The organism is Desulfosporosinus acidiphilus SJ4 (genome assembly GCF_000255115.2).
Lineage (GTDB): Bacteria > Bacillota > Desulfitobacteriia > Desulfitobacteriales > Desulfitobacteriaceae > Desulfosporosinus > Desulfosporosinus acidiphilus.
This window is the reverse complement of the sequence record NC_018068.1, coordinates 2,765,340-2,880,682: the sequence shown is the minus strand read 5'-3', so window position 1 is coordinate 2,880,682 and position 115,343 is coordinate 2,765,340. Positions and strand designations below refer to the sequence as shown.

Below are 115,343 nucleotides of genomic sequence, written 5' to 3'. Positions count from 1 at the left end.
TGTTGATTTACCGCACCCGCTTTCCCCGACCAATCCAAGGGTTTCTTTCTGATGAAGTTTAAAGGAAATGCCGTTGACCGCATGAACTTTTTTGTCTTCCCGTGATAAAAAGCCCTGTTTAATGGGGAAATGTTTGACTAGATTATTGACCTCCAGAATAACATCGTTGTTCATGCTTGAGCCTCCTTGCCGTCAATCCCGTTATATGTCACCTGGGGAGCATCCGGATGGAGAAGCCAGCAGGCCGCTTTATGTCCTTCAGAAACATCAGTGTAAACAGGAGGCTGGGATTCACAGATTTTCATGGCATGCGGACAGCGTGCCGCAAAGGCGCAGCCTTTAGGAGGATTAAGAAGATCGGGTGGACTGCCTACGATGGGTACCAATTTGCTGCGTTGGGAGGCATCCAAGCGGGGAACACTTCTTAGTAACCCCCAAGTATAGGGGTGACGGGGGTTTTTAAAGATTTCTTGGGTTGTGCCCATTTCCACGATTTTGCCGCCATACATAACAATAATCCGAGAGCAAAGACCGGCTACGACTCCCAAGTCATGGGTAATTAAAATAATGGAAGTATTAATCCTATCCTTTAACTCCTTCATTAACTCCAATATCTGGGCTTGAATGGTAACATCCAGCGCAGTGGTTGGCTCGTCTGCAATCAAAAGTTTAGGATTGCAGAGCAGGGCCATGGCAATCATAACCCTCTGTCTCATTCCGCCGGAAAATTCATGTGGATATTGTTTCAGACGTCGTTCAGCGTTAGGGATTCCCACCATAGTTAAATACTTGGCAGAACGTCCTAAAGCCTCATGCTTGCCAATTCCTTCATGGCGCTGTAACACTTCTGCCATCTGCCGGCCTATAGTGAGTACAGGATTAAGGCTTGTCATTGGATCTTGAAAGATCATGCCTATCTCCTTGCCGCGAATTTTCTGCATTTCCTTTTCTGATAACTTAACTAAATCCCGGCCCGCTAAACGAATCTGACCGTTTTTAATTTTACCGGGAGGATTAGGAATCAAACGCATGATGGACTGTACAGTGACAGACTTACCGCAGCCGGATTCTCCGACAATCCCTACAGCTTCTCCTTTATCAACATGAAAACTAACCCCCGAAACTGACTGCACTTCTCCAGCATAGGTATAGAAGGAGGTGCTGAGGTTTTCCACTTCCAGTAAAGCCACAATATCTCCTCCTTACTTTCGCATTTTGGGATCGAAGGCATCCCGCAGCCCGTCTCCGATAAAGTTGAATGCTAACATTAAAATAGCAATTAATGCTGCCGGGAAAATTAAAGCAAAGGCATAACCGGGAATATCTCCCCGTCCTTCGGCAGCCATATATCCAAGGCTGACCATAGGGGGCTGAACTCCTAATCCAATAAAGCTCAGGAAGGCTTCCATAAAGATAGCGGCAGGTATCTGCAAAGCAGAGACAACAATAATTTGTCCAACGGTATTAGGGAGCAAGTGCTTAAATAGAATCCTGCGGGTATTTGCCCCTAACGTACGAGCCGCCAGAACAAACTCTTGCTCCCGCAGTGTCAGGATTTGACCGCGAATGATTCTCGCCATGGTCACCCAGTACTCGATACCGAGAACGATAAAAATATTGCGCAGACCTGAACCGAGAGTAACCATCAGTAAGATGACATATAACATGTCAGGAACACTGAAAATGATATCGATAAACCGCTGCATCAGATTATCAATACGACCGCCCATATAGCCGGAGATACCGCCATAAATGATACCGATGGTCAGGTTAATGAGTACGGAACCAAAGCCAATGGCCAGCGAAATCTGGGTTCCATACATAGCCCGAGTTAAAATATCCCTGCCCAATTCATCCGTGCCGAAGGGATGTACCCAACTGGGAGGGTTTAAAGTATTGTTTAAATCGTTGGAATAATAGTTGAAATGAGAGAAGAATGGACCGATTAGGCCAAACAAACATATTAGGAAAAGTACAATCAATCCACCCATAGCCAGTGGATTCTTTCTGAAACGCCGGCGGGCATCCTGCCAAAGAGTGGTGCTCGGTCTATTGATAACATCAGTCTTTTGGGTTTGCTGCAGCGGAGTAAATGAATCTAATGGTAAACTCATGCTCAGTCCCCCTTTTGTCCGGTAAGCTTGATGCGTGGATCCACCAGAGTATAAGCGATATCCACCAGAAGGTTAAACGTGACCATTAAAGTAGCAACTAAAATCGTCGTTCCCATGATCACGGGATAATCACGATTGGTAATACTGGTAACAAAATATTGTCCGATTCCGGGAATATTAAAGATATATTCGATAACGAAATTGCCGCAGAGAATATAAGCAAAGAATGGCCCCAAGAACGTCAGAAGCGGGATAATAGCATTTTTCATGGCGTGACGGAAAACAATGATATAACCGGGAAGCCCTTTGGCCTTCGCAGTGCGGATATAGTCTTGATGTAGGACATCCAACATGCTTGTCCGAGTAAGACGGGTAAATTGGGCTACGGGGTAGGCACTTAGAGCAAGAACAGGCATAACAAGCTGGTTTGGATCTCCCCAGCCAATTGGAGGAAAGAGGTGCAGTTTAAATCCAACATAATACTGTAAAAGGGTAGCAATGACGAAACTAGGAACGGAGATTCCGATGGTAGCTAAAAATGTTGCCACATAGTCGGCTGTTTTATTTTGCCTCAAAGCAGCAATAATGCCCAAGATTGTGCCACAGAGCAAGGCGATTATAGTTGCCATGGAACCGATGGCTGCCGTTCTGGGCAAACCCTCTTTAATAATATCATTGACACTACGTCCTTGATAGCGGAAAGTAGGACCAAAGTCAAAGTGAGCAGCATTTCTCAAATAATCGGTGTATTGCTTGAATAGAGGATCGTTTAGGTGATAACGGGCATTAATGTTGGCCAGAACTTGGGGCAGCAAAACTTTTTCGGAAGCGAATGGGCCGCCTGGTATTGCATGCATCAGAAAAAAGGTCAGAGTTATAACCAACCAAATGACTAAAATAGCCGCCAGGATTCGTCCAAGTAAATAGCGAACCATATTCCCCCCCCTTAATAATTTCAGAATTAAAGAAGTAAGGGGCAAGTTATTGGAACTTGCCCCTTAACTTTCTGTCCGCGTAAATGATTTTATTGTATATAAGCAGTCTTGAAATCAAAGTCACCCTGAGGGTTGACAATTACACCTTTGATGTTGTCTTTTAATACATAGTTGTTTACGTAGAAATAAATCGGCATAATAGGCATTTCTTTCATCAGAATACTTTCTGCATCATGCATGGCTTTCATACGCACAGTTTGATCAGCGGTGTTTTTGGCGGTTTGGATATCCTTGTCGTACTGAGCGTTAGACCAGCCGGTTTGGTTTTCTCCGTTACCTGTGGTGAACATATCCATAAAGGTCATAGGATCGATGTAATCGCCAAGCCAGCCGGCACGTGAGATGTCGTATTGCAAGTTTTGCTGGGTTTGCAGGTAAACTTGCCATTCTTGACCGAGCAATTTAATATTGATTCCCAAATTCTTATGCCAGAAATCCTGAATTGCTTGGGCAGGAAGTTGGTGAGTACCATTGGTATTATAAAGAAGCGTCAGGGTTGGGAAATTCTTACCATCGGGATAACCGGCTTCGGCTAATAATTGTTTAGCTTTAGCAATGTCTTCAGTGATGTAATTTCCGCCAACGGTACGGAAATCTTTACCGGCCGTAGCATCTGGAACTCCGCCTGGTATATAAGCGAAGGCCGGGGTTTGACCGCCTTTAAAGACATGGTCGATTAAATCCTGACGATTGAGGCAAATGGTCAGGGCTTCACGTACGCGAGGATCTTTTAAAGGAGCTTTAGTGACATTAAAACGATAGAAATAGGTGCCCAACTGAGGAGCTTGTTTGAGGGTACCGGCTTTTTTATAGCGGGTAATATCTTCCGGAGTGGGGTCATAAAAACCATCCAGCTGTCCGGCATCAAAGGCAGTGGCAGCAGATTTGTGATCTTCGACTAAGTTGTAATCCAGTTCTGAGAGTTTAACATTGGCTGTGTCCCAATAATTGGGATTTTTCACAAGAACCATGGTGTCGTTATGAGTCCAGGATTTCATCATAAAAGGACCGTTGCTGACAAAGGTTTTAGCATCTGTATTCCAGTTCTTATTTGCTTTGACAACCTTTTGGTCAACGGGATAATAGGTTTGAAAAGCCAGCAAAGATTTAAAATAGGGGGTAGGAGCTTCTAGAGTAAGTACTAAAGTATGCGGGTCTTTGACTTCGATTCCCACTTGATCTGCGGTAGCTTTTCCAGAATTATATTTTTCCGCATTTTTAAAATAGAACATTTGGTAAGCATAGTTCGAAGCTGCCGCCGGATCAAGGGCGTGGAGCCAAGAAGCCTTAAAATCATCAGCGGTCAAAGGATCTCCGTTGCTGAATTTAGTGTCTTTCAGCTTGATGGTGTAGGTCAAATTATCAGGCGATACATCAATGCTACTGGCAATTGCCAATTGCGGGTTATTGTTTTTGTCTAAGCGGCATAAACCTTCAAACAAGTTCATCTCAATGTTTGCTTCAGGGACACCGTCAGACATCTGAGGGTCAAGTGTTTTTGGTTCAGAGCCCGGATCGAAACTCACCTTCATCGCTTTATCAGCGGACCCTTGAGTTGCTTGGGTGCTCGAGGTTCCGCAGCCGGTGACCACTGATCCTAGGACCAGCGCGGCTGACAAGACTGAAACTAACCATTTTTTCTTTTTGATCATGATTGTCCTTTCTTCCTCCTTAATATTTTTTCTTGCTCTCCGCGAGTTTGAATGTGCGGAATTCAATTGTTGTGTATTCGTTATCCATTATGTAAATTCCTGCTGCACTTGGTGAGAGAAAAAAGATAAAATGTCTTTTTCAAAATTATTTAAAAAAGTAAAACAATGCTTTTTAACTTTAAATAGATTGTTTTATAAAAGAAGTAAAATAACCCATGTTTACTACAATAAACTTGATATGAGTGTAGTAATAATTGTAACAATGAAGACCATTATTAATTAAAATTATGCATCTTGTACAAATAGCCAATGGGACTGTGCCGAAACCTGTTGGCCCCCGCTTTGCATCCCCACGTTTGCTTCCCTAATCACTAAAGAAAGGCGTTGTCACTCCACTATAGTAGTGAAATGATAACGCCTTTGGCTATTTTGCCCCGCTTTTGGTTTTCTGAGTTAAGTTTTTACACGACCCCTTTTTGTGAGCAAACAAAGTTTCCTTTAATGAATAGGTAGACTTAACGTTTGCGTCCGCCCCCGCCGCTGACAATTAGAAAAATATTCAGGATAAAGGTAAACAGGTTAACAAAATCTAAAAAGATGCTTAAGGTCACTAACACAGCATTATCAGCAGTACTATATTTTGCTCTTTGAAAGTCGAGAGCTGTCATTAAGGCGAAAAGAATAGCGCCGCCAATACCAATCAGTAATCCAAACGGGCTGAAAAAGCTGCTAAAGAACATTGAAAGAAACAATATTCCAACTAGAACTAATACACCAATAAAAAGTGCTTTGGCCATGGTGTTGAGATTGCGCATCGTCATAATTCCATAGAGGCCAAAAGCTGCAAAAACAATAAATGTGACTAAAGCTGCCTGACCAAGAACAGCTAACCCTTGAGATGTTGCAGCTAAGGATTGAACGATCGGGGCTAGAACAACTCCGGAACATGCCGCGAAGAGTAGAGCAAGTCCGCCAGTCAAACCCGCGGCCGGATCATTTCCCCGTACTACAGCTTTTTGATTAAAAATAGGGATAATGAAAATCAAAACTAATTCCAGAAATGCTGCAGGCATAAAATACTGAGGGGGTACCATGAATGCCCCTGCTGCCATAGCGAGGAACATAAAGGATAAGAAACCCATAACCTGAGACAATGAAACTGTTTTAACTTTTTTCAAGTCAATTACATAGGGATCCTGATAATACTGAGACGAATTGTTAAATGGAGACATTAATCTCACACCTCTTTCATGTTTGCTATCGAAAATATGAAATAGAATTTAGCTACTACTTATATTAACACTAATCCATAAATTATTCTAATGGGATTAAATGATTTCACAAAACCTTAACATTATTCAGGTTACTATTCAACTAAGAATAAAAAATAAAGCTGATCACCGTAAGTACGCCGAACTTAAATAGAAAGAGTAAATTGTTACTTCAGAATAAAAAATTTCAATGTATATGGACTCACGCCTATCGGGGGGGTATCGCTAATAAGAAGTCCTTGAGACATGGATTTTGGCTTGCCTGAAGCATGTCTTAGCGAATTATAGGCAGGCGAGATTCGCATAAAAACTCACTATGACAGATATTGTCGGATTCGTTGCTTCTCAACAATTTATGGAATATAATAGCAATTGTTGTGTTGAGATTTTGTTTAAATCTGTCAAGTGGAGTGGAATGGTAATGAGTCTTATTGAGATATTAAAATTAATCGAGATTGTGAGAGAAAAATTAAATATATTGGGTCTGAATAAACCGCTTTCAGATCCTGATGTTATTCAGCTTAGCCAGAGGCTTGATTCATTAATAAATATGTATAACGACTTAAATATTAGGAAAATTAGTTAGAAAGGCTGATTTCAGAAGAACTATAGCGTTGATGATTTACTCAAGATGATAGCTCAATTTGAATTCTCCACAAGCTTATGTCGCTGATTTTACAGGCGTCTCTTAAAAATAGGGGGCGCTTTATTTTGTAACAAACCTTCGATAAAAATACCGCTGGGGCTGCGATTTATCTCACCAACTAAAGAAGGCGGGAGTCTTCTCGTCGTAAAATGTTAAACTGTCTTAGTGTTGTTGCAAGATGTAAAATTAAGGTGAACCTAAAGAAGTAGAATCTTCTCTTTGGCTATTTATAAGAAATTTATCCAAGAATACGCCAATCACTACCATTGAGATTCCAATGATTTTTAAGGGAATAATTTTTCCTGATATAAAAGTATCGATAAGAAATCCTGCGCCTAGTTGACCAATCAGAACTACTACAGTAGCATACGAAATTCGGGATATGGCCAGACCATGCAGGACCAATACCATGGATATGAGTCCAAAAATGCCACCCAAAAAATAAACAGTCGGGATTGATTTGAGATAGAGTAGATTTGTCAGTTTGATTTCACCTGTAAAAAGGACAAGCAGAAAGGATATTACAGATGCTTCCAAATAGTTAATTAGTGTTCCGTTGGCTGTACCTAAAGCAATTTTAGCTTGAAGGTTTACCATCAGGTTAATAACATTGACGGCACCAATTGTTAGTGCTAGAATCGCGAAAATCAACATTGTAATTCTCCTTTTATCACGAGTAAATCATTAAAAGTAATCCTGCCAAAATAATTCCGTACGCCGGAATACGCTTGGGGTGAAATTTAACAATAGATACATGGAACCATCCAAAGTGATCAATGATTGTTGAAACAAATAACTGACCGGTTACGGACAGTGCCATGGTTGTAGCAGCTCCTATATATTTGGCACAAAGGCTGCTGGCGGCAACAATGGCTACGCCTAAAAATCCAACGAAATAAACATAAAGAGGTGCACCAATTATAGAGATCTTTTCCTTTTTAAGTAGTTTAATATAGCTTATTAAAAGTATTGCGCCGGTGATATGGACAATAAAGCTAACTTCAAATATATTGAGAAACATGGCTAACTGGCCATTCATGCTCACCATCAACCCTAAAAATATCCCACCCCAGAGTAAAAATAAAAAGCTCAATGTAATCTTCCTTCCATACTATTTTAATTTGCCTAACATTAGCACCTAGGAACGTTAAGTATAATGTCATCTAATCCTGATGCCAAGCTATATCGTGTTTTCCGGAAAAAGAAGTCGATAGATTGTTGTTTTGAATTCAACAACATTTACCAGTACAGTTCATTATATAACTAAATCGTCCTGGATACACCTTTAGCGGTTAAAAGCGACAAATAATTAAAATAGAACGACATACAATTCAAGCGAATGGAATTAAGATTCCAAGCGTTATAATCTCTCCAGCGAGTCCCTGCGGTACTGCTGTAATCCTTCACGGTTACGGCGGGTGCAAGGAAGGAACACTTAGGTTTTGCTTGGCGGATTGCGGAAATAGGATTGAAGTCTTGTGTCATTGATTTACGCGGCCATGGGGCGGCAAACGTCAATTATATTTGGTTCGCGGGATATTCCCGAGATAGTACATGCATGTCAAAAACTATCACTTTCAGAGACGAAAGTGAATTTTGTAGAAGCTGCATTACACAGTGACATTTTTTTACTGGAGAAAACTTTTGGCATAGTACTTAACCAATTGAATGAGTGGTTTGGATTAAACTAATTTCTTCCATGGATATTGCAAAATAGTAGGATTCTGGCTCTATAGCGAACTAGAGATATGTTTTTTCTGAATTAAACTCTGAGCAGTCAGATTATAATGTTGCATCACAGGAGGTTTTTTTGTTACTATTGTATAGTATGCGATTTGACAAGCATTCTCTTGAGCTTTATTTGTCAGAAGCCTTCGTTGTAAGGAAAGTGTATTAAGTCTTGTGGTTGTTTTAAACGGTGATTGAAATTGTGACTAGAGTAGGGTAGGGGGGATAAAGTAATAACATTATATGCCTGGCACGGTAATCACCATTTGACACATATTTCTGAATTTCCGAGAAAGATTAAGCCTTCACAAATAATATCCATTAACTAAGGTTAATGGTTAGGAGAATTAATGCTGTCGATCTACATACCGTATTAATTGTTGGATATTATTTAGCAAAGGAAAGATTAAATAATGGAACAAGAACTGCAGAAGAGGTACGGCCTTTTGACCGCTATTGCCATGGTTATTGGTATTGTAATCGGCAGCGGTGTGTTTTTTAAAGCCGAAAAAATCCTAGTTGCAACCGGCGGAAATCTTCCCCTCGGTATTTTGGCTTGGATCATCGGCGGCATTATCATGGTTGTATGTGCTTATGTCTTCGCGATTATGGCAACGCGCTACGAAAAAGTCAATGGAATTGTTGACTATGCGGAGGTTGCTCTGGGAAGTAAATATGGCTATTTTGTCGGATGGTTTATGGCAGTTATTTATTATCCAACGCTTACTTCCGTACTTGCTTGGGTTTCGGCAAGATATACCTGCGTATTGTTGGGTTGGAACATTGTTGGCGGTGAAGCTATGGCTTTATCCGGTTTTTTCTTAGTAGCGAGCTATGCACTTAACGCTCTTTCTCCAAAGCTTGCCGGAAAGTTCCAGGTCTCAACAACGATCATCAAAATTATTCCTTTAGTTCTCATGGCTGTTTTCGGAACCATTGTTGGTCTCAAAAATGGTATCCTGATCAGCAATTTTACAAGTGGTCCGATCGCCAATGCATCGAGCAGTAATCCTTTATTTACGGCTGTTGTTGCTACCGCTTTCGCTTACGAAGGATGGATTATTGCCACCAGTATCAATGCAGAGTTGAAGGATGCCAAGAAAAATCTGCCTCGCGCTCTTACCTTCGGAACACTGTTTGTAGTCCTTATCTATATTCTTTATTACACTGGCCTGGCCGGAGCTGTTAAAAATAGCATTATGATGAAAGGCGGCGAAACCGGAGCCAAGATAGCGTTTTCGACTGTTTTCTCCAACGCGGGCGGGATTGTACTCTTTGTTTTCGTGGTTATTTCTTGTCTCGGTACTCTTAATGGCTTGATGTTGGGTTGTACGCGGGGGTTCTACTCACTGGCAGCTCGAAATGCAGGTCCTAAACCTGAAATGTTTAAAAGCATTGACCAAAATACTAATATGCCGACGAACTCATCAATTTTTGCGCTCTTGTTAAGCGGTTTATGGCTTCTTTATTTCTTTGGCGCCAATTTAACACCTGTTTCTTGGTTTGGACCCTTTAGTTTCGATAGTTCTGAACTTCCTATTGTTACCATCTATGCCATGTATATTCCCATCTTCATTATGATGATGGCCAAAGAAAAATCACTCAGCTTTTTTAAGCGTTTTGTTATGCCTTTCCTGGCAGTTTGTGCCTGTGTTTTCATGGTGGTAGCTGCTTGTTACGCTCATAGTAAGGAAATTATATACTACCTCATAATTTTCGCAGTTATAATGGTTCTTGGAATGATCCTGAATTCAAATAAAAAATACGCTAATTCGTGATCAGAATTTGATACGTGATCAGGGTAATGTTAATAGAGTATAACTCTAGGAATTGCGGCCAAAATGCCTTGTGCTTTTGGCCGTTTTATTATATCAGACCACCATGCCGATTAGCGGCATCACTGATGAATACTTCTTTATGCAAAGCTGAACAAGTAAACTCGTTCAGCTAAATGCTGACCATCGGGGCTTCGGTGACGAAAGTGTCCTGCGGAAAGTTTCACCGAAAATGCCTAACCAATAAAAAATCCTATCCCGCTGAAGGATGGACGCGACGACCCCACCGAAGCAGAGAACGGGGACCACTCCCGCTTATAGAAGGGGGGGAGTCTCACGATTGGATGAAGGCGGTTTCTCTAGGTCAATTAGAGAGATTATATTGACAACGAACGTTTACAGATGTAATATTAGTTCAACTACATCTGTAAACTTAACAGAAATGGTATATGTTTTAAGAAAGGAAGATACGATAACTTGGTTAATATACCTAATATATCTGATGCTGAATGGGTAGTTATGAAAATATGTTGGTCGTCAGCACCATGCAGCGCTAATGAAATTGTTAAGGCTTTAGAACAAACGACAGATTGGAAACCGAACACAATTAAGACCTTAATCGGAAGGCTTGTTAGAAAAGGAGTGCTTGGGTTTCAAGAAGAGGGAAGATCATATAGCTACTATCCGTTAGTAACAGAGGAAGAGTGCATCAAAGCCGAGAGCAAATCATTTCTTACTCGCGTTTTTGGCGGAGCATTAAAGCCTATGCTAGTTACTTTCCTTAAAGAAGAAAAACTTTCTCAAGACGAAATTGAAGAGCTGAAGCAACTCCTTGAAAAAAAGGAGGAATGAGATGCTAACGCAACGTTTGGTTAATTATCTCAGCCTTTTTGACTGGGTTTTGACGATATCTGCCAAAGCGAGCATCTTTATGATTTTTTTGCTGGGATTTAAATATATACTTCGATTTAAAATAGGAGCTCGCTTTCAATATTTGCTTTGGTCAAGTTTGCTCCTAAGTTTACTCTTGCCTTGGACCCCTACAAGTCCTGTCAGTGTGTATAACATTCTCCATTCGTCTGAATTACAGCAAAGTATGGCCGACGCTTTTAACCACCCTTACATGCCTTATTCTGCAATGGTTAAAAGTCTTCAGGCTAATTTGGATAAAAATCCTATAGAAATGAGCAAGGACAGTAAGACCATCATCCCCCCGACAAATCGTTTATTAAGCAGCGATATTCCCATAGTTATTCAATTGACGTACATAATTTGGTCCTCTGGAGTTCTGATATTGTCACTTTTCACAGTCATAACGAATAAACGGTTTTCGGCAACGATTGAAAATCATTCGATTAGCGACCAAAGGCTGCTCACGAATTTCCATAAACTCAAATTGGATTTAAAGATCAAAGCGGAGATTCCCTTGATTACAACGAGATATGTAAATAGTCCGTCTTTATTTGGCTTGCTTCATCCACGTATCTTATTGCCCCTTGGATTTGAGCAAACATTTGATTCAGAACAGATGAATTATATTTTATTGCACGAGTTATTGCACTATAAACGAAAAGATCTATGGGTTAACTTGCTGGCTCAGTTATTAGTCGTAATTCACTGGTTTAACCCGTTAATATGGTATGCTTTTTTACGAATGAAAGAAGATCAGGAGACGGCCTGTGATGCTTCTGTATTATCTCGCCTTGCCCCTGAGCAATCCTACGACTATGCTAATACGCTGATCAGATTAGCTGAGACATACTCGGCCAGTCCCAGAATGGCAAGCATAGCAAGTTTGGGCGGATCAAAATCTCAAATCAAGAGGAGACTTCTGCTCATTGCAAAACCCAAGCATACTTCGGTTAAATGGATATTGTTAAGCGCGGCAATTATTGGCGTAATTGCTGTGGCAACATTAACCGGTCCTGTAATGAACGCTGAGCCGATAGTTGCTGAAAGCAACGAAGCTAGGAATAGCTATGTACTCCCTGAGTCCAATGATTTAAGTTCAGGAATTAAAATAGAGGATATTACCGGTCCCACTTACAAAGGAAAAGTGATGCTGATTAAGGATCCGAAACGAGTTCAATTGGCTATTACTAAAAATATTGGTGTCAAAGGAGAAAGAATTAGTGATCTTGTCAAAGATAAGGGAGCTATTGCTGGGATTAATGCCGGAGGATTCGCTGACCCTAATGGTCAAGGAACCGGTGCTTTTCCTGAGGGTTTAATTATGCATGACGGGAAAATAGTCTATAACGATGTAGGGGACAAAGCCGTTAATATTGTCGGATTTGATGAGCAGGGGAAACTCGTAGCGGGCAATATGACAGCAAAAAAACTGCTGAAGAGCAACCTGCGCGAAGTGGCAACATTCAGCCCCAACCTTATAGTTAATGGCAAAGCTGTAATCTCAGGAGACGGTGGCTGGGGAATTGCTCCCAGGACAGGTATTGGGCAAAGGGCAGATGGAACCGTCATTTTTGTTGTTATTGATGGGAGACAACCAACCTGGAGTCTAGGGGCGACCTTACGTGACCTTACGAAAGTTTTTGCTGATTATCAGGCAGTCAACGCGGTAAACCTTGATGGCGGTTCCTCTTCAGAGATGGTTTATCAAGGTAAAGTTCAGAACCGACTTTCGAGTCTCTATGGTGAACGCTATCTTCCCACAGCATTTATTGTTTCTTAGGGAGGTATTATGAGCAAGAAAAGAAAGATACGACTCATTAGGATTTTAGTCTTTCTCCTATTCAATGCTGTTTTCTCAATAATCCTTGCTCCTTTTATAATTTTCTGGGGACCCTTTGATGCCACTAAAACAATAGCGGTGGGTTCCGTATTAACCTCACGGCATCCTCAGGTTGTTAAGGCTTTTCTTTCTGATCAGCAAATAAGTGAACTTGTAGACCAATATAATAATGCAAATTTTGCTTCTGATGGCCCCGTTCAGACTACCGAAACAGATGCCTCTGCAGGAATTACGATAGATACAATTAAAGGCAAGACTTTCAAAGGAAAAGTAATGCTCATCAAGGACCCTAAACGGATAAAAGTTGCTGTGACCAAAGAATTAGGTGTTAAAGGGGAACGAGTCAGTGACTTTGTTAAAGACACCGGTGCTGTTGCAGGAATAAATGGCGGGGGCTTTGCTGATCCTAACGGTGCCGGCAACGGGGGCTTTCCTGACGGTCTAACGGTCCATAACGGGGAAATTTTACAAAATAACATAGGCAATAATAGCACGGACATCGTAGCTTTAGATAAGGAAGGCAAACTAATTGTGGGACAACTTACGGCGGAAGATATTAAAAAGAAAAACATCCAGGAAGCAGTGTTTTTCTGGCCGCCATTAATAAAGGACGGAAAACGGTGTGAATTTAAGGACTCAGAATGGGGAGTTGCACCTCGCACGGCTATTGGTCAGAAAGAGGATGGTACGATAATTCTCGTTGTTATTGACGGTCGCCAGCTTTCGAGTTGGGGGGCTAAAATGAGCGATGTCTATAATCTCTTCCGGGATTATGGGGCAGTTAATGCGGCTAACCTGGATGGGGGCTCTTCTTCCGAGCTTTACTATAACGGAAAAGTAATTAACAAGCTTTGGGATTGGGCTGGTGAACGCTATTTACCGACCGCCTTTGTGGTAATGCCGGAGGGCACGAAATAATTGACTTAAAATATTTCCATGAATTATAACTGAAGCGGAACCTTGGGGCCTCGGAGAGGGACTTTGCCTCTACCGAGAATTCGAAGAGGTAACCCCACTAAGAGAGGCGTTGGTCTTGGCTGGGGATAAAGGAGAAATATTAAGCATGAAAAAGAAACTTCGTACCCTCTTGGTGTGGATTCTGGTTTCACTTCTCTTACAATTTGGAGGGTACTGGCTTTTAAATAAGCAAATGCAACAGATTCTAGGAAATTCAACTGCAGATGAACCACCTATCACAACCGAGCTTCAAGAAACGATCCCAGGTTCTGAGCTTTCCAACATTCAAGTTTCCTATGCCAGAGATTACTTAGCTTATATAGAAAACAGGACTCTTAAGATTTTCAACCTTAAAAAGAAAAAGGTTGTCTTTGAAAAAAGGCCCCCCACTGCCAATGATGAAACCTTGGGAGTGCTTTCGTATCAATGGCTGCCTGATCGAAATATTTTACTTTATTTCTATGCCAGGAAAAACCCTAATGCCATAACGACTGAAAAAGTGTCTCCACCGAAGCCTAAAATCCCATCATCTTTAGCTGTATCGAATACCGAAGACCCGAATCAAGGGAAACCTGTTTCTCCAGAGACCTCTGTCCAGCCAAAGCTTGAGAAACGCTATGGAAATCCCCAGCTTACAGAACTACATTCCCTGGAACTTCCCAACAGTGATGAAGATACTGCTCCGGATGATCAGCTGCATGCCTTTGAGAGTGGCAGTAACGAGTTTCCTGCCGGCGGGAAAATAGAAAAATTTGTTCTCTCACCGGTTACTAATCTAATCTATTTAACAGTGAAGAGCGGTTCCACACAACAACTTATGGAAATAGGTGTTATGAAAAAATTGATCGCCCTCAGCAAATCGCAAGAGCATATCGATAATATGGCCGTCTCTGATCGATACGGAAGGCTTTATTTCGATAATAAAGTAAGTGCCCTTCAACAAATCATTGCCCTCCAGTATGACAGCACCTCGAAAAAGGAAAAACGTTATATCATCTCAAGGAATACATCGGACAGAATCCTCGGAGTCAGAAAAGGAAAAGTTTATATCGGCGAAGTTAAAAATAACAAACTTATAAAAATTAAAACCACGAACGACCTTCAAGATGTCAAAGAAAACCCTTCTTTGCAAACCCTCTGGGAAGGCTCAATCCCCTTTAATAATATACATTCGCTCGTGGGAGCTAATGGTCAGATAATTGTCCGTGATCAACAGACGGTATATAGCTTTTTAGATGGTCATCTTACAGATGTCAAATTGCAGGGGAACAAGAACTATATTTCCAGCGATGGTGCTGAGTTGATTCAAGTTACTCCTGCAGGAAACTCTAGCTCCGTCAAATTACAGCCTTTAAAACTATAATGAAGTGACCTTTCCCTAAAGACCCGGTAATCCAAGAGATATCTTACAAAGAATTTACGGTTACGATTAAGTAAGGCAGGAGGACATTACCAGGTACAGGGTTTAGATCAACTATGAGATTAAAAGGCAAAGAGACCTACTCACTTTAAGGTAGGTCTCTCTTATTTTTGCATTATCAGACCTCATGCCGCTTAGCGGCATCACTGATGAATGGAAAACTATATTTGTGAAGCGGCCAGACAAGGGGGAGAAGAGTGAAAGACATTTTGCAATTTAAAATTAAAAAGAAAAAATAATGTGAGTAGGGTCACAACTGAACTAAATGAAAACCTATATAATTTATTATTATAAATCTAAATTGAAAATTATTTTACCGAATGATGATTAATCATTGATAAGGAGGATATCAAAATGTTAAAACAGATGTATGAATTTAAAAGGGCAGCCAATACTCGTCATAACAATTTCAAAGTAGGTGACCGCGTTAAAACTAATAATTTGAATGATGGTGCCGTCGTTCGGGTTGACCGTGATGAAAATGGACTTTTCCTTGTTGTCCGATTAGATATCTCACCCATTGAATTTATTTATGAACCAGAGGAGCTTGAGAAAATCTCATAGAAATTCTCCTCAATGCTTCATGAACGTCGTAAATAAGACCGGATTTCGAAAAATTACAATAGAAAATATGACTCTGGTTTTTCGTTAAAAAAGAATTAACCCTGCCCACCAATACCCAAGTGGCTGCCTAGTACACATCCTATTTTACTGATGATGAAGTTCTGGGCGCCAATTTTTTTAGAGAGAAGATTCTTTAGGTTATCTGCTCCCGGCAAATTGTCTGAACATAGTTTACGGATACTCAATGAAGAAAAGCGGAACGCTGAAAGATAAAGGAGCTTCGACTTACCAGTTTACACTGAATAAAATTCCAGTTAAGATTGAGCCAGCAATTAAAACACCGTAATTCAGCGATTTTCGCATAGCGAGAATTGCCACGATAACTATTATTAAAAACTGCCAGAGGGATTGGACTGATGATTTACCCATCGAATAGGCAACATTTAAAATAAGGGCGACAATAATCGGGATAACACCATGCATGATTGATTGGGTAAGCGGATTTCCTCTGATTTTTAAATAAAATATTTCCAAAAGATATATGACTGCCAATGAGGGCAAAAAGACTGCAATTGTGGCAACTAACGCTCCCCAAAAACCTGCTACTTTGTATCCAATAAATGTCGCACTGATTGATACCGGCCCGGGAGTTACTTGACCTAAAGCAATAGCCGCTGAAAACTGGGAATAAGTGAGCCAGTGGTTCTGTTTAACAGCTAAGTGCTCCATTAAAGGAATCATAGCAAAACCTCCGCCAAAACCAAAGAACCCTACTTTTAAAAACGAATACGCCAATAATATCAGGATTTTCATGACTTTCTCCTCATTCCGCTAATGTCTGAGTCCATGAAAGAAATGCAGCTCAAAGTCTTGATCTCTACCAAGCCTCGAGGTTCAGCTTTGACCGAAGGAGTTCATTTTAAAAATATCCTTTGTATAAAGAACTTGAAAGCACCTGTTCCTGCTCCCAATAAAACCAGCCATATTGGGTTGAGCTTTAAAAGAAGACTTGCTGCAAGAGCACAGGTGGCACTTAAATAATAATACCATCGATGAGGGAATCTTTTGACTAGGTCCCAGACCACAGCTAACATCAGTCCAACGACCCCGGAAGTTAAGCCTTCCATCGCTCCCCGTACTAAATAGTTGCCTTCCAACCTTAAAAAAATACCCGCCAGCGTTACAATAAGTAAAAATGAAGGGAACAATAGAGCCGCAGTTGCTAAAACCATGGTTTTTATTCCCCCGAGGCGATAGGCAATTCCTGCTAGGATATTTACAGTCAAAGCCCCAGGAGCCATTTCCGCCAAAGATAATGTGTTTTTATAGCGTTGTTCGCTCAGCCATTGTTTTTTATCCACTAACTCGGAATGAATGAGATCCATAACGGCATAGCCGCCGCCGAAACCAATTGTACCGATTTTTAAGTAAACAGCGGCAACCTTTTGCCATGAAATATCTAATGAGTTTTTCTCTGTATCGTCATGGTTATCAAGTTTGGATAGGTCTTCCATCGAATCCTCCAGTTTCATTTGAATTACATATCATATTTATAAGATGAGCAAAGATGAAGAAAAATAAACACCCATAGTTTCAGGCGTTTCAATAATTCAACCAGTTTATTTTTGGATGGACCTGATTGCCTCAGAAATATTTTAATAGTTTTGGAGCAGCATAAGTTACTTTTTTAGATGGCTAATACAATGAACAATATTAGGGTTATAAATTAATCTTTTTAAAATTATTATTATTATGATATAATAACAACATAATAACGGTAAACGATGTTCTGATCGTATTCTTAGTTTCATCATTCTAAGGTTTTTTAACCCACAGATTGATCTTAATAATTCAAAATTATGAACAGGAAAGGTTTGATAGCAATGTTTAAAAAAATTCTTGTACCTACGGATGTTTCGGAGGCTTCACGACGAGCCCTAATTTCTGCCTTAGAACTCGCAAGGCAATTTAACTCTGAAGTTGAACTTTTCCATGTTACATATAATCCCGAGGCATATTGGGGTTATGCAGTGTCCTATGGTATTGTCGTACCGCAAGAGCAAATAGAACAACTAGGAGAAGCCGCCTTGGAGGCAGCTTTAACAGGAATTGAGGCAAGTGATATTATCCTGCACAAAAAACATATTTCAGGGCACCCTGCGACTGCAATTATTGAAGAATCTAAAAAAGACTTTGACCTCATAGTCATGGGGAGTCATGGTCATGGACCTATTACGGGCGCTGTATTAGGCAGCGTAACACAACGTGTTCTTGGGCATACACAAGTTCCGGTACTGGTAGTAAAGTAGTGAGTTAATGAGTTTAACGACACGTTTCCAGCAGATGTATTAAGCAACGACATTAAGGAGCTGATTAATATGAATCTAACATTTTTAGGGGCAGCACAAATGGTCACGGGTTCTTGTTATTTACTCGAAACAAGAGGGTATAAAATTATTATTGATTGCGGCTTATTCCAAGGGAGTAAACATATTAAAGAGAAAAATTACAACGAGTTCCCTTTTTCACCCAAAGACATATCGTTAGTTTTACTTACTCATGCTCATACTGATCATAGCGGTTTAATCCCCAAGCTCTATAAGAACGGCTATACCGGACCTGTGTATACTACTAATGCCACTATTGAATTGTGTAAAATTATGTTACCGGACAGCGGACATATTCAAGAGATGGAAGTGGAGCGAAAAAACCGCAAATTTACTCGGGCAGGGCTGCCATTATTGACCCCAATATATACATCGGAGGAAGCAGCGGATTGTCTTAACTACTTTAAAGGCGTTGAATATCGGGAAAAATTCGAACTCTTACCGGGCTTACAAGTATGCTTTCAGGATGCAGGACATATTTTAGGGTCTGCCATGATTGAAGTATGGGTTACCGAAGGAGAAAAAACATTAAAATTTGTATTTTCCGGTGATATCGGCAACGCACCGGAACCTTATTTAGAACAACCAACTTGTATAGCCGATAGTGATTATCTTATAATGGAATCAACCTATGGCAATCGCTTACACGGAAATACAAGTGATCGGCTCAATAAATTTAGAGATGTCATTAATGAGACGTTTGCCAAAGGAGGAAACCTCGTGATTCCATCCTTTGCAATTGAAAGAACTCAGGATCTTCTCTATTATCTGGAGATTTTGCACGATAATAAGGATATTCCTCCGGTAGATGTATATATTGATAGTCCTTTGGCTGTGGAAGCTACGAAAATCTTTCGACATAGTTTCAAATACTTTAATAAAGAAACTCAAGATTCAATCCAGCGGGGTGAAGACCCATTAAATTTACCCAGATTACATTTTAGCTTGACGGCTAAAGATTCTATGGCCATAAACGAGATTAAAGGGAAGGCCATTATTATTTCAGCAAGCGGTATGGCCGATGCCGGAAGAATCAAACACCATCTTAAACATAACCTTTGGCGTTCTGAGGCTACAGTATTATTCGTGGGATACCAGGCAGAGGGCACTTTAGGTCGTCGTCTGCTGAATGGAGATAAGCAAGTAACCATTCATGGAGAAGAAATATCTGTGAAAGCTAACATCGAGAATATTGATGGCTTTTCGGCACATGCGGATCAAAGAGGCCTGTTGAACTGGATTCAGTGCAGTGGAACTCCAGCTGAAGGAATCATCTTGGTCCATGGCGAAGAAGAGGCACAGTCGGATCTGGCGCAAAAAATTAAAGATCAAGTCGGTATAGAGCCACTGATTCCCTCACTCGGAGAAACCTTCCACTGGAACGAAAGTGGTATGACACGCAGTCCGAAGCATTGGAGTGCTGATAGCAACCTGAAAGCCGAGACCGCTGAAATAAAGCCCATGAATGACAAAAATGAAGTTTCGAGCAATACACTTAACGAAGCACTAACAGATTTAATGGACAAGATTCATAAGTTATCAGAGAAAGAACGCCAGCGAGACAATCAATCGGATGCTTTGCGAAATGTGCTTGAAATTAGAGAATTAGTAGATAATAAACTCCGCTTAACAAATAAAGAAAAATAATAACCTAATAACCAGTCAAAAATTATCGCCGTCCTACGTAAGGGCGGCGTTAATTTTTGACTGGTTCATCTTGGCTTACACTTTGAGATGTTTTTGAATACCGGTATTAATACCCAGTACAATAATTGGTTGTGTAGTAGGCGTTGGAAATTATGGGTTTATTTCGTATCCGGATTTTCAGGTTTTGTATATGCCAATAAGATAAACTCATCAGACGTATCCTTAGACATTGAGTTTAAAGATGATTCTGCCTGCTTTATTTTGTTTAATTGATCTTGATTTAAGCGCGCAAATTCCAAAATAAAACCCCCTTATAATCTGAATTTAGTAAACAGTTGCTCTTTAACCATTGGGGATTCCACAAGGAATCCCTGATTGTTTTAAATTACCAGAAGGATAACTTTGGTTGTTTGTTTTCCTTACCTTACAATAAATTCAGGACATTAGCCGCATTTTTAATATCCATTTGAATTTGATTATTGGTGGCTGATTTTGTGATAGCCACATTCTTTGAGGATAGAATTTCGTGAAGATTCAGGGTCTCGTCCATACTTAATTGTTGAGGCAAAGTAATTCACTCCTTAAGAAGTTTTTATTAGGTACTATAATTTCCCAAACAATTACTTTTATCCGAAAATAATGGATTTTTCTTGGTATTTTAAGATTTTAATCAATGACTATGTAGGTTGTTTTTGAGCAGGCAAAATAGGGTATTTAAGCAAGGAGCTTTGCCGGTTAGATCATAACGAAAAATCAGCGGGCAGAACTTGATAGGGAGTAATAATTATTTAAACGGATTTTTTAAACCCAACTCTACTTAAGGTTAGCCATGTCTAAATAGTCAATTAATAATGAACAAATTATTAAATCAATAAAGTTTAGTAAAGGGGGAAAGGAAGAAGAGTTAAGACTTATGGGAATTTGATTTAATAAAGTGACATTTTAAAAAAATTATTTAATAACTGTTTGGAACCTTCAAACTATTTAACTTAAGTTAAAAATACTTTTTTTATGTTCATAAGCATGACAGATTACCATTACAGTACTAAAATCTAGAAAGTTACTAGTTAATCAGTCTAACCACGACTTCTACGAGAAAGGGGCGTCAATATTAAGGTCCGCAATAAGGAAACTCTGAGGAGACTCGATTAATTGAAAATTGATTCAGATCCACTCCGTATAAATCCCTTTTACTTCGTGGCCATATGGCCTAAATAGTGCAATTATTCACATAAACATGTGAAAGTTTTAACTTGTTTAACAATTCTAACTTTTAGAAATTATAAATTTTGTTACTGATGATTCAGAGGTTAGAGATTTTAGAAGCATTTCATTTCTCTACAAAGATTCAGCATCAATTCGTCATTCAGCAACAATACGGCAAAAGAGAGTAACTAACAAAGGTGGTAATACATATGGCAAGTAAAAAAGTGAGTAAATTGTCCAGGCGCTCTTTCCTCAAGTTTGTAGGAGGAGCAAGTTTAGTGGGTGTTTCGCTAAACTTAGGAGGATGTGGTGAGGTGGCTACCGCCGGAACTGCTGTCGGTGGAAAAGGGTGGATGCCAACTCAATACAATGCACCGGGTACTTGGCCTACCAATGTTCGCGGCCGCGTTCCAATTGATCCGGCAAATCCTTCAATCGTTAGAGATGACCAAAAGTGTATCCTTTGTGGTCAATGTATTGAAGTTTGTGAGAAAGTGCAAACGGTGTTTAGAAATTATGAACTGCCACTTAAAGACGAAATTGTTTGCGTCAATTGCGGACAGTGTACTCAATGGTGTCCTTCCGGGGCAATTTCTGAACGGGATGATACTGATAAAGTATATAAGGCTATCGCAAATTCCAATATCAAAGTCGTAGTACAGACCGCGCCGGCAACTCGAATCGGCCTCGGAGAAGAATTTGGCCTGCCTGTGGGAACGAATGTTCAGGGAAAACAAGTGGCTGCTTTACGAAAATTAGGGTTTGACGTAGTTTTTGATACGAATTTTACCGCTGACTTGACAATTATGGAAGAAGGCACAGAGCTTGTAAAACGTATTAAAGGTGAATTGAAAAAGCCTCTCCCGCAACTTACCTCGTGTTGCCCGGGGTGGGTAAAGTTTGTGGAATATTATTATCCTGATCTTATTCCTAATTTATCATCTGCGAAGTCTCCTCAACAAATGGAAGGCACATTGATGAAAACCTATTATGCAGAAAAGAAAAATGTCGATCCCAAAAAAATCGTTTCAGTAGCCATCATGCCCTGTACAGCCAAGAAATTTGAATGTCAGCGTCCTGAACTGGCTTCAGCCGGAAAAGAATTAAATGACAAAAATGTTTCTCCGGATGTGGATGTTGTTCTTACAACAAGAGAACTTGCCAGAATGATTAAAAGAGCCGGTATTGATTTTTCTTCTCTGCCTGATGGTCAGTATGATAAATTGATGGGCTCAGGGACAGGAGCAGGGGCTATTTTTGGTACCACGGGCGGTGTAATGGAAGCGGCAGCCCGTTCAGCCTATTATCTTGTAACGGGGCAGCAACCACCTTCAGCTCTATGGGATTTAACGCCTGTCAGAGGAATGCAGGGAGTGAAAGAGGCCGAAATCAATATCCCTGGTGTCGGCAATATGAAAGTTGCAGTAATTTCCGGTTTGGCCAATGCCCGGAAGGTCATGGATCAAATCCAAGCGGGCAATGCGACCTGGGATTTCATTGAAGTCATGGCTTGTCCTGGCGGCTGCGAATATGGCGGCGGACAACCCCGGGCAGCTGCTCCCCCATCAGACGACGTTCGCAATCGGCGTGCCGCATCATTATATAAAATTGACGCTAATGCCAAAATACGCAATAGTTATGAAAATCCCGAAATCAAGCAAATCTATGCAGATTTCTTGACATCTCCCATGAGCGAAAAGGCTGAAGAACTTTTACATACGACTTATATTTCCAGGGCTTCAGAGTTTGTTGCTAAAAAAACTCAGAATATTTAGGAGGTGAAAGAAGATGGCAAAGGGAGTACTCGTGGATATACCAAAATGTATTGGTTGCGAAAGCTGTTCGGTAGCTTGCAAATTGTGGAATGAACTTGGATGGGATCCGCAGGAGAAGAATAAGACGGCGTTAGACCGAGCTAAGGAACCGAACAAAGGCTTATGGCCTGAAGAATGGACATCAATCAATCAGTATGACATCAAGAAGAATGGTGCATCAGTCTGGAGATATGTCAAAACTCAATGTTTGCACTGTGAAGACCCAGCCTGTGCATCAGCCTGTTTCTCCAAGGCCTTGCAAAAGCTTCCCGAAGGACCTGTTATCTATGATCAGAAGTTGTGTGTAGGCTGCCGCTATTGCATGATGGCCTGTCCCTTCGACATATTAAGATATGAATGGAAAAAGGCAATTCCTGGAGTAAGCAAGTGCCAGATGTGCCCATCAAGGGTTGCAAACAATATGGAAACAGCATGCACTTCGGTATGTCCGACAGGAGCCATTAAATTTGGGGACAGAGACCAATTGTTGGCAGAAGCCAAAAAAAGAATCAAAGAAAACGGCTATCTAAACAAAGTCTATGGTGAAAAAGAAGCGGGAGGAACATCTTGGCTGTATATTTCAGACACGCCATTTGAACAGATGAGATTTAGAACTGATGTAACCACTAAGCCCTTACCTTCTTATACAGAGGGTTATATGAAACTTACACCATTTATAGGCGGTACTTGGGCGGCTATTTTAGCAGGACTCTATATTTATAACAATAAAAATAAGGAACCTCTGGAGTAATAGAACAAGAAAATGAATGGAGGGAAAAACCATGGATATTATTACCACATTCGAAAAACAACCAGGGAAGAAATTAAACAGTCTCAGATGGAGGTTTAAAATAACCCCCGTAAGATTAATGTTTATGGCCATCGCCGCCGCAGCTATAGCTGTCATCTTGGTGCGTTTTATCTTTGGCTTGGGAGCGACCACCAACCTTAACGACCAATGGCCCTGGGGATTATGGATTGCCTTTGACGTTTTGCTAGGGGTTGCCCTGGCAGGCGGCGGATATGGAACCTGCCTTATAGTCTATGTACTGCGTCGTGATAAGTTTTATCCAATTGCCAGAAGTACTATGCTGACATCTTTATTAGGTTATATCGTCGTCGTACTTGGGCTGTTGATTGAAGTAGGACAATGGTTTAACTTCTGGAGACCCTATGTATCATGGGGACATACCAGTGTATTGTTTGAAGTTTTCTGGTGCGTTTCTTGTTATACTCTGATTCAGGTTTTGGAATTCTGCGAAGTAGCAACAGAGAAAGTGTTTAAAGGTTTACACAATTTTCTTAAGAAAGCAATGCCTGTATTGTTGATCGTGGGTATTACTCTGCCAACACTACATCAATCGTCACTGGGCGAACTCTTTTATATTATGGTTGGCAAAGAGAATCCTCTTTGGTGGTCGGTATTTCTGCCGCCGTTCTTCCTGCTGTCATCATTTTTTGTTGGGGCAGGCATGATTATTATAGAAAGCACTCTCTCAGGTAAAGCATTTGATCATCAAGTTGACAGTTCTGTCCTTAGAGGGTTAGTCAGAATTTCTGGCGGAGCAATGCTCTTATATTTAATTTTAAAAATCGTGGATATAGCGGTAAAAGGAACTTTTGCCAATGTATTTGCATTTGATCTGCCTAGCATAATGTTCCTAACCGAGTTGATTTTCGGCGTATTGATACCGATCATCATAGCCTTTAGTTCCTTGTCCGGGACACGCAAAGGATTAATTTGGTTTGGAATACTTGATGTAGCCGGAGTCATATTAAATCGGTTTGATGTCGTGTTCACAGGAATGGGAAAATATTTAAACCAATATGGCGGTCATTATTTCCCCGCTCTGACGGAGGTTATAGTCAGCTTAGGCTTAGTCTCCATAGCTTGTTTAGCTTATTTATTCATAGCTGAAAACTTTAATATTATTCATCATCAAGGATCAGAGACTGTTGACAATCTAATGCCCGAAGATACCGATTATGCATTTACTGCGAGATAAGCTTTTGAACAATAGAGGTGTCTAGTGATTAATCATTGTCAAATTGTCTATAACCATGTAAATTGTCTCAATGTCAAAAAGGAATTTGTTAATATTTGCCGGCTGTGCATTGACGCTTGTCCCCATCAAGCCATTTCTATGTATTATGAACTAAACCCTCGACACTGTACGGAATGTGGGGTCTGCCTGGCAGTCTGCCCAAGCGGCGGATTTGTCTATCGCAGTTCTGCGAAGCTTTTTGAGTATATTAAGACTACAAAAAAAGTTGTCTTAAGCTGCCCCCAAGCAATGCAGGCAGGTTATGAAATTCCTTGTTTGGGGATTCTCGATCGTGACTTATGGATGACGCTCATGCTTTATGCCGGGGAGAAGGAATTGACAATATACACCGGAGTATGTTCAGACTGTCCGGACAAAGAAGCTTGCAGAATCAGTGTGCAGACGTTTAAAGAATTGCATGAAGCATGGAAAGATCATCCACAGGTCAAGATTAAGGTTGTACCTGACGAAGGGAACAGTGATATTGACGAAACCATATCACTTGATGCACAGAATAAGTCAAAGAGCTTGCTGAAAATTAGTCGTGAGAAATTTGAGGCGATGATGGCAGGCGGCGTCTCCGATGAAATAGATCCGATTCCGAAGACACGGCAGTTTTTGGAGGGAACTTGGAAATTGCGTGAACCAGCGATTAAGGCTCTTCCTCTGCCGGTATTGACTGTGAGCGAAGGTTGTATCAATTGCGGTGAATGTTCGGAGATTTGTCCTCAAGGAGCTTTGACTAAGAAAGATAGTAAAGAACAGTTAACCTTGATTTACGAACCATTGAAATGCACACACTGCCAAAGATGTGTCAGTATATGCCGTTCTAAAGCTTTAAGGATGGGCATCAGATCGTTATCGTATCGTTTATTTACTGGCAAAATTCTTTTGCATCAAGGAAAACGACGGTTCTGCCTCCGCTGCGGCCAGCAAGTATTTGACTTTTTTGAACCTCCTTTGTGTATGAATTGCGTATCAAATAATTATTAGAAAAATAAGTAGCAGAGATAATAAAGCTTTAAAGGAGACCTAATGCCAGACCAGCGCATAACAGCGCCAAACGAGCTACGACTGATAATTTTTCAAGTCAGTTTGTTTATTATATAAACCTAGCCGCAAACCACGGCAGAGCAAGTGATTGTATAGAATGTAAGGAATGTGAAAAAGCCTGCCCTCAACATCTGAAAATAACTGAGCACCTAAAAGATGTATCAGCAACCTTTGATGTACACCGCAATTTCCCAGCAGAAAATAGAGAGGCAGAATTAAAAGAAGAAAAATCAGCCCAAGAGGGCGTTTGAGTAACGCCCCTTGGGCCTTTTTATGTTATCTGGTCTCAAAGCTAAGCGATAAAATATTACCTTTTCTTTCCCCTGGTATAAGTAACAGCTATCTAACCGTCGGCCATAACTATAAAAGATGAGCTTATCGCCGCACTGCGACTCTCTAAGCATATTCCTGCAGTGGATTGCTGAGTATTTTCTTTATCAATATGACCGCTGGGGTCAACTTAAATGGTAAACAGTGTGTGGAATTTTTAGTACTTGATTACCTTTTTACATTATTGAGAGTCATTTTATAATATAATTGGTATTTTATTTAATCTGAAGTTTATTCTATACGCATATTGCTTTTAATTATGAAAGTACTGTCTTTAGATTCATTCTTGTATTTCAAACCTGCTCGTATCATAATAATTAAAGAATCGACAAAGGTCAACGAGCTCGTTTTATGGGAACAGACAAATTAAAGGATTTGAAATAGATGATGAAAAAGTTAGTCGTTGGAATATTGGCCCATGTTGATGCAGGCAAGACGACCTTATCAGAGAGTATGCTTTATCTGAGCGGCAAAATTGGAAAATTAGGGAGAGTTGACAATAAGGATGCCTATTTAGATAACTATGAACTGGAAAGGGCAAGGGGAATCACGATTTTTTCCAAGCAGGCCATCTTTGAAATTGGGAATACTCAGATTGTCTTACTTGATACTCCAGGGCACGCGGACTTTTCGGCTGAAATGGAGAGGACTCTTCAGGTGTTGGATTATGCCATTTTAGTGATAAGCGGTGCGGATGGGGTGCAGGGACATACCAAAACATTATGGCAGCTCCTCGCCATATATCAGATCCCTGTTTTTCTCTTTATCAATAAGATGGATCAGATTGGTACGGATAAGGGCGAGTTAATCAATGAAATAAAAAAGCAGCTGAACGACGGATGCATTGAATTTGAACTAGTCGAGACAGACGGATTTTACGACCAACTGGCTATGTGTGACGAAATTTTGATGGAAGATTATCTGCAAACAGGAAAACTTGAAGCTGCAACTATTAAGAGAGCAATCAAAGAGCGCAAAGTATTTCCGTGCTATTTCGGTTCCGCTTTAAAATTAGAAGGCGTCGAACGATTTATGCAAGGCCTTGTGAACTTTGCCAAGCTGCCTGGCTATCCCGATGAATTCGGGGCGAGAATATTTAAAATTACAAGAGATGAACAAGGAAACCGTCTTACCCATATGAAACTGACCGGTGGAAAACTGAAGGTGAAAGATGTCTTAAGGAATGGCATGTGGGAAGAGAAAGTGAACCAAATCCGTATCTATTCCGGTCAGAAGTACGAGACAGTGAATGAGATAGAGGCCGGTTCGATATTGGCAGTTACCGGACTTAGTCAAACCAGACCGGGAGAGGGCTTAGGGATCGAGGAAGCGTCCACTATACCAGTGTTGGAGCCTGTACTGTCCTATCAAATTATCCTTCCGGAAGGCTGTGACCCAAGAGTGATGATTCCAAAGCTGCGCCAGCTTGAAGAAGAGGAGCCGGAACTTCATATAGTCTGGGATGAGCAGTTACAGGAAATCCAAGCCCGAATCATGGGAGAGGTACAGATTGAAATTTTGCAGAGCCTTATTCTAAGCCGTTTTGGTGTACGGGTAGACTTTGATGCCGGAAGAATAGTCTATAAAGAAACTATTGCCAATGTAGTAGAGGGAGTGGGGCACTTTGAGCCCTTACGGCATTATGCGGAGGTTCATCTTTTATTGGAACCAGGGGAACAGGGCAGTGGTTTACAGTTTGGGACAGACTGCAGTGAGGACATCTTAAGTAAAAGCTGGCAGCGACTTGTTTTAACTCATCTGGAAGAAAAAGAACACAAGGGAATTCTTACTGGGTCTGCAATTACTGATATGAAAATTACCTTAGTCTCAGGCAGAGCACACCATAAACATACAGAAGGCGGGGACTTTCGTGAGGCTACTTACCGTGCCGTTCGTCAGGGTTTAAAGCAGGCTGAATCTATTTTACTGGAGCCTTATTATACCTTCCAACTGGAACTGCCGGTAAAAATGGTCGGTAAAGCTATGACAGATGTTGAGAAAATGTATGGTACCTGTGAGGTATCACAGACAAATGATGAGGTGGCAGTTCTCGTGGGAAGTGCTCCGGTCATAGCGATGAAAAATTATCAGAAAGAAGTCATCGCTTATACCAAAGGTCACGGCAGGTTGTTTTGCAGTCTGAAAGGTTACGAACCGTGCCATAATGGGGCTGAGGTCATAGAAACTATAGGATATGACTCGGAAAGAGACCCGGAAAATCCAACAGGTTCTGTTTTTTGTGCACATGGTGCAGGTTTTTTAGTGGAGTGGGATAAAGTAAAGGATTACATGCATCTTGAAAGTTATCTTCAGAAAAAGGAAGAATTATATGGAGAACCTGCCCCATACCGGGCTTCATATAAAGAAGAAAAGTGGATCAGTTTAGAGGAGATTGATCAAATAATTAATAACACATCCTATGCCAACCAAGGGAAAAAGGCTGTTTGGAAAAAGCGCAAAACAGCCCATGAAAGTTATTACGAATCGCTTAGCTCTGAGAGCAGGCTGAAGGAAACGAAAGAAGAGTATCTTCTTGTTGACGGCTACAATATTATCTATGCCTGGCCTGGGCTAAAAGAGCTTGCAGATGTCAACATGGATGGCGCCAGGATGAAATTGCTTGAAATTCTAAGTAATTATCAGGGGATTCGAAAGTGTCAAATCATCACCGTCTTTGACGCCTACCTTGTTCTGGGGCATTCTGAAGAAGTCATTGACTATCATAATATTCATTTGGTCTTTACTAAGGAGGCCCAAACGGCAGACCAGTATATTGAAAAGTTCGCTTATGATCATCAGAAGCAATATAATATCACAGTGGCAACCTCAGATGGTTTACAGCAGATCATTATCCGAGGATCAGGAGGTGCCTTGTTATCCGCTCGAGAATTGAAGATTGAGATCGATTTGGCTAATGAAAGAATAAATCGGGAATATCAGGCTATACAGAAAGAAAATCGTAATTATTTAAGCGATACCTTGTCTCCGAAAACAAAACAAGAGATGAAAGATCTTATTAAAAAAGAACACGATAAACTCACATAGATTTGTGGTATGCCTAAAAATCAGCCAAGATTTGAAAGTCCAAATTATGGCTGATTTTCAACGTTTAATTAAAATTCGCTCCCAAAATAACGAATCTCTCTTAAATTAAATATGAAACTTATTTCTTAACTCTTTGCTAATTGGTGTTGGAGGAACCTATAAGTTTTGGGGTGAATTTAAATTCTATTCGACCCAAATAATTGCTCCTGCTCCTTGAGTTAATCCGCCGCAAATTGCGCAAGCCGCGTAGCCGCCGCCATTTTCTTTGAGATTATAAGCAGCAGTCATCATGATTCGTGCCCCGCTTGCTGTGTTGGGATGGCCTACAGCAATGGCGCTTCCGTTAGGATTGAGCTTTTCTTTAAGTTTCCGGTATTGAATATCATCATTATCTAAGATAGGTTTATCTGAAGCTTCTTTGACCATTGTCTTGTAGTCACTCTTTAAGAATCGTTCATTAGACAAGAGTTTAAGTGAAACTAAAGGGACGCAGGCAAAGGCCTCATTAATTTCAATATAGTTAAGATCATTCATGGTTATTTTTGCCTCATCAAGACATTTTTTAATGGCAAAAGCAGGTGATACCGGCATAATTCTTGGCTGCAAGGCAATTGCAGAAATTGCAACCAGGGTATAAAGAATAGGCAGACCCAATTTCTCGGCATTTTCTCTGGTTGTAATGATCTGGGCAGCAGCACCGTCATTCATTCCTGGAGCATTGCCTGCTGTACAGGTTGGATTGCCGAAAATCGGTTTTAATTTTTCAAGCTTATCCATACTGATATCGGAACGGAATTGCTCATCGATATTTAAGACTTTGGAAGAAATGACATTTCCCTTTTTATCCTTTTGAGTTAACTCAAGGGGGTGCATTTCATTTTTGAAAAATTCCCGCTCCCAGGCCTTACCGTATTTAACATGACTGCTTAAAGCTAACTCATCTTGTTCTTCGCGGGATACGCCATACTCAATGGCAACATTGCCGGAATCTACTGCAACAGGTGCATAGTCCTTGTAGCCAAGGGGAATAATCGGATCTTCGACCATAAAGGAAGAATGCTTTTTTCCTTCCCAGCGAATATCCCGCAGTAAAAAGGGAACAGTGCTGAAACTCGTTGATCCCCCGGTCATGACAATTTTGGCTTCCCCAAGTTTAATGCTTCGGGCTCCGTATTTAACGGTACTGAGAGCTGAGGTGCAGGCTTGATCATAAGAGATGGAAGGGGTCTCGGGTGAAATCCCAGCTTTCAGCATTGTCTGACGAGCGACAACTGGAGTAAATGGATCTTTTGTGCTGGTAGTATCACCATTGCCCCACCATACTTCATCGATGCAGGAGGGATCGAGGCTGATTTTTTCCATCGCGTTTCTCATGGCAATGGCCCCAAGGTCGTAAATGTCGATATTCCTCATGGAACCGCCGAATTTACCAAAAGGTGTTCTGACTGCGCTGACGCAAACGATATCGTCCGTGCTTTTTTGAAAGCTCATATTAACTTCACCTCGTTATTAATTATAAAACTATTAACTATAGAACCCGGCCATAGATTTCACGGTACTGTCGTTTAAGCTCATCTCTAAAGTTGGGATGGGCAATGCTGATAAGAGCTGCGGCCCTTTCCTTTTCTGATTTACAGAATAAATCGACAGCACCATATTCAGTGGCGACCCAGTGAACATCATTGCGAGTTGTAGTGACTGGGGTTCCCGGCTTTAATTGACAGGAGATTCTGGAAATCGTTGCGCTTTTAGCCGTAGACTGTAAAACAATGACCGGTCTGCCGTTTTTGGCAGCCGCTGCGCCGCGAATAAAGTCTAATTGTCCGCCAATGCCGCTGTATTGCTTAGCCCCGAGAGCTTCGGCACAAACTTGACCGCTTAAGTCAATTTCTAAAGCAGAATTAATGGCGACCATATTATCATGTTGGGCAATGATGCAAGGGTTGTTGACGTAATCAACGGGATGAAATTGAAACATTGGATTTCTATCGATATATTCGTAAACTTTCTTAGTTCCTTCTGCAAAGGTTACAACAATTTTTCCAGGATTTATGGTTTTTTTAGAGCAATTAACGATTCCGGCCTCAATAAGATCGATGAGACCATCGGAAAACATTTCCGTATGTATCCCCAGATCTCTTTTATCTTTGAGGTAATGAAGTATAGCATCGGGAATTGTTCCGGCGCCCATTTGGAGAGTGTCGCCATCGTTAATAAGCCCGGCGACATTTCGCCCTATGGCTTGAGTAACCTCATCCATGGCCGCAAAACGATTAAGTTCCAGTAGAGGACCATCGTTTTCGACAATGTAATCAAGATCACTGACATGAACGAAGGTATCTCCATAGGTTCGAGGAACATTAGGATTCACTTCAGCAATGACGGTCTTTGCACATCTAACTAACTCTTTCGAGTGATCTACGGACATTCCCAAGCTGCAGTAACCATGTTCATCAGGCGGACTAACCATTGTGATGAAGACATCAGAGCCCAAATAACCTTCGCGAAAAGCCCGAGGAAACTCATGAAACATCAGAGGAAAGAATGTTCCCCGGTTTTCCCAGACGGATTTGCGGGTATTGGCCCCTACGAACATAGATTTTAGAATAAAATGGCCTTCCATTTCAGGTTTGCAGTAGGGCGAACTGCCAAGAGCAACCCCTTGAATAATGGTAACATTTTCTAAATCTAAGTAACGTTTGACAAGAGCATTTACAAGTAGTTCTGATTCACTTGCTGCATGGCCGGGTATAACAAAATCTCCTGACTTAACGACTTTCACTGCTTCGTCAGCAGTTGTCAGGCGGCTCTTATACGTTTCTCTCCAATCCATTGAGAAAATACTCCTTTCAAGACAATGAATTTTGTGACAGTCTCCAACTATTGCAAGAATAATGCCAAATTTAGATTGTGTGAATTTAAACAAATAGAACAGTAAAATTATGTTAATATCAATTCTCTCAATAGTCTTAATAATAAAATATATGGTAAATCTGCAACATTAAACGTTGCAGATTTACCATATATTTGCCAAGTATTCGAAGGCTTTAACAATCAAGAGCGTAAGGTGGAATCAGAACTATCTAATTACAGAGAAAACCGCCATCAACGAACAATGTTTGACCGGTTACATAATTTGAGGCTTCAGAACTGAGATAAATAATAGTCCCTGCCAGTTCTTCAGGATCCGCCATTCTTCCCAAAGGAATGCGTTTGAGAATAGATTCTGCATCATTTAAGGAATCATTCATTCTGCTTTTGAAGTACCCCGGACCTAGGGCATTGACATTGATATTGTAAGGTGCCCATTCCAACGCCAGGACTTTTGTGAATTGGATAACGGCTGCTTTCGAAGCAGAATAAGGGCCTCGGGTCGGCAGTGCTTGAGACCCGATAACAGAAGTAATGTTGATTACTTTTCCTTGTTTCTTTTTCATAAAGATGGGCCCAACGGCTCGTGAGCAAAGAAAAATACCTTTCAAGTTAACGCGTATCACTTCGTCCCATTGTTCCTCTGCCATGTTGATACATAATTCCCGGTGGTTGACCCCGGCGTTATTAATGAGAATATCAAGGGTACCGTATTCGGTAAGGGTTTGCTTTATCATATTGTCAACGCTCTGAGCATTACCCACGTCGACTTGGACGGAAATACTTGACCCACCTCCTTCTATGATGGTGTCTCGTACTTCATTTGCCTTCGACAGAGTTCTGCTGGCACAAACGATTGATGCTCCTGCATCAGATAGGATTTGAGCCATGACTGCGCCTAAACCCTGTCCGGCTCCTGTAACAAGGGCAACCTTTCCCTTTAAGTTAAAGATGTTCTTCATTCTAAATCCCTTTCTTTTCTTAGGGTCTAGGAATATAGAGCAAGGCTTCACCATCTAAGACGGTTTCCTCATTCTGATTCGCACAACGAGTGTGGAGCTTAAGCATGCGTTTATTTTCAAGTTTATCAATGATGGTAGATTCTGCCGAAATGGTATCATTCACATAAACAGGTTTCGTAAATCGAACAGTTTGAGAAGCATAGATACTGCCGAGGATCTTACCCAAAGTAGCTGAAATAAATCCTAAGACATAAATTCCTGGAACAATAATGTCCTTAAATTGAGTTTTTCGGCTGTATTCACGATCAAGATGAATCGGATTCATATCACCTGTTAGTCCGCACCATATTACGATATCGGCAGAGGTAATAGTTTTAGCATACTTAGTGGAATCACCGACGTTGAATTCTTCCCACTTTTTTATGGAGTTTCCGTAGTCCATGATTAATCACCTCACTTAAATTGATTAGCAATCAGGATGTTGCAAATTTTATACCAGAAAAATCGATCAGGCTTTATTGGCACCCTTTTTGCATCACAAAAAATAAGAAAGAGAAAGGGGGATTGTTTTTTGCAATTAAGAGATGCGGTTATCGTTGCGCCGGTTAGAACGCCTGTCGGTAAATGCGGCGGAGTTCTTGCAGAAGTTCCGGCCTATAAGTTGGGTGCGGCAGTTATTAAAGAGACTATAGCAAGAGCGGGGATAGATCCTCTGGAAATTGACGATGTGATTATGGGGAATTTGTTTTCTTTCGATGTGGCCAATATGGCTCGCATGTGTGTGCTTGAAGCAGGCCTGCCTCTTCAAGTACCGGGAATGACCGTTGACCGGCAATGTTCCTCAGCCCTAAATGCTATTATGTTAGCTGCTGCTCTAGTCATGAGTGGTCTTGGCGATGTTTATATAGCAGGAGGTGCTGAAAGTGATTCGCGAAGACCCTATGTCATGGAAAGGGCGGATAAGGCTTATAAAGTGCAAACAGCTCCAAAGTTTTTTGGCATTCAAGCGTCTCCTCCACAAATCGGCAATCCACCCATGGGAATAACTGCCGAAAATGTTGCTGATCTTTATGGAATTACGCGCAGTGAAATGGATGAATTTGCCCTTCAAAGCCATAAAAAAGCTTTGGTTGCAATCGAACGAGGAGCGTTTGATGAACAGATTGTACCGATCACAATTCCGCAGCGCAAAGGTTCTCCGCTTATTGTTAACCGAGATGAGTGCCCTCGACCGGATATTAGTTTGGAAGCTTTATCGAAATTAAAGCCGGCATTTAAGGAGGGTGGTACTGTTACCGCGGGCAACAGTTCTCCAATGAACGACGGAGCTTCTGCTTGTGTTGTAATGTCGAGAGAAAAGGCTGAAGAGATGGGACTCGATTGGATGTTAAAGTTCAAAGCCTATGCGATTGCAGCATTGGATCCCAATTACATGGGTTTAGGTCCTATTCATTCAACACGCAAACTATTAAAACAAACGGGTACGGTGATCAAGGATTTTGATGTTTTAGAATTAAATGAAGCCTTTGCTGCCCAATCTATAGCGTGTATTCGAGATTTAGGGATGGATATGGAAAAGGTCAATGTCAATGGCGGTGCGATTGCTTTAGGACATCCGCTTGCGGCTACAGGCGGAATTCTAACAGCCAAACTTGCTTATCTTATGCGTGAGCGGCAGCTTAAAAATGGTCTGATTTCTTTCTGCTGTGGCGGCGGACAGGGTGTAACAGCATGGTTTGAAGCTCGATAAAGAAGATAAAGAGATAAATTCATACTTCAGTAAAATGAAACAAGCCCGTTGATTTAACGAACTCACAGTGAAATCAACGGGCTTGTTAATTATTCGAGTATTGTACAATCTTTAAAAATTAAATATAATTAAATATACTCTACAATTTTTTGTCAGTGAATCATTTAGCATTAAATAATCAACAAAAGGGTGAAAGAAATGATTGAGACAAAAAGTGCTCTTGGGATTGACTCTTACTACCTTAAAGAAGTCATGGATAATTCTTATGATTCAATTTTTGTGACTGATGCCCAAGGCAATATTATAATGGCTAATTCTACGTCTGAACGACTTTTGAACTTACCCGCTTCGGAAATGGTGGGTAAAAATATTAGAGAACTTATAGAAAAAGGCTATTGGAATAAGTCGATTGCCTTGGAGGCCATTGAAAAGAGAACGACCGTGACCGGAGTCATCAAAACCAAGGCTGGAGTCAATCTTATGTGTACCAGCCGGCCGTTATTTGATGCTAATGGAACTATGACGATGGTCATTAGTAACAGCCGAGATGAAGATACGCTGGTAAAATTAGCCCAAACTTTGGACAAAGAGAGAGAACTTGTCCAACGGTATAAAGACGAAGTTCAATATCTAAGAAGTCAAGGCCTTAAGAATCGTCATTTAGTTGCAGAAAGCCCGGCCATGAAGAATCTGCTGCTAAAAGCGAATGCAGTGGGTCCCACGGACTCTTCGGTCCTGTTATATGGTGAATCAGGCACGGGTAAAGAAATATTGGCAAAGTATATCCATAGCATTAGTCATCGATCGAGAGAAGCCTTTATTACAGTTAATTGTTCGGCGATTCCCGAGAATTTAATTGAAGCAGAATTGTTTGGTTATGAAAAAGGATCTTTTACGGGTGCAGATACCAAAGGAAAGCCGGGATTATTTGAACTGGCCGATAAAGGAACGATCTTCCTTGATGAAATAGGAGAGATGCCCCTTATACTGCAGGCAAAATTACTGCGTGTCTTGGAAAACGGCGATGTGAGAAGGATAGGGGGCACAACTTCAAGAAAAGTTGACTTTCGCCTAGTTTGTGCTACAAATCGTGATTTGAAAATTATGGTTGCCGATAGAACCTTTCGTGAGGATCTATTTTACCGGATCAACGTTGTTCCCCTGCGTTTAACGCCTCTGCGCGAACGATCTGAAGATATTTTAGCCATAAGCAAGATCTTCTTGGAAGAATTGAACAGGAAGTATAGTTACGACAAAGTATTTGCCGACGAAACGCTCAGAGGATTTTTGAACTATAGTTGGCCGGGTAATGTCCGAGAACTCCGCAATTTAATTGAACGTCTCGTGATAACGACCGTGGGGCATGTTATCGACTATCAAGTTGAAGAAATAACAAATTCACCACGGAATCTACGCGTTAATACCACTCAGAAGCAGAGTCGGGAAGATAAAGGAAATGAGACCTTTTGCATTTCTGTCAGTTCCAAAGCTCCACTTAAGAAAATCATGGATTATATCGAAAAGGAATATATTAAAAATATTTTAGAAGAATGTCATGGATGTGTGAGTGAAGCCGCTCGGATCTTGTGCATGGACCGGTCAGCAATCTACAGGAAAGTACACGTTGTTAATCTGAGAGATCAGGAATTTAATTAATATGGATATTAATTTTTGGCCTCTTCAACGGTGTTGGAGAGGCTCTGATTTTTAATACTAAGCGTTTAAGTTGAGAAAATAGCACATATTGCAAATTTGCCACATTGAATATTGTATTTTTGCAATATAAATAGATATAAGCGAATTAATAATTATCCGAAGATTCAAAAAAGACGGTCTACTAGCCTGCAAAGTCGTTGTAAAATAGTTATTTGAAAACTGGCATATTTCTTGCTTGTTTGAAATTTAAAGTGTCGAAGGCAGTTAGCGAAATAAATTAATTAATTTTTTTGAGGAGGAAAAATAAATGGAAGATGTATCTCGTCGCAAATTCATGAAACTTTCCGGAGTTACGTTGGCAACGTTGGCTTTTCCTGGCCTTCTGGCAGGATGCGGAACATCCACAACTCAGTCCGGTGAAAGCAAAAAGGAATTTGTGATAGGGGCTATCGGCGCGATGACAGGACCTAGCGCTCAATTAGGCAATAACTTGAAGTATGGTGCGACGGTTGCCGTCGATGAGATCAATGCTAAGGGCGGGATCAATGGAATTCCCGTTCGTTTGGTAATACTCGACGACGAGGCTGATCCCACTAAATCGCTGAATCTAGCGCGTGAACTTGTGACTAAGGACAAAATTGATGCCTTTATTGGTCCAACAAATACAACGTGTGCAATGGCAATTCAACCTTACCTGAATCAGAATAAAATTATCCATCTCAACGGCGGGTGTACCGGAGCGGCTCTCATCGATGCCCAGAAGTATCCCTATTCATTTAGAACCCATATCAACGACCGGGATCAAGCTACTTATATGGTCCAACGAGCTGTGAAAAAAGGACGTCAAAAGATAGCCATGGTTCATGATACTACGGCACTGGGAAGCGGAGCATTAACTGATATGCAAAATGCTTTCAAACAAGCGGGTAAACAGCCGGCTGTCGATTGCCCTTATACTGTCGGCGACGTTGATATGCTGCCTGTAGCGCAAAAAATTAAGGATGCCCAATGTGACTCGGCTTTGTTATTTGCCTTAGGAGTTGATGGAGCTCATATTGCCTTAGCCCTCCAGAAACTTGATTATTTACCTCCCAAAATCGAACTTCATGGATACACCGCTGAAGGTATGCCTGCCTACCGAGATCTCGCTAAAAGTGCCGCTGCAGGGTCGCTTTGCAATACGCCAACTAAATGTACCTATAAAGAAAATCAACCGATTCCCGAGCGCCTGAATAAGATAATAACAGCCTACGAAAGTAAATTTGGCGCCGATGCTACCAATCAGATCATTTTTGCAACGTCCGTTTCTTTCTATGACTGTGTTTATATTATTAAGCAAGGTGTAGAGGCAAGTAAGAGCTATAATTCTGAGAAGATTAAGGGGGCTATTGAATCAATTTCAAACTACGATGGCGCCAACTCTGATTATCATTTTAGTTCAACCAAACATGATGGCAATGATCCTTCGCAGTTGTCGGTGGGTTTGGTAACATCGGCTAAAAAGGGATTGTTCCAAATCGTTGAGTGAAAAAACGTTCGTTTGCATAAACACAACATTTGGTGGGATAACTTGCGAAGTTGTTCCACCAAAAAATTCTAAGAGGCTGAATTCAGAGAAAACCATCAAAATATAATCATAGGAAGTGATGAGAATGTTTCAGGCTTTAGAGAGTGGCATGGTCATGGGAAGTATCTATGCGCTCCTGGCCCTAGCTATTAATATCATTTACTCCACGACCGGGATTATCAATTTTGCCCATGGGCAAATTGTTATGTTAGGAGCTATGTTCGCACTCACTTTTATCGTGACCGCGGGGATTCCGTTTATTCCAGGTCTTATCCTGGCCTGCATTGTTATTGCAATACTCGCCGTCTTCCTATATTACGGCACGGTACGGCCTTTTGGGGATAAATTGGGCAATTCTCTTGGATGGCTGATGGCAACCTTGGGTGCAGGTACAGTATTTACGAATGCCGCCATGCTCATCTGGGGTACCCAACCGCAAGCATTTCCGCCGATTGGCGGGCCGCAATTAGTCAAGGTCCTTGGTATTAAAATACTCCCTCACGATATTTGGGTTATGGTTATAACTTTATTCATCGCTCTCTTTTTTAATGTCGTACTGGGGAAAACAATCCTTGGGAGTGCTATCAAGGCAACATCATTTAGTCATAATGTGACGAAGCTCATGGGAATAAGTTCCAAGAGAATTGTCATAACCTGTTTCGCTATGAGCGGTATTATTGCTGCTATTGCCGGTATATTGATCAGTCCGATTACTTTTGTCGGGCCTGAAATGACAGCCACGATAGGTTTAAAAGGATTTGGGGCCGCCATCATTGGCGGTGTGGGAAACAGCAAAGGGGCTTTTGCGGGGGGATTATTATTAGGAATTTTGGAAGCCCTGGCAATGACCCAAGTATCACCGGGGTATAAAGATGCCATAGCCTTTTTGATTATGATTATTGCTATCAGTATCAAACCGGAAGGGATTTTTGGGGTGGCATATGAAAAGAAAGTATAATAAAGAGCAAATCATTGTGTTTATTTTGGGTTTGCTGGTACTGATTGGATTTCTAGCCGGTCCGGCAACCGGTGACTACTACTTAAGGCTTTTTGCCCTGACGTTAATCTATTTGATCCTTACCACAGGACTTAATATCGTTGCGGGATATGCAGGACAGGTTTCGCTGGGCCAGGCGGGTTTGTATGCAGTAGGCGCTTATGCCGGAGGTATCCTGGCGGTCAAATTTGGGATGTCTTTTTGGGTAAGCTTGCCTATCGCTATGGTAGCAGCCGGTATTTGCGGATTTATCGTGGGCATACCGACCTTAAGAGTATCGGGACATTATCTGGCTCTGGTGACGATTGGATTTGGCGTCATTGTGGAAATACTTTTAGTCCAGTGGATACCACTGACGGGAGGACCCGCCGGTATATCGGTACCTCTTATTGGAATAGGAGGGCAGCCTCTAAGTGAAAATCAGGTCTATTATCTGATCTTGGTCATATGTCTCTTGGTATTATTCTTCGTCAAAAATATTATTAAAAGTCCCATAGGAAGAGCCTTTTCGGCTATAAGAGACAATGAAATAGCAGCGGGCTGTATGGGCATTAACATCATGGGTTATAAGTTGATGGCCTTTGTCCTAAGCGCGGTCCTAGCCGGATTGGCGGGCTGTCTCTATACGTATTTAAGCAGTTATATTAGTCCGGATACATTTAACTTTAATCTTTCGGTTTTCTTCCTGTTAACCATAATTATTGGCGGACAAGGTACGATGGCCGGCCCGATTATCGGTACGTTGTTGTTGACCATTCTCCCCGACTACTTGCAGGCCTTAGAGCAGTATCGCTTAATTGTTTATGGATTATTAATGATTGTTGCCGTCATTGGTTTGCCCTATGGAATCAGCGGTGCGATCATTAGGAAATTTCCGAAATTAATTGAAGTGGAGAAACCCGAGAAAATTGAAGCTGATCCCATTGAAGACAGGCACGACAACAATGACGAAGATAAGCTGCTGGTACTTGACAATGTCACCAAACGATTTGGTGGGCTGAATGCTATTAAAGACATGTCTCTGACCGTTAAAAAAGGCTCGGTTCATTCTTTAATAGGACCGAATGGCGCGGGCAAGAGTACGATGATTAATATCATTACGGGCGTTTATAAACCCAATGAGGGGCGAGTTGTGTTTAATGGCCGGGAATTAAATAATATCAAACCTTACAAAATTGCTCTGGCAGGAATCAGCCGTACGTTCCAAAGCGTTCAGGTTTTCGGGAAAATTAGTGTTCTGGAAAATATAATGGTCGGCGGACATGGGCAATACCGCAGTAACTTGTTTGATTTCACGTTTAAATCACGTCGAGGACGTAAGGAAGAAACAATCACTCGCGAACGTGCTTGGGCATTATTAAAGATGGTGGGGTTGGAAGACAGAGCCAGCGAATTTGCCGATAGTTTATCCTCCGGTCAACAGAGATTGCTGGAAATTGCCCGGGCTTTGGCTATGGAACCGGATTTGCTTTTATTGGATGAGCCGGCAGCAGGGCTTAACGAGATTGAGATCGGAAATTTGGCCCAAATCATCGAGAAAATTAAGGCTAAGGGAATTACTATCCTTTTAATCGAACATCACATCGATTTTGTTATGGATATATCAGACGCCATTACTGTTCTGAACTTTGGTAAGAAGCTGGCTGAAGGCACCCCGATGGAAATACAAGGGAACCAGGAAGTTATTGAAGCTTACCTTGGCAAGAACGAGGTGGTGGAAGTATGTTAAAGGTTAATGCTATTAATGTGAGCTATGGTAAGGTTGAGATTATAAAGCAGGTTTCTTTCGAAGTGAATCAGGGAGAAGTCGTTGTTATTATCGGAGCCAATGGAGCTGGAAAAACTACAATCATGAAAACGGTAACAGGTCTGCTTAAGCCAACTCAAGGCGAAATTATGTTTGAAGGTCAAACTATCTCCCGCACACCGGCGGAGAAAATAGTGAAACTGGGGCTGGCAATGTGTCCTGAGGGCAGACAAGTATTTCCTCAACATACTGTATATGAGAATCTTGTGCTTGGCGGATATCTTATTAGAAAAGATAAGCAAATGTTTTTGAAAAATATTGAGCAGATGTACAGCCTTTTCCCGATTCTCAAAGAAAGATCAAAACAGTTTGCCGGGACATTGAGCGGCGGAGAACAGCAAATGTTAGCTATTGCCCGGGCGATGATGTCTAATCCTAAATTATTATTGCTTGACGAGCCTTCTGCCGGTTTAGCACCTATTTATGTTAAAGGTATTTTTGACATGATTAGGAAACTTTCCGAGCAAGGGACAACGATATTACTTGTTGAACAAATGGCTAACATGGCTTTAAAAATAGCCAATCGAGCCTATGTACTTGAAACAGGTCGTATTGCCCTGGGTGGAACAGCTGAGGAAATTATGAATGATCCCAAAGTTGTCGAAAGCTATCTCGGAGCGAAAAAGTATTAAGCAGTTAAATGTAGTTATAATCCATTAAGTAGTTATTAAGGAAGAAGGAGTTATAAATGTCGAAGTTTGAGGGGAGAATTGCCGTAATTACAGGCGGGGCCAAAGGAATCGGAGAGTCCATTGTGAGAAAATTTTATGATGAGGGCGCAAAGATCGCGATTATTGATGTTGATGCTGCGGGGGCTCAACAATTGGCCTTGGAGCTTGACCCCAGCGGCAATAAGGTTATTGGTCTGGGATGCAATATTGTCAATAGACCTGAAGTAAAAGCTGCTTTCGAAGCAATTGCAGCAAAGTTCGGGACAGTGGATATTCTGGTTAATAACGCGGGAATTACTCGCGATGCAATATTTCATAAAATGACAGAAAAACAGTGGGATGATGTGATTGCCGTTAATGGCAAAGGTCTTTTTAACTGTACCCAAGAAGCGTGGATGATTATGAAGGCTCAAAAATACGGAAAGATTTGCAATTTGTCCTCAACCAATGCCAGCGGTGAAGCCGGGCAGGCTAATTATGCCTTTACCAAAGCAGGTATTATTGCCGTAACTAAGAGCTTGGCTAAGGAAGGCGGAAGGCATAATATAAATGTTAACTGTGTACGTCCCGGTGTGATTGATACTGAGATGATGCGGGCCGTACCGGAAAATGTGCTGGAGGATTTAGTCAATAAGACCGCCTTTAAACGAATGGGTACTCCGTCCGAAGTTGCTGACACCGTTGCCTATTTGTGCAGTGAAGAAGCCTCCTGGGTTACCGGCGAAGAACTTTTGGTTGCCGGGGGATTTATGTACAGATAACACGGTACTTGAAAAAGGTGTCTTAAGCATGTGCGATCTCTAGTTTAGCTGCTTTAGTTCGGATTTCAACGAACTAAGGCAGTTTAATTTTGTAATGACTCAATATAAAAGTAAGTGTTGGTTGTCGAATTTGAAAACGTTACGAAGGTTTTAATGCAGGGCAACAAGCATTTAATAATGAAAGCAATATTTTATTTTGAAAAAACTTACCAAGACTATATTAATAGTTTATGGAGAAATTATAGTTGGTGAGATTAATCTTAGAAACTTTGCAATATGATGATAGTTAGATAATAGAGGAGGTTATGTTTTAATGAGAAATCGAAATACGAACGTAACTAAATATAATGAATCAAATCATCGGAATCTTAAGCGTGATATTAATATCCCTAGTATTGGTTACAAAATGTTTCGACTTACTTCCAAAAGCTCTGATAATGTTTGAGGCCAAACAAAAACATCCTGGAGTGGATCATACCTCTCCAGGATATTTTATGAATTAAACTTACTTATTTGTTAAAAGAAGAATAACTTGTTAAATCTGTATATCCATTTCTTTCATTCTTCTGTAGAGGGTATTTCTTCCGATACCAAGAAGTTTGGCAGCAGGAGCAATTTTTCCTTTAGTTTGAGTAAGCGCATAAAGGATTGCATGTTTAGTCTGTTGCTCAAGTAAGGGTTCCGGGTCTCTTTGGGGGCCGGATTTTTTAAATTCATCGGGTAAGTCATCAACGGTCAAAATTGGACCTTCGGCGAGAGCAACCATACTTTCAATACAATTCTCAAGTTCGCGGACATTACCTGGCCATTTATGGGCCAGAAAGTACGGATATACTTCCTCTTGGATGCCGATGATTTGTATGCCAAAGGATTTACTGGCTTTGCGGATAAAATAGGGAACCAGATCTCTTATATCTTCTGTACGTTCCCGAAGCGGTGGCAATTCCAAGGTCACAACTTTTAAACGATAATATAAATCGAGGCGGAACCGATCAGCTTCCACAAGAGCGGAAAGATCTTTATGGGACGCCGCAATAACACGAACATCAATTTTAATGGTTTTTGTATCGCCAATGCGGCAGACTTCCTTCTCTTGAAGAGCGCGCAGCAGTGCAACTTGAACATTAAGGGGCATATCCCCAATTTCATCGAGGAAAATGGTTCCCTTGTCCGCTAATTCGAATTTTCCGGGCTTGCCTCCACGGCGTGCTCCTGTGAAGGCGCCTTCGACATAGCCAAACAGTTCGCTCTCAACCAGTGAAGAAGAAAGAGAGGCACAATTCAAGGCAATAAATGGTCCTTCTCGCCGCGGGCTCAGTTGATGGATTGTTCGGGCAATAATTTCTTTTCCCGTCCCGCTTTCTCCGTGAATCAGCACTGAAGAATGTGTTGATGCCACTTTGGAAGCCCTTGCCAAAGTCCTTTGAGTAAGCTGACCGTGGCCAATCCATAACGAGTTATTAGACATGGCTGAGGAGTCCGCGGTAATTTGCAGAGTACCTACCGCCCCTAAAGAATGGCCCTTATCATTAACCACTTTTTTTAAGTGGGAAGAAATTTCATTGCCGTAGCTATTTTTGATTTTCAGGTTTAAGGAACGGCCGTTTAACATCCAGCCTTTGGGTGAACTGAAAATATCGGCAGCAAGCTGTCCAATAATCTCTTCCTGTTTGCGCCCAAGAAGTGCGGCGCCTAAAGTGTTGATGTTCGTAATGATGCCGTTTCGATCAATGGACAGAAATCCCTGATTTAAAAGGGAAGAAGCGAGTTTTGCACCTTCTTGATAAAATTGCAGTTGATGTTCTAATTCGAAAATCTGCAGGTTTTTTTCGATCATGCTTGCCCCCATTCGGGCAATGCTAAGGATTTTTTCACGATCATTACTGGCCTCACCGCTAATATCAAATACACCGAGGGGTGCCCCGTCGGAAGTTTGAATAGGAGCAGCCCAGCAGGCCAAAAATTGATTGTCCCGTACAAAATGTTCCCAACCGAAGACAGAGATAGGAGCATTATCACGGAGAGCCGTTCCAATGGCGTTAGTTCCTCTGATTTCTTCACGCCAGCTCGCTCCAGGACTAAGATTTACTCTTTGAGCTTTACTCATAAAAGAAGTGTCACCGGTAGCCTCGATAATGTAGCCCTCTTTGTCACAAAGCAAGACTGTATAATTCGTACTTCCCAGTAAACTGAATATATAGGGTAATACTGATTCACCCGCTCGGATTAGTGATTCTTGGGAAGCTCGGCGTTCATCAAGACGGGGTTTTGAGAGAATGTCCTGACTAGAAATCAGTCTATAGTCCACTTGAAATTCAATGCTTCTCTGCCAGGACCGATAGATGGAAGGAGTCACTTCCGCTTCGACGCTTTCTCCATTGATAAAACGATTCCAACGATTGCTCATACTCTTCCCCTTCTCTCTAGCATAAAAGGGGCTCATCCCCTATATTGTCAGAATAACACAAATATTCTTAACAAACAACCATAGAAGACTCATCAAAGTGCTCCATTATGGAACACTTTAAATGAACACAAAGATCGGAAATGGAACATTTTTATTATTCAATCAATTCTGTGTGGATTATAAACACATAGTAAATAGGAAAAATTATATAGTTTTCTAAGATTAAACTAATATAATCGAATAAATTATCTTCATAATAAATAAGGTTTTTTCTTAAAAAGCTTAAAGCCCAACGAAGTTTTTCTATTGTTGGGCTTTGAAGTTAACTGTTTCAGACATTGATTTATTTACCGAAAGAACAATGGGGGTATGAACAAACAGGGCAGTCAAGGCAAAGCCCACCATGCCCAGTTTTGACAATATCAAGGCGCGACAGTCGCTCTCCTGCAAGCAGCCGTGGGGCAAACAGGTCAAATGCTGTTGTCTTGGAATACATAACGCATCCTGGCAGCCCTAGAATTGGAATGTTCCCCATATAGGCCAGTAAAAACATGGCGCCGGGCAAAACAGGAGCGCCGTAGGTAATGAGTTCGGCTCCCATTTCTTTGATAGCCGTTGGGGTTACGTCATCGGGATCTACCGACATACCGCCGCTGACCAAGATCATGTCGGCCCCTTGATTCAAATGATCTCGGATAGAGTGCTGGATCATAGAGATATCGTCGCTGGCAAATGTCTGCCCAAGAACAACAGAACCCCAACCTTCAACCTTAGCCTTCAGTACCGGGCCAAACTTATCTTGGATTCTTCCCTGAAAGACTTCACTTCCGGTAGTGACAATACCAACTTTAAACGATTTTAGTGGACGAACTTCAAGAAGCGGAGTCGAAAAAGTATTGGCAAGTCGTTCAGCCTCAAGAACCAGCGTTTCATCAATCATAAGGGGAACAACACGGGTTCCTGCAATTTTAGCCCCTTTTTTCACAGGGCGGTGATTGTGAAGTGTAGAGAGAATAATGTATTCCAAGGAATTTAAAGCTAAAATACCATCTTCTGAGACATAGAGGAGCCCATCTTGTGCAGCGGTGAAGGTAATCTTACCTTCCTTAGGTTCGTCAAGGGTGATCCCAGGCCCGCAGGATGCTTTGGCAAGGCGCTCTGCCGCTTCATTTTCATGAATCAGACCGGGGGTTTGATCCCAGACATAGATATGCTCTTTTCCCATACTGAGCAGAACAGGAATGTCCTCCTCCCGCACCACATGGCCTTTGCGAAACCTTGGACCTTTGGTGATACCCGGGATAATTTGGGTCATGTCATGAATTAAGACGGCACCAACAGAATCTTGAACTTTAATTTTTTCCATAGTAATTGCGCTAACCTCCAATTCGTGCAGGAGAAAGGTGCAATAAAAACTAACCCATTATGGGATTAATTTTAACTTTCAGAGGTTTAAGCTGGCTGAGGAAGGTAAACACTGGCTACTTTTATGGTAGCGCATTTTCTTCATGAGATCAAGTTAAGATATCTTAACTAAACACAATGGATAGTTACTGTTTAATTATTTGGCATAATTCTTGCATTTCATTCACTAGAGAAAAGCTCAGTAATCTTAAATTATTGAAAGTTATGACTGTTGAGTAAAAAAGGATGGGGGGTAATTTTCAGTTGAATAATAGCTGGTCTGGAAGGGAATGCTTTATTGGTAAAAGCTGGCTTGCCATTAGAATGAATCTAAAATTATAGTACTCCATTAACACTGGCTAATAAGGAAACGAACATACTTTTTGGAAATAACCATAAAGGAGAGATAAATTTGCTAAAGAAGAAAGTAATGATTAACGGTAACCCTCAGATTTTAATTGTCGACGGTGAGACAACCCTCTCAAATGTACTGCGTGGACAAATGCATCTGACTGGAACAAAAGTGGGATGCGGAAAAGGTCAATGCGGCGCCTGTTCCGTGATCATGAATGGAAAAGTAATTCGCTCATGTGTTACGAAAATGAAAAGAGTTCCCGATAATGCAGAAATAACAACCATTGAAGGCGTAGGGACCAAAGAGCATTTGCATCCTCTGCAGCTTGCTTGGATGATCCACGGAGCAGCTCAATGTGGGTTCTGCAGTCCGGGATTTATTGTTTCAGCTAAGCAGCTCTTGACAGAGAACATGAACCCTTCAAGAGAAGAGGTTCGGGATTGGTTTCAGAAGCATAGAAATGCCTGCCGCTGCACAGGATACAAACCTTTAGTAGATGCCGTTATGGATGCGGCTCGTCTCATGCGGGGAGAAGTTACTACCGAAGAGTTATGGTGTAAATTACCTGAAGACGGCCGAATTTGGGGCAGTAAATATGTTCGCCCGTCAGCCTTGGCTAAAGTTACAGGGACTTGGGATTTCGGTGCTGATCTCGGACATAAAATGCCTGGTGGAACCTTACATCTGAAACTGGTTCAGGCAAAAGTATCACATGCCAATATTCTTTCTATTGATACATCAGAAGCGGAAAAAATGCCCGGCGTCTATCGAGTCATCACTGCCAAAGATGTTAAAGGCAAAAACAAAATTACCGGTTTAATTACTTTTCCGACCAACAAAGGGGATGGTTGGGATCGTCCGATCCTCTGTGATAAGAAAGTATTCCAATTTGGCGATGCTATCGCGATTGTTGCCGCTGATACGCCGGAACATGCCCAAGCCGCCGTTGAGAAGGTTAACGTAGAATTGGAATTACTGCCGGAATATATGAGTGCTCCGGCAGCCATGGCCGACGATGCTCTGGAGATTCATCCCGGAACCCCGAATGTTTATTTTGAAACGAAGCTTGTGAAGGGTGACGATACCGCTCCTCTTATGGATTCTGCGGATGTTGTGGTGGAAGATGATTTTTATATTGGACGTCAACCCCATATGCCCATTGAGCCTGATGTAGGCTTTGCCTTTTTCGACGAGGAAGGTAAATTAATTATCCACTCCAAGAGTATTGGAATCCATCTCCATCAAGCCATGATTTGTGCAGGGATTGGGATGGAGCCTGAAAAACTGATCTTAGTTCAAAACAACGCGGGCGGAACCTTTGGCTATAAGTTCAGTCCGACTATCGAAGCTTTATTAGGAGTCGCGGCAGTTGCCACCGGTAAGCCTGTTTACTTGGAGTTTGACTATTATCAGCAGATGACCTATACCGGAAAACGATCTCCTTTCTTTATCAATCTTAAATATGGTGCTACTAAAGAAGGTAAATTAATTGCCATGGAATCCGATTGGACAGTAGATCATGGTCCCTATTCTGAATTCGGTGATCTGCTGACCATGAGAGGCACTCAATTTATTGGTTGTGGTTATAATATTCCCAACATCCGCGGCAACGGCCGGACGGTATGTACCAACCATGCCTGGGGTTCCGCCTTCAGAGGGTATGGATCACCGCAAAGCACCTTCTCCTCTGAGGTCCTAATTGATGAACTTGCCGAAAAACTGGGTATGGATCCCTTTGACTTGCGTTATAAAAATGTCTACCGCCCCGGCGATACAACACCCACCGGCTGTGAACCCGATGTCTATTGCCTGGTGGATATTATGGATAAACTTAAACCTGAATACGACAAAGCTAAAGAATGGGCCAAACAGCCGCCGTCAGATCCCAATAAAAAACGCGGGATCGGAATGTCCATCGGAATCTACGGATCTGGCTTAGACGGGGCGGACAGTTCCGCAGTTAATGTGGAACTCACGGCAACCGGCGTAACGGTTTACACCTCTTGGGAGGATCACGGTCAGGGAGCTGACATGGGATCATTGGCTACCGCCCATGAAGCGCTGCGTCCTTTGGGAATTAAACCTGAAAATATTAAGCTTGTCATGAATGATATGGAGAGAACTCCTAACAGCGGTCCTGCCGGAGGAAGCCGTTCCCAAGTCTTAGTCGGAAATGCTACCCGGGTGGCTTGCGAAGCGCTGCTGGAAGGAATTAAGAAAGAGGACGGAACCTTCCGAACCTACGAAGAAATGATCGCTGAAAATCTGCCGGTGCTCTTCCAAGGCGCTTGGACAGCACCAGCCTCGGAGTGCAATGTGGAGACCGGACAAGGTAATCCCTTCGCAGTCTATATGTACGGTGCCTTCTTATCTCAAGTTGAAGTCGATACTACTACCGGTAAAACTACTGTTGTAAAGATGACGATGGTTGCCGATGTCGGTAAAATTGCCAATAGACTGGTGGTTGACGGACAACTATACGGCGGATTAGTTCAAGGTCTTGGCCTTGCTTTAAGTGAAGATTTTGAAGACCTGAAGAAACACTCCGATCTTATCGGTGCTGGACTGCCGTTTATCAAAGATGTACCGGATGATATTCAACTTCTCTATGTGGAAACCTATCGTCCTAATGGTCCCTTTGGCGCCGCCGGTTCAGGAGAACTGCCCTTGACCTCACCCCACGCTTCTATTATAAATGCTATCTATAATGCCTGTGGTGTACGGGTAACTCATTTGCCGGCCCGTCCGGAAAAGGTGCTCGCCGGCCTTCAAGCTAAGGGTTAAAGATTAAATCTGGGGCAGGGAGCCTGAAAATGATCCGTTGATTGCAGGTTCCCTGCTTCATCCATAACATAGGAAATCGGGTGTTGCTTATGGAACAAGAGGAATTAAAACGACTGGAAGATAAGTGTACCCAAGAAAATCCTCCGGACTGTATCGCGGGCTGTCCAATTCATGTGGATGCCCGCAAGCTGATGTCCGACATACAAAAAATGGATTTAAAAAGCGCTCGGGCAACCTTGCAAAAGAAACAGCCCTTTCCCGGAATTATTGGCCGGATTTGTGATCACCCCTGTGAGGATGTTTGTAAACGCAGAGATGTTGGATCACCTATTTCAATTGCAGCCTTGGAAAGATTTTGTGTGCAAAATCAATCCGGAAACACACAAAAGGCGGGGATAATTCCGGAAAAAAGCCAGACTGTAGCCATAGTAGGTTCCGGACTGAGGGGGCTGACTGCGGCCTATGATTTGGCTAAAAAAGGGTATAAAGTCACATTGTTTGAGAAGACCGATCGAATTGGCGGAAACCTCTGGGATTTTCCTGAAAACCAATTATCGCCGCAGGTTATTGGTGAAGAACTTTCCGTCTTATCCCGGCTTAAGGTTCAGATAGAAGTGAATAAGGAAATAACATCACGGGATTTAGCTAAACTACAGGAGAACTTTAAGGCTTTGTATCTGGGGCTTGCCAAGCAATCTCCTGATGCGCTTGATCTTCTTGGAGAAGATTACGAAGTAGATCCGGTTACCTGTGAAACAACGACCAAAGGTATTTTTGGCGGAGCCCTGGCGGACAATGACTCCCCCATAAGGTCTGTGGCTGATGGCCGAAAAGCGGCAATTTCCATCGACCGTTTTTTACAAGGTGTTTCTTTAACGGCATCTCGTGAAGGCGAAGGGTCTTTTGAGAGTAAACTGTTCGTCAATACTAAAGGAATTGAACCACTGCCGGCAGTACCCATGAGTAATGAACAGGCAGGATACACCGTTGAAGAAGCTGTTAAAGAGGCCGCCAGATGTTTGAATTGTCAGTGTCTGGAATGTGTAAAGGCCTGTAAATACATAGAGAACTATGGAAGTTATCCCAAGAAGTATCTGCGCCAAATCTACAATAATAATTCCATCGTCATGGGCATGCGGCATGCAAATAAAATGATCAACTCCTGCAGTTTGTGCGGGTTGTGCGCAGAGGTTTGTCCCCAAGGGTTAGACTTGGGAGAGGTCTGTAAAACAAGCCGGGAAAGCATGGTCAGCAAAGGAAAAATGCCTCCCTCGGCTCATGAGTTTGCTTTGCGTGATATGGACTTCAGCAACAGCGATAAGTTTGCCTTAACCAGGCATCAACCGGGCTATAATTCCAGTAACTATGTTTTCTTCCCGGGTTGCCAATTAAGCGCTTCGTCTCCTGATCAAGTAGAACAGGTTTATAAATTCCTGATGGAAAACCTTTCCGGAGGCGTAGGTTTAATGCTGCGCTGCTGCGGTGCCCCGGCTGATTGGGCGGGTGAAAAAGACCTATATCGAAATAATTCAGAAGTTTTAGCGGCCGAATGGGAACACTTGGGCAAGCCGCAGATCATCACAGCCTGTTCCACCTGTCATAGTATGTTTCGAACGAAGTTTCCGGACATAGTTTCTCTGTGGGAGCTGATGGCAGACATGGAACTCCCTGTGCAAGGCAATAAGCTTAACGGAGGAAAAGTGGCAGTTCAAGATGCCTGCACAACGAGACATGAACCGTCGATCCATAATGCTGTCCGAGAAATTTTAAAGAAGCTGAATTATGACATTGAAGAATTGCCTTACAGCAAAGAATTAACCAAGTGCTGCGGCTATGGCGGACTGATGTCTTTTGCTAACCGTGAATTAGCGCAAACAATTGTCGAGGACCGCATCAGTGAATCCGACGTGGATTATGTTGCTTACTGTGCTATGTGCAGAGATAGGTTTGCCTCCAAAGGCAAACGTACATTACACATCTTAGATCTGGTTTTTGAAGACGATCTCGAGCAGGCTGCAGTCAAACCAGGTGTTGGTTTTTCTTACCGCCATGAAAATAGGGCTAAATTAAAACGCAAACTGCTGCATTCGTTGTGGCAAGAAACTCCGTCCGCTAAGGAGGAAGCCTATATGAGTATAGACCTTCAATTAAATGACAGGGTTTGGGAAATCATGGAGGACCGGCATATTCTTATTGAGGATATCCAACAGGTTATTGAGTACGCGGAGCGGACCGGAAGAAAGTTTATTAATCCTGATAATGGTCATAGTTTGGCTCATTATCGTCCCCTCAGAGTGACGTATTGGGTTGAATACGAACCTCAAAATCAAGGTTTTGTCGTTTTCAATACGTACTGCCATCGCATGGAAATTGTGGAGGGAGCTCATGAATAAGACACCAAAACAGACGGAGAAAACGGCTTGGAAATGCGGAAAATGCGGCGGCGAACTGGAACGGGGTTTGGTTAAGGCCTCTTATTTGGGCAATGATTTTGAAGTTGAAGAACTAAAATGTCTTAACTGCGGTATAGTGCTCATCACAGAGGAATTAGCGTTGGGCAAAATGTTCGAAGTCGAGCAAAGCTTGGAAGATAAGTAAAGGGGGATGCATGATGCCGGCCGATGCCTTTCGGATGTTTCAACTGGCGGCTCAAGGATTTTGCTGCAGCCAAATCATGTTAATCTTAGGGTTAGATACTTTGGGAAAAGAAAATCCTGACCTGATCAAAGCAATGCATGGTTTGTGCGGGGGAATAGGAAGGTCGGGAAAAACCTGCGGGGCTCTGACCGGAGGGGCTTGTTTGATAGGTTTAAACGCCGGGAAAGGCAATCCCGGTGAATTTGGGCATCCCAAAATCAACATGATGCTTCGTGAACTCTTAGAGTGGTTTGAAGATGTTCATGGCAATACGGATTGTGAAGGGATTTTGGACCAGTCACTGGATGAAGGGAACGAGTATCCTGTTCGCTGCGGCAATATTGTGTCAGCTACCTTAAATAAAGTTGAAGAGATTTTGGCTGCTTATTCGGAAGATATTGAGTCAGAGGAAGAGGATTATTAAAAGTTGAGATAAGGTTTCAAAGGACAAAGACAGAAGTAGAGACTCAATGATTCCGATAGTTGGATATTCGGATACACAGATATTAGATATTAGAGATTAGAGATTAGAGATTAAGAGACTAAGAGATTAAGAGACTCGGACTGGAGACTTAAAACGGTATGAAAAATAATAATGTTTTAAAAGTCTATGAAAGTGACGTTCTTCGCCAGGTAACCGGTGATCCCATAAGGCCGGGGGGATTTTTCTTAACCGATCTGGGAGTGAAGTACTGTAACTTTCTCCCCGGTGCCAGAGTTTTAGATGTGGGGGCAGGCACCGGGGCAACGGTAGAACGTTTAGTTTGTCAATACCGGCTCCAAGCCATAGGCATTGATCTCTCGGAGGTATTAATAAGGATTGGTAAACACAGGAATCCAGACTTAAATCTGATATGCGGGCAGGGGGAAGACCTGCCCTTTCCAGCTAACTACATGGATGGGATATTTGCTGAATGCACCTTGTCTGTAATGGAAGATCCGGATCAGGTATTAAAAGAGATTTGCAGGGTACTCAAACCGCGTGGCTGGTTGATCATAAATGACGTGTATCCCCGCAATCCGGATGGGCTCACAGCCCTGCAAGACCTCAAGCTCGACTCTTGTATCAGAAGGGCGATCCCTAAGGAAGAACTGATTAGAAAGCTCAGTAATCAAGGGTTTGAAATCGTAAATTGGAGTGATCATTCCAATTTGTTGATTCAATTAACCGTTGATCTGATTATGACCTATGGATCTATGACTAATTTTTGGCTAAAATCCGCTTCCTGCTCAAGCTCTGTTGATCCGGCCGTTGTTCAGGAAGCGATTAAAAAAGCAAAGATGGGTTATTTCCAACTGATTGCCCAAAAGACGTTCTGTTGAAGATAGTGAGGAATTAACAGCAGATGGACATTACAGATAGAAGTTTAACGTCCGCTACCGAGAGTTTGTGTCCGGACTGCTTGCAGAGAATTCCGGCTCAAAGAGTGGTTCAGGGGGAAGATGTTTATCTTGTGAAACGCTGCCCTGAGCATGGTGAGTATCGAACTCTGGTATGGCACGGAAGCCCTCTCTGGGACTCCTGGGTCAGACCGACAATTCCTACCCCGCCCAGGGAATGCTATACACCGGTTGTGAAAGGCTGTCCCTTTGACTGCGGCTTATGTGCAGAGCATTATAAAACAACTTGTACGGCGTTGCTTGAGGTTACACAGCGCTGCAATCTAAACTGTCGATTTTGTTTTGCTAATGCAGGAACGGAGCTCGACGAACCTTCTTTAGGAATCATTGAAGGATGGTATAAAAAGGTCCTTGCTGCCAGCGGTCCTGTGAATATACAGTTATCCGGCGGTGAGCCGACGTTAAGGAACGATTTGCCGGAAATCGTGAAACTGGGCAGGGAGTTAGGTTTTCATTTTATCCAAATTAACACAAATGGCCTGCGGCTGGCCGAGGATTGCCTTTTTTTGAGCCGTTTACAGAAGGCCGGCCTGAGCTCGGTTTTTTTACAATTTGATGGTACCGAAGATCAGGTTTACCGCGCAATCAGAGGGCGTAATCTTCTGGATATCAAAGTCAAGGCCATAGAAAACTGCGCTGAGTATGGAATCGGAGTCGTTTTGGTGCCGACACTTATACCTGGAATAAATACCGATAACATCGGGGGAATAGTAAAGTTTGCCTTAGACAATCATCCTGCCGTCCGGGGTGTCCACTTTCAACCCGTAAGTTACTTCGGAAGAATTCCCCAAGAACCTCTGGACCGAGATCGGATAACGCTCCCGGAAGTTATTCAAGCCATCGAAGAACAAACGGGCGGGCTTATCAAAGCGGCTAACCTGAAACCACACAATGGCCGTTGTTCCTTTAGCGGCAGTTTTACGCGCAGAGCTGACGGAAGTATCAAGCCTATCGTTAACAATTCGTGCTGTGAGGGACTGGAACGAGCGGATGAATTAGCTAAAAAGACTCGAACCTTTGTAGCCAGGCAGTGGTCGGGAGCTGATAGTTTCAAAGTTCGGAACTCAACTACCGATACCGGCGATTCCTGGGACAATCTAATTCAACAACTTAAAACCTATGCTTTTTCCCTTAGTGGCATGGCTTTTCAAGATGTCTGGAACTTGGATCTCGAACGTTTAAAAAATTGTTGTATTCATGTTGTAAGCCCCGAGGGTAAGCTGATTCCTTTTTGTGCTTATAATCTCACCGCTAAAAATGGGCACTCAATTTATCGCAGGGGGAGATAAAACTTGAACATCAATACCACCCCGCTCGAACCATGGATATTGCAAAAAATTACCGGCAGCAGTTCGGGAGTCTTGACTCGAAAACTTCTTGAAGACTACCAGTTAACGAAACTGCGGGAAACCCTGCATGGGGTAAAAGGCAAAAGCAGATTTTATCAACGTCACTATGAGGGATTGGATTGTACAATAAAAAATATAGGTGATTTAACTAAACTGCCTTTTACTACCCCTGAAGACATCAAAGACAATCCTCTGGATTTCCTGTGTGTTTCCCAAAATGATATCAGCAGAATCGTCACCTTACAGACTTCCGGTACCACAGGAAAACCTAAACGCCTCTTCTTCAGCGAATCAGATCAGGAATTGACCATTGATTTCTTTCATCATGGAATGTTAACGTTGGTTAGCCCAGGGGACAGAATCTTGATTTTACTTCCGGGTGAAATCCCAGGCAGTGTCGGAGACCTGCTGCGTTTAGGGTTAGAAAGGGCAGGCGCCACAGGGATAGTACATGGAATCGTCAGTAACCCCGAATCTGCACTTGAACATATAATTCGGGAGAACATCAATGTGATCGTCGGGATACCGACCCAAGTGCTGAATTTAGCCAGGTTTATCCAATCAACTGGCAGTTCAACTTTACTAAAGATAAAAAGTGTGTTGTTAAGTACCGACTATGTACCTTTAACGGTGGTCAATGAGCTAAAAAGGTTCTGGGGGTGTCAGGTATTTAACCACTACGGTATGACGGAAATGGGGTTTGGCGGCGGGATTGAATGTGCAGGTTTTTGTGGTTACCACCTGAGAGAAGCAGACCTATATATTGAAGTTATCGACCCGCGTACTGGAGAACCTGTTCCTGACGGCGGACCAGGGGAAATTGTCTTTACAACTCTGACCAGATCAGCTATGCCTTTAATTCGCTATCGCACGGGTGATATTTCCAGGTTTTTGCCGAGCCAATGCTCCTGTAACACAGTTTTGAAGCGTTTGGAACGGTTAAAATCCAGGGATCGCGTTTTTCTGAATGAAATTGATTTCTTGTCTATTTCCGATTTCGACGAAGTTCTCTTTTCATTAAGCGATGTTGTTGATTTTGAAGTAATTCTAACGGAGCAGGAAAAGCATAATCGTTTAAACATTACTATTCAGTTGAGGGAGCCTGTTTCGACGGCAATAGAACGGATAGTCTTGCAATCTATTGCTGAAATCCCCGCCTTAAAGGCTGATGAACAACGCGGCAACTTAAAGGTACACCTTAATTTCACTTCGTCTCCTGAAATAAATTCTCTAAAAAGCAGTGCCAAGCGACAGATTCAAGACAGAAGAAAAAGTGTCTTAAATTGAACGAATAAGAAGTCATATAGGACGAGATAAGACTTTATTAGTATCATTATCCAGCAGGATATATGAAAGAAGAACAGATAATTTCCCTAAATGAGTGATTTACTCATAAAGTTAATTCCAAGAGGGGTAGAACTAATGGAGAATGAAATAATTTATAGACTCAAAATAGCCTTAGAGGAAAATATCGAGGTTGCCCTGGTTACTATCATCAGCGTACTTGGATCAACGCCGCGTAAGCCCGGAGCTAAAATGTTAGTTTTTCCCGATGGCACCATCGTGGGTACCATTGGCGGCGGATGTGGTGAGGCAGAAGCTCGAAGAGAAGCTCTCAATGTTATTGCATCACGCGCCTCAAAGGTGCATTATTTGAATATGACCGCTGATATTGCCCAGGATGAGGGAATGGTTTGCGGGGGAATTATGGGGTTATTCATTGATTATTTGAGTTCTTATAACTCTGAAGAGCAATTCAACCTCTACAAAGCATATTTGTCCTTACTGGAGGATGGCAGGCATAATCCTATCCTTGTCACGGTGATCGAGGCATCTGAGGAGTCTTTAATAGGGAATAAACTCCTTATTAAGAATGACGGGGAGGTCAGCGGAGAGCTTGGTTCTGAAGGACTGAATCGGGTTGCTAAAGAAAGTGGCAAAATGTGCGGTAAACGCTGCCAGCCATTATTAATCAGTTTGGATTCAAATCTTGAGCCTTGCGAAATATCCGTGTCCAAACCATCCTTTAGACTATTACTGGAACCGCAAACAACCATTGTGCAATTGCTGATTTTAGGTGCAGGTCATATTGCGCTGCCTCTTGCCACCATGGCGAAAATAGTCGGTTACGAGATCACAGTGGTTGATGATCGTCCCGCCTTTGCAAATTCCGTGCGATTTAATATGGCAGACACTGTTATTTGCAATGATTTTGAGCAAGCCTTAAACAGTATAACGATCAATCCGCAAACATTTGTTGTAATTGTCACAAGAGGACATCGCTACGATAAGGTATGTTTGAAAAAAGTAATTCATCAGCCGGCCGCCTATATTGGCATGATTGGCAGCCGCAAAAGGGTTAAAGCTTTGAAAGCCGAATTAGAGGATGAAGGAGTTACTGCTGAATTGCTGCAAAATCTTTATTCCCCGATTGGTCTGAAAATCGGGGCAGAAACTCCGGAAGAAATTGCTGTAAGTATTCTAAGTGAGTTAATTAAAGTTCAAAGGGAGTTGGATCAGACTTTAAAGTAAAAGGATTCTAAATTGCTTAGTTCAGATGTTAGCAGATATTATTATCATATTTGAATAATTTAGTTTACCAAAACTAAACCTCTTTAAAGGTTAACCTGCTGATTAAATCAGACAAGTTAACTTTTTTTATACTATTTGAAAGCCAAGGATGTCCAAACGAGACAACGTTTTTGCTCTAAAAGTGCTCCAATATAAACCGTATGTTTGGAACAAAGTGTTCCAGAATAGTTCATTTTTAATATTAAATCCTATTTTTAAAGTGAGGATACGTTGCAATGTTACGTTAATTATGCCGATATATAAACTTGTGAAAATAATTGCTAAATATTCTGACTTTTTTGGCATTAGAATTGCAATATTGATATACAAGATTGCAAATACTAAATAAGCGAATCAAAAATTCATCATCAAAAGCTTTGCTTAAAATTAAAATGAAATGGAGGAACAAAACATGGGAATCATTCATCAGATCTATGGGTATTACATGCCCACCGTAAACCTTATGGGGGCCGGAGCTGTCCAAGAAACAGGAAAACAAGCTAAATTATTAGGTGGAAAAAAAGTACTGCTGGTGACTGATGCATTTCTAGAAAAGATCGGTATGGCTCAAGAAATTGCTGACGTTATTACTAAAGAAGGTCTCGAAGTAGTTATATACGGAGGAGCTGAACCAAATCCAACCGATAAAAATGTTCATGACGGATTTGATATCTATAAAAAAGAAGGTTGTAACCTTATCGTTTCTGTAGGCGGAGGCTCATCCCATGACTGCGCCAAGGGCATCGGCTTGGTTGCCGGTAACGGCGGAAGAATTAATGACTATGAAGGTGTGGATAAATCCCCTTCGCCAATGGCTCCAATGATTGCCATTAATACAACAGCGGGAACAGCTGCAGAAATGACAAGGTTCTGTATCATCACGGATATAGAAAGACATATCAAAATGGCCATTGTTGATTGGCATGTAACCCCTAATGTTTCCATTAACGATCCCTTGTTGATGATGAAACAACCTCCAAGTTTAACTGCAGCCACAGGAATGGATGCTCTTACTCATGCCGTTGAAGCTTATGTTTCAACAATAGCAACACCAGTCACTGATTCGGCGGCTCTCATGGCTTTTAAATTAATCAGCAAATATTTACGCCGGGCCGTAGCCAATGGAGAGGATTTCGAAGCACGTGAACAAATGGCTTACGCCCAATTACTAGCCGGCATGGCCTTTAATAATGCCAGTTTAGGTTATGTTCACGCTATGGCTCATCAATTAGGCGGATTCTATAACTTGCCGCATGGTGTTTGCAATGCCATTCTTTTACCTCATGTTTCACGCTTTAATATGATTGGCAATGTTGAGCGGTATGGAGAGATTGCGGCGGCTATGGGAGAGAATATCACAGGACTTTCTGCCAGAGAGGCCGCCGAAAAATGCTTTGCTGCCATTGCTACACTTTCCAAGGATGTTGGTATTCCTTCCGGATTAACCGAACTTGGAGTTAAAGAAGAGGACTTTGCTCTGATGGCAGGTAATGCTAAGATGGATGCCTGTCAGTTAACGAATCCACGTGCAGCAACTCTTGAACAAGTCATTCAAATCTATAAAAATGCAATGTAATGCAGGGAACTAACCAGAAATATTGATTGAGGGAAAAGTTAAGGCGTTGGCAAAGAATATTTTATATCTTGCCAACGCCTTAATATTTTGAGGACAACGTTTTCTTTTTTTGAAACTATTGTTCATAAATAGCCTAGGGCTTAAGACCAATTAATTAGCAAAGGCCGCGACATCTTTCACCTGTTGAAGTGGAGTATCATCCTTGTGTTGTGAGTAATAAGCATCAAAGAGATGTAAAAAATATAAATGGGGCATCGGTGTCCAAATTTTCGCAATCTGAATTATCGGACTTTAGGGTAAGGAGAAGAAGAAAGAAGGAATTAAAAGCAAAAAGTAGAAATTTAGAAACGGAATATAGGAGTACAAGAGAACATTAGAACAAGAGTAATGTTTATGTAAGGGTAAAGGGTAAAGAGTAAAGAGTAAAGAGTAAAGAGTAAAGAGTAAAGAGTAAAGAGTATGCGTAAAAGCATAAGAGTCTCTAAGTTGTGTGAATTTCTAAGTTATATAAGATGAGAAATATACTATAACATATAAAATAAACGAGGGTGATTGTAATGAAAGAAGCACTTTTTGACCACGTTGCTGCAAGTTATGATTCTTGGTACGATACTGAGGTTGGTGCAGTATCTGATCAACTTGAACGACATCTCGCCCAGTCCATGTTTAAATTCCTGGCAAATCGGTGTACCCGTCGAAATCGGAGAATGTCTATTCTTCCCGCCGAATGTTCAAAAGAAATCTGAAGCGCTTCCGAGGGAAGAGAAAAGAGAAGGTAATCCTGGATTTATAGTGGCAAAGTGGGTAAAGGACTGAAGGAAAGGAATGTCATGGAAGAAAACGCAAAGCTTATTGAATTGATCAAGAATAATCCTAATGCTATAACCTATATTAATAATCCCACCGAAGAGATGAAGTTACTGGCTATTAAAAAAAATGGGCTAGTTTTAGAATATATAAAAAACCCAACGCGAGAGATGGAAGAATTAGCAATTGATAATAATGCCCGGGCGATTCAATTTATCAAGAATCCGACAGAAGATATGATGATAAAAGCCATAAATCATGGCTGGATCTACCTGGAATATATTAAAAATCCCACCGATAAGTTAATCAAATTAGCCATTAATCAAGCCGGATGGGCTATCAAATATGTTGAAAATCCAAGCGAAGAATTACAATTACTAGCTGTGAGAGAAAATTACGACTCTATAAAATTCATTAAGGAACCTTGCGAAAGTGTACAAGAAGAGGCAGTAACCATAAGTTACGATGCTTTAAGATATATTAATTCACCGACACGTAAGGTTGAGCTTATAGCTATCAAGAACAGTGAAAGGGCTATTGCTTTTGTCAATCATTTAGATAAAGATAAAATGTTGGAATTCTTGCGGGTTAATATTTTAGTTCTTAAATATATTGTCAAGGAAATAGTGCCAGAGGAATTAGAGCAAGTTTTGAAGGAAACATTGTCTAATGAAGATGTTGAAGAAAAATATGTCAGAGATTATTTAAATTGTAGTGCTCTCGATAAAAATAGCCCCTTTATGCCAATGGACAAGATGATGTTTGTTTATAAATACGGCGGTAAGAAGGCCAAGAAAATTGCTGTGGATGAAAAGCTGAAAATGTAATAGGGGATAGATATATGAATTTTTCAGACACATTAAAAAGTGTTCACTTAGTACTATCCATTGGAGAAGTGCCTTTGATCGTTGGGGAAAGTGGAATAGGAAAAACAGCACTTGCCAAGGAAATTGCCGAAGAGAATAACTGGAGTCTAATTGTTCTTAATGGGAATCTCCTTAAGGAAGGTGAAATAGGAGGCCTTCCCACAATAGAATCCTATCCGAGGATTGATTTCAAAGAAGAGAAAGCCGAAATGAAGACCACCGTATATGCTGTCCATCATAAGTTAAGGGAAATAGATGAAGAATTATCTAAAGGAAAAACCGTTCTTCTATTCATTGATGAGATTAATCGCTGTGAACATACCGTTCAACAGGAACTTATGAATTTGATCTTAAACAGAGAAATTAATGGCTATAAGTTACATGAAAGTGTAAAAATAATAGCTGCAATGAATCCATCAAGTAAATATGGTTCCGATTTTGATTATCAAGTCGTCGATATGGATGCGGCGCAAGAAAATAGATTTGTCTGGTTATTTATGGAGCCGGATTATAATCAGTGGTTAGATTGGGCAATGAATACCGGATTAGAACAGAAAGTTATAGAATTCATCTCAACTTTCCCCGATTATTTACACAAGATCAACGAAGATGATCTAAGGGCAACTCCGAGAAGCTATGAGAGAATCTCCGGCCTTTACAAAATTTATAAGGACAAAGAAAATTTGATACCGAGATCTGTGTTTTTAAATGTTATCAGAGGGAATGTTGGAAAGTTAATTGCCGAAGAGTTTGTTGGTTTTGTTGAATCAGATTATAATTTATTAATTTCTTACGATGATGTATTTTCGGGAGATTCCCTTCAGGAATCCGTAATTGAAAGAGTAAAAAGCGAAAGCCATTCAAGACTGTATTTATCCGCTAAAAATATACTTAAAACGTTAGAAACGACGATCATTAATAATGATCAAAATAACTTGAGTTATTATATTAATAGGCTTATTGAGTTTTTAGAAGTTTATCCTGTCGATTTAAAGATAGGAATTATGAAAGAAATCAGAAAAAATTATCCAGAAGTATATAAGCATGCGATAGAAAATGAAGCTTTTGTAGAGTCATATTTTAAATCCTATGCTTAAGTAGGGATTACTGAATAACCTCGAAACCTGCATGGGAGTAGGAACTAAGGCCATTTTCGTGGTATAATAAAGCAAGATAAAGGATGAATATGGTCGAAAAACCTTGCAGATGGGGGACGAAAATGTACCGAAAACCTACAGGTCAAATTAGCTTACTCGAAGACTTCAGATTTTTTGCAGGCGGCAAACTTGATGCGAATAACCGTTGGGTCAAGATGGCCGATTTGATTCCCTGGAACGTTGTTGAAGAGCGATATGCTTCTCATTTCCCAAAGCATACTGGAAATGTTGCGAAACCAGTTCGTGTCGCATTGGGTGCCCTCATCATCAAAGAAAAGTGTGGATTTTCCGACGAAGAAACCGTCCAACAAATCATGGAAAACCCCTATTTGCAATACTTCATCGGGCTGGAGGAATTTCAAACCACTCCACCGTTCGATTCATCGAGTATGGTCCATTTTCGGAAACGCCTCGACGCTAAGGTAATTGCTGAACTGAACGAAGCCTTATGTAAGGGAGAAACAAAGACGGAAACTGAAGATCATAAAGATCAAAACACTCCCCCACCAAGTTCAGGTTGTACAGACGACAATCGTCGTGAAGATCAAGCAAGCAGTGAGCAACCACCCCAACAAAACCACGGAAAACTCATTTTGGATGCCACATGCACCCCGGCCGATGTGAAATATCCCACGGATTTTTCTCTACTAAATGACGCACGGGAAAAGTTAGAGGCCATGGTGGACACCTTGCATGAGAATCAAATAGGGAAAGAGCTCAAGCCAAGAACCTATCGACAAAAGGCACGTAAACTCTATCTGAAGTTAGAAAAGAATCGGAAACCCAGAAGTCGTGAAATCCGCAAGGCCATTCGGAAACAGCTGAGCTTCGTTACAAGAGACCTTCAGATCGTCTTGAAACTATCAGCCAAGTACCCAGAAGGACTCAGTAAACGGCAGCAAAAAGACTTAGAAACCATACAAACACTCTTTGAACAGCAAAAAACCATGTATGACAAACGAGTCCACACTATAGAAGAGCGTATCGTGAGCATTAGCCAACCGCATGTTCGCCCGATTGTGAGGGGTAAAAAAACAGCAGCCACAGAATTTGGAGCGAAAGTTGCCATAAGTATCGTCAACGGATTTGCTTGGATCGAGAAGTTGAGTTGGGAAGCCTTTAATGAGGGCACCACCCTGATTGATTCGGTAGAAACCTATAAGGAGCGCCATGGAAACTATCCTGAATCCGTGATTGCCGATAAAATATATCGGAACCGAGACAACCTGCAGTACTGCAAGTTACATGGCATTCGGCTTAACGGGCCCAAACTAGGTCGACCCTCGAAGGATAAAAAAGAGCATTTAGAACAAAGGCGGCTAGAGAAACAAGAGGCAGGCCTAAGAAATGCAGTCGAGGCGAAATTCGGTGAAGGAAAACGTCGTTATGGACTAGGTCGAATAATGGTACGTCTCAAAGAAACGAGTGAGACGGTCATTGGCTTACAGTTCATCATCATGAACCTGGGGAAGCGCCTCCGGGATCTTTTGTACCTTTTTTGGGAAACGCCTTTTTTCGAGTTGGGAGATTTTGTTTGTTGCCTAGAAACTAAAAATATGGGGACTGTTCAGTAATCCCTAAGTAAGGTGAAAACTCTATGGAAGAGATTGAATTTATTAACCGATTTGCTAACCAAGTAAAAGAGCTTTATGAACAAGCAAATAACATTATTAATATTTATTTGAAATCAAAGAGAGTTAATAATGAAACTGAAATTGTTATCCCAAAGGATTTTAAAGAAGCATTTTTTAGCTTGGTTGATAAGGTAAATCTAAATCTATTGGAGGATAAAGATAATTTTTACGGTTATTTTTTGCTCCAAATGGCAAGAGAAATACGATTTGACATTAGTAGTCCGACGGCAGTGAATTTTAAAAGAGCTCAGTATGTCATATATTTTAATCCCTTAATTTTTTTAGATCTTAATCCCGAACAAATGGAAAGTACAATTAAACATGAAATACTTCACATTTTATCCATGCATTTGCTGAGAGCAAAAAAATTAAAGGATTATAGCAAGCTGGCTCTTAATATGGCAATGAATGTAGTTGTTAATAAATATTTAGACAATCTGCCGCCCTATGCCGTAACCCTAGAATGGGTAAATTTACATTACTCTTTAGAACTTTTGCCTTTTAAACCTTTTGAATATTATGCGGAGAATATTCAAGCTGCCATAGATTTACAGGATGAAAATGATGATCAAGATGAAGTTAAAGATAAAGATAAAGATAAAGACGAAAGCGAAGATAAGGTTGATGATGATAATCCCAAGCTTAATAGCGATGAAAAAATAGAAACGGATTATAACCCGGAAAAAGCCCACGATATCTGGGAAGATTCTAGTTCTATCGATGAGAAAACACTTCAGGAATTTACTGAGAAATATCTTAATATCGTTCAAAAAGACAATCTCCCAAATTATTTAGAAGGTTTGATCTCCTCACTTAAAAATAGCAAGGGTGAATTGCCTTGGAACTTATATCTTAAGAGATTAATGGGAACTGTTGCAGGTCATCAAAAGAAGACAATCACAAGAAGAAACAGAAGACAGCCCGATCGCTTAGATTTAAGAGGTCAGCTTAGGAACTATCTGGCAAAAATTGTAGTTGCCCTGGATATCAGCGGGAGCATTAGTGATGCAGAATTTAACCAAGCCATCAAAGAAGTACTGGATATTGTAAAAAATTATAAGCATGAAATTACGATTGTCGAATGTGACAGTGATATTAGACGTGTGTATGACGTTAAAACTGTAAAGGATGTAAAAGAAAGAATTCATAATAGAGGTGGCACTAAGTTTACCCCGGTTTTTGAATACGCCAATCATCATAGAGTTAACTTATTGGTTTATTTCACAGATGGTAAAGGGGAAAATAAGCTTCAAGCATTACCCAGAGGGTATAAAACATTATGGGTTCTTTCTGGGGGAGGAGATGAGCTTTCTTTAGAAGAGGCTTATGGTGCGGTTAAAAAACTTAAGATTATTGCGGCCAAAGATGAGACTTTAACAATGAGTGACGTTCGAAGAGATGGATATTCGATGAATGACCAAGAAAGTATGCATATCTGATGATTCAATTTAAATAAATAATACAGAAATTATAATACAAGTAATTCACCAAATAACTCCTGGAACTATTTCAGGGGTTATTTGGTGAATTATTTGGAAATGGTTAATGGACATTAAATTTGAAAGTTAATATTTGGGAAAACATGTAGAATATTACAGGCTTCTTGCATATTTTGTACTAGGTTTGTTAGAAAGGAGGAAATGAGATGGCATTTGGTGGAGCTGGTGGTGCTTGCGGCGGTGGTTTCGGCTTTGGTGCAGGTATTGGAATCGTAGTAGTAATTATTCTTTTGTTAATTGCGATGGGAATCGTATTCTAAAACCAGAAATGAAAGGAGGATGACTTTATGTACGGTTATGGAGGTATGGGAGGATACGGCTGCTGCTATGGTGGTGGCTACGGCTTCGGCGGCGGCTGTGTCGGAGCGGGAATTATTGCTATTGCCATTTTGATCTTAATAGCACTCGGAGTGATCTTCTAATTCTATAGAGACGCTCAGACATTCCTGATAGGGGAATGGCATACTACGGGTATGACGTTAATAAAAAGCTCAGGTAGTAATTGTCTGAAAATCTATTGGACTGTCAGTTTTGAACTGGCAGTCTCACCTCTTAAAAATAATACATGAATTTTGAACAAGAATTATCGTTGAATTAAAGAATCACTGTCCCCGAACAAAAGTATTAACGAATAAAGGATTAATATCCTTTGTATGGAATAAATGATACGAGAACCCCAAATTAAAATACTCTCTCAGAGAACTTGTTAAACTTATATAGGGAGTGATGGTTATGTATATAACTTCTGATCCTAAAGACAAGGTTTATAAAGATTTGTTGGATCTTGCTTTCAGCGAGTGTGAGCAATTTATACTTGTTGTTAGACAAAACGCCAGGCAAGGCGATATCCCGTCGGAAACTATGAATAATGTATTAAAAGGTTTGTCAACGTTCCTAATCGAAAAAAAAGAACAATACGAATGGCCGGGGACAAGATTATGGTCAGGAAGGGATTGCTTTGGACGGCAACAAAAGCCGGCCTTAGTCTATTATTATAGAACTCAGGATGGCGCCAAAAAAATCTTATTAGACGCTGCAAATTCATTGTATTCTTGGCTGCAACCAAATTTGCTCGAAGACTTATCTTTTATCAAAAAACAAAAGCCTTGGCTTATCAGCACATCCCACGAAAGACAAGCCTATTTTGAAACAGATGATGAGTATGAAATCAAAAAAATCGAGAGTATTAAAGGGTTAGAAGTAAAAACACGTGAGAGTATAAGAAAAAACAGACCTAAGGTAATCTATGTTAATGACCCCTTAAATTTGGAATGTGTTTTTTGTAAGGGAAATTTGCATGAGGGGGATATAGCACCTGAAAGATCGTTTGTCTGTATGGGATGTATTAATAATGGTTTGGCAATTTGTAACGTAGATAGAAGAATATTTGATCCCCAAAAAATTAACAAAGATGATTTGAGAATTCAAGATACTCAGACACTCAAAATAGGAGAATTCGATTTACTGGAATATATTAACAAGGATTTTCTAGATCGTAAAGGTGGTTTATGTTCGAAGAAGTGCTTTCATTTATTTTACTTAAATCAATGTATCAAACATTTACAGACGTATTTAAACTTAGCTTCTGACAATGACGAAACAACCTCGGAAATAATAAATGAAATTAGAAATAATGAGGTAAATCAGTATATATTAAAGAATAAGATTAAGCAGTTAGAAACTATTAAACTAATATACTAAGAATATTTGTAAGATAGCTAGAATATCCTACGCCTTTTTCTTATCTATTTAGAACCCTATAGTTAGATCAGGATATAAGGAGTGAGTTATATATGCATGATATTTCTTTTGGTGGCAGTCCGATGAGTTTTTTTCCAGGAATAATGGGCGGCATATTTTCAATGTTATTACTATGGATTGTGCTGTTGTTTATAGTTAGTGGTGTTCTAATGTGGTTATGGAATATTACAATAACTCGTATTTTTAACATCAGAGAAATTTCATATTGGGAAGCCCTGCGCCTGCTGATAATCTCTGCTATTTTATTTGGTAAGTCCGGTTTAAATATGCAATTGTAGATAGAGTTGGTATTCGAAATTGAAACTTTAAAAGGTTGAAATATCTATATATCGGAACATAAATAGGAAACGAGGAAGACCAAAAATTTGGTCTTCCTCGTTGAGTTTCAGACCGCCAGAGACGCAATGGCATGGAAATTGCAATATTAATATTTGATTCTTCAATCCATGAGTCTCTAAAAGGTTAACAAATGCTTATATTGGTGAAAATACGGCTTTCCAAGGGGGAATAACTGTGACTGTCAATCAATTATGCCGAAAACAAGATGCAAGCATTAATATGTTTGAAAGGACGTATTATATGATTAACAGATCAAGTATGAAAGTTACTGAGAGCGAAACGAAGGATTTTGAGACCTTTAACGCAAAGAATATCTCTAATTGTATCAAATGTAATGCGTTTATAGGAGGAGTAGAGTCATCCTATTGTCATCAATGTGGAACCCCTTATCCTTGGGCTTTAAATAAATACAATGATTTAATAAAAATGGTCGAGTATTTTGAACTCAATCCCGAAGATGCTGAATGTTAATGCAGTAGGGTATTGTGGTTTGAGTCGTGGAGTTGTAACAGACAGGTCGGTTACAACTCCTTTTATCTTAAGGGGGTAGTATGAGGAAGGGTTTTGGGTAGATTATTTGCTGTATTTATGCATTATTTTATGCATTGGAGCATTACAAGATCTCAGTTTATCTATACGACATCCCACAATCTTTGGAGCTCTTAATGTTTGATTGCATTAAAGACTCTTTGTAATGATTAAGAAAGCTGCCTGTACAATCCATTTTTAGAAACTCTAATAATTGGCCTGAAACTTGCATTAGCCAATATCAGAATAGTTCCCAAGGATTGTCGCCTCTAAAAGGAGACAACCCAAAGAAAGCTCTTATAATGGATCGTAAATAGACACAAATTTTAGATGAGAACGGGAGGTTGTATCAGGTGTCTCAAGAACTTACACTGCCGGGACCAAAATCTAAAGCACTGATCGAGAGAAAAAATCAGTGCACAGCTCGGGGGATTTCACAGGGAACCCCTTTATTTATTGAAAAAGCAGAGGGTGCCTTACTAATCGATGTTGATGGTCATGAATTTATTGATTTTTATGGTGGAATTGGTGTTTTAAATGCGGGCCATTGTCCTAAACCTGTTGTTAAGGCAATAAAGGATCAAGCAGACAAATTAATTCATACGTGTTTTATGACTTCTATGTATGAGGGATGGGTTGACCTGGCCGAAAGGCTGACTAAAATTGCCCCTATAGCCGGCGATTTAAAAGTAACTTACGGTAACAGTGGTGCCGAAGCCGTGGAAAATGCTATAAAAATTGCCAGATCGTATACCAAAAAGACTGGAATTATTGCTTTTGAAATGGCTTTTCACGGGCGGACAAATCTAACCATGGGGTTAACAAGTAAAGTAAAACCCTATAAATTTGGTTTTGGTCCCTTTGCTCCGGAAATTTACAGAATTCCATCAGCTTATTGTTATCGTTGTTATTATAAATCAACCTACCCGGGATGCGGAATGCACTGTCTGGAACAATTTGAACGTTTCTTTGCGGCTGAAGCAGCCCCGGAAACCATTGCCGCTATGATTATCGAGCCGGTACAAGGGGAAGGTGGTTTTATTGTCCCGCCTAAAGAGTTTTTGCCGGGCCTGAAGTCCATCGCCTCAAATAATGGCATCGTCTTTATAGCCGACGAGATTCAGACAGGTTTTGGCCGGACAGGAAAAATGTTTGCTGTTGAACATTACGGAGTAGAACCAGATCTTATGACCATGGCAAAATCAATTGCCGCTGGGATTCCCTTAAGTGCGGTGGTGGGCAAATCTGAAATCATGGACGCTCCCGAACCAGGAATGCTTGGGGGCACCTATGCAGGTAATCCAATTGCCTGTGCTGCCGGTGTGGCAACAATCGATTATATTCAGCAAGAAAATCTTTCATCAAGCGCAGATAGGATTGGCGGAACCGTCGTTGAGCGTTTAAAGGCAATGCAGGAGACTTACTCTTTAATTGGGGACATTCGGTGTTTGGGGGCTATGGTTGGAATTGAACTTGTTAAAGACCGGGTTACCAAGGAACCGGCCAAAGAGGAAACGGCTCAAATTACTCAAGAATGTCTAAAACATGGCCTTCTGATTATTTCGGCAGGGGTTTTCGGAAATGTCATTAGGATGTTAATGCCCCTGGTTATCACGAACGAGCAGCTAGAGCAGGCCTTAAATATTTTAGAAGCCGCTTTTGCGAAAGTTAGCCGTCAAAATATATAACGATTTTGTAGAAACTCTTCTTTTCTGAATAGCGGCAAATACGCCATTAGGTACCGGATAGCCCGGCACTTAATGGCCTTTTATTTAATTCTCTTATAATAGACTGCTTAGAATTTGCAATAACATTGCTATTCAGGGGGAGTTATTGTCAGCCCAAATTTTCCAGAAGTTGTTCACTCACAGTAGGATGCATTCAATAATCACTTAATGCTCTGGTGCTATTAAGTGGGTCAATTAACTAAGATGCAGATCTACGGGCTGTAACAAAATGAATTTACCTTTGCAATTTTTTTTGAGATAACCCTTGATTCAAGCTACTTGTAATAAGACATAATTATATTGGAATGAATTGTCAGACAGTTCACATAATGACTGAAATTCTGGCGCGATCTTTGCATATTGATTTCCCTGGACAGAAGATAGCTTGAAAAAAAATAAAACTATGCAATTGAACGACTTACTATTGTAACTATATTGGAAACAAAAGGCCTTTATCGGCTCTTTTGGAATATAAGATAGGGGGATGTTCTAATGTCGTACGTAAAAGAAGTATTCGAAACGGTCAAAAAGCGCAATCCGGGTGAACCTGAGTTTCATCAAGCAGTTGCTGAGGTTTTGGAGTCTTTGGAACCGGTCATTGATAAGCACCCGGAATACAGGGAGGCTTGTTTGCTGGATCGGATTGTTGAACCTGAAAGACAAATAATTTTCCGAGTTCCCTGGGAGGATGATCTGGGTAATATTCACATTAACAGGGGATTCAGGGTTCAGTTCAACAGCGCCATTGGGCCTCATAAAGGGGGATTGAGATTCCATCCTTCAGTAAATTTAGGCATTATCAAGTTTTTGGGATTTGAGCAGATTTTTAAGAATTCTTTAACCGGTTTGCCCATCGGGGGAGCTAAGGGTGGTTCTGACTTTGATCCTAAAGGAAAATCGGATCGGGAAGTTATGCGTTTTTGCCAGAGTTTCATGAGTGAGTTGGCCCAACATATTGGGCCGGATGTTGACGTGCCTGCCGGAGATATCGGAGTGGGCGGCCGGGAAATCGGTTTCTTATATGGCCATTATAAGCGCCTTAAGAATGCCACAGAAGCAGGGGTTTTAACAGGTAAAGGAATTCCTTTCGGCGGATCACTGGCGCGGACTGAAGCCACCGGATATGGGACGGTTTATTTCTTAAGTGAGATGTTGGCTGACATTGGTCATGAGTTAAAAGGCAAGACAGTTATTATTTCAGGTTCAGGCAACGTGTCACTTTATGCCTGTAAAAAATGCCAGGAATATGGAGCAAGGGTCGTCGCGATGTCCGATTCTAACGGCTATATTTACGATAAAAATGGAATTGACTTGGAATTGATGATACGTCTCAAAGAAACTGAGAGAAAAAGAATTAAAGAATATAAGAACTATCATCCTGAAGCTGAATTTGGTGAGAACTGCAGGGATATCTGGTCACTGAAATGTGATGTGGCCTTACCTTGTGCTACCCAAAACGAACTAAACGCTAAAGAGGCAGAGGTTCTCATCGAGAATGGGGTTATCGCTGTTGCTGAGGGTGCTAATATGCCGTCAACAGCAGACGCCGCAAAGTTGTTTCAAGAACGTAAGGTTTTGTTCGGTCCTGCCAAAGCAGCTAATGCAGGGGGGGTTGCGACATCTGCTCTGGAGATGAGTCAAAACAGTATGAGATACTCTTGGAGTTTTGAAGAAGTTGATCAAAAGTTGCATGGTATAATGGTAAATATATATAAAATGTCTAAGAATGCAGCAAGAGAATATGGTATGGAAGGAAATTTGATTGCTGGTTCAAATATTGCAGGTTTCCAGAAAGTTGCCTTAGCAATGATGGCTCAAGGTATTTATTGATCTATTTTGCTCATAATTTGTCTGTATTTCCGGCTAACGGTTGCTTGGCTGACGCCAAGTGCTTTGGCGGCTTTAGTCGTTGACTGGTACTGTTTCATAGCCATGGTAACAAGTTCTTTTTCTACCTCGGCACAGGCCTGTTCTAAGGGGATAACCTGCGAAAATCTCTCCCTCGGTTTGTCTGACGGGGAATCGCGCTTCATAAGTGTTCTTTCAACTGTATTACTCTCTATGACTTCCCCGTCATTTTTTATCGCAATCCGCAGAATCAGATTTTGAAGTTCACGGACGTTTCCCGGAAAAGGATATGCCTCCAGAATTTCCATTGCCGCAGCAGATAGACGCAGATTACGCCGATAAGTTTGATTAAATTGGGACAGGAATACATTGGCCAATAAAATGATATCTTCTTTGCGCTCACGCAGGGGAGGTATTTCTATTGGAAAAACATTGATCCGATAAAACAGGTCTTCCCGAAACTTGCCTTGGGAGACTAGTTCTTCTAAAGGACGGTTGGTCGCAGCAATTATTTGAATATCAAATTTTATTGGTATTGTTGCACCAACCGGGTAAACCTCACGTTCCTGGATTACCCGCAAAAGCTTACCCTGGGTGCCTATTGGCAGCTCGGATATCTCGTCAAGGAAGAGACTTCCCTTATGAGCCTTAATAATCAAACCGGTTTTTCCTTGTTGGCTTGCACCGGAAAATGCACCCCTCTCATACCCAAACAATTCGCTTTCGAGCAAGGAGTCAGGAATAGCAGCACAGTTTATCTTGATAAAAGGCTGAGTGTGACGTTGACTTAAGGAGTGGATCGTGGAAGCAATGACTTCTTTACCTACTCCCGATTCTCCTCTTAATAAAACCGTCGCAGAAAATTGGGCAACACGTTCGACTTCCTTCATTACTTCATGCATCAACGGACTGGCATATACCGGCACAGTTCCCTGAACTTGCTTGACTCGTTCGCGCAATCGTTCCAGTTCATTGCGGTAATCTTCACTGATTTTACGAGTTTGTTCTAGCTCTCTCCGAAGGCGGGAAACTTCCGTAAGGTCTCGGGAAGTAATAACAATTCTCTCTAATCCTCCGGATTTATGAAAGAGTGGATTGCCCACGGAGAGACGGGGGGATTCAGAGTTATTTTGCATGAGAGAGACTTTTTGCTTTTTCTTTTGCACTTCACGGATAACTTTATGTATAAGTTCATCGACTGCCTTTAATTTTAGGAGTTGCTGGCCAATTAAAGTATTTGGAGGTTGTTTCCATTGAGAAGAAATATAGTTGGAACTGGCACGTAAAAGTTTGCCTCGAGAGTCAACAACAATGATTTCATCATACATTGTGGACAATATCGCTTCCAAATCTTGATTTAGCTGTTTAACTGAATCTAGTTCCATAGCCATAGTTTCAACTGAGGGCAGATCCTGAATAATCAACGCAAAACCGGTAACAACCTGATACATGATTAAGGGGACAAAATCTACCAAAATTGCCGCCTGGTTTACGGTAGGAGTAATAATTTGATTCAGCAAGGAATTATGGGTGTTGTAAACATATTGAAAGCTGGAGAGCCCTAAAAGTTCATGCATACGCATGTCCTGAAGTTCTTTTCCGGGGATGCGCAACATCCTAAGAGCTTCTGCATTGCTATTCACCACTGCATAGTTAAGATCGACTATCATCAAACCGCGTGGAATTGAGGCAAACAAACTGCGTAACCAGGCGATGTCATTGTTCGAACTGGTTGACGTCATTATTAATAAGAATTCTTCACGCAAAATGTACTTTAATGTATCGTCATAACTCACCAGTGTCACTAATTCGGCGAGCACGTCAAGAACACGGATCGTGAGTTCAGCGAAGGGAATTATACTTAGAGGCGGTTCGCAAGTTGACAGTTTTAGAAGTTTTTCTACGGGTTTCTGCCTTTCCAGTAAGATATCAATACTCTTTACTGGAAATATTTTTTCCTCATTTCTGAAAAACACATAGGCATGCTCTTCGGTTTTTAAACGTTCTGTGATTGTATCCAAGTTTGTAGTTTTATCAATAAAAATTGGATCTCGCAAGAACGTTTTTAAATTCATAATGGCAGTGCCCCTTTATTTAGAATTAACTAGATTATACAGTAATGCATACAATTAACAAGAATGAAAGTTATTGAATTTACAAGAAGTAAGTGGGTTTATCATCAAAGGTAGGTATTAATCTAAGAAGGTAATGTAGTATCTTCTTCATAATAATATTTACATATCAACGGCGCCGAGATAACCTGTTTTGCTGGTTTACCTAAGGCGCCCTTGATTATTTTATACATAGTCAGATAACTATTTATTGAGAACAAAAAGGGAAGATATGCGAAATTAATTAATAGTTGTGCCAATTATTAGAATAGTTAAATGATTGGCACAACTATTGCTAACTTTGTTATTGTCGAGATAGACTATCATTTTTTTCTCCTTACTGGGTGAGAAAAGTTGATGTGAAGAAAGGCGGTGTAAATAAATTTCTATGATAATGGATGTCAGTCGGAAAATGTGTACACCTTTGTTGGGTTAATTTATGTTTTCGAACATCGGCTGTCCTAATGTGAAGAAAGAATTATTGTTATAGGAGTTCTGGCAGTTAGGTCAATAAATGATTATAAGGAGGGGTATGATGATCAACTACAAGGATATATACAATTATTCCCAAAGAATCCTGGACATTATTGCGAAACCCATTATCAATGAGCAAGAGGTGGAATGGGTAAAACAAGAAACGGTGAATGGTTTCCGTGACTATGTTAATCCTGGTTTTCTTGAATATCGCAAATCAGTAACCATTGGTGATTTAGCTTCCAGCGCTGTAGAATGGTCGGATTCAGGACCGAATGGTTTCCGGGATATCAACGGCAAGGAATATATTGATTGCTTGGGTGGCTTTGGAATATATAACGTTGGTCATCGTCATCCAAAAGTTCTTAAAGCAGTTATCGACCAAATGGGACGGCAGGCATTGCACAGCCAGGATTTGCTTGACCCCCTAAGGGCAATTTTAATGAAAATACTGGCAGATATTACTCCTGGTCAACTGAAATATTCATTTTTAACCAATAGCGGTACAGAATCTGTTGAAGCAGGAATCAAACTGGCAAAAGCTAATAATCCAAATAAGCCTACAATTATTGCCGCGACCAAAGCATTTCATGGCAAGAGCATGGGCTCTCTTTCCGGAACAGCCAAAGGAGTCTTTCGGCGGCCGTTCATGCCTGTTGTTCCTGGTTTTCGCCATGTTCCCTTCAATGATTTAGAGATGCTCAGGAAAACTATGGAATCCTGCCAAATGGTGGGAGAAGACGTTGGGGCTGTTCTCCTAGAACCGATTCAGGGGGAAGGGGGAGTAAACATTCCTGATGGCGATTATTTAACGGGTGTGCGCAAGTTATGCGACGAATTTGGCGCCTTGCTAATTCTTGATGAAGTACAGACAGGTATGGGGAGAACAGGGAAAATGTTCTGCTGTGAACATTACGGGGTGATTCCGGATATTTTGTGTCTGGCAAAGGCCTTCGGCGGCGGAATAATGCCGATTGGAGCTACAATAGCCACGGAGAAAGTGTTCTCAGTGTTATTCGAAAATCCGTTTTTGCATACTACGACTTTTGGTGGGAACCCGTTAGCCTGCGCGGCAGCAATTGCCAATATCAATGTATTAATTGAAGAAAATCTGCCTGAACGCGCAGCCGAAATGGGCGAATACATGCTGGCCGGTTTGCGTAAAGCGGCAGCCGGATATGAAAACAAACTGGTTGATGTTCGCGGTAAGGGCTTGCTGATAGCGATGGAATTTGTTGATAATGAAGTGGGGTTTGAAGTCGCCAAGCATATGTTTGACAACGGAGTCCTGGTTACCGGCACTCTAATTAATGCGCAGGTTATTCGTGTGGAACCTCCCCTAACAATTACCCGGAAAGAAGCGGATAGAGTATTTGAAGTCCTGGCTTATGCTTTAGCTAAGGTAAGTGGAGATAACAAAGTTTGAGTTATCTAAAAAGGAGGGGAACGATATTTGGCTAGTGATAATGTGAAAGAACTTCGCCATAATGTTTTGTCTAAGGCCGATTCCGTGATCATGGGAATCGCCGGCACCGCTCCAGCCTACTCTTTATCGGCCAGTACAGCGGCTTTGGTCGCCGCTGTCGGTCTAGGGGGACCCGGTTCTATTGTTTATGCAGCAATATTTATGTTTGGTATTGCATTTGCATTTAAATATTTAAATGAGTGGCGCTCCGACGCTGGTGCCAGTTATGCCTGGGTAGGTCGGGCAATTAACCCTTCCTTGGGATTCATGAGCGGCTGGGCACTTATAGTTGCTTCAACCCTCTTCATGGTTGCGGGCTCCCTGCCGGTGGGCTCTGCAACACTTGATCTGTTAGCTCCGGACTTGACAAATAATGTAATTGCCGTCACTGTGGTAGGAGCCATGTGGTTTATAGCAATGGACGTGTTAATTATTTTAGGGATTAGGATTACAAATAATTTTCAGAAAGTTATGACAACAATAGAAGTAGCTTGTCTAGTTCTTATCACCGTTGGAGCCTTTGTCAAATTCAACTCCGCGCCGGTACAGAGTTTTTCTCTAAGTTGGTTTGCTCCAGGGGATATAAACACATTTATGTCCGGTGCCTTAGTAGCTGTATTTTACTACTGGGGATGGGATGTAACCGCCAACTTGACTGAAGAGACCGAAAACAGGAATTCAGCTCCTGGGTATGGCGGAGTTTTTGGGATGATTGCTATTTTCATTTTATTTGTGTTTATGCAAGTTGCAATTCAAATTGGCATGACCCCTGATCAGATCGGCAACTCTAATACAAATCTCCTGCCGGTCATTGGCGATATGATTTTTCCCCGGCCGTGGGGAGATATTGCAATCTTGGCAGTAATCATAAGTACAGTGGCTACTTTGGAAACATCTCTCTTGCAAGCCAGCCGAACACTTTTTGCAATGGGTCGAGACCGGGTGATTAGTACCAGGTTTTCCGAATTACATCCTCGATTTCAAACGCCATGGATGGCCAGTATTGTCATTGGGATCGTAGCTTTGTTTTCTTTCGTGGTTTCAAGTTTCAGTCCCAGTATTAATACCCTGATGACAGGTGCCATAAATGCTCTTGGCTTACAAATTGCATTTTACTATGGTCTTACAGGATTTACCAGTGTTTGGTACTATCGCAAACTATTCGCTGTTGATAAAAAAGCCCTTTTAATGCGGGGAATTTGGCCCGGTTTATCCGCTCTCTTTCTATGGATTGTGGCGATATATGATATTCCCCAACTCGGTTGGACTACGGATTTAATTGCTCTTGGTGCTTTGCTGATTGGTCTGATTCCTATGGTGGTTTACAAAAAGAAATACAAAAGCGAATTTTACAAAGGCAATAAGGAAAATTATGACGGTCAGTTCGATAGTTCAAATCGGATTGGATTATAGTAATGATGTGCATGCAAAATCAATTTAGTTTGGAAGATAAAAGATTATGACGATAATTAATTTTAAAGCTATTGCTTTCCTTGATGAAATTAATGTTAATACAATTGCTATTCATTTTGGAATTAATCATAAATTCAAATGGGAAGAATCTCTTACCTTAGATGAAGTTGCTCTAAAAGGCATTGTCCGGGATCCACGAGATAAATCAATTTTTGTCTTCCCTTTTGGCAGCATTGTATTTATCAACTGTCAATATCATGAAATCATGGATATAACAGACTACTTGAGTCATATTGAAAAAAATCTTGAGCAAATAAGTTATTACTTGGATTTCTCTGATGATTACAAAGTTGAGATATCACCAAATGAGATTTTGAAAATTTATAATGATAATCTGGTCACAGCCTATGATTTAAACTTTCAAAAGGAAATTGTTAGTACCGTATTAGCAAAATCAGTTGCATTGGAACGAATTGAATTCCAAATTGATAAATTGATAGACGAGATAGAGGAGATAATTAATTATTTGCAAAAAGGGAATTTAACAGTATCCGATAAAAAGCTGGCAAAAATGTCAGCACGTATTTTAGACTTTCGATTAAGAGTAATTTCATACATTATGCTGCTTGATAAACCTGAGATTACCTGGGTTAACGAAGAGGCTGAAAATTTGTTTGATAAACTTAGTACTCTATTTGAATTAAATGATAGGTGTGAAAATATTAGGCAGAAGTCAGAAATGATGATGGACATAACCCAAGTTTTCAGTGAGCTTGCTCATGCCAGGCGGGGTAGTCGACTAGAGTATGCTGTTATTTTTCTAATAACATTAGAAATTATTATTTCTATTATCTTGAATTTTGTAAAATGAGCATTTACATGTCCTATCGAGAGGTTGGGATTAAAACTTCGCCGTGCAATTGAGTAAAAAGAAAAGGAGAGGTAAAGATGATGCATAATATCTTAAAAAACCTGAAACAATCAACAGACGGAACCTTTCTAATGTTTATCGATGGTGAGTGGGTTTCATCCTCCGGCGGGAAAACTCAAGAACTCTACAACCCTGCAACCGGTGAAGCCATTGGCTCGGTAGCATTTGGATCAGAAGAAGATGCGGAGCGAGCGATTCGTGCCGCAAGACGTGCTTTTGATGTAGACGGCTGGCCAGAGACTACTGCCCAGGAACGGGCCAATTTATTATTTAAGCTTGCTGATGAAATCGAAGCAATTGCCCCGGAATTAGCCGCGCTAGAGACATTGTCCAATGGTAAACCGTTGCGGGAGGCTGAATATGACGTGGCAGATGCTGCCGGCTGCTTCCGCTATTACGCCGGATTAGTTACAAAACCCCACGGGCAGGTATTCGATGTTCCCGCACCATCCCAATCCTTTGTGGTAAGAGAGCCTGTTGGTGTCTGCGGTCAAATTGTTCCCTGGAACTTTCCGCTTTTGATGTGCGCCTGGAAACTAGGGCCGGCGCTTGCCGCAGGCAACGTAAGCGTTTTAAAACCTGCAACATGGACACCTCTAACAGCATTACGGTTAGGAACCCTCATTGACAAGGTTGGATTTCCGAAAGGTGTGGTGAACATTCTGGTAGGTCCAGGCTCTAGTGTCGGCCAGTACCTAGCAGAAAGCCCTTTGGTTGATATGATTGCCTTAACTGGCGGTACGGACACAGGGCGTAAAATAATGCAAGCTGCTTCTGGAAACATTAAGAAAATTGCCCTGGAACTGGGAGGAAAATCACCTAACATTATTTTTGCAGATGCCGATTTCGAGGTAGCCGTCGACTATGCACTTTATGGTATCTTTGTAAATTCAGGGCAAGTTTGTTCTGCCGGATCACGCCTCTTGGTAGAAGAATCCATCCATGACCGGTTTGTAACAAGGTTGGTAGAAAGAGCATTGCAAATTCGTGTAGGTGATGGTTTCAATCCTGAGACAGAGATGGGTCCGTTGGTTTCAGCCCAACATTTAAAGACCGTTGAGGATTATATTGCCATCGGTTTGTCTGAGGGAGCCCGGTTGCTGTGCGGCGGGAAACGTCCTGAAGGTGATTTGGGTAAGCATGGCAATTACTTATTACCGACAATTTTTACTGATACCCGGTCAGATATGCGGATTGTCCGGGAAGAGATATTTGGACCGGTTCTCGTTGTTCAAACCTTTAAAGACGAAGCAGATGCAATTCGGGTAGCTAATGATTGTGTTTACGGGCTTGCTGGTGCTGTATTTACAAACGATATTAGCAAAGCTCATCGGGTAATCAAAAAGATGAGGGCCGGAATCACGTGGATAAATACCTATCATCCAACATATAATGAAGCACCCTGGGGGGGGTATAAGCAGTCGGGGATCGGCCGTGAACTGGGTACTTTTGGTTTTGAAGAATATACCGAGGTGAAACAAATTAACGTCAATTTGGCTGTTGAGCCAACGGGGTGGTTTAGCCACTAATAAAATACTTGTAAAAACCATCTCTAAGCAAACTTAGAGATGGTTTCCGTTCGCCGTGCGTTGTCCGGTCAAACTTTGGTTCCCAAAGCCATTTCAGTTCTATTGGAAATATAAGTTAAGGAGATGTTCCTATGTCCAATGTAAAAGAATTATTTGAAACCGTCAAAAGGCACAATTCGATTGAACCTGAATCTCATCAAGCCGTTGCTGCCAAAAATGCAGCCCTATCTCAAGGTATTTTTGAAATTTGGGTTGGATAATATTATGGATACATCAAATTTTTATAAAACCCAATTTTCAGGTTTTCATGACTTAATGAAATTTCGTGTCCGGGAGATTTTACTGGTTTCAAGTCCTTATGATGCCTTTGTGTTGGAAGAAGACGGCCGTTTATCAGAGAAAATCTTTGGAGAATACTTAGATAATAACCTGCAATTCGTTCCTCGGATAAGCAGAGTTTCTTCTGCTGAAGAAGCGTTTTCAGAGATGAAGGAAAGAACTTATGATTTGATTATGACCATGGCAAGAATACGAGATATGAACCCGCTGGAATTTGGAAAGCGTATTAAGGAAACCTATCCCGGGAAACCCGTTGTCATGCTTACCTATGATACTCTTAATTATGAACTGCTTAAAGAAATTCGCGAGACCAAAACAATCGATAAGATCTTCTATTGGTCCGGAAACAATACAATTTTGCTAGCCATTATTAAGTATGTTGAGGATCTCGGAAACTTAGAGTCAGATTGCCGAGAAGGTGTTCAGGCTATTTTGGTGGTAGAAGACTCACCTTGGGCGTATTCTCAGTTCTTGCCCATTATTTACACGGAAATTATGAAACAGACGAGTTACCTTATCTCTAAGGGTATTAATAATCTGCATCGTTTATTGAGAATGCGGGCCAGACCTAAAATATTACTGGCTGAGACATACGAGGAAGCTGTAGAGTTCTTTAGCAAATATCGGTACAACTTGCTGGGTGTCATCTCTGATATGGGCTACCCAAAAGAAGGGCAAAACAACCCGCAGGCAGGTCTGCTTTTAGCGAAAAAAATTAAGGAGGAGATTCCCTACCTGCCGTTTTTAGTTCAATCGAGTGAACTTGAAAATGAGGATGGGGTACAGGGGATTGGGATTAACTTTCTCAATAAAAACTCGCCCAGTATGCTTTTGGAACTAAGTACGTATATCAAAGAAAACTATGGTTTTGGTGACTTTTTATTTAGGAAACAGGATGGAAGCATTATTGCCAGAGCATCTATTATCGATGAATTTGAAGAAATTATTCGTATCTTGCCACAAGAAAGCTTGCTGTTTCATGCCTGCCGCTATGATTTTTCCAAGTGGTTTAAAGCCAGAACTGAATTTGAATGCGCAGAACAAATCCGTCGTGTGGATGTTTCTGATTTTCGTAGCCCGGAAGAGCTCAGGGAATATATTCTCCATGTAATTCAAATGTATTTCAAACGCATTCAGGAAGGAGTTATCACGGACTTCGAACATTCAAAAATGGATATGGACAATTCTTTGCTTAAATTGGGCAGTGGGTCACTTGGAGGAAAGGGCAGGGGAGTAGCATTCTTTAACTCCATCCTATCTCAAACGGAAGTCTTTAAGAAGTATGATAACATCAGGGTTAAAACTCCTCAATCCTTTGTTATTTGCAGTGATGTATTCGAGGAATTTCTTGAGATAAATTCTTTGCAGGAAATGGCGATGGTTACAGAAGCAGAAGAAACGATTGCGCAAAGGTTCCTAAACGCCGAACTTCCTCTCAAAATTACGAATGAACTTCGTATCTTAATCGATAAGATTAATTATCCATTAGCGGTGAGGTCGTCAAGCATTCTCGAAGACTCACAAATGCTGCCCTTTGCAGGAATATATAATACCTTTATGCTGCCCAATAATCATCAGGACCCTGAAATCCGCTTATATCAACTCCTCAATGCCATAAAGCTCGTCTACTCGTCGGTTTATTATCAGTCTCCCAAACGCTATATTAAAAATGCTGATTTGCGAATCGAAGAGGAAAAAATGGCAATTTTGATTCAGCAGATTGTTGGGGAAGTTCATAGGGATGCCTTTTATCCGGTAATGTCCGGGGTTGCTCAGTCCTATAATTTTTACCCGATTTCCTACATGCGGCCTGAACATGGGATTGTTAGTCTGGCTTTAGGTTTAGGCAAAGCGGTGGTTGATGGGGAGAAGGCTTACCGTTTTTGCCCTGCTTATCCAAAGATGAACCCAGATTTTGCTTCGGCGGAGGATAGTCTAAAAAAGTCACAGAACCAATTTTACGGCTTAATGCTAACCAATCCTGCTATCGAAATTTCCCAAGACACAGGGTGTACTTTAGGCACATATACCTTAGATCGTGCAGAAAGGGATGGTACTTTAAATTTTGTGGGCAGCACGTATTCAAAAGAGAATGACACCCTTTGCGACACTCTAACGATTTCAGGACCTCGAGTTGTGTCGTTTGCACCTGTTTTGAAGTTTGGTCTCTTTCCCTTGGCAGATATTATTAAGGAGCTATTTGTTCTGGGAAGAAATGCTTTTGGAACAGATATCGAGATTGAATTTGCTGTAAACATTCCTACGGATCGTAAAAAGGAGATTGAATTTTACTTTCTTCAGATTCGTCCTTTAGTTTCCGGAAGGGAATTGCAAGAAGTTATGCTTAATGAATACGCCAAAGATCGGGTATTGTGTAAAAGCAGTCATACAATTGGCAATGGGGTCTTTGAGACTATCTACGATATAATTTTCGTTGATCCGGATACCTTTGACCGCGGTAAGACGAGGATTATCGGACAGGAGATAGGAGAATTAAATCAATACTTGTATAATGAATCTCGTAATTACCTGCTCCTAGGTTTCGGACGTCTGGGTTCCTCTGATCCCTGGCTTGGTATCCCTCTGATATGGTCACAAATATCTCAGGCAAAAGTGGTTGTTGAATCGGACTGGGGGACTCTTCAAGCAGAACCTTCTCTGGGGAGTCATTTTCATCATAACCTCATATCCCTGAGAATGGGTTATCTTCATATTAGTGACGCAAATGAATCAGAATTTGTTGATTGGGAGTGGCTCAAGGGTTTACCGGTTCTCAAGCAAACGGATTATGTCAGGTTAGTTCGCTTGCATCAACCACTGACAGTGAAGATTGACGGTCATGGTTGTCAGGGAGTTATTCTCAAAACGAACTAATTGAAAGTTAAATATTTATGAAACTTCTTCGTTAGATTTGACTTATCGGCTAATGTCAATTCGAGAAATGATGCTAAACAAATTTTGGTATGATGATAAAATATTGCATTAAAAATAATCTATCCTTAAGGCATTTTTAATGCAAATACGACTAATTAACATTATCCGGTGAGCATAGTCAATAGATTTAAAAATAACATTGACTCCTAAACAGAAAACAATGGACAAATAGGGAAGGGGGATATATACTATAAATATTCGGAATAGTTAGAATATAGTAAATAGAAGGCTCTAATAGCTTACAAAACGCTTATTAGAGCCTTTTATAAACGGAAGGCAATGTAATTAATTAGTAATAATTAAATATTATACCATTAGTTTATTATAGAAGTATTCTACATGATTCCATTTTGCATTATTTTAATGCTTATCTGCATCCAATTGATTCAATTAACTTAAGGATAAAAAAATATAGTTAATGGGAATCTGCAAAAATATAATGTCATAGTGCATTAAGGGAATTACTATATACAGAATTTTCATAATAGAATAAACAGTTAAATAATAAAACCGGTCTATAATCTATACTGGCATAGAAGTTGCTAATAAATATTACCAGTCGAGGTGGTAAACTATGAATTTTGAAGCAGGCTTTCAAGAGATTTACCATGGTGTCGTGATGGTTAATTCAGATGGGTATATTTTAGCTTGCAATAAGGCCGCTAAAGAGATCTTGGGAATCGACGGCAAGATTGTTGGCGAAAGGGCCCGTGAGGTGCTGCCGGATTCGGCTATGTATGATGTCTTGAGCACAGGCACCCCTGTAATCAACAATAAGGTTGATATCGGCGGCAGAGTGATACTGTCGAATCACAAACCAGTTTATGAAGGGAACAAATTGACGGGAGTTGTTACCTCTTTCCAAGATATCACGGACTTAGAGGCAATAGCCCAGGAACTGGAGGCCACTAAAGAGCTTAATAAAGAACTGGAAGCAATCTTTAGTTCTTCTTCTGATGAAATTTATGTTACCGACGGAGAAGGCTACACTCTTAGGGTAAATAAAGCGGGAGAGCGTTTCTATGGAGTTAAGGCGGAAGAATTAGTGGGCAAACATGTTTCTAAATTAGAGAAGCTAGGGTTGTTTTCACCAAGCATCACCCCTTTGGTTCTCAAGTCTAAAAAACGGACCACCTTAATCCAAACGACTAAAAGCGGCCAAAAAATCGTCGTGACTGCTAATCCGGTATTTGATGAAAAAGGACAAATTATTCGAGTGGTTACCAATTCGCGAGACATTACAGAATTGAGCAATTTACGCCAGCGCTTAGAAGATACTGAGAAACTGATGGATAACTATCGCCTGGAAATTGCGAAGTTACGTAAAGAAAGGATAAAGAGTGCCGAAATTATCAATCAAAGTGAAACAATGCGAAAAATCATTGAACTCGCGGAAAAGGTCGCTGCCGTTGATTCAACCGTGTTAATAGAAGGAGAATCAGGTGTCGGCAAAGGGGTAGTGGCTTTAAAGATTCACCAATTGAGTAAACGCTGTAATTTTCCTTTTATTACGATCAACTGCGGTGCCATTCCGGAGAATCTGATGGAATCGGAATTGTTTGGATATGAAGGAGGTTCCTTTACCGGAGCCAAAAAAGAAGGGAAAAAGGGTCTCTTTGAAACTGCCGGCAGCGGCACTGTATTTTTGGATGAAATCAGCGAACTGCCCCTGAATCTTCAAGTAAAGTTATTACATGTTATTCAGGACAGAAGGCTGAGAAGGGTTGGAGGAAGTGACGATATCGATATTGATGCCCGAATCATTGCTGCTACCAATCGCAATATTCCCAAACTGGTCAAAGAACGAAAGTTTCGGGAAGATCTTTATTATCGCCTAAATGTTATTCCCCTTGTTGTACCGCCGGTTAGGCAACGGAAGGAGGATATTCCCATTCTCATCGAGCATTTTCTAAAGGCGTTCCTCCAAAAATATGAGCTGCATAAAACCATCGCTCAGGAGACGATGGAGCTGTTGCTAAATTACAATTGGCCTGGCAATGTCCGGGAAATCGAGAACTTGGTTGAGAGATTGGTGGTTACGGTAGATGGTATGGAAGTTTTACCGATTCATTTGCCGGACTATATTGTCCATACCGATGGGAGCACCGAAAGGATTTTTGTCATGGATATTTGTCCTCTGAAAAATGCCACTGAAGAAATGGAACGACAGCTATTAAACAAAGCTTTACTCAAATTTCATAATACCTATAAGATGGCCGATGCTCTTGAGATTAATCAATCAACGGTGGTAAGAAAAATGCAGCGATATGGTATTTATAAGGATAAGCTCACATGTTTATATGGAAAAGACAGTTCCAGCTGACTCGCGCATTTTAGGTAGTTTGCAGATAAAAAGCAATAGCCATTTTTGTGTTACAGCTTTGTATAAATAAGATAATTCGCAGATATCTTGGTACTTTCCGATGATGACTGTCAGAAAGGGGGTGAACCTGCTATTACAGGGCTAAGAGCCCTATCGGAAGCAAGTTATTTTCTGTTTGCGATTTGGAGGAGAATAATACAATATCACGGGAGGTGTTGTTCATGTTAAATCATGCGGGGGTTGAAGTACCCCGTCTTAAAAAGAACGCTTTAAGTCTGAGTGAAATAGTCTCCTCTTCTCTGGCCAATGTGGCACCGGCAATGTGTATTTACTTCTCTCTCTCTCTCATCGTAGGGGGGGCAGGAATTGCAGCTCCTCTGACCGTTCTTTTGGCGGCAGTCGCGATGGCTTTTCATGCCAACGCAATTACGGAGTTTACTAAGGCCCTGCCAAGCACAGGATCTTATGTAACATTTATTGGGAAGTCATTTGGTAGAAGCATGAGTGTTATCGTTGCTTTAATGTATGTTTTCTCTTATATCGTAGCCATTGGTTCAGTAATCACTATGAGTGGCTACTGGACGGCAGAAATTATTAAAAATTTCTTAAACATCCAAGTACCCTGGTGGATTATTAGTGTGTTGTTCGTGTTGCTTGTATACTGGGTAACGTCATCCGGTATCAAGTTGTCTGTGCGTACTGTGGTTACAGTTTTTGCATTTGAAGTGGGACTTTTGTTGATATCGGCCATAGCAATGTTAATTGCCGGACACGCATACATCAGCTTTGCGCCGCTTAACCCGGCGAACATAAAAGGCGGTTTGAGTGGTGTAGGATTAGGCTTCCCCATTGCTATATTCATGTTTATCGGGGTGGGCAACTCAGCGCCGCTTGCAGAGGAAACTGAAAACCCGAGGAGGAATGTACCGCTGGCAGTATATACGACGGTTATTGTAGCCGGTTTGATGTACACTTTTCTGGGGTATGCGACAATTATCGGCCTGCACGCTAATGAATCATTAATTGCTAACGCGAGCGTGCCATTTATTGACGCTTCTAAAGAAGCCTTGGGCGGATTTGTCATTCTGGCTTATCTCGCCGGCTTTACCAGTACTTTGGCCTGCCTTATAGGTGCGACTAACGGGCAATCCAGGGTAATATTCAGTTCGGCTCGCGAGGGACTCCTGCCTAAATGGTTGGCCGGAGTGAGTAAAAAGCAGACGCCCGTGGCGGCTATACGTTTTTACCTTATCGCAGCTTGCCTGATAACCTTCATTTGGAGCACTAAAGCTGCCCCACTTGATGTTTACGGTTTTTTGAGTACTTTGGGTGCAATTGGTGTTATTCTTATTTATATAACATTGAACTTTGCCCTGACAACCTTTTACAAGCGTCAGCGGGCAGACAAGTTTAAAACGTTGAAGCACGGTATTGTGCCTGCTGTAAGTACATTAACCATGTTGCTGCCGCTATGGGGATTGATCCAGCCTGGTCAGCCCACTCCATATAATATATTTCCCTACTTGATTTTGGCCTATCTTGTGGTAGTTGTCGTCTATGCTCTGGTTGCCACCCGTCGTAATCCCGAACTCGGTCGTCGAGTAGGAAGCGTAGTAGCCGATGAATAGGTAGATCTTCTGGAACCTGGATTAGTACTTAATAACTCATGAAAATCGTAATGGAGGTGAATCATATTGAAAAAAATACTCCTGAAAGTCAATGGCACATCACGTCATGTGGTTGCCGACCCGAATTTAACGTTGCTTGACTTCCTGCGCGACGAATTACATTTGACAGGAACGAAGCAATCATGCGACAAGTCAGGGCAATGCGGGGCCTGTACAGTCATCGTCAACGGTAAGGCTGTCAGATCTTGTTTGTTAAAAGTTGAAAAATTGGACAACGCCGAGGTGATCACCGTTGAGGGTTTAGGAACCCCTGAAAATCCTCACCTCATTCAAGAGGCTATGGTTTTATCCGGAGCTATTCAGTGCGGTTATTGCACTCCCGGCATTATTATGGCCACTAAAGCTTTATTAGATGTAAATCTAAATCCCAGTACAGAAGAGATAAAAGATGCCCTGCGTCACAACTTATGTCGCTGTACAGGTTATGTCAAGATCATTGATGCCGTAAAGTTAGCTGGACAGTTTATTCGAAAAGAGCTTTCCCCCGCCGACGTTCGGCCAGATCCCAATGGGCCGAAATACGGTGTTTCGCATCCTCGCCCGTCAGGGCTGGCTAAGGCATGCGGTACGGCACAATTTACGGCCGATATTGTCATTCCTGGTGCACTTGAGCTGGTTGCTGTGCGAAGCCCACACCCTCATGCCCGCATTAAAAAGATAGACTACTCGGCTGCCTGCAGTATGCCTGGGGTTATAGGAGTTATGACGGCAAAGGATATCATGGGCACCAATCGTTTGAAATACACTGTCGCTGACCGTCCCGTTCTCTGCGAAGATAAAGTTCGCTATATCGGCGATCCTGTGGCGGTTGTGGCGGCAGTGACCCGGCAGCAGGCGGTGGAGGCCGCCAGGACGGTAGAAGTGGAATATGAACTGCTTCCCGTGTTGAATTCACCACAAGAAGCAATGGCCGCCGGAGCCATTCAACTGCACGATGACAGACCCAATCTTTGCTTTATTCAACCTCAGATCAAAGGTGACGCGGAAAAAGCTTTGGCTGAATCGACAACGGTCATTGAGGCCCATTTCACCACCCAGATTAACCATCAAGCGCCCCTTGAGCCCGAGGCCTGTGCTGCATACTTGGAAGGCGAGGGTACTGATGCTCAGCTTGTTGTCATTGGACGCAGTATCAGCATTCACAAGCATTTGAGTATGCTCCAAGAGGCCCTTGGCTGGAAAAATATGCGTTATGAAGAAGCCTACACGGGCGGGCAGTTTGGCATAAAATTAGAAGTTACCTCGGAGGGTATTGCTGCCGGCGCCGCTTTATTCTTCAAGCGTCCGGTTCGTTACATCCCAAGTTTAATAGAGTCAATGCTGATGACACCGAAGAGGCATCCTTTCGATATGAAAGTTAAGCTTGGAGCCGATGGTACAGGCCGGATCACTGCTTATAAAATTGATATCGATGTAGACAATGGTGCTTATCACTCAAATGGTGATGTGATTATCAATCGAGCCATGCAAATGCTTTCAGGAGCCTATAACATTCCCAATGTAAGCGCTCTCAGTAGACTGACGTACACTAATAATCCCTGGGGAGCTGCGGCCCGGGGAGCAGGACCGCCGCAAGCTCATTTTGCTCTGGAGTGTGCGGTTAATATGCTGGCGGATAAATTGGGAATAGATCCCTTGACGATGCGGATATTGAACTCTTTGCAGCCAGGCCAATCTAAATCCACCGGCAGTATCGTAGAACAGTGGCCTTTCCCCGAACTCTGTGAAGCTATGCGACCCCACTATGAACGAAGTCTGCTTGAGTCAAGGGAATATAAGAAGGGTATAATCAGGCGTGGTGTTGGGCTGGGTGCCGGTGCCTTCGGCATCGGGGGAGCCGGCGACCAAGCTGTGGTAACGCTGGAACTTGATCCTGACAACGGAGTCACTATCTATGCCGCAGTCGCCGATCCCGGCGAAGGCAACGACTCAATGCTTACGCAGTTAGCTGCTGACGGTTTAGGATTACCTCTGAACAAAGTTCGCCTAGTGACGAAGAATAGCGACTGCGCCGGTGCCACCGGACCTGCTGCGGGAAGCAGAATGACTTACATGGTGGGAGGGGCTTTGGTAGACGCAGTTAAACAGTTAAAACAAGCGATGACTGATTTTGGAGCAGCGACTTACCAGGAACTTATAGAGGCAGGACAATCGGTTCGCTATGTTGGAACCAAGTCCACACAGGAAAAAGGATCGCTGGATTCTAAAACGGGTCAAGGTCCTTCCTTTGAATCTCAGGTTCACGCGTTACAATTAGCTGAAGTTGAGGTTAATCTTGAAACAGGTCATGTTAAGATACTTAAGATGACCACCGCAGTGGACAGCGGCCCCGTAATTAACCCTCAGAGCTATGAAGGACAGCTTGAAGGCGGGGCAGATATGGGTGCTGGATTTGCTCTTCGTGAGCAGTATATTGCAGGTCAGACAAAAGACTGGATAACATTTAAGTTTCCAAGTATAAGGACTTCCTTCCCGATGGAGTCCGTCATCCGGGAGACACCAAGAGTCCATGGTACTGGTAAAGGTTCGACCGGAGTTGGCGAGATGACGATGGTTCCGACTGCTCCTGCAATCATTAGTGCCATTAAGGATGCCATAGGATTATGGATCTGCGACTTGCCTGCAACACCGGATAAGATCAAAGCAGCCTTACAGCAGCATGAATAAATGGACAACTGAGGGAAACAAGAAGTAACTATAGTGTAAGTGAATTAGAAAACGAATATGATCAGTGGTCGGATGAATTGATATAAAATTAGTGTAAAGCGGCTTAAGCATAAAAATGCGGGGCCGCTTTACACTAATTTTATTAAGTTCGGAGTGTCTATCCTATCCTATTATGCGTTCATCGATGTCTCTGGACATTTCCGGTAGCAAGGAGCACTTTCTTTAGACTGTATCAAAATCTGAGGATAATTTTTATGAGATGAAAAATACTAAATATTGTTGCTTGATTAACTTGAGATTAACCTAAGATATTTAATTAATTTGTTCGAAAAGGGGATACTATGAAAGTATATCAAAAAGGGCTAGTGATCGCTGGACTTATAGTTATAGCAGGTTATACATCATTCAGAATCGGATATGCCTGGTTTACTATCCCTTCTTCATGCAACTATTGTCATGAGACAGAACCCTATGTTATATCATGGGAAAAAGCCCCACATAAAGAGATTGATTGCAGGGATTGTCATGAAACAAGAGGGCCTTTCCATCGAATTGATACAATGCTACGAGGTATACGTGATGTAGGTATTCAACTTAAAGGAAATTATTCTTTTTTAATGAAGTCAGTTTACTATGATTCAAATTGCATAAATTGTCATCTAGGAGATTTTAAGCCCGAAACGAAAGCGCCCCATATGCCTAGTAATCATGCTAAGATCATTAAAAATGGTCAAGGGTGTAACAATTGCCACAGGGATACCGGCCATAAGAATGGACTTGGTGTAGACGCAAAGTTTGAGGCATTATCAGAATAGCTGCCCCATTCAAGGGCAGCCTTGTTTTATTCTAGTGTAAATTTCATAAAATGATGATACTTTAAATGAGGTGAAAGCAAAGGTACAAACTATATTAGGGGGTAGAAGTTTCGAGTGTGTGACAAATTACATTAACTGGGGTAATGGTTTTCATAAATTTTGGACCAAAGGATATAGTTGATTGTCTTCGTGATTAAGACGATGTTTTAAGAGCGAGAATATTGAACGTGTTTCATTAATGAACTTGGTAACGTCCTTCTTGATTTGAGTACCGGAGATATAGTTGGCCTTATAGTTTGCAAAAGAATGTGCAATATTCTCCATTTCTTCATTAAACAGATTGGCCGTTCTTTTCAGACGTTCATCGTTTGAAATTTTTAAGGAGGGGTAAAGGTAATCATCTTCCGTCTTGAGATGGATTGACAGCTTTCCGGACAGGGCAGCCATTTTTAGAGAAATATCAAAAGATTTAGCCGCTACGTCCTGAGTTAAGAGAGTTTCGATTTCTTTAATTAACTGAGCTATTTCTCGATGTTGTCTAGTTAGATTGTCGATATTCATCTCTAGTGCACTCCTTTATCTTTGATCTGGAAATAGTTTAATCTATTGCTGTGTATACGGCTGATTTACTTCTGCCCCAAATGAAAGGTGAGTCTATAAAATTGATTTAATGATCTATCTAACCTCTGACTCAATTTTATAACTTCGGGATCCAGAAGATCGCGTTTTTGCTGCACTTCGTTGATTAGTTTCATGCGTAAGTCTTCAATATCAATATTAAGTTTTTCGACTTCTTCGTTTGGATCGAAGCTTAATCCGTACATTTCTTCCGCCTCCATCGTAACTATAACGTATGGAGGAAAAGTCAGATGTGACTCGAATCTCGGAGCTGAGTGTTATTTAGCATAAGTATCCGTGATTCAGATCACTCTATGGGGTTAAAAAGCCCTCCAATTTTTATTGAAGGGTTAGATGATTTCTTCACTCCATCGTTGTCTTTAGAGAGACTCGAACCTCTGTAGTCAACGTTACCTTGTTATATAAGCCTATCTTTTAACCATAAATACTGTAAGTAAGATTCGAGCTGATTGGATGATGTGATTTCTTCCGCAATGAAGTTTGATAATGGCGTGTTTTCTTTTTCAAGTTTTTCCGTAAATTTTAAATAACCTTGATGTGATTTTTCCTCGATGAATTTAAAGGCTTTTATGGCCTCTAATTCATCGGCAATGTTTATTGAAACACCAAACATCTTACCGATAATATCTCCACCTTCAACGATGAGAGAAGGTTTGATTCCAAGATTACGAAGAATCGTCTGAATCCTGTTTACGTGTTCCATTTCCATCTCCATAAAATGTCGGAAAGTCCTTCTGACATCCCTATCGCTATAATTCATAAAGTTTTTATACATCCCAAGGTGACCATGTTCTAATGTTAAAATCTTATTGAGTTCGGTAATTAACTCGGTGGTGTCCATCATTATCCTTCTTCTTTCCTTAATTCAAATAGTTCAGAAACTATTATGCTCAGTTTCTAATTCATAAATTACCCGAAAAAAATGGAACATTACGAGTACTCCAGCATTGACTCTCGCTGCTTAAATACTGAGGAATAAAACTCCGTAACCAAAAACCTATGCTTAAAGTCATAGAATAATTTGATTTAAGTCACAGATTTAAATTGCCGATTTATATACAATTAAATCAGCAGAAGGAAAGATATTTTGAGAAGGAGTCAAGAAGATAAAAACACGGAAATAATATAGGCAGAGTTTAGTAAGAGATAAATTTGTATATGATTAGAGCCTGTCATTGCTAAGAAATAAAAGGAGTGGTAAAAATGCGACCAACCAAAGAACTCGTCATTGAACACGAAGCTGTTCTCACAGTTTTGCAGATTCTTGATGAGATTAGTCTGCGAATTACTGAAGGAAACGATATTAATATTAATGATCTCGAAACTTTGCTCGATGTTATGAAAGTATTCGTAGACCGCTGTCATCACGGTAAGGAAGAGAAAATTTTATTTACGGCCCTGGAATCTGCGGGTATTCCCAGAGAAGGCGGACCTGTTGGCGTAATGCTCTATGAACATGACAACGGACGAAGATATATCAGCGGGATGAGGGAAGCTTTTGAAAGGGTTAAGGAAGGGGATAAACAAGCTTTTAAAACGTTTGCTGCGAACGCATCTGACTATACAGCCCTTATGTATGCGCATATTGATAAGGAAAATAATATTCTTTATCAAATGGCAGAAACGCATCTCTCAGATCCAATGAAAATAAAACTGGCGCAAGATTTTTCAAGTCTTCAAGCTCGGGAGACAGGTAATGGTTCATATGAAAAGTATTTTAAAGTTATCGAACAATTAAAGGCCAATTATCTTAAAGGTTAGCCCTATGAACTTGAAAAAGGCGCTTTAAAGTTCTTAAATAAAAAGTGCTAAATTATATAATTTGGGAGGTGTCGGAGATGACCCAATTTCAAGCAAATCAAAAGATCGGTACGATTGTTTCAGCGTTTCCAGGGGCGGCTGATCTCTTTAAAAAATACAAAATTGACTTTTGTTGTGGCGGAGATCGATTGCTCTTACAGGCTATTCAAGATCAGAATTTAAATGAAATAGAGATTCTAAGTCAACTAAATCAAATGTATGAAGAGGCTCGAAACAAAGAAACTGTAATTAAAGATTGGACGAGGGAACCTTCAGAAGATCTAATCGACCATATTGTTAACACCCATCATGCTTATCTTCAGCTCGAACTTCCTAAAATCAGCGAGTTGACAACAAAAATCTTACGTGTTCATGGAGTAAATCATCCCGAGTTAGTAAAGGTACACAAGTTATTTCATGAACTGAAGACAGAGCTAGATCAGCATTTGATAAAAGAGGAAGTCATCGAGTTTCCTTTAATTAAGGAGTACGTAAGAACGACTAATCCGGAGACTCTTACTAAGGTTATGGAGGCAATCGGTGAATTAGAAACAGAACATGAAGGAGCGGGACGAATTCTTAAAGAATTAAGAAAGATTACCAATGATTATCATGTTCCGGATGATGCCTGCAATTCCTTCGGCTTGACTTACCATAAGTTCCAAGACCTTGAAAGCGATATTTTTCAGCATATTCATCTCGAAAACAACATCCTCTTTCCCCGTTTAGCCAGAAAATAGAACAATTAACTTACCGGAGGCATTTAAGTGCTTCCGGTTTTTTTAGTAATGACTTCTGGTTCATAGGAAGGATAAAGTATTTAAGTTTTGATAAAATTTATAAATCTATTGTCTGAACGCTCGATACGATGCAACTCATTGGAACTCATTGTAGTTCATTTGTAAAAATAATGGAAAGGTCAGAATTAAAATTATTGTAATCTTAGTGTCTAATTATGAAGGGAAATTTTGCGTTCACGTTGAATTTGATAATAGTTATGAAAGGAGGCAATTTCATAGGGTTAGAGAGTTTTCTAACATCCATGCCGATGGAAAGTAAGTTTGTGATTAATGGGAGGAATAGCAATGGCGAAAGAACTAAAAGGTACAAAGACTGAGAAGAATTTACAAGATGCATTTGCTGGAGAATCACAGGCAAGAAATAAATATACCTACTTTGCCTCTGTTGCCAGAAAAGAAGGTTATGAGCAGATTGCAGCGATCTTTGAAGCAACTGCTAATAATGAAAAGGAACATGCCAAACTTTGGTTTAAGGCTTTAGGCCAGTTGGAAGACACTGCTGCTAATTTACTTCATGCTGCCGAAGGCGAAAACTATGAATGGACTAATATGTATGAAGGTTTTGCTAAGGATGCAGAGGAAGAGGGTTTTACTGCTCTTGCTGCACAGTTTAGAATGGTTGCTAAGATTGAGAAATCTCACGAGGAAAGATATCGGGCTCTCCTTAACAATGTAGAAATGAAAAAGGTGTTTGAAAAGGCAGATGAAACAATGTGGGAATGCCGTAACTGCGGACATCTTGTCATGGGTAAAAAAGCACCTGAGGTTTGTCCTGTCTGCGCACATCCACAAAGCTACTTCGAAGTTAGAAAAGAAAATTATTAAGCTTATAATCCATATCCTTTGCGCTGAAGTATTAGCCGAATGTTTATATGACGTAACTATGGAAAAATGCATGGACCATAAAATCCATGCATTTTCTTTGTCGCTAATTTAATTCATCTTTTTGCGGCGAGAAGACTCCCAGCCTCTTTAGTTTGCGAGATGAATCGCCGCTCCTAAAATGTTAAAGAAAACTAGTTCTAAATTTGTACTTGCCGAAAGCCCCTACATCTTAACAAAGTGCAAGTAGGGGAGGTTTATTGAAACCTCACATCGTATAGAGAATTAAGGCAGAGTATTATCTTAAGAAAGAAATCAAAGCGTGATTTTGCTCACGCTCAAGGATATGAATATTAACTATAATAAAAGACAGAAAATTTAAAAAAGTGGAGGGTGTTGTTTGATGCTTATAGGTCAAGCCATGACGACAGCTATGGGTATTTTACCTCATATAAATCTAAAAGATGCTCAAAAGTTAACTCTTAGCTTGGATATTCCATTTTGGCCTCAATTACCTCATTTTCGATTTAGAGAAGACATGTACGCTCAATTTGCCGAACATTTTCCAGGAATGATTGTTGATGAAGCTCAAAAGCGTATTACTTTTTCTCATCAAAGATTTGCCAGTGAAATTGACGAATATCTTGAGAAAAGTGTCTCCCCGGAATATTTTGCGTTGGATGAAGAATCTTCGGCTGCCTTTCATGGATTTTTGGAGGAAGATTTATCAGCATATCCAATGATACACGGGCAGACTGTCGGTCCTATAAGCTTTGGACTCAAAATCTGTGACGAAGAACGTAAGCCTATGATTTACAATGATTTTGTACGAGAAATTTTATATGATTTTTTACAGCGCAAGATAATGTGGCAATATAACCAATTAAAACAAGTTCATCCAAATCCATTTGTTTGGTTGGATGAACCCGGACTTGAAATGATATTCAATTCTCTAAGTGCTTATACTTACGAAATGGCCTCTGCTGAATATAGGTCATTCTTCTCTAAAATACCTGGTCCCAAAGGAGTTCATCTCTGTGGTAATCCAGATTGGGCCTTTCTATTAAATGCTAACCTCGATATATTGTCAGTAGATGCCTTCAGTTGGGGACACATCCTAGTGAGATATATCGATGAGGTTAAGGAGTTTTTACACGGAGGCGGAATCATATCCTGGGGAATCGTTCCCACATTGACTGGCGAATTAAATTCTGAGACCGCGGAAACCCTTCGAAACCGTCTGCTCACATTATGGAAGTTTCTCAATCAACATGGATTGGATGATGATTTAATCTATGAGCGATCCTGGTTAGCTCCTTCCCGTTGCTGTTTAATTAACGCAGATGGAACTGCAAGTATCGAGCACTCTTTTACTTTATTACGAGAGATTTCTGAAAGTCTGAAAACGTATTAATCAACTCATCTCTCTTAATATATTGTTTATTCCCATACCAATGGTGTGGGAATTTTTGTGCCAATCGGCACTGGGATAATTTCTATTGCAATTCTTATCTTAGTCGCTTTGGGGGTTAAGATAATCTCTGTTGGACTGTCAGTTGGGAACTGGCAGTCTGATTTTAATACCAGCCATGTTAAAATTTGAAGACAAGAGAGTTATAATGATAACAATCCGACATTGTCGTATTAGAATTTCCAACAAGAGAACAATGCAATTCGGTCTATCATTAGATGGATGGTCAGATGCTGAAGAGGAGGAACTATGTTAAGTAAGTTTTATATGCCAACAAAAGTCATCATGGGAGAGGACTGTATCATTAAAAATTGTGAACTATTGACCACCCTGGGAAGGAAAGCTTTAATTGTAACCGGGGCGAAATCATCAAAAATGAACGGTTCCGAAAACGACGTAAAAATAGCTTTAGAATCCATAGGTATCCAATATGAGGTTTTCGACAAGGTTATGAGCAATCCAACGATTGACTGTGTTTATGAGGGTGCCTCAATGGCTAAAGGAACGTCTGCCGATTTTATTATTGCCATAGGCGGGGGTTCTCCTATGGATGCAGGCAAAGCGATAGCCCTCTTAGCAGCTCAGGATATTGGGCAAGAGAATTTATTTTCAGGTCAATATGAAAATAAGGTTTTACCTATGGCTCTTGTGCCTACAACAGCAGGAACAGGGTCAGAAGTAACTCCGTATTCTATTTTAACCAATCATAAAGCCCAGACAAAAACAAGTATTGCTTCGGATTTGCTTTTTCCAACCTTTGCTTTTCTCGATGCCAAATACACTGAATCTTTAGGATTAATGACAACCATTAATACAGCAATTGACGCCTTGTCTCATGCAATTGAAGGTATGTTATCCGTGAAAGCAACAACAGTATCTGATGCATTAGCCAGCGAGAGCATCAGGTTGATCATGAATTGTATTCCCGACATGATCCAGGGAGCAGAGATAAAGAACCCATTGGATTTAAAACAGCGGGAGCTATTGCTTCAGGCTTCCTGTATAGCTGGGATGGTAATTGCCCAAACCGGTACCACAGCAGTGCACGCTATGGGCTATCCCCTGACGTACTTTAAGGATATTGATCATGGACGAGCCAACGGACTGCTTTTAGGAGAATATCTTAAACTAGTGGAAAAGGAAGAGCCGAATTTAAGCACAAGAATCTTGAAAGTCATGAATGTCAGTGAAACTGAGGAATTTAAGGAACTGCTCAATAGACTATTGGGGCCAAGGGAAGAGATCAGCAGCGAAGAGATTTTTCAATACAGTGCGAGAGCCAGCAAAACCAAAAACATGAATAATTGTGTCGTCAAACCAACAGAAGATGATATAAAAACTATGTATACAAAATCCTTGACCAATTAATAAATGTAAAGATGCTCAATTGGCTAATGAAGATATACTAAGGATATCCACTAGATGACAGAAGTTTAATGGATATCCTTTTAATATAGATGGAATAATAAAATATACAAAAGCAATCGGAAGTAAACTGCTCTTAAGGGCGGAGATAAAGGGGTACTTAGCATGACAGACAACAGCTTTATTCAGAAGGTTCAAGACAGTTATTTTAAATCGTTAACGATAGACCTGGAAGACTTGAAAAAGATGCTGAAAGAAGTCATGCCTGTGGAAGGTTATGTGGATTTTGAAATGTTCAAAAAGGATGGGGGCATGACCTTTGTTCTTAAGGACTATTATAATGAAGATAAGTGGGATGCTGCAGACTTACTTTGTAAGTTAACGATCAATTCCAATGATATTATTCAAGTTGTAGAACACGATATCCCCCCGTTCATTAACGATAAGAATCAAAAAATTATTCTATTTCTCTCAAGTCTCGTTGGGAAGAAGTTAAATTATAAAGTGAAAGAGGATGATATCGTCGATCCCCTTGAACCAGTAGTTGAATATTTGTATGACGAGATACAGGGATTATAGATATAGATTATATAAGATCAAATTTTTGCAATCCTTTCTATACATCCCAAAAAACAGGGACTGCTTATTTGCAGTCCTGAATTTCTATATTTTAACTAAAGAAGTATAGAAATACTCTTCTTTAGCGGATTACCAAGTTCTAATTCTTTCACCGGGGTATATTAGATTCGGATTGCGACGAAGCTTGGGATTTAAACGTAAAAGGTGATGGACACTTGTTCCTCTACGCTTGGCAATCTTATGCAGGGTTTCACCGTGACGTACAACATGATGATTATGCATCTTTATTCCTCCTTTACCATTCTAAACCACTATATGAAAGGACAAAAATCCAATGTGCCAGTACGTTTTTGATAATTGAGAAAAAAATTGGACATTATTAATTACTTAGAAGCAAAGCAACTTGAAGTTTGAATAGTAATGAGTCAAATTGCAGAACAATATCCGAATTTGAGATGCTTCATAATGAAGAGATTAACATACTCACGATTTATGATATACTATGGAAAGTTATAAACTTAATGGAGGTTAATATGAATCAAGGACAGGAACAATTTTTAAGTTTTATTTTAGAAAGAGTAAAAGATGATAAGGTTGAGGAAGCCAAAGTATTACTTCTGGAAAACTTTAAAAAGCTGTCAGAAGGCAAATTTACACAGGACGACATTATGCAGTTTATTCCTAAAATGATTGCCTTACTGAAACCGGAAAAATTGGAGGAAGTGCAAACAGCTGTAATGCAGTTTGCTGAGAATTTTAGCGATTTGCTGCCTAAACTTGGATAACTCCCAAAAGACTACTGGTTTCATTTTTACCTTATTGTTTAAAAGGTAAAAAAACGTTTTTATTTATGTAACTTAAACGATAATATTATCTCGTCTTGCTTTAAGGTACATTATCAGTTATCATAGAAAATGAGTTAGGTGATCAATGAAACCTAATTTGCGATGGGGCTCGCTATTGCATAACGCTGATGGCTCCTACTGATACTATTTTCAGTAGGAGTCTTTTATTTTTTTCAGGAAGGAGCAAAACTGTTGAGTATTATTGTCATTGCTTTAGGAGGCGCTCTTGGCGCGCTGTCACGCTATGGTCTTGGATTGTGGGTATCTAGCAAATGGGGTCAAGGTTTTCCATTAGGAACTTTTCTAATTAACATAACGGGTGCTTTCTTATTAGGATTTCTGAATATATTATTTATTGAAAGATTAACATTAAGCTCTTTATGGCGTCTAGGCATCGGTGTGGGCTTTCTGGGAGCTTACACAACCTTTTCAACGTTTAGCTATGAAGCGATTATGTTACTGGAAGGAGGCAGTATACTTACAGCGGGACTTTATACCGTTTTAACAGTTATTATTGGATTTGCCGCAGCTGCATTGGGAGTTGGACTGGCTCGAATTTTATAATTCAGATATCGTATCAATATGATAATGTGATTTTTTAAAGGAGGGATGGTCTTATCATGTTAGGTAAAGCGAAATTATTGAAAGTTTATATGGGAGAAAGTGAACGATATAAAAATAAACCGTTGTACCAATATTTGGTTCATTGGCTTAAAGGAAAAGGGATCGGAGGTGTCACGGTCAGCCGCGGAATCGAAGGTTATGGGCAGGATAAAGTACTACATACTGCTCGCCTCTTAGAGCTATCTTCGGATTTGCCCATGATCTTGGAAATCGTGGATGTAGCCGAGAAAATCGATCCTCTTATAGAGGAGATTTGTGCGATGGTACCCAAAGGGTTAGTTTTTACAACTGAAGTCCAAGTTCACAGACATGGAAAAGACCATTTATAAGTATTACTTTAAAAGTCCTAATTTGTGTTTTCTGGATATTGTTTACCTTATCTTCGGGAGTCAAGTAGATTCCCAGGACATTGACTTTTGGCGGTGAAGCTGTGTTTAATATTGTTGTTCTTGGAATCGTAAGCTTATTAACCGATATAAGCTCTGAAATGGTCTATCCCCTGCTCCCGATCTTTTTGACGATGAGTTTAGGAGCAAGTCCTGCCATAGTTGGTGTCATTGAGGGAATCGCAGAGAGCATTGCGAGTCTGCTCAAAGTTTTTTCCGGATATTGGGGAGATAAAACTAAAAAGAAAAAAGAACTGGCCATTACAGGCTACAGCAGTTCCTTTTTAGGGAAAATTATCCTGGTCTTGGCGGGGACTTGGAGCGGCGTTTTGGTTTCAAGAATTTTGGATCGGCTAGGTAAGGGCATCCGTACCGCTCCCCGTGATTCCCTAATTGCAGATTCAGCCCAGGAGAAGTCCTATGGAAAAGCCTTTGGCTTACATCGAGCAATGGATACTTTTGGGGCCGTCATAGGAGTGTTAATTGCCTATTTCCTTCTCCTTGCTAATACTACAAATTTCAAACGCATTTTCTTATTTTCGGGGATACCGGCTCTCCTAGGAGTGATCGTCCTTTTCTTTGTCCGTCAACCTCGTGAAATAAATGTAGGTAAGAAAAAGTTGTCCTTTGCCTGGTCTTCTTTGGATAAAAAACTCAAAGCTTTCTTGATACTAGCATTTATCTTTAACCTTGGGAATTCATCGAATCAATTTCTGTTGCTTAGAGCCAATAAGCTTGGCGCATCTGCTCCCTTGGTGGTTTTACTTTACTTAGTTTATAACATAAGTTATGGAATTTTATCATATCCTATGGCCAGTTTATCCGATCGCATAGGACGTAAGCGTATTTTGGTAACAGGTTATTTCATTTATGCATTCGTCTATCTTGGTTTTGCCCTTGTTACGAAACTCTCCGGCCTTTGGACGTTATTTGCATTTTATGGCTTGTATATCGCTTTTACAGAAGGTGTCGAAAAGGCACTGTTGGCTGAGATTGCTCCAACGCATTTGCGAGGAACAGTCATAGGGTTACATGCAACTCTAGTCGGGTTAGCGCTGTTGCCTGCATCGTTGATAGCGGGTTTGTTATGGGATTTTTTTGGTGCCGCCGTACCTTTCTATTTTGGAGCGAGCATGGGGTTATTATCAGCCATTGGGTTAGCTCTAATTCTGAATGAAAAGGCTTCTCTCTAAGGTCTAGCCATGTTAAAAGCCGCCCCACAGCAAGGCCGCTTTTAGCCTTTTTCATGTGTTTATTTTTCTATATCTTTGCGATTTCCTCTGAAATTAGAATACAATAAAGTTTATCATATTTTATCAGCTTCGGTTCAAGAAAATATTAAGATTGAATTAACTTATTGTAGTTGCAAGATAGAGAATACAAGTATAAATTATAAGGAAGAATAGCAAATGCGTTGGATATTTGAGGTGTGATTATGGTTGCTGAGAATCGCTTTAGTAAGAATATGTTAGCGAGCGAAAATACTTTTAGAGGAAAGGAAAATGACAGTCCTGTCTGCGAGTCTATCTGCATACATCCTGAGATAATTAATCACTTTGACAACAAATTGATTCTTAGCGAACAAGCGGAGGATCTAGCGGAATTGTTCAAAACATTAGCAGATCCAACACGGGTTAGAATAATTGACGCTCTCGCCAAAACCGAACTATGTGTATGTGATTTAGCCGAGCTCTTAAACTTAAGCCAATCGGCGACGTCCCATCAATTACGTGTACTAAGAAGCAATAAGTTGGTTAAGTTCCGTCGTGAAGGGAAAATGGTTTATTATTCCCTTGATGATGATCATGTCTTAGGTTTATATTCTCAAGGGTTAGAACATATTAACGAACACCATTATTAAAACAAGAATGAACAATTTGTAAAAAATTTCTATCACGTACAATAGGTTTTCATATTGATTAAAGGTTAGTAAGCTGTTATTCTACATATGAACATGTAATCATATGAAAATATATCCGTAGATAAAGATATTGTAAATTTATCCGGAGGAAAAAAGAGTGGAGAAAGACAAATTTGGAGCTGTTAATAACCTAAAGCATAAAGAGAAACAATGTCTCGAAGATCAGGAAGGCTATGGAGAACGTCTGAAATATCGAATTGAAGGGGACTTTTGCCCTAATTGTTCGGCCAAGATGGAAAGAGCTTTAAGTACTACCCCCGGTATTGGAGAGACAGCGATTAACTATGCAACGAAAACCGTCTATTTACCTCCTTCTATGTCAAACCAGGCTCAGAGAATTATGGAAACGATTGAACCAGGTGTTAAACTGGTCTTAGCTGAACCTAAAAAGTCGGCCGTGAGCGCTAAATCTTTAGCAGGACGAGTTAAATGCCGAATCGAAGGTGAATTTTGTCCAAGTTGTTCCGCGAAAATGGAGCGATCATTAAGTTCCACTCCGGGGTTTGGAGAAACGACGATTAATTATGCGGCGAAAACTGTACTTCTGCCACCTGAAATGATCCAAGAAGCCCAACGAATTATGGAAAATATTGAACATGGGGTAAAGTTGGTGGCTGTGGAAAACCCAAAAGACCAGAACAGCAACCAGAAAAGCGAAGGGTCTACGGTTGGTGGTAAGCTAATGAGGATTATCGTTGCTGGAATTCTGCTGGCTATCGGATTGATTTATAGCTCTCAATGGCATGATACCTCATGGGAATTTATTGAATACGCAGTTTTTTTGTCAGCGTATGGATTGGTTGGTTATGACGTGTTGAGGACGGCCTTTAGAAATATTTTAAGAGGTTCGGTCTTCGACGAAAACTTTCTAATGGTTTTAGCAACCATTGGTGCAATTTCGATTCACCAGTTATCAGAAGCCGTTGGGGTAATGCTGTTTTATTCAGTTGGTGAATATATCCAGGCAAGAGCCGTTGACCGTTCTCGCCAATCAATTGAGGCTCTTATGGATATTAGACCCGATTATGCGAACATAATTAACCAGTTGGACGTAGTCAAAGTCGACCCGGAGGATGTGCAAATCGGTCAATGCATCTTGATACGCCCCGGTGAAAAGGTTCCGCTGGACGGAGAAGTCCTCAATGGCAATTCATTTCTTGATACTTCAGCTCTGACAGGAGAATCAGTACCTCGGCGAGTTGGAACAGGAGATACCGTTTTAGCGGGGACAATCAATCAATCGGGTGTTCTTACTGTGCGTGTGACCCGTGAATTTGCCGATTCATCAGTACAAAAGATTTTGGATTTGGTTGAAAATGCCGGTGCCCGCAAAGCCAACACTGAAAAGTTCATTACGACTTTTGCCAGATATTATACTCCTTTGGTAGTAATCGTTGCGTTAGTGATTGCGTTCTTACCTCCGTTGATATTTGATGGTTCCTTAAACCAATGGCTGTATCGTGCTTTAACTATTTTGGTAATTTCTTGTCCCTGTGCTCTGGTAGTTTCAATTCCTTTAGGGTATTTCGGAGGAATCGGAGGTGCTTCAAAGCAAGGAATTTTAGTTAAAGGGGCGAATTTTTTGGAAGCATTGACCAAAGTCCGCACTGTGGTTTTTGATAAAACGGGCACCTTGACTCAAGGGGTATTTGAAGTTGTGCAAATAAATCCAGCCCATGGTTTTAGCGAGAACGAACTTCTCGAAATTGCTGCAACCGCCGAAGTTCACTCCTGTCATCCAATCGCCCAATCAATTCGTGATAAGTATGGAAAGAACGTTGACTCATCAATAATTCGGGATTACCAAGAAATAGGCGGCAAAGGAATTCAAGTGAACCTGAGCGGAGAAACAGTATTAGTTGGTAAGGCTGCATTACTGGAAGAGGAAGGTATAGAAATAATAGATGAGCCTGGAGATAGAACAGGTACAACAGTTTACCTTGCAGTTAACGACAGATATGCAGGATATATATTGATTTCAGATAAACTTAAAGCCGGTGCTTTTGCAGCGGTACAAACGTTGAATAAGTTGGGGGTTAAAACCGTAATGTTAACCGGTGACCACGAATCCGTAGCAAAATCCGTCTCTGAAGAGTTAGGTATTGCGGAGTTTCACGCTGACTTGCTGCCGGAAGACAAAGTAGCTTGGCTTGAGAAGCTAATCGAGGAATCGAAGAGACATGATAAAGGAAAAGTGGCCTTCGTAGGTGACGGTATAAACGATGCACCTGTCTTGACCCAAGCCGATATAGGAGTGGCTATGGGCGGTTTAGGTTCCGATGCAGCGATTGAAGCTGCTGATGTGGTCATTATGGAGGATCAACCCGAAAAACTGCTAAGTGCTATCAGTATTGCACGCTATACGAAAGTGATTATCTGGGAAAATATAATTTTTGCAATGGCGATCAAACTTGGATTTATAGTCCTAGGTGCTTTTGGAGCGGCTAATATGTGGGAGGCTGTATTTGCCGATGTTGGTGTTGCTTTACTTGCTATACTCAATGCAACTAGGGTTAGAAATTATCTGACCAATCATACGGATAAGACAAAGAGAAAGCAATATACTGAATTTAGTGGAAACTCAGCCAAGTAAGTGGGGATGGTTAATAATATTTAAATTGGAAACGTAACGAAACAATAGTTTTGTTGCGTTTTTTTATTCATGAGAAATTCACAACTTTTTCATAAGATAATCCAAAGTAAAGGTTACACTATGAACATAGGGAGACCTTCGAAGTGTAAGTCGCCCCCCGATCCTGTGACGGGATCTACTAGGGTAAATAATAGTGAAGGAGGAATTTATATGATGTATGGTTGGGGCAATATGATGGGAGGATGGGGAAATGGCGGTTATGGATTTGGTGGATATAGCTGGATAAGTATGATAATGATGATGGCGATGATGATAATTCCGCTCATCAGTGGAATTTGGATTATTCTTTATTTGTTTCGGCGAAAACCTTTAAATAATTTCGAAAACCAAAATACTGCTTTGAATATTCTTCGTGAACGTTATGCTCGTGGTGAAATCGATTCAGTAGAATTTCAAAGCAAGAAACGTGATTTGGAGGGAAAGTAAAGCATAAGTATAAGTATATGTATAAGTCCAAAGTAGGGCAGTACTCCATAGGAGAAACTGTCCTATTATTATTTCTTATAATGTTTGAGTTATTTGAGAAAATGATCTGTTGGATAGGATAATCCAAACCTTAAATCAGAAATCCTCTCAATCTTTATAATGGGAGATGAGGGGGATTTCTTTTAATTCAAAGCATAATAGTTCCTAACTGAGACGAATAGAGCGCTGGATATAGGGCAAACTCTATAAGTAATCTATCCTTGCCATTTTCGCCAGAGGGGTGAAAGAAGGGCTAATTCGTGCTATAACCGTGCCTTCGTTAGCGCTGGCTAAGTTTTTCAGGAAGGTTCTAAAAGAAAGTGAATATCAGTAAAAAACCTCAGGAAGTAGATGGGTAAGATTATATAGTCGAGTTCTTGAAAAGGAGTAATGAGTATGATTTATAACAAGAAAATATACTTAGGAATATTGATATTTATAATCATACTCATTTCGCCATTTCTTGCTAGTTTAGGAAAGGTAAATGCTGCGCCTGCTCCATCGCTTGATACTCCGGTCATTAACGCAATGACCGTTAAGCAATGCGTTGAGCCAACTAAATATATGAAAGCTAATCACATGGAATTATTGTACCAATGGCGAGATGAGGTAGTTCGTAAGGGAAACACTATCTATGTTAACAGTCGTGGCCAGAAATATACGATCAGCCTTGAAAAAACCTGTCTGAAGTGTCATTCCAATGAAGAGCAGTTTTGTCAGAGATGTCATACATATGCTGGAGTGAGTCTTTATTGTTGGGAATGTCATCAAAAATAAGATATGTTAAATAGTTTTGTATAATAATGAAATTATTTATTCTAATCTAGATTATCTATTTTAACCAGAGAAGTAACGATAGATCTAATTAGCAGCAGTTACTTCTCTGGTTATATTTTTCAAAGTGAAATAACTTTATGATTAACTATAAATGAATAAGCGCGAGATCCCAGATTGTTATCTAATATGAAATCTATCTTTGAAACATCGGAGTATGTATTAGCCTATCCTGAGCACTTCAATTGTTCAGATCAGCCTAGATGCCTTATGACAGAGGAAGTTCCATTCTTGTGAAGAATTTCATAGCTGTCGAGACTATTATGCCATTAAGAGCGATAGGAGACTTATCAAATTTTTAATATTAGTTTTTTTGAAATAAAAAGGTAGATATTTAATTGCATTTTGATGTAAGATATTTCCTGAAGAGTATAAATCGGAATATACTTGTAGATTATTACAGAAATGATTATCTGACAGAATGTCGAAAGGTTGAGCTAAAATGAAACTTAAATATCTTCTTATATTAGGAATGGGCAGTATGTTAGTTCTCTTAATGGTTGTTGCGGGAATCGGTTTATTTCAAATGAAAAGTCTTAATGATAACATTGTCCGAGTAGTAAACGATGATTACCAAAACGTTGACCTAGTAAACAATATTCCTATAGATTTTGATATTATTCGGCGGAACATCAGAGAACTTGTTTTAATTGATAATAGAGCTGATCCAAGTTCATATATCAACAGTATAAACGACTCAAATACAGACATTATTCGAGTCATTACAACTCTAGAAAAAATCTCGGAGAAAAATGAAATAAAAAAGGTAGCCCAGCTAAGAGGAGCTTTTGAAGCCTACCTTAATTATGAGAACCAAATTATTGATCTTGTAAAATCGAAAAAAATAGAGGAGGCTAGAAATTTAGTTTTAAATGATGTACAACCCAAGCCCACAACAGATAAACTTTTGCAGGCAGTCAATGATTTGGTCAGTACAGAAAAGCAGAATATGAGTTCAGTATTAATTCAATCCCAAAATACCTTAATTAGAGGTATTATTTCTTTCGTAATAATAGTCCTCATTGGTTTATTTATAGGTATTATTGTTTCATCATTGTTGATAAGGTCTATCTTGAATAATATTGATCAATTGTCAGATGGAATGAAAAGAATTTCTTCATATGAGGACAAGTTAGCACTACCGCGTTTGGAAATAGCAAGCAAGAACGAGTGGGGAGAGCTATCGGAATCATTTAATGAAATGGCTGCGGCTCTCGAACGGCATGCCCGTCTAGAGAACGATTCGACTCAGGCCATTAAGGAGAAACACTGGCTGCAATCGAAGTCTGCGGAAATGCTTGCATTATTTGAGGGGGTCGATACTGTAGAAAAGTTTTCACGCTTATTAATCAACTGGTTATGTCAAATTGTCGGTGCAGGTTATGGCACGTTTTACGTTCTAAGTTCAGAAAATGGTACGTTCAAATTAATCAAAACGGCTTCATATGCCGCGGATGGAGATGACGTTGCCAGAGCAGAATTTTCGCCTGAGGAAGGCCTAGTAGGCCAGTGTTTTACTACAAACCGGATCATCAATTTAACCAATGAGTCGGATCGATGCATTGAAATTATTACGGGACTGGGGAAAATTACCTCTAAACACATAAAGTTACTTCCCGTCGAATTTGAAAAAGAAGTCATTGCCGTGATTGAATTAGCTTCACTAGTAGAGTTTACATCCCTAGAAAAAGAATTCCTGGAACAAGTTCGCTCTAACATTGGTATTATATTAAATCGTATAGAAGCTCATGCCCAAGTTCAAGAACTTTTAGTTGAATACCAAACCCTCACGGAGGAATTACAAACTCAATCTCAGGAGTTGCAAACGCAACAAGAAGAATTGAAAATCTTCCATGAAAAGTTTGAGGAACAATACAAGGAATTAGAGCAAAAGAATCATCAATTGCTGCATGCTAAAGTTAGTTTAGAAGAACAAGCAAGCCAACTTGAAAACAGTTCCCGGTACAAATCTGAGTTTCTCTCCAATATGTCCCACGAATTGAGGACTCCCCTTAATAGCCTGTTAATTTTGTCCAGGATTTTATGGGAAAATAACGACGGGAATTTGAGCAATAAACAAGTTGATTTTGCCAAAACGATTTGGACTTCCGGAAAGGATTTACTAAATTTAATTAATGATATTCTTGATTTATCAAAAGTTGAGGCCGGTAAGGTGTCTTTCAATCCTGAAGAAATCTCATTCACAGATTTAAAAGAAGATTTGGAACGGCAATTCTATCCAATTGCCCGTGAAAGGGAGCTTGATTTCACTATCGAAGTAAATGAAGAGATATCCGGCAAGTTTATCTCGGATCGACATTATCTAAAACAAATTTTAATAAACCTTTTAAGCAATGCCCTTAAGTTTACCCACCGAGGATATGTAAAAATGATCATGTCGAATAATGAAGATCTGATTACATTTTCGGTAATAGATACGGGAATTGGTATTCCCATAGATAAACAAGAATTGATCTTTGAGGCATTTCGACAAGCGGATGGCACTACCAGCCGTAACTATGGAGGTACCGGATTGGGCTTATCTATTTGTCGGGAACTGGCAACTCTTTTAGGCGGATTCATCGAACTTAAGAGCATTGAGGGAAAGGGAAGTACTTTTACCCTTTTGTTACCAACGAACAGTACGGAAAAAAACTTAGCAATTTCGGGTAGTAACGAGGATTTATGCCAAGCAGCTGTCACCCTAGACCAGGGTACAATTAAATTCCCAGGTACTACCGCTGATACTATATCAGGTGAAAATAATATTCTCCAAAATCCTCAGGCCTCTGGTGACCTAACTGGGCGAGTCGTATTAGTTGTCGACGATGACATGCGAAACATATTTGCGGTATCCGCTGCTCTTGAGACTCAAAATATCAGAGTATTGTTCGCTGAGAATGGGCGTGAAGCACTGGAAAAATTAAAAGAGCATTATGATATCGAACTTATTCTTATGGATATTATGATGCCGGAACTGGATGGCTATCAGACAATGGAATTAATCCGTCAGTTTCCGGAATATGCGGATATTCCCATCATTGCCTTAACCGCTAAGGCGATGATGGGCGATCGGGAGAAATGTTTGCAGGCGGGTGCAACGGATTACATTAGTAAACCAATAGTTATTGACAAGTTAATTTCTTTGATTCGAATATGGTTGTACAGGTAGGTGAGCAAGATAAATCAAATAGAAAGTGACGTCAAGAATATCAGCAAGTTAGAAAAACTGGAAATCGAGTTCTTATTGGAAGGGATATTTAGGGTTTGTGGTTATGATTTCAGAGAGTATAACTTTCCCTCCATTCGCAGGCGTATCTGGCATCGAGTTCAAGCGGAGAGGCTCAATACTGTTTCGGGACTCCAAGAAAAGGTATTTCATGATCCGACTTGTATGCACAGATTAATTATGGATTTTTCGATCCAAGTAACAGAGATGTTCAGAGATCCTGAATTTTTTATTTCATTTCGCAGGAATGTAATACCATGTCTCAAGGAACTTCCTTATGTTAGAATTTGGCATGCAGGGTGTTCCACAGGTGAGGAAGTTTATTCAATGGCGATACTACTCTTGGAAGAAGGATTATATGATAAATCCCGCCTTTACGCCACAGATTTTAATGAAGAGGCGCTGGAAAAAGCTAAAAAAGGAATTGTCTCTTTGGAAAAAATGAAAACATATACAAACAATTATCTGCGTGCTGGTGGAAAACAGCCTTTCTCTAAATATTATTCAGTGATAGGAGATGAAGTTATTTTTGATAATATTCTCCGGAGAAACACAGTTTTTGCGCAACATAATTTAGTAACGGATCGTTCATTTAATGAGTTTAATGTGATTGTTTGCAGAAATGTATTAATTTATTTTAATAAAGATTTACAAAATAAAGCACATAGTCTATTTTTTGATAGTCTTAGTTCAGCGGGCTTTTTTATTATCGGGAAAAAGGAAAGTATTGATTTTGGTCCGTATAAGCAAAAGTATACCGAACTAGATAAAATAGAAAAGATATATAAAAAAATATGAGGGAGTACTTTTAATGACTGACAATATAAAGATTCTGATGGTGGATGATCGGATTGAGAATCTCATGGCTTTAGAGGCAATTTTGAATTCTACCTCATACGAATTGGTTCAGGCAAATTCTGGGCACGAGGCTTTGAAGCAATTGCTAAAAGACGACTTTGCTTTAATTTTATTAGACGTTCAGATGCCTGGATTGGATGGATTTGAAACCGCGAGATTAATACGAACCAGAGAAAAATCAAAGTATATACCGATTATTTTTATTACTGCAAATTATCAGGCCCAAGATCAGATAAACAAAGGATACGAACTAGGCGCGATCGATTATATACTAAAGCCGGTTAATCCGGCGAATTTGAGATACAAAGTAGCGAGTTTCGTAGATTCAGTCAAACATCAAAACGCATTAATTGAAAAAGAAGTTCTTCGATGGGATCAATTACGACTGATTGGTGAAATGGCCGCTGGGGTAAGTCATGAGATCAGAAATCCTATCACAGGAGTCAAAGCCTATTTACAATTATTACAGGGTAAACTTGAGTTAATTAAATTCAAAGAAGATATTGATATAATGATCGATGAACTTAATCGGGCAAATTCTTTAATTTCTGAATTTCTTTCGATTGGTCACAATAATACTGCGGAATTTAAAATGCAGGACCTTAATTCAATTATCAATTCATTAGTACCGTTAATTCAAGCCGATGCTTTACAACAGGGTAAGACAGTAAAGATAGAAAGTGATGTGCTGCCCAATTTTAGCTTGAAGAGTCATGAGATACGTCAAATGATCTTGAACCTGTGCCGCAATGGTTTAGAATCCATGGGGCCAGAAGGTTCCCTTAGCATAAAAACATATGTTGAAAACGATGAGGTTGTATTGTCCATTAGGGATCAAGGTAAAGGAATTAAACCGGAAATTTTAACAAAGTTAGGGACACCTTTTCTCTCTGACAAAGAAAATGGGAATGGATTAGGATTAAGTATTTGTTACAGGATTGCCGCTCACCATAAAGCCGCCATAGTGATTGATACGGGATCTCATGGTACTACATTTAATGTTAGGTTTAAATTATGATAACATGATTACCTTATCTCAATTCAACATAACTTGACCAAATTTTCTATATACTTCAGACATGCATCTACAAAATTCTTGGCGTTCTTATTATATAGTATATTTGTCTGTAATTTTTAGTTGGGGAGTGAAATCTTGGCGAATATATTGATTGTTGAAGATAATGCTGCGATAAGCCGGGTAATTCAATTGGCACTAGAAGAAAACGGGCATATAGTACAATTCTGTAAATCCGGAAATGAAGCCATTGATTTATTAAGTAAACAGACCCCAGATCTTGTTATTACTGATATACAACTTCCTGGTAAAAGCGGAAAGGATATCATTGAAAAGATGCGATCCGAAAATCGCTTATCAAATGTTCCAGCAATAATAATGACGGCTCACACACCAGATAATAAAACTTTTCCTGAGGAATCTTTATATCAGGGGTTAATAGTTAAGCCGTTTGAATTAGAACAGTTAAAGTTAACAGTTAACCACTGTATTACTTAAGTTGGAAGAAACAATTTCAAAACTCTAGAACAATATAACGATTTAAAAGGTCCCTGCCCATTGAGAGGAGGGATTTTTTGCATTCAAAACAAAAGAATTTGGCGTTGACTCGACTTCAGTTCAAGATGAATTGAGGCCGCTTTTTTATGAATGCCGCAAGATGGGGTAGAGGTTCGTTTGGGCTTGGGTACTTTGTCGTAATTAGAATCGCCTTTTACAAACACTTAGATTAAAGGATTATATATAGATAATAGTAAATTTTTCGCATAAAGCCAAATCATTATAATTTAAAAAATAAATATTTGTTAAAACAATATAATTTATAAAGGGGATTTTAAATACTATTTTAGCTCTATTGCTAAGTTAAAATAAGATGTAAATTATGATTATATATTTATTATTAACTAGATTCCCCTGAAAAACTAACCGATATTTTCAAAATGGCCAAAATAAAAGGAATTCCCAAGGATTTGGTAGAAATTTAGAAGTGACAAGCAACCAAATTCTACTACCCTTTTGGAGAATTCCTAGTTTTTAGATTCTCCAAGAGGGTGAAAAATCCTTTCAGGGGGTCAAAAAATGTTACGTCTTCACAATGAGCAACTTACTATTTGGGATTTTGCTTTACCTGAGCAAGTTCTAGAACTAAGCAAGGAATTAAAGACTATCGATGAACTTCTGGATGATGAGAAATTTATGCGGCCTTTCCTTTCTCGTTGGAATATACGTATTGGCCGACCGACAGTTCCTGTCGAAACCTTTCTTCGTCTCATGTACCTTAAGTTCCGTTATGAGTTTGGTTATGAAACTCTCGTTGCAGAGGTTAGTGACAGCATTAAATGGCGTCGCTTTTGTCGAATTAACTTAGATGCGACAGTTCCTCATAGTACGACCTTGATTAAACTGACTCAAAAGTATGGAGAAGACATCGTTGAACAGCTTAATGAAGCTCTCGTTGTTAAGGCTTCTCAAGACAAGATTACTCGGAGCCGGAGACTTCGCACGGACACAACGGTGACGGAATCCAATATTCATTACCCTACGGATGCTCAGCTCTTGGCCGATGCTATTAAATCGATAACACGCCAAGCTCAAAGCCTTCGAGAAACTGCGGGTTCGACGATGCCCAAGATGATTGAACGCTGTCGTTCAGCGAAGAAGCGAATTTTGGAAATCGGTAAAACACTTAAGCGGCGTAATCATCAGGCTGTTGAAGAAGTTCGTAAGATTACCGATAAATTAGTTGATAAAGCCATTGAAACTATGACTAACGCCCATCAGATTATGGATAAAGCCGAAGAAGCTCTAGGCGAGCAGATGAGCAACACTACAAAACGCAAGATTGAGAAACTCGATAAGGTCATAGTCACCGCCGACAAAATTGTGAATCAAACACTAAAAGTCAACGGCGGAAACACCCACATTTCGAATCGAGTGATTAGTCTTCATGATCCAGATGCACGGCCGATTCAAAAAGGGAAATTAAAGAGTCCGACAGAGTTTGGCTATAAAACAGAGATCACAGAAAATGAAGACCGCATTATAACCGATTATAAAGTTCATGTTGGAAATCCTAGTGATGACAGTCTTTTGGTAGAAACTGTTAAACGTCATATTTCTAAAACAGGAAAAGTGCCATATTCAATCGCTACCGACAGAGGTTACAGCAGCGGTAAGAACCAAAAAGAACTGACTGACCTAGGAATCAAACGAATATCGATGCCTAAAAAGGGCAAGAAGAGTAAAGCACAGGCATCTCACGAAAAGCAGAGATGGTTCCGACGATTGCAAGCTTGGAGAGCTGGCGGAGAAGGTACCATAAGCATTTTGAAACGGAAATATGGTCTAGGGAGAAGTCTGTCCCGAGGCCACCAAGGTGTAAGTACCTGGGTGGGATTTGGGATATTAACCTACAATTTGAGACGAATAGCGGCCCTGATTTAGAGGAAACCGAGAAATGGCAAGGGGTATTTGAGTATAAAGCTTAAAAACTATGTTGTTTCCAGACGAGTTTAAAACGAGTATTTTTTAACCGACTTTTTCAGGGGAATCTAACTATATATAACATAGAAAATAAGCCGATTTTCAGGGCCTATAAATCTTCTGATATATTTATTTTAAGAGTTTTTGGTGCTATAACCAGATTCATAGACTTTAACTGATTGAAGCTAATAATATTTAAACTAATTAGTGAGAAAACCTGGGCATTATTAAATTCGATTACGACAATATTGTCTTCTTATAGACATTCGCGAAACCCAATGATAATCTTTAATTGTGAGGATAAGTACATACAAAAAGACTTTGATTTTGAAAAAAGCAAAGTTTTAGAAAGACCCTATAAGGGATGCTAAGAAATTTGATCAAAAAATTTGGAAGGGAGGATTTAGTTAAGGATTGTTATTGGATTTGACTGTCCTCCACATTAATCTGAGTTTAGATAAGCGCAAAACCTTTTTATGTGTTTGTCGTAAATTTCATTGATTTAAAGGTGGTATTCAGATGTACCTTGCAAATATTAACCGTATTCCCTCTATTGAGGGTATAAAGAATTATAAAATCGAGAATCTTCACAAGGATTTTATGGCAGCGCTAACTGGAGTCGTCGTAGCGATTCCTCAGTGTATGGCCTATGCTTTGATTGCAGGACTCAACCCGGTTTATGGTCTCTATACCGCGATAGTATCCGCTATTTTCGGTGCAACGTTTGGAAGTTCTAAACATTTAATTACGGGGCCGACTAATTCGTCTGCTTTACTGGTTGCCAGTGTTATGAAGAACTATATGGGACTCGATAATGCCTATCAAATGGTTTTCCTCTTGACATTTTTAGTAGGTGCTTTTAAGATGCTTTTTGGAATTTTAAAGCTTGGCCGATTAATTAGTTATGTTTCTCACTCAGTAATTATTGGTTTTACAACCGGCGCAGGTTGTTTAATAGCCCTCGGACAACTTAGCACACTTCTAAGTATTCCTATTAAAAATTCAGCCCAAATGGCGACAACAGAAAAATTGTATTATGTTTTGACCCATTTGCAGCAAACCAACGTATATGCTCTTGGGATGGGTTTAATAACGATCATCGTGATAATAGCTTGTAAAAAAATTAATAAGAGTTTACCCGGTGCACTAATCGGGATTATTATTCCAATTATTTTCATCATCATTTTTTCCTTAGATAAGCTTGGCGTCCAACTGACTGGAAATATACCTACTTCTTTACCCCCGTTTAAAATGGTAAACTTCGACTTCAGTTTTATTCAGAATAACATCAGCGGAGCTTTATCTATTGCCATCATAGGCTGCGTTGAAGCAATTTCCAGTGCTAAATCAATTGCAACATTATCACGGCAGAAAATTGATCCTAACCAAGAATTTATAGGTCAAGGGATAGCGAATATAGCTTCCTCATTTTTCCAAGGATTCCCGGGGTCCGGTTCTTTCACAAGAACAGCGCTTAATTATCATAGCGGAGCTGTTTCAAGACTTTCCGGTGTTCTCCAAGGTGGAATTATGGCTGTAGTTCTTCTGTTTTTTGCACCTTTTGCTAAATATATTCCAACAGCTTGTCTTGCCGGTGTAATGATGGTTACAGCTTATAATCTCGTAAATAAAGATGAAATTAAGAAGGTCGTAAGTCTTGGTAAATTGAAGTCTGATTCTTTAGCAATGTGGGTGACCTGTTTTGCAACCATTTTACTCCCTAACCTTTCCTATGCGATCTATACTGGAATTGTGCTGACAATTATGCTGCATTTAAAAGACACCAATAAAGCTCCCATAAGAATTTTTGTTCCTTTGGAAGCTGAAGGTGTCAAAATCGTTGAAAAAGAAGTTGAGGTTGTCGAGGATAACGTTGAGATTTTAATCGTTGAATTAGAGGGCAACCTTTATTTCGGAATGGCAGATAACCTTGAACAAAAACTTGATAGTTTGGTTAACAAATCAAAAGTGTTTATTTTGAGAATGAAACATGTACGGAATATTGATGTTACCGCACTTAATGCTCTTAAAGTTTTTACACGATCGGTTAAAGAAGCTGATGGAGAAGTCATTATCTGTGGGTTAACTTCCAATCTTAATTCTATTTTAGTCAGTTCAAATTTTGATTTCGGTATTGATTCCAACAATAAATTCATGTCAGAAAAAGAGACGTTTGCATTTTCTTCTAAGGACATGGAAAGGGCTAGAGCTGTTTTGAAATGCGATACGGACAATAAATCAAAATCCTGTGATATATTAGCTAGTTCCTTCCAATTTTAGCAATAGAACATCATTCTAGGGAAATATCTTATTAAGAAATTAAACAGTTCTGATCCAATTTAAACAATACTCTGTATGCAACTACATTATTGGCACAATGTGGTTGCATTTTTATATTCAAGCTCAATTAATGAAATGAGATATATTCACTTGTTGAAATCTTATCAAGCCGGGAGTCGTTACAAATAAATAGGCAAATCAAAGCAGCAGCTATTCCCAACGCCATCATTCCTTCAAAACCTACGTGGAACGAAAGAATCTGGGCACTCAGAGTGGTGTGGTGGACAAGATGAAAACTGTTAAATTTACTGTCATAAAGAGTGCCTGCAATAGCTACTCCCATACTCATGCCCAGAGAGCGAGACATATTCAGAATTCCGCCGGCTACTCCAATATGTTCGGGGGGAGCACTTCCCATAACTGAGCTGTTATTGGGAGGAGTGAATATACCCATGCCTGCTCCTACCAGAATCAAGCCCAAAATGTCAATATAG

95 protein-coding genes and 3 pseudogenes (2 of these 98 cut by a window edge) are annotated in these 115,343 nt (G+C 40.6%); 74 read left to right on the top strand and 24 right to left on the bottom strand.

The window, feature by feature from the left end; all coding sequences use genetic code 11:
• From DESACI_RS13085 to DESACI_RS13060, 6 genes are all read right to left on the bottom strand, one after another.
• Window positions 1-174, bottom strand: the beginning of a protein-coding gene (locus DESACI_RS13085; RefSeq protein WP_014827673.1) for an ABC transporter ATP-binding protein. It extends 801 nt beyond the left edge of the window; 174 of the gene's 975 nt are visible here — the first part of the coding sequence; it begins with the start codon at window positions 172-174; the stop codon falls past the left edge of the window.
• The gene (locus DESACI_RS13080; protein WP_148271304.1) at window positions 171-1,193 is read right to left on the bottom strand and encodes an ABC transporter ATP-binding protein; all 1,023 of its coding nucleotides are present in this window, start codon (window positions 1,191-1,193) and stop codon (window positions 171-173) included. Before DESACI_RS13080 ends, DESACI_RS13085 begins: the two co-directional genes overlap by 4 nt.
• Before the next feature lie 9 nt (window positions 1,194-1,202).
• Entirely contained in the window at window positions 1,203-2,114 is a 912-nt protein-coding gene (locus tag DESACI_RS13075; protein WP_014827671.1) for an ABC transporter permease, read from the bottom strand.
• Between the two features lie 2 nt (window positions 2,115-2,116).
• Window positions 2,117-3,049, bottom strand: coding sequence for an ABC transporter permease (locus DESACI_RS13070; RefSeq protein WP_014827670.1), 933 nt, complete (start codon window positions 3,047-3,049; stop codon window positions 2,117-2,119).
• Window positions 3,050-3,138: 89 nt separating this feature from the next.
• Window positions 3,139-4,761: a peptide ABC transporter substrate-binding protein gene (locus DESACI_RS13065; protein ID WP_014827669.1), complete on the bottom strand. Its 1,623-nt coding sequence runs from the start codon at window positions 4,759-4,761 to the stop codon at window positions 3,139-3,141.
• A gap of 515 nt (window positions 4,762-5,276) precedes the next feature.
• Window positions 5,277-5,993, bottom strand: coding sequence for a Bax inhibitor-1/YccA family protein (locus DESACI_RS13060; RefSeq protein ID WP_014827668.1), 717 nt, complete (start codon window positions 5,991-5,993; stop codon window positions 5,277-5,279).
• 355 nt (window positions 5,994-6,348) lie between these two features.
• Here DESACI_RS13060 and DESACI_RS25220 point away from each other — a divergent pair, with 355 nt between their 5' ends.
• Entirely contained in the window at window positions 6,349-6,618 is a 270-nt protein-coding gene (locus DESACI_RS25220) for an aspartyl-phosphate phosphatase Spo0E family protein (protein ID WP_242833051.1), read from the top strand.
• A 246-nt stretch (window positions 6,619-6,864) separates the two neighbouring features.
• Here DESACI_RS25220 and DESACI_RS13055 read toward each other — a convergent pair whose 3' ends face one another.
• Both DESACI_RS13055 and DESACI_RS13050 read right to left on the bottom strand, forming a co-directional pair.
• Complete coding sequence (locus tag DESACI_RS13055; protein ID WP_014827666.1) at window positions 6,865-7,332, bottom strand: DMT family transporter; 468 nt, start codon at window positions 7,330-7,332, stop codon at window positions 6,865-6,867.
• Between the two features lie 16 nt (window positions 7,333-7,348).
• Window positions 7,349-7,771: a DMT family transporter gene (locus tag DESACI_RS13050; RefSeq protein ID WP_014827665.1), complete on the bottom strand. Its 423-nt coding sequence runs from the start codon at window positions 7,769-7,771 to the stop codon at window positions 7,349-7,351.
• Window positions 7,772-8,156: 385 nt separating this feature from the next.
• Here DESACI_RS13050 and DESACI_RS25215 point away from each other — a divergent pair, with 385 nt between their 5' ends.
• The 8 genes and pseudogenes from DESACI_RS25215 to DESACI_RS13015 all read left to right on the top strand — a co-directional run bounded on the left by DESACI_RS25215 (window position 8,157) and on the right by DESACI_RS13015 (window position 15,874).
• Complete coding sequence (locus DESACI_RS25215) at window positions 8,157-8,369, top strand: hypothetical protein (RefSeq protein WP_041276085.1); 213 nt, start codon at window positions 8,157-8,159, stop codon at window positions 8,367-8,369.
• Window positions 8,370-8,819: 450 nt separating this feature from the next.
• Window positions 8,820-10,184, top strand: coding sequence for an APC family permease (locus DESACI_RS13040; protein ID WP_014827664.1), 1,365 nt, complete (start codon window positions 8,820-8,822; stop codon window positions 10,182-10,184).
• Window positions 10,185-10,658: 474 nt separating this feature from the next.
• Window positions 10,659-11,033, top strand: a complete 375-nt coding sequence (locus DESACI_RS13035; RefSeq protein ID WP_014827663.1) for a BlaI/MecI/CopY family transcriptional regulator — start codon at window positions 10,659-10,661, stop codon at window positions 11,031-11,033.
• Window position 11,034: 1 nt separating this feature from the next.
• A pseudogene (locus DESACI_RS25805) lies at window positions 11,035-12,009 on the top strand (M56 family metallopeptidase); the annotation flags it as partial.
• Between the two features lie 171 nt (window positions 12,010-12,180).
• Window positions 12,181-12,873, top strand: a pseudogene (locus DESACI_RS25800) (phosphodiester glycosidase family protein); the annotation flags it as partial.
• Between the two features lie 9 nt (window positions 12,874-12,882).
• Window positions 12,883-13,851, top strand: coding sequence for a phosphodiester glycosidase family protein (locus DESACI_RS13025; protein WP_014827661.1), 969 nt, complete (start codon window positions 12,883-12,885; stop codon window positions 13,849-13,851).
• Window positions 13,852-13,996: 145 nt separating this feature from the next.
• Window positions 13,997-15,253, top strand: a complete 1,257-nt coding sequence (locus DESACI_RS13020) for a hypothetical protein (RefSeq protein WP_014827660.1) — start codon at window positions 13,997-13,999, stop codon at window positions 15,251-15,253.
• Window positions 15,254-15,664: 411 nt separating this feature from the next.
• Complete coding sequence (locus DESACI_RS13015) at window positions 15,665-15,874, top strand: hypothetical protein (protein ID WP_014827659.1); 210 nt, start codon at window positions 15,665-15,667, stop codon at window positions 15,872-15,874.
• Window positions 15,875-16,159: 285 nt separating this feature from the next.
• Here DESACI_RS13015 and DESACI_RS13010 read toward each other — a convergent pair whose 3' ends face one another.
• On the bottom strand, window positions 16,160-16,687 hold the full coding sequence (locus tag DESACI_RS13010; protein WP_014827658.1) for a chromate transporter: 528 nt from the start codon (window positions 16,685-16,687) through the stop codon (window positions 16,160-16,162).
• Between the two features lie 101 nt (window positions 16,688-16,788).
• A complete protein-coding gene (locus DESACI_RS13005) occupies window positions 16,789-17,388 on the bottom strand; it encodes a chromate transporter (RefSeq protein ID WP_014827657.1) in 600 nt (199 codons plus the stop codon).
• A gap of 369 nt (window positions 17,389-17,757) precedes the next feature.
• Here DESACI_RS13005 and DESACI_RS13000 point away from each other — a divergent pair, with 369 nt between their 5' ends.
• Both DESACI_RS13000 and DESACI_RS12995 read left to right on the top strand, forming a co-directional pair.
• Window positions 17,758-18,183, top strand: a complete 426-nt coding sequence (locus tag DESACI_RS13000; protein ID WP_014827656.1) for a universal stress protein — start codon at window positions 17,758-17,760, stop codon at window positions 18,181-18,183.
• Window positions 18,184-18,252: 69 nt separating this feature from the next.
• Complete coding sequence (locus tag DESACI_RS12995; RefSeq protein ID WP_014827655.1) at window positions 18,253-19,908, top strand: MBL fold metallo-hydrolase RNA specificity domain-containing protein; 1,656 nt, start codon at window positions 18,253-18,255, stop codon at window positions 19,906-19,908.
• Between the two features lie 158 nt (window positions 19,909-20,066).
• On the opposite strand, the gene DESACI_RS24565 is transcribed toward DESACI_RS12995, so the two are convergent.
• Both DESACI_RS24565 and DESACI_RS24560 read right to left on the bottom strand, forming a co-directional pair.
• Complete coding sequence (locus tag DESACI_RS24565) at window positions 20,067-20,207, bottom strand: hypothetical protein (protein WP_158310181.1); 141 nt, start codon at window positions 20,205-20,207, stop codon at window positions 20,067-20,069.
• A gap of 125 nt (window positions 20,208-20,332) precedes the next feature.
• Complete coding sequence (locus DESACI_RS24560) at window positions 20,333-20,476, bottom strand: hypothetical protein (protein WP_014827654.1); 144 nt, start codon at window positions 20,474-20,476, stop codon at window positions 20,333-20,335.
• 847 nt (window positions 20,477-21,323) lie between these two features.
• On the opposite strand from DESACI_RS24560, the gene DESACI_RS12990 reads away from it, so the two are divergent.
• From DESACI_RS12990 to DESACI_RS12970, 6 genes are all read left to right on the top strand, one after another.
• Window positions 21,324-22,889 (top strand): [FeFe] hydrogenase, group A, encoded by a 1,566-nt coding sequence (locus tag DESACI_RS12990; protein ID WP_014827653.1) that lies wholly within the window; start codon window positions 21,324-21,326, stop codon window positions 22,887-22,889.
• A 13-nt stretch (window positions 22,890-22,902) separates the two neighbouring features.
• Complete coding sequence (locus DESACI_RS12985) at window positions 22,903-23,679, top strand: 4Fe-4S dicluster domain-containing protein (RefSeq protein WP_014827652.1); 777 nt, start codon at window positions 22,903-22,905, stop codon at window positions 23,677-23,679.
• Between the two features lie 31 nt (window positions 23,680-23,710).
• Window positions 23,711-24,934, top strand: coding sequence for an NrfD/PsrC family molybdoenzyme membrane anchor subunit (nrfD, locus tag DESACI_RS12980; protein WP_014827651.1), 1,224 nt, complete (start codon window positions 23,711-23,713; stop codon window positions 24,932-24,934).
• A gap of 24 nt (window positions 24,935-24,958) precedes the next feature.
• Entirely contained in the window at window positions 24,959-25,966 is a 1,008-nt protein-coding gene (locus tag DESACI_RS12975; RefSeq protein ID WP_014827650.1) for a 4Fe-4S dicluster domain-containing protein, read from the top strand.
• A gap of 113 nt (window positions 25,967-26,079) precedes the next feature.
• Complete coding sequence (locus tag DESACI_RS25795) at window positions 26,080-26,277, top strand: 4Fe-4S dicluster domain-containing protein (protein ID WP_282434175.1); 198 nt, start codon at window positions 26,080-26,082, stop codon at window positions 26,275-26,277.
• 466 nt (window positions 26,278-26,743) lie between these two features.
• Window positions 26,744-29,401 carry a translation factor GTPase family protein gene (locus DESACI_RS12970; RefSeq protein ID WP_041276493.1) on the top strand — a complete coding sequence of 886 codons (2,658 nt, stop codon included), beginning with the start codon at window positions 26,744-26,746 and terminating at the stop codon, window positions 29,399-29,401.
• A 183-nt stretch (window positions 29,402-29,584) separates the two neighbouring features.
• Here the strand turns inward: DESACI_RS12970 and DESACI_RS12965 are convergent, their stop codons facing one another.
• The 4 genes from DESACI_RS12965 to DESACI_RS12950 all read right to left on the bottom strand — a co-directional run bounded on the left by DESACI_RS12965 (window position 29,585) and on the right by DESACI_RS12950 (window position 33,676).
• Window positions 29,585-30,892 carry a thiolase family protein gene (locus DESACI_RS12965; protein ID WP_014827648.1) on the bottom strand — a complete coding sequence of 436 codons (1,308 nt, stop codon included), beginning with the start codon at window positions 30,890-30,892 and terminating at the stop codon, window positions 29,585-29,587.
• Window positions 30,893-30,929: 37 nt separating this feature from the next.
• Window positions 30,930-32,234 carry an acetyl-CoA hydrolase/transferase family protein gene (locus DESACI_RS12960; RefSeq protein ID WP_014827647.1) on the bottom strand — a complete coding sequence of 435 codons (1,305 nt, stop codon included), beginning with the start codon at window positions 32,232-32,234 and terminating at the stop codon, window positions 30,930-30,932.
• Between the two features lie 250 nt (window positions 32,235-32,484).
• A complete protein-coding gene (locus DESACI_RS12955; protein ID WP_014827646.1) occupies window positions 32,485-33,234 on the bottom strand; it encodes an SDR family NAD(P)-dependent oxidoreductase in 750 nt (249 codons plus the stop codon).
• 19 nt (window positions 33,235-33,253) lie between these two features.
• The gene (locus DESACI_RS12950) at window positions 33,254-33,676 is read right to left on the bottom strand and encodes a MaoC family dehydratase (protein WP_014827645.1); all 423 of its coding nucleotides are present in this window, start codon (window positions 33,674-33,676) and stop codon (window positions 33,254-33,256) included.
• 129 nt (window positions 33,677-33,805) lie between these two features.
• On the opposite strand from DESACI_RS12950, the gene DESACI_RS12945 reads away from it, so the two are divergent.
• From DESACI_RS12945 to DESACI_RS12915, 7 genes are all read left to right on the top strand, one after another.
• Window positions 33,806-34,984, top strand: a complete 1,179-nt coding sequence (locus DESACI_RS12945; protein ID WP_014827644.1) for a thiolase family protein — start codon at window positions 33,806-33,808, stop codon at window positions 34,982-34,984.
• Window positions 34,985-35,182: 198 nt separating this feature from the next.
• Window positions 35,183-36,640, top strand: coding sequence for a sigma-54 interaction domain-containing protein (locus DESACI_RS12940; protein WP_014827643.1), 1,458 nt, complete (start codon window positions 35,183-35,185; stop codon window positions 36,638-36,640).
• Between the two features lie 307 nt (window positions 36,641-36,947).
• A complete protein-coding gene (locus DESACI_RS12935; protein ID WP_014827642.1) occupies window positions 36,948-38,168 on the top strand; it encodes an ABC transporter substrate-binding protein in 1,221 nt (406 codons plus the stop codon).
• A gap of 124 nt (window positions 38,169-38,292) precedes the next feature.
• On the top strand, window positions 38,293-39,165 hold the full coding sequence (locus DESACI_RS12930) for a branched-chain amino acid ABC transporter permease (protein WP_014827641.1): 873 nt from the start codon (window positions 38,293-38,295) through the stop codon (window positions 39,163-39,165).
• On the top strand, window positions 39,149-40,933 hold the full coding sequence (locus DESACI_RS12925; RefSeq protein WP_014827640.1) for a branched-chain amino acid ABC transporter ATP-binding protein/permease: 1,785 nt from the start codon (window positions 39,149-39,151) through the stop codon (window positions 40,931-40,933). Before DESACI_RS12930 ends, DESACI_RS12925 begins: the two co-directional genes overlap by 17 nt.
• The gene (locus DESACI_RS12920; RefSeq protein ID WP_014827639.1) at window positions 40,927-41,643 is read left to right on the top strand and encodes an ABC transporter ATP-binding protein; all 717 of its coding nucleotides are present in this window, start codon (window positions 40,927-40,929) and stop codon (window positions 41,641-41,643) included. Before DESACI_RS12925 ends, DESACI_RS12920 begins: the two co-directional genes overlap by 7 nt.
• 56 nt (window positions 41,644-41,699) lie before the next feature.
• The gene (locus DESACI_RS12915; RefSeq protein WP_014827638.1) at window positions 41,700-42,443 is read left to right on the top strand and encodes a glucose 1-dehydrogenase; all 744 of its coding nucleotides are present in this window, start codon (window positions 41,700-41,702) and stop codon (window positions 42,441-42,443) included.
• Between the two features lie 535 nt (window positions 42,444-42,978).
• On the opposite strand, the gene DESACI_RS12910 is transcribed toward DESACI_RS12915, so the two are convergent.
• Together DESACI_RS12910 and DESACI_RS12905 are read right to left on the bottom strand one after the other, a co-directional pair.
• Complete coding sequence (locus DESACI_RS12910; protein WP_014827636.1) at window positions 42,979-44,850, bottom strand: sigma-54-dependent Fis family transcriptional regulator; 1,872 nt, start codon at window positions 44,848-44,850, stop codon at window positions 42,979-42,981.
• Between the two features lie 343 nt (window positions 44,851-45,193).
• Window positions 45,194-46,216, bottom strand: a complete 1,023-nt coding sequence (locus DESACI_RS12905) for a molybdopterin-binding protein (protein WP_014827635.1) — start codon at window positions 46,214-46,216, stop codon at window positions 45,194-45,196.
• Window positions 46,217-46,666: 450 nt separating this feature from the next.
• On the opposite strand from DESACI_RS12905, the gene DESACI_RS12900 reads away from it, so the two are divergent.
• From DESACI_RS12900 to gdhA, 20 genes and pseudogenes are all read left to right on the top strand, one after another.
• Window positions 46,667-49,393, top strand: a complete 2,727-nt coding sequence (locus DESACI_RS12900; RefSeq protein ID WP_014827634.1) for a molybdopterin-dependent aldehyde oxidoreductase — start codon at window positions 46,667-46,669, stop codon at window positions 49,391-49,393.
• Window positions 49,394-49,482: 89 nt separating this feature from the next.
• The gene (locus DESACI_RS12895) at window positions 49,483-51,786 is read left to right on the top strand and encodes a pyridine nucleotide-disulfide oxidoreductase/dicluster-binding protein (protein ID WP_041276491.1); all 2,304 of its coding nucleotides are present in this window, start codon (window positions 49,483-49,485) and stop codon (window positions 51,784-51,786) included.
• Window positions 51,779-51,991: a DVU_1557 family redox protein gene (locus DESACI_RS12890; protein ID WP_014827632.1), complete on the top strand. Its 213-nt coding sequence runs from the start codon at window positions 51,779-51,781 to the stop codon at window positions 51,989-51,991. The genes DESACI_RS12895 and DESACI_RS12890 overlap by 8 nt, the downstream gene beginning before the upstream one ends.
• 13 nt (window positions 51,992-52,004) lie before the next feature.
• Window positions 52,005-52,454, top strand: coding sequence for a DVU_1555 family C-GCAxxG-C-C protein (locus DESACI_RS12885; protein WP_014827631.1), 450 nt, complete (start codon window positions 52,005-52,007; stop codon window positions 52,452-52,454).
• Between the two features lie 158 nt (window positions 52,455-52,612).
• Window positions 52,613-53,353: a DVU_1556 family methyltransferase gene (gene trsM / locus DESACI_RS12880; protein ID WP_014827630.1), complete on the top strand. Its 741-nt coding sequence runs from the start codon at window positions 52,613-52,615 to the stop codon at window positions 53,351-53,353.
• Window positions 53,354-53,376: 23 nt separating this feature from the next.
• The gene (gene trsS, locus DESACI_RS12875; protein WP_014827629.1) at window positions 53,377-54,720 is read left to right on the top strand and encodes a radical SAM (seleno)protein TrsS; all 1,344 of its coding nucleotides are present in this window, start codon (window positions 53,377-53,379) and stop codon (window positions 54,718-54,720) included.
• A gap of 3 nt (window positions 54,721-54,723) precedes the next feature.
• Entirely contained in the window at window positions 54,724-56,067 is a 1,344-nt protein-coding gene (locus DESACI_RS12870; RefSeq protein WP_014827628.1) for a DVU_1553 family AMP-dependent CoA ligase, read from the top strand.
• 135 nt (window positions 56,068-56,202) lie between these two features.
• Window positions 56,203-57,312 carry an XdhC family protein gene (locus tag DESACI_RS12865; protein WP_014827627.1) on the top strand — a complete coding sequence of 370 codons (1,110 nt, stop codon included), beginning with the start codon at window positions 56,203-56,205 and terminating at the stop codon, window positions 57,310-57,312.
• Window positions 57,313-57,763: 451 nt separating this feature from the next.
• Window positions 57,764-58,927: an iron-containing alcohol dehydrogenase gene (locus tag DESACI_RS12855; protein ID WP_014827626.1), complete on the top strand. Its 1,164-nt coding sequence runs from the start codon at window positions 57,764-57,766 to the stop codon at window positions 58,925-58,927.
• Between the two features lie 672 nt (window positions 58,928-59,599).
• Window positions 59,600-59,743: pseudogene (locus DESACI_RS25790) on the top strand (class I SAM-dependent methyltransferase); the annotation flags it as partial.
• A gap of 14 nt (window positions 59,744-59,757) precedes the next feature.
• Window positions 59,758-60,561, top strand: a complete 804-nt coding sequence (locus tag DESACI_RS12845; RefSeq protein WP_014827624.1) for a hypothetical protein — start codon at window positions 59,758-59,760, stop codon at window positions 60,559-60,561.
• 14 nt (window positions 60,562-60,575) lie between these two features.
• The gene (locus tag DESACI_RS12840) at window positions 60,576-61,697 is read left to right on the top strand and encodes an ATP-binding protein (RefSeq protein WP_014827623.1); all 1,122 of its coding nucleotides are present in this window, start codon (window positions 60,576-60,578) and stop codon (window positions 61,695-61,697) included.
• 122 nt (window positions 61,698-61,819) lie between these two features.
• A complete protein-coding gene (locus DESACI_RS12835; RefSeq protein WP_049804021.1) occupies window positions 61,820-63,331 on the top strand; it encodes an IS5 family transposase in 1,512 nt (503 codons plus the stop codon).
• A 23-nt stretch (window positions 63,332-63,354) separates the two neighbouring features.
• Window positions 63,355-64,830, top strand: coding sequence for a vWA domain-containing protein (locus DESACI_RS12830; RefSeq protein ID WP_014827622.1), 1,476 nt, complete (start codon window positions 63,355-63,357; stop codon window positions 64,828-64,830).
• A gap of 347 nt (window positions 64,831-65,177) precedes the next feature.
• Window positions 65,178-65,312, top strand: coding sequence for a hypothetical protein (locus DESACI_RS25525; protein WP_014827620.1), 135 nt, complete (start codon window positions 65,178-65,180; stop codon window positions 65,310-65,312).
• Window positions 65,313-65,622: 310 nt separating this feature from the next.
• Window positions 65,623-66,591, top strand: a complete 969-nt coding sequence (locus DESACI_RS12815; RefSeq protein ID WP_014827619.1) for a hypothetical protein — start codon at window positions 65,623-65,625, stop codon at window positions 66,589-66,591.
• A 92-nt stretch (window positions 66,592-66,683) separates the two neighbouring features.
• Window positions 66,684-66,929, top strand: coding sequence for a hypothetical protein (locus tag DESACI_RS12810; protein ID WP_014827618.1), 246 nt, complete (start codon window positions 66,684-66,686; stop codon window positions 66,927-66,929).
• A gap of 235 nt (window positions 66,930-67,164) precedes the next feature.
• Complete coding sequence (locus DESACI_RS12805; protein WP_014827617.1) at window positions 67,165-67,461, top strand: DUF2321 domain-containing protein; 297 nt, start codon at window positions 67,165-67,167, stop codon at window positions 67,459-67,461.
• A 410-nt stretch (window positions 67,462-67,871) separates the two neighbouring features.
• Entirely contained in the window at window positions 67,872-69,206 is a 1,335-nt protein-coding gene (gene gabT, locus DESACI_RS12800) for a 4-aminobutyrate--2-oxoglutarate transaminase (protein WP_014827616.1), read from the top strand.
• A 531-nt stretch (window positions 69,207-69,737) separates the two neighbouring features.
• Window positions 69,738-71,075: an NADP-specific glutamate dehydrogenase gene (gdhA, locus tag DESACI_RS12795; RefSeq protein WP_014827615.1), complete on the top strand. Its 1,338-nt coding sequence runs from the start codon at window positions 69,738-69,740 to the stop codon at window positions 71,073-71,075.
• Here gdhA and DESACI_RS12790 read toward each other — a convergent pair.
• Window positions 71,069-73,168 carry a sigma 54-interacting transcriptional regulator gene (locus DESACI_RS12790; protein ID WP_014827614.1) on the bottom strand — a complete coding sequence of 700 codons (2,100 nt, stop codon included), beginning with the start codon at window positions 73,166-73,168 and terminating at the stop codon, window positions 71,069-71,071. The genes gdhA and DESACI_RS12790 overlap by 7 nt on opposite strands.
• A 568-nt stretch (window positions 73,169-73,736) precedes the next feature.
• On the opposite strand from DESACI_RS12790, the gene DESACI_RS12785 reads away from it, so the two are divergent.
• The 10 genes from DESACI_RS12785 to DESACI_RS12745 all read left to right on the top strand — a co-directional run bounded on the left by DESACI_RS12785 (window position 73,737) and on the right by DESACI_RS12745 (window position 89,782).
• Complete coding sequence (locus tag DESACI_RS12785) at window positions 73,737-75,104, top strand: putrescine aminotransferase (RefSeq protein WP_202947853.1); 1,368 nt, start codon at window positions 73,737-73,739, stop codon at window positions 75,102-75,104.
• A gap of 27 nt (window positions 75,105-75,131) precedes the next feature.
• Entirely contained in the window at window positions 75,132-76,556 is a 1,425-nt protein-coding gene (locus DESACI_RS12780) for an APC family permease (RefSeq protein WP_014827612.1), read from the top strand.
• 46 nt (window positions 76,557-76,602) lie between these two features.
• Window positions 76,603-77,427 carry an RMD1 family protein gene (locus tag DESACI_RS12775; RefSeq protein ID WP_014827611.1) on the top strand — a complete coding sequence of 275 codons (825 nt, stop codon included), beginning with the start codon at window positions 76,603-76,605 and terminating at the stop codon, window positions 77,425-77,427.
• Between the two features lie 77 nt (window positions 77,428-77,504).
• Complete coding sequence (locus DESACI_RS12770) at window positions 77,505-79,016, top strand: aldehyde dehydrogenase family protein (RefSeq protein WP_014827610.1); 1,512 nt, start codon at window positions 77,505-77,507, stop codon at window positions 79,014-79,016.
• A 131-nt stretch (window positions 79,017-79,147) separates the two neighbouring features.
• Complete coding sequence (locus DESACI_RS25520; RefSeq protein ID WP_014827609.1) at window positions 79,148-79,276, top strand: hypothetical protein; 129 nt, start codon at window positions 79,148-79,150, stop codon at window positions 79,274-79,276.
• A 4-nt stretch (window positions 79,277-79,280) separates the two neighbouring features.
• Window positions 79,281-82,229, top strand: coding sequence for a PEP/pyruvate-binding domain-containing protein (locus tag DESACI_RS12765; protein ID WP_014827608.1), 2,949 nt, complete (start codon window positions 79,281-79,283; stop codon window positions 82,227-82,229).
• A gap of 634 nt (window positions 82,230-82,863) precedes the next feature.
• On the top strand, window positions 82,864-84,612 hold the full coding sequence (locus DESACI_RS12760) for a sigma 54-interacting transcriptional regulator (protein ID WP_014827607.1): 1,749 nt from the start codon (window positions 82,864-82,866) through the stop codon (window positions 84,610-84,612).
• Window positions 84,613-84,833: 221 nt separating this feature from the next.
• Window positions 84,834-86,240: an APC family permease gene (locus tag DESACI_RS12755; protein WP_014827606.1), complete on the top strand. Its 1,407-nt coding sequence runs from the start codon at window positions 84,834-84,836 to the stop codon at window positions 86,238-86,240.
• Window positions 86,241-86,306: 66 nt separating this feature from the next.
• Window positions 86,307-88,967, top strand: a complete 2,661-nt coding sequence (locus DESACI_RS12750) for a molybdopterin-dependent oxidoreductase (RefSeq protein WP_014827605.1) — start codon at window positions 86,307-86,309, stop codon at window positions 88,965-88,967.
• A gap of 341 nt (window positions 88,968-89,308) precedes the next feature.
• Window positions 89,309-89,782, top strand: a complete 474-nt coding sequence (locus DESACI_RS12745; RefSeq protein WP_014827604.1) for a NapC/NirT family cytochrome c — start codon at window positions 89,309-89,311, stop codon at window positions 89,780-89,782.
• Between the two features lie 150 nt (window positions 89,783-89,932).
• Here DESACI_RS12745 and DESACI_RS12740 read toward each other — a convergent pair whose 3' ends face one another.
• The 3 genes from DESACI_RS12740 to DESACI_RS12730 all read right to left on the bottom strand — a co-directional run bounded on the left by DESACI_RS12740 (window position 89,933) and on the right by DESACI_RS12730 (window position 91,265).
• Window positions 89,933-90,343 carry a hemerythrin domain-containing protein gene (locus DESACI_RS12740; protein WP_014827603.1) on the bottom strand — a complete coding sequence of 137 codons (411 nt, stop codon included), beginning with the start codon at window positions 90,341-90,343 and terminating at the stop codon, window positions 89,933-89,935.
• Window positions 90,344-90,408: 65 nt separating this feature from the next.
• Window positions 90,409-90,606 (bottom strand): aspartyl-phosphate phosphatase Spo0E family protein, encoded by a 198-nt coding sequence (locus DESACI_RS12735; protein WP_014827602.1) that lies wholly within the window; start codon window positions 90,604-90,606, stop codon window positions 90,409-90,411.
• 212 nt (window positions 90,607-90,818) lie between these two features.
• Window positions 90,819-91,265, bottom strand: coding sequence for a ferritin-like domain-containing protein (locus DESACI_RS12730; protein WP_242833050.1), 447 nt, complete (start codon window positions 91,263-91,265; stop codon window positions 90,819-90,821).
• Between the two features lie 359 nt (window positions 91,266-91,624).
• Between DESACI_RS12730 and DESACI_RS12725 the strand changes: the two genes are divergently transcribed.
• The 6 genes from DESACI_RS12725 to DESACI_RS12700 all read left to right on the top strand — a co-directional run bounded on the left by DESACI_RS12725 (window position 91,625) and on the right by DESACI_RS12700 (window position 97,258).
• Window positions 91,625-92,182 carry a hemerythrin domain-containing protein gene (locus DESACI_RS12725; protein ID WP_014827600.1) on the top strand — a complete coding sequence of 186 codons (558 nt, stop codon included), beginning with the start codon at window positions 91,625-91,627 and terminating at the stop codon, window positions 92,180-92,182.
• 77 nt (window positions 92,183-92,259) lie between these two features.
• On the top strand, window positions 92,260-92,961 hold the full coding sequence (ric, locus tag DESACI_RS12720) for an iron-sulfur cluster repair di-iron protein (RefSeq protein WP_014827599.1): 702 nt from the start codon (window positions 92,260-92,262) through the stop codon (window positions 92,959-92,961).
• A 345-nt stretch (window positions 92,962-93,306) separates the two neighbouring features.
• A complete protein-coding gene (rbr, locus tag DESACI_RS12715) occupies window positions 93,307-93,846 on the top strand; it encodes a rubrerythrin (RefSeq protein WP_014827598.1) in 540 nt (179 codons plus the stop codon).
• Between the two features lie 400 nt (window positions 93,847-94,246).
• Window positions 94,247-95,257 carry a uroporphyrinogen decarboxylase/cobalamine-independent methonine synthase family protein gene (locus DESACI_RS12710; RefSeq protein ID WP_014827597.1) on the top strand — a complete coding sequence of 337 codons (1,011 nt, stop codon included), beginning with the start codon at window positions 94,247-94,249 and terminating at the stop codon, window positions 95,255-95,257.
• Between the two features lie 306 nt (window positions 95,258-95,563).
• Window positions 95,564-96,682 carry an iron-containing alcohol dehydrogenase family protein gene (locus DESACI_RS12705; RefSeq protein WP_014827596.1) on the top strand — a complete coding sequence of 373 codons (1,119 nt, stop codon included), beginning with the start codon at window positions 95,564-95,566 and terminating at the stop codon, window positions 96,680-96,682.
• A gap of 162 nt (window positions 96,683-96,844) precedes the next feature.
• The gene (locus tag DESACI_RS12700) at window positions 96,845-97,258 is read left to right on the top strand and encodes a hypothetical protein (protein WP_014827595.1); all 414 of its coding nucleotides are present in this window, start codon (window positions 96,845-96,847) and stop codon (window positions 97,256-97,258) included.
• Window positions 97,259-97,387: 129 nt separating this feature from the next.
• On the opposite strand, the gene DESACI_RS12695 is transcribed toward DESACI_RS12700, so the two are convergent.
• Window positions 97,388-97,540 (bottom strand): LysM peptidoglycan-binding domain-containing protein, encoded by a 153-nt coding sequence (locus DESACI_RS12695; protein WP_041276080.1) that lies wholly within the window; start codon window positions 97,538-97,540, stop codon window positions 97,388-97,390.
• A gap of 251 nt (window positions 97,541-97,791) precedes the next feature.
• Here DESACI_RS12695 and DESACI_RS12690 point away from each other — a divergent pair, with 251 nt between their 5' ends.
• The 14 genes from DESACI_RS12690 to DESACI_RS12625 all read left to right on the top strand — a co-directional run bounded on the left by DESACI_RS12690 (window position 97,792) and on the right by DESACI_RS12625 (window position 114,849).
• Window positions 97,792-98,043: a hypothetical protein gene (locus DESACI_RS12690; RefSeq protein WP_014827594.1), complete on the top strand. Its 252-nt coding sequence runs from the start codon at window positions 97,792-97,794 to the stop codon at window positions 98,041-98,043.
• Between the two features lie 252 nt (window positions 98,044-98,295).
• Window positions 98,296-98,667 carry a fluoride efflux transporter CrcB gene (crcB, locus tag DESACI_RS12685; RefSeq protein ID WP_014827593.1) on the top strand — a complete coding sequence of 124 codons (372 nt, stop codon included), beginning with the start codon at window positions 98,296-98,298 and terminating at the stop codon, window positions 98,665-98,667.
• Between the two features lie 56 nt (window positions 98,668-98,723).
• On the top strand, window positions 98,724-99,056 hold the full coding sequence (locus DESACI_RS12680) for a DUF190 domain-containing protein (protein ID WP_014827592.1): 333 nt from the start codon (window positions 98,724-98,726) through the stop codon (window positions 99,054-99,056).
• 101 nt (window positions 99,057-99,157) lie between these two features.
• Window positions 99,158-100,306 (top strand): MFS transporter, encoded by a 1,149-nt coding sequence (locus DESACI_RS12675; RefSeq protein WP_014827591.1) that lies wholly within the window; start codon window positions 99,158-99,160, stop codon window positions 100,304-100,306.
• A gap of 242 nt (window positions 100,307-100,548) precedes the next feature.
• The gene (locus DESACI_RS12670) at window positions 100,549-100,974 is read left to right on the top strand and encodes an ArsR/SmtB family transcription factor (protein WP_014827590.1); all 426 of its coding nucleotides are present in this window, start codon (window positions 100,549-100,551) and stop codon (window positions 100,972-100,974) included.
• 292 nt (window positions 100,975-101,266) lie between these two features.
• Window positions 101,267-103,627: a heavy metal translocating P-type ATPase gene (locus DESACI_RS12665; RefSeq protein ID WP_148271406.1), complete on the top strand. Its 2,361-nt coding sequence runs from the start codon at window positions 101,267-101,269 to the stop codon at window positions 103,625-103,627.
• 210 nt (window positions 103,628-103,837) lie between these two features.
• Window positions 103,838-104,113 carry an SHOCT domain-containing protein gene (locus tag DESACI_RS12660; RefSeq protein ID WP_014827588.1) on the top strand — a complete coding sequence of 92 codons (276 nt, stop codon included), beginning with the start codon at window positions 103,838-103,840 and terminating at the stop codon, window positions 104,111-104,113.
• 435 nt (window positions 104,114-104,548) lie between these two features.
• Entirely contained in the window at window positions 104,549-104,929 is a 381-nt protein-coding gene (dsrJ, locus tag DESACI_RS12655; protein WP_014827587.1) for a sulfate reduction electron transfer complex DsrMKJOP subunit DsrJ, read from the top strand.
• Between the two features lie 499 nt (window positions 104,930-105,428).
• On the top strand, window positions 105,429-108,158 hold the full coding sequence (locus tag DESACI_RS12650) for an ATP-binding protein (protein ID WP_014827586.1): 2,730 nt from the start codon (window positions 105,429-105,431) through the stop codon (window positions 108,156-108,158).
• A complete protein-coding gene (locus tag DESACI_RS12645; RefSeq protein WP_014827585.1) occupies window positions 108,159-109,013 on the top strand; it encodes a CheR family methyltransferase in 855 nt (284 codons plus the stop codon). It begins immediately after the preceding gene.
• 13 nt (window positions 109,014-109,026) lie between these two features.
• On the top strand, window positions 109,027-110,091 hold the full coding sequence (locus DESACI_RS12640) for a response regulator (RefSeq protein ID WP_014827584.1): 1,065 nt from the start codon (window positions 109,027-109,029) through the stop codon (window positions 110,089-110,091).
• A gap of 135 nt (window positions 110,092-110,226) precedes the next feature.
• Window positions 110,227-110,586: a response regulator gene (locus DESACI_RS12635; protein ID WP_014827583.1), complete on the top strand. Its 360-nt coding sequence runs from the start codon at window positions 110,227-110,229 to the stop codon at window positions 110,584-110,586.
• A gap of 579 nt (window positions 110,587-111,165) precedes the next feature.
• Entirely contained in the window at window positions 111,166-112,530 is a 1,365-nt protein-coding gene (locus tag DESACI_RS12630; protein WP_014827402.1) for an ISNCY-like element ISDsac1 family transposase, read from the top strand.
• Window positions 112,531-113,088: 558 nt separating this feature from the next.
• The gene (locus DESACI_RS12625; RefSeq protein WP_014827582.1) at window positions 113,089-114,849 is read left to right on the top strand and encodes a SulP family inorganic anion transporter; all 1,761 of its coding nucleotides are present in this window, start codon (window positions 113,089-113,091) and stop codon (window positions 114,847-114,849) included.
• A gap of 127 nt (window positions 114,850-114,976) precedes the next feature.
• On the opposite strand, the gene DESACI_RS12620 is transcribed toward DESACI_RS12625, so the two are convergent.
• A protein-coding gene (locus DESACI_RS12620) for an MFS transporter (protein ID WP_014827581.1) crosses the window boundary here: on the bottom strand, window positions 114,977-115,343 show its 3' portion. It continues 1,094 nt past the right edge of the window; only the last 367 of its 1,461 coding nucleotides appear in the window; the start codon falls outside the window, past its right edge; its stop codon occupies window positions 114,977-114,979.

What these genes read in the sequence shown, in the direction of transcription:
- DESACI_RS13075 (WP_014827671.1), bottom strand. Translation starts at nt 2,114, where the DNA reads ATGAGTTTACCATTAGATTCATTTACTCCGCTGCAGCAAACCCAAAAG.
- DESACI_RS13070 (WP_014827670.1), bottom strand. Translation starts at nt 3,049, where the DNA reads ATGGTTCGCTATTTACTTGGACGAATCCTGGCGGCTATTTTAGTCATT.
- DESACI_RS13065 (WP_014827669.1), bottom strand. Translation starts at nt 4,761, where the DNA reads ATGATCAAAAAGAAAAAATGGTTAGTTTCAGTCTTGTCAGCCGCGCTG.
- DESACI_RS13060 (WP_014827668.1), bottom strand. Translation starts at nt 5,993, where the DNA reads ATGTCTCCATTTAACAATTCGTCTCAGTATTATCAGGATCCCTATGTA.
- DESACI_RS25220 (WP_242833051.1), top strand. Translation starts at nt 6,349, where the DNA reads ATGACAGATATTGTCGGATTCGTTGCTTCTCAACAATTTATGGAATAT.
- DESACI_RS13055 (WP_014827666.1), bottom strand. Translation starts at nt 7,332, where the DNA reads ATGTTGATTTTCGCGATTCTAGCACTAACAATTGGTGCCGTCAATGTT.
- DESACI_RS13040 (WP_014827664.1), top strand. Translation starts at nt 8,820, where the DNA reads ATGGAACAAGAACTGCAGAAGAGGTACGGCCTTTTGACCGCTATTGCC.
- DESACI_RS13025 (WP_014827661.1), top strand. Translation starts at nt 12,883, where the DNA reads ATGAGCAAGAAAAGAAAGATACGACTCATTAGGATTTTAGTCTTTCTC.
- DESACI_RS13020 (WP_014827660.1), top strand. Translation starts at nt 13,997, where the DNA reads ATGAAAAAGAAACTTCGTACCCTCTTGGTGTGGATTCTGGTTTCACTT.
- DESACI_RS13015 (WP_014827659.1), top strand. Translation starts at nt 15,665, where the DNA reads ATGTTAAAACAGATGTATGAATTTAAAAGGGCAGCCAATACTCGTCAT.
- DESACI_RS13010 (WP_014827658.1), bottom strand. Translation starts at nt 16,687, where the DNA reads ATGAAAATCCTGATATTATTGGCGTATTCGTTTTTAAAAGTAGGGTTC.
- DESACI_RS13005 (WP_014827657.1), bottom strand. Translation starts at nt 17,388, where the DNA reads ATGGAAGACCTATCCAAACTTGATAACCATGACGATACAGAGAAAAAC.
- DESACI_RS13000 (WP_014827656.1), top strand. Translation starts at nt 17,758, where the DNA reads ATGTTTAAAAAAATTCTTGTACCTACGGATGTTTCGGAGGCTTCACGA.
- DESACI_RS12995 (WP_014827655.1), top strand. Translation starts at nt 18,253, where the DNA reads ATGAATCTAACATTTTTAGGGGCAGCACAAATGGTCACGGGTTCTTGT.
- DESACI_RS12990 (WP_014827653.1), top strand. Translation starts at nt 21,324, where the DNA reads ATGGCAAGTAAAAAAGTGAGTAAATTGTCCAGGCGCTCTTTCCTCAAG.
- DESACI_RS12985 (WP_014827652.1), top strand. Translation starts at nt 22,903, where the DNA reads ATGGCAAAGGGAGTACTCGTGGATATACCAAAATGTATTGGTTGCGAA.
- nrfD (WP_014827651.1), top strand. Translation starts at nt 23,711, where the DNA reads ATGGATATTATTACCACATTCGAAAAACAACCAGGGAAGAAATTAAAC.
- DESACI_RS12970 (WP_041276493.1), top strand. Translation starts at nt 26,744, where the DNA reads ATGAAAAAGTTAGTCGTTGGAATATTGGCCCATGTTGATGCAGGCAAG.
- DESACI_RS12965 (WP_014827648.1), bottom strand. Translation starts at nt 30,892, where the DNA reads ATGAGCTTTCAAAAAAGCACGGACGATATCGTTTGCGTCAGCGCAGTC.
- DESACI_RS12960 (WP_014827647.1), bottom strand. Translation starts at nt 32,234, where the DNA reads ATGGATTGGAGAGAAACGTATAAGAGCCGCCTGACAACTGCTGACGAA.
- DESACI_RS12955 (WP_014827646.1), bottom strand. Translation starts at nt 33,234, where the DNA reads ATGAAGAACATCTTTAACTTAAAGGGAAAGGTTGCCCTTGTTACAGGA.
- DESACI_RS12950 (WP_014827645.1), bottom strand. Translation starts at nt 33,676, where the DNA reads ATGGACTACGGAAACTCCATAAAAAAGTGGGAAGAATTCAACGTCGGT.
- DESACI_RS12940 (WP_014827643.1), top strand. Translation starts at nt 35,183, where the DNA reads ATGATTGAGACAAAAAGTGCTCTTGGGATTGACTCTTACTACCTTAAA.
- DESACI_RS12935 (WP_014827642.1), top strand. Translation starts at nt 36,948, where the DNA reads ATGGAAGATGTATCTCGTCGCAAATTCATGAAACTTTCCGGAGTTACG.
- DESACI_RS12930 (WP_014827641.1), top strand. Translation starts at nt 38,293, where the DNA reads ATGTTTCAGGCTTTAGAGAGTGGCATGGTCATGGGAAGTATCTATGCG.
- DESACI_RS12925 (WP_014827640.1), top strand. Translation starts at nt 39,149, where the DNA reads ATGAAAAGAAAGTATAATAAAGAGCAAATCATTGTGTTTATTTTGGGT.
- DESACI_RS12920 (WP_014827639.1), top strand. Translation starts at nt 40,927, where the DNA reads ATGTTAAAGGTTAATGCTATTAATGTGAGCTATGGTAAGGTTGAGATT.
- DESACI_RS12915 (WP_014827638.1), top strand. Translation starts at nt 41,700, where the DNA reads ATGTCGAAGTTTGAGGGGAGAATTGCCGTAATTACAGGCGGGGCCAAA.
- DESACI_RS12910 (WP_014827636.1), bottom strand. Translation starts at nt 44,850, where the DNA reads ATGAGCAATCGTTGGAATCGTTTTATCAATGGAGAAAGCGTCGAAGCG.
- DESACI_RS12905 (WP_014827635.1), bottom strand. Translation starts at nt 46,216, where the DNA reads ATGGAAAAAATTAAAGTTCAAGATTCTGTTGGTGCCGTCTTAATTCAT.
- DESACI_RS12895 (WP_041276491.1), top strand. Translation starts at nt 49,483, where the DNA reads ATGGAACAAGAGGAATTAAAACGACTGGAAGATAAGTGTACCCAAGAA.
- DESACI_RS12890 (WP_014827632.1), top strand. Translation starts at nt 51,779, where the DNA reads ATGAATAAGACACCAAAACAGACGGAGAAAACGGCTTGGAAATGCGGA.
- DESACI_RS12885 (WP_014827631.1), top strand. Translation starts at nt 52,005, where the DNA reads ATGCCGGCCGATGCCTTTCGGATGTTTCAACTGGCGGCTCAAGGATTT.
- trsM (WP_014827630.1), top strand. Translation starts at nt 52,613, where the DNA reads ATGAAAAATAATAATGTTTTAAAAGTCTATGAAAGTGACGTTCTTCGC.
- trsS (WP_014827629.1), top strand. Translation starts at nt 53,377, where the DNA reads ATGGACATTACAGATAGAAGTTTAACGTCCGCTACCGAGAGTTTGTGT.
- DESACI_RS12865 (WP_014827627.1), top strand. Translation starts at nt 56,203, where the DNA reads ATGGAGAATGAAATAATTTATAGACTCAAAATAGCCTTAGAGGAAAAT.
- DESACI_RS12855 (WP_014827626.1), top strand. Translation starts at nt 57,764, where the DNA reads ATGGGAATCATTCATCAGATCTATGGGTATTACATGCCCACCGTAAAC.
- DESACI_RS12845 (WP_014827624.1), top strand. Translation starts at nt 59,758, where the DNA reads ATGGAAGAAAACGCAAAGCTTATTGAATTGATCAAGAATAATCCTAAT.
- DESACI_RS12840 (WP_014827623.1), top strand. Translation starts at nt 60,576, where the DNA reads ATGAATTTTTCAGACACATTAAAAAGTGTTCACTTAGTACTATCCATT.
- DESACI_RS12835 (WP_049804021.1), top strand. Translation starts at nt 61,820, where the DNA reads ATGTACCGAAAACCTACAGGTCAAATTAGCTTACTCGAAGACTTCAGA.
- DESACI_RS12830 (WP_014827622.1), top strand. Translation starts at nt 63,355, where the DNA reads ATGGAAGAGATTGAATTTATTAACCGATTTGCTAACCAAGTAAAAGAG.
- DESACI_RS25525 (WP_014827620.1), top strand. Translation starts at nt 65,178, where the DNA reads ATGTACGGTTATGGAGGTATGGGAGGATACGGCTGCTGCTATGGTGGT.
- DESACI_RS12815 (WP_014827619.1), top strand. Translation starts at nt 65,623, where the DNA reads ATGTATATAACTTCTGATCCTAAAGACAAGGTTTATAAAGATTTGTTG.
- DESACI_RS12810 (WP_014827618.1), top strand. Translation starts at nt 66,684, where the DNA reads ATGCATGATATTTCTTTTGGTGGCAGTCCGATGAGTTTTTTTCCAGGA.
- gdhA (WP_014827615.1), top strand. Translation starts at nt 69,738, where the DNA reads ATGTCGTACGTAAAAGAAGTATTCGAAACGGTCAAAAAGCGCAATCCG.
- DESACI_RS12790 (WP_014827614.1), bottom strand. Translation starts at nt 73,168, where the DNA reads ATGAATTTAAAAACGTTCTTGCGAGATCCAATTTTTATTGATAAAACT.
- DESACI_RS12785 (WP_202947853.1), top strand. Translation starts at nt 73,737, where the DNA reads ATGATGATCAACTACAAGGATATATACAATTATTCCCAAAGAATCCTG.
- DESACI_RS12775 (WP_014827611.1), top strand. Translation starts at nt 76,603, where the DNA reads ATGACGATAATTAATTTTAAAGCTATTGCTTTCCTTGATGAAATTAAT.
- DESACI_RS12770 (WP_014827610.1), top strand. Translation starts at nt 77,505, where the DNA reads ATGATGCATAATATCTTAAAAAACCTGAAACAATCAACAGACGGAACC.
- DESACI_RS25520 (WP_014827609.1), top strand. Translation starts at nt 79,148, where the DNA reads ATGTCCAATGTAAAAGAATTATTTGAAACCGTCAAAAGGCACAATTCG.
- DESACI_RS12765 (WP_014827608.1), top strand. Translation starts at nt 79,281, where the DNA reads ATGGATACATCAAATTTTTATAAAACCCAATTTTCAGGTTTTCATGAC.
- DESACI_RS12760 (WP_014827607.1), top strand. Translation starts at nt 82,864, where the DNA reads ATGAATTTTGAAGCAGGCTTTCAAGAGATTTACCATGGTGTCGTGATG.
- DESACI_RS12755 (WP_014827606.1), top strand. Translation starts at nt 84,834, where the DNA reads ATGTTAAATCATGCGGGGGTTGAAGTACCCCGTCTTAAAAAGAACGCT.
- DESACI_RS12745 (WP_014827604.1), top strand. Translation starts at nt 89,309, where the DNA reads ATGAAAGTATATCAAAAAGGGCTAGTGATCGCTGGACTTATAGTTATA.
- DESACI_RS12740 (WP_014827603.1), bottom strand. Translation starts at nt 90,343, where the DNA reads ATGAATATCGACAATCTAACTAGACAACATCGAGAAATAGCTCAGTTA.
- DESACI_RS12735 (WP_014827602.1), bottom strand. Translation starts at nt 90,606, where the DNA reads ATGTACGGATTAAGCTTCGATCCAAACGAAGAAGTCGAAAAACTTAAT.
- DESACI_RS12730 (WP_242833050.1), bottom strand. Translation starts at nt 91,265, where the DNA reads ATGATGGACACCACCGAGTTAATTACCGAACTCAATAAGATTTTAACA.
- DESACI_RS12725 (WP_014827600.1), top strand. Translation starts at nt 91,625, where the DNA reads ATGCGACCAACCAAAGAACTCGTCATTGAACACGAAGCTGTTCTCACA.
- ric (WP_014827599.1), top strand. Translation starts at nt 92,260, where the DNA reads ATGACCCAATTTCAAGCAAATCAAAAGATCGGTACGATTGTTTCAGCG.
- rbr (WP_014827598.1), top strand. Translation starts at nt 93,307, where the DNA reads ATGGCGAAAGAACTAAAAGGTACAAAGACTGAGAAGAATTTACAAGAT.
- DESACI_RS12710 (WP_014827597.1), top strand. Translation starts at nt 94,247, where the DNA reads ATGCTTATAGGTCAAGCCATGACGACAGCTATGGGTATTTTACCTCAT.
- DESACI_RS12705 (WP_014827596.1), top strand. Translation starts at nt 95,564, where the DNA reads ATGTTAAGTAAGTTTTATATGCCAACAAAAGTCATCATGGGAGAGGAC.
- DESACI_RS12700 (WP_014827595.1), top strand. Translation starts at nt 96,845, where the DNA reads ATGACAGACAACAGCTTTATTCAGAAGGTTCAAGACAGTTATTTTAAA.
- DESACI_RS12695 (WP_041276080.1), bottom strand. Translation starts at nt 97,540, where the DNA reads ATGCATAATCATCATGTTGTACGTCACGGTGAAACCCTGCATAAGATT.
- DESACI_RS12690 (WP_014827594.1), top strand. Translation starts at nt 97,792, where the DNA reads ATGAATCAAGGACAGGAACAATTTTTAAGTTTTATTTTAGAAAGAGTA.
- DESACI_RS12680 (WP_014827592.1), top strand. Translation starts at nt 98,724, where the DNA reads ATGTTAGGTAAAGCGAAATTATTGAAAGTTTATATGGGAGAAAGTGAA.
- DESACI_RS12670 (WP_014827590.1), top strand. Translation starts at nt 100,549, where the DNA reads ATGGTTGCTGAGAATCGCTTTAGTAAGAATATGTTAGCGAGCGAAAAT.
- DESACI_RS12665 (WP_148271406.1), top strand. Translation starts at nt 101,267, where the DNA reads ATGGAAAGAGCTTTAAGTACTACCCCCGGTATTGGAGAGACAGCGATT.
- DESACI_RS12660 (WP_014827588.1), top strand. Translation starts at nt 103,838, where the DNA reads ATGATGTATGGTTGGGGCAATATGATGGGAGGATGGGGAAATGGCGGT.
- dsrJ (WP_014827587.1), top strand. Translation starts at nt 104,549, where the DNA reads ATGATTTATAACAAGAAAATATACTTAGGAATATTGATATTTATAATC.
- DESACI_RS12650 (WP_014827586.1), top strand. Translation starts at nt 105,429, where the DNA reads ATGAAACTTAAATATCTTCTTATATTAGGAATGGGCAGTATGTTAGTT.
- DESACI_RS12640 (WP_014827584.1), top strand. Translation starts at nt 109,027, where the DNA reads ATGACTGACAATATAAAGATTCTGATGGTGGATGATCGGATTGAGAAT.
- DESACI_RS12630 (WP_014827402.1), top strand. Translation starts at nt 111,166, where the DNA reads ATGTTACGTCTTCACAATGAGCAACTTACTATTTGGGATTTTGCTTTA.
- DESACI_RS12625 (WP_014827582.1), top strand. Translation starts at nt 113,089, where the DNA reads ATGTACCTTGCAAATATTAACCGTATTCCCTCTATTGAGGGTATAAAG.